Raw genomic sequence first — 113,246 nt, 5'->3', positions numbered from 1 at the left:
GGCGCACCGGCGTCTCGCAGCGGCTGGCCAGCACGGACTCGATGCAGCAACGCGTGTCCTCCAGGCCGCGGTACACCGGGACGATCACGTCGACCGTGCGCGCGATCGGCTCGGGGACCTTGGGTGGCTCCGCCACCGCGGGCGCCGCCGGGGCGCCGCGGCCCAGCCACCGGTCGACCGCCATCTTGGCGTGCACCAGCGGACGCGTGGCGCGGAACACGGTCGACTGTTCGATCCAGCGCAGGTGCTGCGCCAATTGGTCGAAGCGTTGCTGCAAATCCTGCAGCTCGCGCTGGGTGCCGAACTTCTGCTGCGTCAGGCGCCGTGCCTCGAGCCGGGTGTCGTTCAGGGCCGCCTGCAGGGTCTGTTCGCGCGCCGTGCGCTGGCGCAGCTCTTCCTCCTGCGCGAGCCGTGCGTGTTCGGCTTCCTGCACCTGGGCCAGCAGGGCCTGGCCCAGCCGCTCGGCGTCCTGCAACCTCGCGCGGGCATCGCCCAGATCCCCGTGCGCGGCGCGCAATTCGTCCTGGGCCGCGCGCAATTCGGCTTGCGTGGCCGCCACTTGCTCGCCACCAGAGCGCACTTGTGCTTCGAGATCGTGCTGGCGGGCCTCGAAGGCGGCCCGGGCGGCGTCCAGGGTGGAAAACGCCTGTGCCACTTCGCCCTGCCGCCGGGCCACTTCGTCGGCGAGCGGCCGCACGCTGTCGGCCAGCGCCAGGTAGTCGGCCGACATCGGCCAGCCGAGCTCCACCTCGAGAACGCCGTCGTTGCCGGCGGCCCGGGCCACCACGTCCTGCGGGATCGGCAGCTCGATCCAGGGGTCGTCGCCATGCAGCAGGATGAGGGCCCCACCCAGCGCCAGGGGCGAACGCAGCAGCATCTGCTGGCGCGGCGCCGTCTCCAGCGCGGCCAGCCCCTGCTCCTGGCACGTCCACGCCCAGACGGTTTCGCCGCCCGAGCGCAGGCGCAGGGCGAACAGGTGCAGGAAGCCGGGGCGGTCCGCCGGGTCCAGGCGCAGGCGGCGGGCCGTGCCGGGCAAGGGGAAGCGCAGCACCTGGCGATCGCGACCGATCACGCCCGCGGTGGTGAGCTTGGTTTCCTCCGAGTAGCCGGCGTCGGCGGCCCAGTACAGCTGCGCGCTGAACATCGCTTCGGCGGGCGCGGACGGCGCCAGGTCCGCTTGTACTTGGGCGTCGCCCGGCCGCGCGACCAGGATCAACTGGTAGGCGGCCGCGTCCGGCAGGGCCAGCAGGTAGCGCGACACCGCCGGGGGGAGGTTGTCGAATTGCACCCGGAACTCGGAATCCTGCAGCGGCTTTTCGATGGTCTCGATGCCCTCGACGGCCCATCCGTTGTCGGCCAGGAAGTCGCGGGCGGAGCGCCGCGTGAAGAAGCGCAGGTGGGTGCGGTCCAGCAAACCTTCCTCGCCGTACTGGAAGCCGCCCTGCATCAGCTCGGCGACCATGCCGCAGTAGCTCGCGTTCGGGATCGACACCAGCAAAGCCCCACCGGGGGCCAGCAGTTCGCGCGCCAGCGCGAGGGTCTGCTCAGGCCGCGTGAGGTGCTCCAGCACGTCGGCGCAGACGATGAAGTCGTAGTGCTCGCCGGCGAACTTCGCGGCCCATCCGGACTGCTCCAGGTTGGCCACTTCCAGGTGGCGGTAGCCGGATTTCGCGAGCTCGGCTTCCTCCGCGCTCAGCGTGACGCCGTCGCAAGTGCAGCCTTTCCCGGCGCTCAGGAAGGCGCCGAGCGAGCCGCTGCCGGTGCCGAGGTCGAGCACGCGGCTGCCGGGCGTGACATGGCCGGCGAGCACGGAGAGGGACGTGCGCTCGTCCGGCGTGATCTGGCGGCGGTAGACGTGGCTGCCGTGAGGCTCTGTCATGGTGATCGCTGTGGGCTTGGCGCGCGCCGGGCTGCCGGCGCCGGCTCAGTGCGCGTCGGCGGCGGCCGGTTGCGCTCCGTAGTGCTTGTCCATCCATTGCCGGTAGCTGCCGCTGGTGACGGACTGGACCCAGGCGTCGTTGTCCAGGTACCACTGGATGGTCTGGGCGATGCCTGCATCGAATCCGACCTCCGGCTTCCACTGGAGTTCCCGGGCGATCTTGCTGTCGTCGATGGCGTAGCGGCGGTCATGGCCGGGCCGGTCCTTGACGTGCGTGATCAGCGCGGTGTGCGACTCGCCGCCGGCGCGGGGACGCAACTGGTCGAGCGCGCGGCAGATCGTGTGCACCACTTCCAGGTTGGTGCGCTCCGAACGGCCGCCGATGTTGTAGGTCTCGCCGGGGCGCCCGGCTTCGAGCACCTGGCGCAGGGCGCTGCAGTGGTCGTCCACGTGCAGCCAGTCGCGCACCTGCCGGCCGTCGCCGTACACCGGGAGCGCTTTGCCTTGCAGGGCGTTGTGGATCATCAGCGGAATCAGCTTCTCCGGGAACTGGCGCGGGCCGTAGTTGTTGGAGCAGTTGGTGGTGAGCGTGGGCAGGCCGAAGGTGTGCTGGTAGGCGCGCACGAAATGGTCGGACGCGGCCTTGGAGGCGGAATAGGGGCTGTTCGGCTCGTAGCGGTGCGTCTCGCTGAATGCGGGCGCGTCCGCGGCGAGCGTGCCGAACACCTCGTCGGTCGAGACGTGCAGGAAGCGGAAGGCCTGCTGCGACTGGGCATCGAGCTGGCGCCAGTGCTCCAGCACGGCCTGCAGCAGCTGCAGGGTGCCGACCACATTCGTCTGGGCGAAGGCGAGGGGGCCGGAGATGGACCGGTCGACGTGGCTCTCGGCGGCGAAGTTCAGCACGGCACGCGGCTGGTGCGTCGCCAGCAGCTGCGCCACGGTGGCGGTGTCGCCGATGTCGCCGCGGCAAAACACGTAGCGCGGGTGGCTTTCCACCTCGGCCAGGTTGCCGGGGTGGCCGGCATACGTGAGCAGGTCGAGGTTCACGACGGGCTCGTCCGTGCGGGCGAGCCACTGGAGGATGAAAGCGGATCCGATGAAGCCGCATCCGCCCGTCACTAGAATCATGATGAATCCGTTTTTCTTCCGTCTTCTTGACCGCCTCGATTGTAAGTGCTCCCTTTCCCACCCCATTGCCGGGGCAGGAACGCCCGATTTCCGTCTCGGTCGTGAGCCACGGCCATGGGGAACACGTGAAGCGGCTGCTGGCGCAACTGGGCGTGCAGGCGGCCGGGGTGGTCGGACACGTCGTGCTCACGCACAACCTCCCTGCCGCCCCGCTGCCGACGCCCGAAGGAGGCTGGCCCTTCCGCTTCACCGAGGTGTTCAACGAGCGGCCGGTGGGTTTCGGCGCCAACCACAACCGCGCCTTCGGTCATTGCCAGAGTGCGTTCTTCTGCGTCTTGAACCCGGACATCGAGATCACTGAAGCGGCGACGATGCGAGCGGTGCTGGAGTGCGCACGGCAACCGGGTACCGGCTGTGCCTACCCCGAGCTTTACAACCCGGACGGCAGCCGGCAACAGAACGAACGTGAAGTGATGACACCCTGGGCACTGCTGCGGCGCCACGTGCTGCGGCGCACGGCGAGGCGTGTCGACTGGGCGAGCGGCGCCTTCCTGCTGGTGCGTGCCGACGTGTGGCGCGCATTGGGCGGCTTCGACGAGGGCTACTTCATGTATTGCGAGGACACCGATTTCTGCCTGCGGCTCCAGCTCGCGGGTTGGCGCCTGGCACGTGCCGATGCGCGGACCATGCATGCCGCGGCCTGGGGCAGCCGCCGTCCCGGGCGCCACATGGCCTGGCACGTCCGAAGTCTGCTGCGTCTGTGGACGACCCCCGCCTTTCGCCGCTACTTGAAAGCGCGACAATAGCGCCCCATGCTGTTTCTGCTCATCCTCTGCGCGGGCAGCGCCTTCCTGGCCACGGCGTACCTGGTGCGCTACGCCCGGGACCACGCGCAGAGCTATTCGGCGGAGGTCCCGCAGCGCTTCCACGTCGGCCACGTTCCCCGGCTGGGCGGCGCCGCCATGCTGCTGGGCTGCACCGTCGGCTGGCTCTGGATGGTCGCGTCCGACTGGCTCAACGTGCCCAACCAGATCCGCATGGACGAATGGGTCGGCCTGTCGCTCTGGGTGGTCACGCTGCTGCCGGTGGCGGGCGGTGTGTTCGAAGACCTCACGCAGCGCCTGCCGGCGCGCTGGCGGCTCCTGCTGACCGTGGCTTCGGCCGCCATGGCGGTGTATGCCCTGCAGCTGACGGTGCCGCGGCTGGGATTGCCCTGGATCGACGGCTTCTGGCGCGAATACGCGTGGCTGGGCCTCGGCCTGGCGGTGCTGGGCATCACGGGCCTGCCGCATGCCTTCAACCTGATCGACGGCTACAACGGGCTGGCTGGCATCGTGGCCATCATCTGCTGCTTCGCGCTGGCCTATGTGGCGCTGCAGGTCGGTGACCGGCAGCTGGCCGCCATCGTGCTCACGCTCGCGGGCGCCACGGCAGGATTCCTGGTCTGGAACTATCCACGGGGGCTCATCTTCGCCGGGGACGGCGGCGCCTACCTCTGGGGGACGGTGATCTCCATTGCCAGCGTGCTGCTGGTGCTGCGTCATCCGCTGGTCTCGCCCTGGTTCCCGATGCTGCTGCTGATCTACCCGGTGCAGGAAACCATTTTCTCGATCTACCGCAAGGCGGCCCGCGGCCAGTCGCCGGGCGTCGCCGACGCCCTGCATTTCCACCAGCTGGTGTTCCGCCGCATCGTGCGCGGGGTGTTCCATGACGACGAGGCGCGCCGCATGCTCATGCGCAACAACCGCACCTCGCCCTACCTCTGGAGCTTCAGCGTGCTCACCGTGACCCCCGCCGTGCTGTTCTGGAGCAACACGCCGATGCTGATCGCGTTCATCGTGATCTTCATCGTCACGTACCTCTGGGCCTACTTCAGCATCGTCCGGTTCAAGCTGCAGCGCTGGTTCCGACGGTAGTTCGCCTGGAAATCGCTGCGGCGACCCTTTGCGGCACAATTTGAGGCACCGCCGCCGCCCACATTCCCATGACCGACGTTTCCCAGATCGCGCCGCGCGACAAGGCCGAGATCCTCGCCCAGGCCCTGCCGTACATCCGCCGCTTCCATGGCAAGACCATGGTCATCAAGTACGGCGGCAACGCCATGACCGACCCCGAGCTGCAGGCCGACTTCGCCGAGGACGTCGTGCTGCTCAAGCTGGTGGGCATCAATCCGGTGGTGGTGCATGGCGGCGGTCCGCAGATCGAGACGGCACTCAACCGGCTGGGCAAGAAGGGCGAATTCATCCAGGGCATGCGGGTCACCGACGCCGAGACCATGGAAGTCGTCGAGTGGGTGCTGGCCGGTGAGGTGCAGCAGGACATCGTCGGCCTGATCCACCAGGCGGGCGGCAAGGCCGTCGGCCTGACCGGGCGTGATGGCGGGCTGATCCGCGCCAAGAAGCTGAAGATGGTGGACTCCAAGGACCCGACCAAGGAGCACGACGTCGGCCAGGTGGGCGACATCGTCGCGATCGACCCTTCGGTGGTGAGCGCGCTGCAGGATGACCAGTTCATCCCGGTCATCAGCCCCATCGGCTTCGGCGAGCAGAACGAGAGCTACAACATCAACGCCGACGTGGTGGCCAGCAAGCTGGCGACCATCCTGAAGGCGGAAAAACTGATCCTGCTGACCAACACGCCCGGCGTGCTGGACAAGACCGGCAAGCTGCTGACGGACCTGACGGCGCGCGAGATCGACGAGCTGTTCGCCGATGGCACCATCTCGGGCGGCATGCTGCCGAAGATCGCCGGCGCCCTGGACGCCGCCAAGAGCGGCGTCAACGCGGTCCACATCATCGACGGGCGGGTGCCTCACGCGATGCTGCTGGAAATCCTGACCGATCAAGCCTACGGGACGATGATCCGATCCCACTGACCATGCGGCTCTTACTGGTCGAAGACGACGTGATGGTGGCCAGCGGCATCAAGCTGGGGCTGTCCAACGCCGGCTATGCGGTCGATTGGGTGGGGAGCGGCGAGCGGGCCGAGGAAGTCCTGCGCACCGAGGTGTTCGACGCCGCCATCATCGACATCGGCCTGCCGCAGATGGACGGCCTGGAGTTGACGCGCCGCCTGCGCCGCCCCGAGATGGCGAGCCAGAACCTGCCGGTGCTCATCCTCACCGCGCGCGATGCGCTGCATGACCGCGTGCAGGGCCTCGACCTGGGCGCGGACGACTACATGGTCAAGCCTTTCGAGCTGCCCGAACTGCTCGCCCGGCTGCGCGCCCTGCTGCGCCGCTCACAGGCCGCGACTTCGGCGGTCCTCAGCTTCGGGCCGATCGAGCTGGACACCGCGAACCGGCGCGCCAGCGCCACCAAGGGCGGTGTCAGCCAGCCGCTCGAGCTGGGCCCGCGCGAGTGGACGGTGATGGAGTACCTGCTGATCAACGCGCCCAAGCCCGCCAGCAAGGAAAAGCTGTTGCAGGCCCTGACCGGCTGGGACAAGGAGATCACGCCGAACGCGGTGGAGGTCTACATCTCGCGCCTGCGCGGCAAGCTGGAGCCCTACGGCGTCGCCCTGCGTTCGATCCGGGGCTTCGGCTACCGGCTGGAACTGCGCGGGGCCGCCCCAGAGCCCGAGCCGGGCGGGTGATGCGGCGCGGCTGGTTCGGCGCGCGGCGCCGGGCGGGCGAAGTCCTGGGCATGACCTCCGGGCTGCGGCGGCGGCTGCTGGTCATGCTGATCGCGCCGCTGATCCTGCTGGCGGTGCTGAACGCCTGGGTCGACTACCGCTCGGCGGACAACGTGGCGCTCCAGCAGGACCAGCGCCTGCTCGCCCTGGTTCCGCTGGGGGCGGATTCCGTGATCGGCCGCGGCGAGCCGCTCCTGCTGCTGCTGGCGCCCTTGCTGGAGGAGTTCCTCACCGACCGGCCGGGCTCGGCGGAATTCGCCATCCTCGACCCCGACGGCCGCCTGCTGCACGGCAAGGAATGGCTGGCGGCGTTGCCGCCGCCCGGCAACGAGCCCGAGTTCCACAGCGAGGAGCACAACGGCGTCACCTGGCGGATCGTGCGGCAACGCCAGCCGGCGGTCGGCGGCGAGCTGATCGTGGTGCTGGCCGACGGATCGGACCCCCGCCAGCGCTGGGCCGAGGCCATCCTGTTCAAGGTCCTGCTGCCGAACCTGGTGCTGATCGCGGCGGCGGCTTTCGCGGTCCGCTGGGGCGTGGAGCGCGCCCTCAAACCGCTGTTGCTCGTGCGCGACGCCGTGGAACGCCGGTCGCCGCGCGACTTGAGCGCGCTGGACGAAGGCGCCTCGCCGGAGGAGGTGCGGCCCCTCGTGCAATCCCTCAACAGGCTGTTCGGCCTTGTCAACGCGCAGGCCGAAAGCCAACGCCGCTTCGTTGCCGACGCGGCGCACCAGCTGCGCACGCCGCTGGCCGGCCTGCAGGCCCAGGTGGAAGCCTGGGGCCAGGCGGCGAGCGCCCAACCGGGCCAGGCCAGGATCGAACTGCCGACCGAGCAGGTGCACAAGCTGCGCAGCGCGACGCGGCGCACCTCGCAGCTCGCCAATCAGCTGCTGGCTTTGTCCCGCGCGGACGCCCGCGGCATGCACGCGCAGCCCATGCACCGGGTCGACCTGAAGGCGCTTTGCGAGGCCATCCTGGAATCCCACCTGGATGCCGCCACGGCCCGCCACATCGACCTGGGCCTGGAGGCTGAACCGGCGCAGGTGATGGGCCACGAATGGCTGCTGCGGGAGATGCTGTCCAACCTGGCCGACAACGCCGTGAAGTACGGGGCGGAGGGCGGCGTCGTCACCATTCGCTGCGGCCGGCGGGACGGCCACGCCTTCCTCGAGGTCGAGGACGACGGACCCGGCGTCCCCGCTGCCGAGTTGCCGCGGATCCTCGAGCGCTTCTATCGGGTGCAGGGCTCCCCGGGCGAAGGGAACGGCCTCGGGCTGGCCATTGCCGAGGAGATCGCGCGCGTGCATCATGGGCATCTGCAGCTACAGCCGGGCGCCGGCGGGCGCGGCCTGCGGGTCAGCCTCGCATTCACCAGCTAGGCGGGCGGATTCGGGGTAAGCGCGTACTTGGCCGCAGACGCAGTTGCGGTGCAGCACAACTGCGGAATACCAGGACGGCCGGGTGTGCGAGAATCAATTGCACACAGTTCTTGCAAACCATGTCCCACGCCGAGCTCGACTCTCCCGAACCCCCTTCCGGTGGTGAGCCGGCGGCCGCGCCGCGCAAGCGGCCCAAGCCCGGCGAGCGGCGGGTGCAGATCCTGCAGGCGCTCGCGACCATGCTCGAGCAGCCCGGCGCCGAACGCATCACCACGGCTGCCTTGGCGGCCCGGCTGGAGGTGAGCGAGGCCGCGCTGTACCGCCACTTCGCCAGCAAGGCCCAGATGTTCGAGGGCCTGATCGAATTCATCGAACAGAGCGTCTTCACGCTCATCAACCAGATCGCCGAACGCGACCCGGCGGGCCAGGCCCAGGCCGGGCGCATCGTCACCATGCTCATCCAGTTCGCCGAAAAGAACCCGGGCATGACGCGCGTGATGGTGGGCGACGCCCTGGTGTTCGAAAACGAGCGCCTGCAGCAGCGCATGAACCAGTTCTTCGACAAGGTCGAGGCTTCCCTCAAGCAGTGCCTGCGCGCCACGGCGGCCGGTGAGACGGCGACGCCGACGGTCGACGCGCAGGTGCAGGCTTCGGTGCTCACCGCGTTCATCGTCGGGCGCCTGCAACGCTTCGCCCGCTCCGGATTCAAGCGCGTCCCGTCCGAACACCTCGAAGCGAGCCTCGCGCGCATCCTCTGAAGGCATGCTGAGGATCCGCCTGGCCGGCCAGGATGCGCTGCTGCATCCCTCCGGCGCCCTGTTCCTGACCGCGGAATCCACCCTGCTGGTGGCCGACGCGCACTTCGGCAAGGCCGTGAGTTTCCGCAAGCTGGGCGTGCCGGTGCCGCATGGCACCACGCTGGCGAACCTCGACCGCCTGGAGCGTGCGCTCGCCGACACGGGCGCGCACCGCGTCGTCTTCCTGGGCGACTTCCTGCATTCGCGGCGGTCCCATGCCGCCGGCACCCAGGCGCAGCTGGCGGCCTGGCGCGAACGCCATGCCGTGCTGGAGCTGGTCCTGGTGCGCGGCAACCACGACGACCGGGCCGGCGACCCGCCGGCGGGCCTGCGGTTCACGGTGGTGGACGAGCCTTTCGCGCTCGGGCCCTTCGCCTTGTGCCACCACCCGCAGCCGGCCGCCGGCCGCTATGTGCTGGCAGGCCACTGGCATCCGTGCATCAGCGTGGCCGGGCGGGCCTTCGAACGGCTGCGCCTGCCGTGCTTCTGGCTCGGCGATGACAGCGGCCAGCTGCCGCTGCAGGCGGTCGGCATCCTGCCGGCGTTCGGCAGCTTCACCGGCATGCACCGGATCGAGCCGCGTGCCGGCGACCGCATCTTCCCCATCGCGGGCGAGGTGGTGCGCGCGCTGCCGGTGCTGCCTGTGCCGTAATGCCCGGGTAGGGCGGGTCCCTACAGTCGCCGTCAAGGGCCGCTGGCGCCCCGGCAGCCGCTTTCGCCGTGCAATGGGGCATGGCGCCTCCGGTGCCGCACCCCAGGAAGGAATCCACATGAAATCGATCCGAGCAGCTTGGGCACTCGCCGCGGTGGCGGCGCTGGCCGCCCCCGCGATGGCGCAGACGGCCTCCGTCACCACCACCACGAGCGTGCAATCGTCCACCGGCATCCCGGTCAGTTCGGCCAATGGCATCCTCGTGACGCCCGGCGTGCCGATCTCCCCGCAGCCGCTGGTCCCGGGCGCCGTCATGAGCCCGGGCAGCAGCACGCAGGTGCTGGGCGCCGGCCCGAACAGCACGACGACGGTCACGACCTACTGGGTCAACGTGCCGCCGAACGTCGAAGCCGACTCGAACTTCCAGCGCTGGCGTTCCCTGAAGTAGAGCGCTAGACGGCGCCTACGGTGGCGCCTACTTTCGCGGCCGAGGCTTCGATCTCGATCCAGGTCTGGTCATCGATGGCGATGCCGGCCTGTTCGCGCTCGCGCCGGGCCTGGCGTTCGGGCTCGCCCGCGAGGCGGACGCCCGGCGCTTCGCCGCCGGCCGGGCTCTGCTTCAGCCAATCGACGAAGGCCAGCGCCTCCTGCTCGAAGCTGGCCCGCGTGCCGAGGCGCGCCGGATCGACCAGGATCGTCAGCATGCCGTTGACGACCGCGCGCGCGGTGTCGGCCGGCCGGTGCCAGGTGCCGCTGCCAGTGAGCGCGCCGCCCAACAGTTCGCAGGCGACCGCCATGCCGAAGCCCTTGTGTTCGCCGAAGGGCATCAGCGCCCCGAAGAAGCCGTTGGCCTGCGGCACGACCACCACGCCGGGGTCCGTCGTCGGCTGGCCCCGCTCGTCGATCAGGTACCCCGCATCGACGCGGCGGCCTTCGTTGTGCGCGACGCGCATCTTGCCCTGCGCCACCCGGCTGGTGGCGAAGTCGAGCACGAAGGGTTCGCGCCCCGCCAGCGGGATGCCGGCGCAGAACGGGTTGGTGCCATAGCGGCCGTCGCCGCCGCCCCAGGGCGCCACGACCGGGCGCGACAGCACGTTGACGAAGTGGATGGACACCAGGCCCTGGGCCACGGCCATCTCGGCGAAGTGGCCGATGCGGCCCAGGTGGTGCGCGTTGGCCAAGGCCATCACGCAGCTGCCCAGTTCCTTCGCGCGCGCCATGGCGAGCACCATCGCCTGCTCGCCGACGATCTGTCCGTAGCCACGCTGGCCGTCCAGCGACAGCAGCGTGGCCGCATCGAGCACGACTCTGGCTGCTGCGTTCGGCGTGAGCCCTTTTTCCAGCACCGCGTCGACATAGCGTGGCACCATGCCCACGCCGTGCGAGTCGTGCCCGCTGAGGTTGGCCAGCACCAGGTTGTCGGCCACCGTGCGGCTTTCCTCCGCGCTGCTGCCGGCCGCCTGGATGATGCGCGAGACCGCCTGCCGCAGGTGCGCCGCCGAAAAGGTCTTGGTCATGGCTTCGCCTTCACCTCACATCACCGCGCCGACTTGCCAGGGCACGAACTCGTTCTGCCCATAGCCGTGCTGTTCGCTCTTGCTCAATTCGCCCGACGCCGTCGCCAGCACCAGCCGGAAGATCCTTTCGCCCATCTCCTGCACCGAGGCCTGGCCGTCGATGATCTCGCCGCAGTTGATGTCCATGTCCTCCTCCTGCTTCTTCCACAGCGCGGAGTTGGTGGCGAGCTTGAGCGAAGGCGAGGGCGCGCAGCCGTAGGCGGAGCCGCGGCCGGTGGTGAAGCAGATCATGTTGGCGCCGCCGGCGACCTGGCCCGTGGCACTCACGGGGTCGTAGCCCGGCGTGTCCATGTAGACGAAGCCGTGCGCCGTCACCGGTTCGGCGTATTCGTACACCGCCTCCAGGTTGGTGGTGCCGCCCTTGGCGACCGCACCCAGCGACTTCTCCAGGATGGTGGTGAGGCCGCCCGCTTTGTTGCCGGGGGACGGGTTGTTGTTCATCTCGCCTTCGTTGATCTCGGTGTAATGCTCCCACCACTTGATCCTCGAGACCAGCTTCTCGCCGACTTCACGCTTCACGGCGCGCCGCGTCAGCAGGTGCTCGGCGCCGTAGATTTCGGGCGTCTCCGACAGGATGGCCGTGCCGCCGTGGGCCACCAGCAGGTCGACCGCCGCGCCAAGGGCCGGGTTGGCGCTGATGCCCGAGTAGCCGTCGGAGCCGCCGCATTGCAGGCCGATGGTGATGTGCGCCGCGCTGCAAGGCTCGCGCTTCACCGCGTTCGCCTTGGGCAACATTTCCTTGATGAGTGCGATGCCCTTCTCGACCGTCTTGCGGGTGCCGCCCGTGTCCTGGATGTTGAACACCTTGAGCGTGTCGCCCTCGCGCAGGCTGCTGTGCGCCAGCCAGGCGTTGATCTGGTTGGCCTCGCAGCCCAGGCCCACGACCAGCACGCCCCAGAAGTTCGCATGGGTCGCATAGCCCGCCAGCGTGCGTTCGAGGATCTGCATGCCCATGCCTTCGGTGGCCATGCCGCAGCCGGTGCCGTGGGTCAGCGCGACCACCCCGTCGATCATCGGGAAATCCGCCAGCGCCGCCGGGTTGGTCTGGCGTGAGAAGTGGTCCGCGATCGCACGGGCCGCGGTCGCGGAGCAGTTCACGCTGGAGAGGATGCCGATGTAGTTGCGCGTGGCGACGCGGCCGTCCTCGCGCTTGATGCCGAGGAAGGTGGCTTCCTTCTTCGGCGGTTCGGGTTTCACGTCGGCACCGAACGCATAGTCCCGCGCGAAATCGCCCTTGTCCGGCCCCATGTCGAGATTGTGCGTGTGCACGTGCTCGCCGGGTGCGATGGGCTTGCTGGCGAAGCCGATGATCTGGTTGTAGCGGCGCACGGGCTCGCCCGCCGCGATGGCCCGCGTGGCGACCTTGTGGCCAGGCGGGATCAGGCCCTTGATGGTGACGTTCTCGGCCTGGGTGCCGCCCACGAGCTGGGAGCGCGCGATCAGGACGTCGTCGGCGGGGTGGAGTCGGATGAAAGGCGTCATCTTGATCAGTTGGGGACAGAGCTGAAGATCTGTCCCGCAAGTATTAGTAAAACATTTTCGGGAGCCAGAGCACCAGCTTCGGGAAGTAGGTGATGACCAGCAGCGACCCCAGCAACGGGAACAGCCAGGGCAGGATGGCCACCGTGGTCCGTTCGACCGACAGCTTGGCCACCCGCGCCAGCACGAACAGCACCATGCCCATGGGCGGATGCAGCAGGCCGATCATCAGGTTCAGCACCATCACGAGACCGAAGTGCACGAGGTCGATGCCCAGTTGCTGGCAGATCGGCACCAGGATCGGCACCAGGATGGTGATGGCGGCGGTCGGCTCCAGGAAGCATCCCACAAACAGCATCAGCAGGTTGGCGAGCAGCAGAAAGACCCAGGCTTCCTTGGTGAAACCGAGCACCCACGAAGCGATGGCGGACGTGACGCCCGTCGCGGTGAGCATCCAGCCGAAGATGCTGGCGGCGGCCACGATGAACAGCACGGTGGCCGTGGTTTCCACGGTGTCGAGGCAGACGCGGACGAACATTTTCCAGTTGAGCGTGCGATACCAGGCGAAGCCCAGCACCATCGCCCACAGGCACGCCGCGATCGCGCCTTCGGTGGGTGTGAAGATGCCGGTGGTCATGCCGCCGATCAGCAGCACCGGCGTCATGATGGGCAGCACCGCCTGGAACTTGAAGAATTTGTCAGCGGCGAACAGGGCGACCAGGCCCCCGAACACGGTGATCTGCGCGGGGAAGCCCAGCTTGGTGATCAACACCCAGAGCAGCACCGGCCAACCGGCGACGACCAGCGTCTCGGCGAGGGCCTTGATCACGCGCGGCCATTCGAACTTGATGTCGGCGCCCCAACCGTTCTTGTGCGCGAAGTACGCCACCGTGAGCATCATGAGGATCGCCATCAGGATGCCCGGCAGGATGCCCGCCAGGAACAGCGCCCCCACGCTCACGTTGGCCATCATCCCGTAGATCACGAACGGCAGGCTGGGCGGGATGATCGGCCCCAGCGTGGCGGAGGCCGCCGTCACGCCCACCGCGAATTCCTTGCTGTAGCCATGCTCCGTCATGGCCTTGATCTCGATCGTGCCGAGGCCGGCGGCATCGGCGATCGCCGTGCCGCTCATGCCGGCGAACACCACCGAGCCGACCACGTTCACGTGGCCCAGGCCGCCCTTCAACCAGCCCACCAACGCGAGTGCGTAGTTGTAGATGCGGTTGGTGATGCCCGCGTTGTTCATCAGGTTGCCGGCCAGGATGAAGAACGGCACGGCGAGCAGCGGGAAGCTGTCGATGCCGCTCACCATGCGGTGGATCACGACGAAAGGGGGCAGGTTGCCCGTCGCCCAGATGTAGATGAGTGCAGAGCCGGCCATGGCGATGGCCACGGGAATCCCGCCGGCCATCAGTACCAGGAAAATGATCTTCAGCATTCGTGCTTCTTGTCGTTCTGGTCTTCGTTGGAATCAGCGGTCGTCCATCGAGCTCTCGGGCCGCTCCAGAACGGAATAGCCGCGCTTGCGATGGAACAGCGCAATCTGCACCGACCGGAAGGCCATGGCGGCGAAGCCGAGGAGGCAGACGCCATACACCCAGTTCATCGGCAGGTCGACCATGGTCATGCGCGAGTTGCTGCCCAGCTTCAGCATCATCATCACGGTGAGCACCGTGGCGGCAATGAAGAAGCCGATGCGCAGCAGGTCCACCGCCGTGGACATCACGCGTCCCACCGCCTTGGGCATGAACTTGTAGAAGAAATCGACCTGGATGTGGTTGTTCTTGACCACGCCGATCGTCGCGCCCGTGAACACCACCGCGATCAGCAGGTAACGGGCGATCTCCTCCGTCCAGGCGGCGGAGTTGTTCAGCACGTAACGCGTGAAGAACTGGTAGAAGACCGTGAGCCCCAGGATCCAGAAAAAGCCCAGGGCGACCCAGGCCTCCGGCTTGGTGCCGGAGAGATCCACCGCTTCGTCCTGCGCGTGGAACTCCCCGTCATCGCCCATCACCTTGGGCATGTCGTCGATCGAGTGGCTCATGGTGGCCCGGTTACTTCAGATTCACGATGCGGTCCCAGTCCTTCTTGTCGAGCTTCATCGATTCGAAGGTGATGGCCTTCAGCACGCGCTGCTGGAAGTCGTTGCGGTCGACGGTCACCACGTTGATGCCCTTCTTCTTGAACTCGTCCACCAGCTCGCCTTCGCGCTTGCGGATTTCGTTGGTCGCGTTCACGGCGGCTTCCTGCGTGATGCTGGTCAGAAGCGTCTGTTCGGCCGGCGACAGCTTCGACATCGTGCTGGGCGACACCACCGTCAGCAGCGCGTCCGAGATGTGGCCCGTCAGGATGATGTTCTTCTGCACTTCGAAGAATTTCTTGGCTTCGATGGTTGGCAACGGGTTTTCCTGCGCGTCCACGGTGCCGTTCTGCAGCGCCAGGTAGACCTCGGCGAAGGCGATCGGCGTGGGGTTCGCGCCGCAGGCCCGCGGCAGCGCCGTGTAGGCCGGCGAATCGGGCACCCGCATCTTGATGCCCTTCATCTGGTCGCAGTTGGTGAACAGCTTGTTGCTGGTCGCGTGGCGCGCGCCGTAGTAGGTGAGCGCGGTCACGGTGTTGCCCGTGGCCTGCTTGTAGCCGGCGGTCAGTTCACGGAACACGTCGCTCTTGCCGTAGGCGATGACGTGGTCGGCATCGCGGAAGGTGAACGGGTAGTAGCTGACGGCCAGCCGCGGATAGGAATTGGAGGCGAAGGAGGCGCCGGTGAGGATGATGTCGACCGTGCCGAGTTGCAGACCCTGGTTGATGTCGCTTTCCTTGCCGAGGCTGGAAGCGGGGAAGACCTGGATCTCGAACTTGCCGTTGGTGCGCTTCTTGAATTCCTCGCCGGCCCACACCGACCACTTGTGGTACGGCTCGGACGTCTCGTAGACGTGGGCCCATTTCAGCTTGGTCTGGGCATGGGCGATGCCGAAGGGCACGGCGGCCGTGGCCGCCAGCACGCAGGCGGCGGCGAGTTTGAGAGTGAAACGCTTGGTCATGCTTGTCTCCTGGTAACGGGGGGGTCTTGCTGGGCGGGGGAAGCGGAACTGTTCGCGCGGCGCCAGCTCGCGCTGAATCGGGCATGGGCCTTGTCCAGGTGGTCCTGCATGGCGGCGCGCGCGGCGGCGCCGTCATGGGCCCGGATGGCCTCATAGACATGTTCGTGTTCGGTGATGGCCTTGCGCCACGACGGCACGCTTTCGAAGTGGTCGCCGAGCTTCTCGAACAGCGGGCCTCGCCGCGCGTCCCAGAAGGTCTGCACGGTTTCCAGCAGCACGACGTTGCCGCCCGCCTGCGCGACCGCCAGGTGAAAGGCCCGGTCGCCGGCACGCGGCTGGACGCCGTTGTCGGCGTCGCGGTGCATGGAAGCGATGGCGGCTCCGATGGCATCGACCTGCTTGCGCTTGGCGTCGGTGGCGGCCATCGAGGCGATCTCCCCCTCGATCACGCGGCGCGCGCGGATCAGCTCCAGGGGGCCCCACTCGGAGGGCGGCACCTGCACCGCGTGCCCGTTCAGCTGTGAGGGGCGCTCAAGGACATAGACGCCGGAGCCGGTGCGGACCTCGACCCAGCCTTCGACTTCGAGGGCGATGAGCGCCTCGCGCACCGACGGCCGGCTCACGCCCATCTGCTTGGCCAGGTCGCGCTCCGCCGGCAGGCGGCTGCCTGCGGGGAACTCGCCGCCGCAGATGAGCGAACGCACCTGTTCCGCGATCTGGCGGTAGAGGCGTTGCGGTTCGACGGCTTGCAGGGGCATGAGAACGAAAGAAGAGGCTAGGGTTGCCGCTAATTGGCCAAGTGGTCAGGCCAATTAATATCGGCTCCACGGTCCCCCCGCGCATCCGGCAAAACCCTGGAGCGGACGCCGAAGGAGAAAAATCACATGCGATTGAAAGGCAAGACCGCCCTGGTGACCGCGGCAGGTCAGGGCATGGGGCGGGCGTGCGCGCTCGCCATGGCGGCGGAGGGCGCCCAGGTGTGGGCGACCGATGTCAACGCCAAGCTGCTGGATGGCTTCGACGGCATCGACGGGATCCGCAGCGTGGCGCTCGACGTGATGGACCGCGACGCGATCCAGCGCGTGGTCGCGGCCATGCCGGCCATCGACGTGCTGTTCAACTGCGCGGGTTATGTGCACAGCGGCACCATCCTGCAGGCCACCGACGAGGAATGGAACTTCGCGCTGAACCTCAACGTGCGCTCGCAGTTCTGGGCCATCCAGGCCGCGCTGCCCCGCATGCTGGCGAACGCGGACGGCAAGGGTGCCGGCAGCATCATCAACATGGCCAGCGTCTGCGGCAGCATCAAGGGCCTGCCCAACCGTTTCATCTACGGCACCAGCAAGGCGGCGGTCATCGGCCTCACCAAGAGCGTGGCCGCCGACTACGTTGCCAACGGCATCCGTTGCAACGCGATCTGCCCCGGCACCGTGGACACGCCGTCGCTGCACGACCGCATCAACGCGAACGCCGATCCGGTCGCCGCGCGCAAGGCCTTCATCGCGCGCCAGCCGATGGGGCGCCTGGCGCAGCCGGAAGAGATGGCGCCCCTGGTCGTGTTCCTCGCCAGCGACGAATCGGTGTTCGTCACCGGCCAGGCCTATGCGAACGACGGCGGCATGACGATATGAACCAGCTCGATTTCCAGGGACGGCATGCCGTCATCACCGGCGGCGCCACCGGGCTGGGCTATGCCATCGCGCAACGGCTGATCGCCTCCGGCGGCAGCGTGACCTTGTGGGACCGGGACGAGGCTGCCGCGGCACGCGCGGCCAAAGAACTCGGCGCGAAAGCCGGTTTCGCCGCGGTCGATGTGAGCGACGTCGCGTCCGTGCGGCAGGGCGTGCAATCGACCCTGCAAGCATCCAGGCGCATCGACGCGCTGGTCAACAGCGCCGGCATCACCGGCCCCAACACCACCGTCTGGGACTATCCCGTGGACGCCTGGAAGCAGGTGATGGACGTCAACCTGAACGGCGTGTTCTATTGCTGCCGCGAAGTGGTGCCGGCCATGCGCGAAGCCAACTACGGCCGCATCGTCAACATCGCCTCCGTGGCCGGCAAGGACGGCAACCCGAACGCCAGCGCCTACAGCGCCAGCAAGGCCGCCGTGATGGCGCTCACCAAGTCGCTGGGCAAGGAACTGGCCGCTACCGGCGTGCGCGTCAACTGCGTCACCCCGGCCGCGGTGAAGACGGCGATCTTCGACCAGATGACCGAGCAGCACATCCAGTTCATGCTGTCGAAGATCCCGATGGGCCGCTTCGGCACGCCGGAGGAAGTCGCCTCGCTGGTCGGCTGGCTGTGCACGGAGGATTGCTCGTTTTCCACCGGCGCCGTGTTTGACTTGTCCGGTGGACGTTCCACCTACTAGAACCAAGAAAGGCAACAACGATGAAACTCGTCCGCTATGGCAACCCCGGCAAGGAAAAGCCGGGCCTGATCGACCTCGACGGCAAGCTGCGCGACCTGAGCAGCGTCGTCCCCGACATCGGCCCCGCGCAACTGGGCCAGCCCGGCCTCACGCGCATCCGCAAGGCCAACCCGGCCAAGCTGCCCCTGGTGCGTGGCACGCCGCGCTTCGGCTGCCCGGTCAACGGCGTCGGCAAGTTCATCGCCATCGGCCTGAACTACGCGGACCACGCGGCCGAATCCGGCGCGCCCATCCCCAAGGAGCCGATCGTCTTCATGAAGGCGACGAGCTGCCTGCAGGGGCCGAACGACGACGTGATGCTGCCCAAGGGCTCGGTCAAGACCGACTGGGAAGTCGAACTGGCGGTGATCATCGGCACGCGCGCGCGCTATGTCGGCGCCCGGGATGCGCTGGCGTACGTGGCCGGCTACGCCGTCTGCAACGACGTGAGCGAACGCGAATACCAGCTGGAGCGCGGCCCGCAATGGGACAAGGGCAAGGGCTGCGACACGTTCGGTCCGGTGGGCCCGTGGCTGGTGACCAGCGACGAGATCACCAACGTGCAGAAGCTCGACATGTGGCTCGACCTGAACGGCAAGCGCATGCAGACCGGCAACACGAAGACCATGATCTTCAACGTCGCCAAGCTGGTGAGCTACGTCAGCCATTTCATGACGCTACTGCCGGGCGACATCATCACCACCGGCACGCCACCGGGCGTGGGGCTTGGCATGAAGCCGCCGCTCTACCTGAAGAAGGGCGACGTGATGACGCTGGGCATCGAGGGGCTCGGTGAGCAGCGGCAGGAAGTGGTGAAGTTCAAGGCTTGACGATGAGCAGCGATTGACACCGCCTGCTTCTTGCCGCCCGCGGGTCACAGCGATAGGGGACGAGCCGTAAACCGCCGTCCTCCCCTATCCTTGGCACCATGAGCAAGGCGTTCACCCGCGAGACCGACAACGACAGCGACGACCAGGACGATGGCGCCGCATTGCCGCCGCTGCCTGCCGGCGGCAAGAATTACATCACCCCAGCCGGCTACGCCCGGCTGCGCGCCGAACTGCTGCAACTGATGGACGACGAGCGCCCGAAGGTGGTCGAGGCGGTGCACTGGGCCGCCAAGAACGGCGACCGTTCCGAGAACGGCGACTACATCTACGGCAAGAAGCGGTTGCGCGAGATCGACCGCCGCATCCGCTTTCTGACCAAGCGGCTGGAGATCGCCGAAGTGACCGACCCGGCGGTGCACCACGGCCGCGACCAGGTGTTCTTCGGCGCCACGGTCACCTATGCGGAGTCCTCGGGGCAGGAGCGCACCGTCACCATCCTCGGCATCGACGAGGCCGACAGCGCGCAGGGCCAGGTGAGCTGGATCTCGCCGATCGCGCGGGCGCTGCTGAAGGGGCGCGAAGGCGACGTGGTGCGGCTCGTCACGCCAGCCGGCGCGCAGGAGGTGGAGATCCTCGAAGTGACCTACCCGGCGCCTGGTTCCTGATTGCCGGCTGGAGGCGCTGCGCCTTCATCATCGAAGAATGCGTCTGCGCGCTCAACGGAGGACGGCGGCCAGGAGCGATTCGACGACGCCCTCCAGGGGCGCGGTCCCGTCGCACACCAGCGCGGGGTTTTCCGGCGGTTCGTAGGGACTGGTGAGCCCTGTCATGTTGGGTAGTTGTCCCGCGCGGGCCTTGCGGTACAGGCCCTTGGGGTCCCGTTGTTCGCACACCGCCAGAGGCGTATCCACGTGAACTTCGAGGAAGTCATCCGGGCCGATCAGTTCCCTGGCCATTTCACGCTCCTGCCGGAAGGGCGAAATGAACGCGGTGATGACGATCAGGCCGGCGTCGAGCATCAGCTTCGCCACCTCCGCGACCCGCCTGATGTTCTCCACCCGGTCCGCATCGGTGAAACCCAGGTCTTTGCTGAGGCCCTGGCGGATGTTGTCGCCGTCGAGGATGTAGGTCCGCTTTCCCTGCGCATGCAGCGCCACTTCGAGCGCGTTGGCCAGGGTGGACTTGCCCGAGCCCGAGAGCCCGGTCAGCCAGATGATCCTGCTTCGATGGCCACTGAGCGCCTCCCGGCCCGCGCGGCCGATCGACAGCACCTGGCGGTGGACGTTCTGGGCCCGGCGCAAACTGTGCCGGATCATTCCGGCGGCGACCGTGGCGTTGCTGTACCGGTCCACCAGGATGAACCCGCCAAGCACGCGTGAGGCCTCATACGCATCGAACGCGAGCGGCCGGTCCACGGCGATGTTGCAGACACCGACTTCGTTGAGCTGGAGCTGCCGCCCTGCTTCGTGCGCCAGGGTGTTGACGTCCACCCGGTGCTTGATCGCGGTGATCGACGCCATGCCCCACTGGGTCGCGAGCTTGATCCGGTAGCTGCGGCCGGCCAGTCCTGGTTCATCGCTCATCCAGACGATCGTCGCCTCGAACTGATCGCTGGCCTCGACCGGCGCCCCCGCGGCGGACAGCACGTCGCCGCGCGATGCGTCGATGTCCTCATCGAGCACCAGCGTCACGGCGTCGCCAGCCGCCGCCGCGTCGAGCTCCGCGTCCATCGTGACGATCCGGGCGACGGCAGCGGTCTGGCCCGAAGCTGTCACGCGAATCCGGTCGCCAACGCGCACGCCGCCATGCGCGACGGTGCCCGCGAGGCCCCGGAAGTCGGCATGCGGACGGTTCACCCACTGCACGGGAAACACGAACCTGTCTCTCTGGGCAGGTTCTGGCGTGACGGTTTCCAGATAGGCCAGCAAAGTAGGCCCCGTGTACCAGGCCGTTTGCGGAGAACGCGCGGCAATGTTGTCGCCGCGCAGCGCGCAAATCGGGATGGCGACCGCCTGTTCGCATTGCAGTGCTTGCGCATAGGCGGCGAAATCGTCGCGGAGCCGCTCGAAAACGGTCCGGTCGAATCCCACCAGGTCCATCTTGTTCACGGCCAACGCAACCTGCCGGACGCCCATCAGCGAAGCCAGGTAGGCATGGCGGCGGGTCTGCGTGGTCAGGCCCTGGCGCGCGTCCACCAGCAGAATGGCGGCGTCGGCCGTCGACGCGCCTGTCACCATGTTGCGCGTGTACTGCTCGTGCCCGGGCGTGTCGGCGACGATGAACCGCCGCCGGGCCGTCCCGAAGTACCGGTAGGCCACGTCGATCGTGATCCCCTGCTCGCGTTCCGCCGCCAGGCCGTCGACGAGCAAGGCGAGATCCACCGCATCGCCCTGCGTGCCGTGGCGGCGCGAGTCGGCCTGCAGCGCCACCAACTGGTCATCCAGCACGTGGCGGGTTTCCCACAGCAGGCGCCCGATCAGCGTGCTCTTGCCATCGTCGACGCTTCCGCAGGTGATGAATCGCAGCAGTCCGGCTGTTCCCATCAGAAGTAGCCCTCCTGCTTCTTCTTTTCCATACTGCCGGCACTGTCCGTGTCGATCCTGCGGCCCTGCCGTTCCGACTGCCGGGCTTGCTGCAGTTCCGCCAGGATGTCACCCACCGTCGCCGCCTCCGATTCGATGGCTCCGCTCAACGGATAGCAGCCCAGCGTCCGGAAGCGCACCTTCCGGATCTGGATCTCTTCGCCGGGGAGCAGGCGGCACCGGTCGTCGTCCACCATCAGGATCATGTCGTCGCGCATCACCACCGCGCGCGGCTTCGCCAGATACAAGGGCACCACCGGCAGCCCCTGGTGATGGATGTACTCCCAGATGTCGATTTCCGTCCAGTTCGACAAGGGAAACACACGCGTGCTTTCGCCCGGCCCCGTCCGCGCGTTGTAAAGATGCCAGAGCTCCGGACGCTGGCGCTTGGGGTCCCACCGGTGCGTCGCCGTGCGAAACGAGAAGATGCGTTCCTTGGCGCGCGACTTTTCTTCGTCCCGGCGCGCGCCGCCGAAGATGACGTCGTACCCCTGCTGGTCGAGCGCCTGCTTGAGGCCTTCGGTCTTGGTGATGTCCGTGTGCATCGCGGAGCCGTGATCGAAAGGGTTGATGTCTCTTTCGATGGCGGCCGGATTGATGTGGACCCGCAAGTCCACGCCGGGCTGTGAGGCGACATGCTGCCGGAACAGATACATCTCCTGGAACTTCCAGCGCGTGTCGACGTGGAGCAGGGGAAACGGCAGTGGCGAGGGATGAAACGCCTTGCGCGCCAGGTGCAGCATGACGCCGCTGTCCTTGCCGATCGAATACAGCATGACCGGATTGCTGGCTTCGGCCACGGCTTCGCGCAGGATGTGGATGCTTTCGGATTCCAGCCGCCGCAAATGCGCCGGAAGCGCGCAGTCCGCGCGCGCAGGCACCTGGAGGTCCAGCACAGGCGGATACACCTGCGGCACCAGGCCGACCCCTTCGATGGTGTCCTGCGCCCGCAACCAGCGAGCCAGGGGGCCGGTGCCAAAGACCGTGATGTCCTTGCCGGCGTGCTGGCGGAAAGACACCAGGGCATCGCGGATGCTGGCGGCGTCCGGGTCTCTCGCCAAGGGCAGCCACATCCGGCCACCCCGCGCGTCATTCGCGTGCAGGCACGATGCACCGCCAGGCAACGTACCCAGCTGCGCAAACAGAACCAGCGTGCGCCTGGCCCTTGCGCGTTCCAGCGCCCAGCGCAGGACGAGCTGGTTCAGTGGCCGGCCAAGCTCGTCGGAAAGGTCTTCCGCTCGCAAGGGTGGAACGGCCAGGCCGAGCTCATGCAGGCGGCGTTCAGCGGTCCGCTTGGTGTTCGCTTGTCCCAGCCGTTGAAGATGCTCGAACACTGCCTGGACGTCCCAAACGCGCGAGTCCTCCAATCCATCTTTTGTCGCAGTTTGCAATTTAGTTGGAATTCGTGCGATAGGATGGGAAATCCTATCAGAAATTCATGAGAATTCATTCGAACCTGCAAATCAAGACTCAGCGATTGGCGTTGGCGAAGATTTCCACGTCGGCGCCATAGACCCTGGAGATCCGGCTTCGCAAGCCGCGGTCATAGAAATGCGAATAGTCCGGGAAATCCTGGAACGCGGCCTTGCCTTTGAACTGGAGCAGTTCACGAAATGGGGTGTCCCCATAGAACTTCGGGCGCCACCACCAGGTCCGGGGGTGGCGCTTCTCCTTGACGGGGACGGTCACCGAATTGAAGGTCGGCTTCGTCGCGACCCCGAACCGGCTGTTCATCTCGAGCAGGTAATCGTTCATGGATTCAAGGCGCACGACGTCGTTGACGCCCCTGTCCCAGCATGAAAGCGCCGACTGGCGGCGCCAGATGATGTGCGTGGCATCGAGGTCGATCCGCTCGAGATAGTCCACCCACTGCCGGAATGTGAATTCCTGTTTTTCGAGTCCCTGGGGCACGTCGGGCTTGACCACCTCCCACTGGGTGTCCTTGGGGTTGTTCACCACGTGCAGATAGCTGCTGACCGCGCGTTCAAACGGATCGCGCACGACCACGAACTTGTGCAGTTCCGCGTACCGGCTGTGCAAGTCGGCCCGTAGTTGCTCCAGCCTCGGCTCCAGCCACTCGTTGCGGTAGGCGGCAATCGAAAAGCCGCCGAACTTCACGCCCAGGTTCTCGAAGAACCAGCGAGTGAGCGTCGTGCTGCCGCAGCGTGGACGGAAGAACATGACAAAGCCCCGCTCCTGGTCGAGGAGCCAGTCGACGTCGCCCACGGACTGGGCCGCGCCCGGAGCCGCGGCGTTCAGGCCGGCGGCAATTGCTTCACTCATGGGTGCTCCTCCACATCGCATTGAATCCGTCCATTCGGCGGCAGGTCCATCCAGACCAGGAGATCGCCATCGTCGAGGGCGCGTGAGCGAACCCTGGCTCCCGCCGAAGTCACCGCACGCGCGCGGAGGATGACGGCGCAGCCTTCGATCGTGTTCGCACATCCACTGTGCAAGGTGAAGCCGCGGGGCTGCATTTCGATGCTCACCTGCTCGCAGTCGCTCCAATAGCTCGCCAATTCTCCCAATGTCGTCTGCAACAGTTCGCCCGAGGCTCGCCGTTCCGCCACGGACCGCAGCACGGAGTTGAAGCGGGCGGTCGCCACATACTTTCCATCGCCGTCCTGTTCGATGAAGCCGAACTGGTGCTGGTCATCCACCAGGAAGGGGTAGTAGTGCTGGTGCACCGAGATGCCCCGCTCCTGGATCAGTGCATCCAGCGCGGCGTCCGTGAAAGCCTCCAGATGCGCCTCGTGCGAGGCCCACACCAGGCCGGCAGGCAGAAACGGATGGCGCCACCAGAGCGGCGTCGGCAGGTGCTCGCCCTTGGTCGTGTGCAGGAGGTTGATGATCCGCTTGTCACGCGCCATGAAATCGGTGGACGACCACGTCCAGAAGTAGCGCACGCCCGCTTTGGCGAGAGTTTCCTGCACGGCAAAGTGCGACCAGGGCAACAGCCCCTGCCATCCGATGGACATCCGGACATCCTGGATGCCGTGATCGATCCACGTGCGGCTGCCGAAGCGGGAGTGGAACATCGCGAGCGCCTGGCCGTCGCGTTCCGGTGGAGCGGCGTCGTCCGGTGCGATGGCATGCAGGCAGATCTCATGGCCTTGCGCGTCCAATTGATCCAGCAAGGCCGCGAATTCGGGGCTGCGGCCATAGGCCAGCATCTCGCCGGCGGATGTCTGCGCATCGCTGCGTTTGACGCGGTTGAGGTACGCGCGAGGATTGTCGTGGAACACGCTCTTGGTCACGACATGGCCGAACTTCGCAAACCCCCCCACCGCACCTTCCACCTTCTCGATGTCCTCGTGCCCGAAATACGCGGCGCGATGCGATGCGAGGGTGGTCTTGTCCGCATGCTCCGTCCAGACATGGGCTGCGCGGAATCCATGAGGCACCAACGCAAGCCGCGGCGCAGGCCCAAGGCGCCCGCCCAGGTGCACGCGAAAATCATGCGTGACCTCGGCGCCTCGCTCGAATGCCGGCAGCGACATGTCCTCGAACGCCGAATGCGAATAGTCGGCCGTCAAGTTTTCCACGTGGCGGCGGAAGTGCTGGGCACTGCAATGCAGCAAGTTGAGCGCGAGCGTGGGACGGGTCTCGCATGGAGCGGTCTTCAAGATCGCTCCGCGGCCGCGCGTGAGCAACTCCACGGAGGCCAGCGAAGGGTTGCCAAGGATCATCCAGCCGTTCGACGAGTCACCAGCCCGCACGCCTTCCTTCCACAACCAGATGTCGTGCGCAGGCTGTTCCCGGCGGACATCGCGCAAAGTCCGGTTCTTGAGATAGACCTCTGCGATCGCCAGCGGACTGCGCACCAGCAGCGACAGGTTGAACAAGCGGCAAGGTTGCAGGAAGGTGGTCCTGGTCCGCACGTCCACGTGCGGGCTTGCCTGCTGCATGCGCACTTCGATGTCGATCCGGAAATGCGCCGTGCAAACGCGGTAGCCCGCGATGGCCCCCTGAGCCGTCGGTTGCAGCCAGGCGTCGCCGACGGATGTTGCCGGCAGCACGGCCGAACGCTGGAACACCACGCATCCACTGGAGTACCGCACCAGGTGCGGGGGGATGTCGCGGTCGATCGAGATCGACGTCAACCCGACGTCGACGACCCGGCAGGCCAACTGGAACGTCGGCGTGGAGGCGCCACCGTAAGGATGAAACGCCAGGACGATTTCGTCCTCGGGCGCGAGGCCGTCCACCCGGTCCAGGTGGACCTGCCGTCCGGCCCGCAGCGGCGAGCGGAGATTGAACAGCCTGCACGTGGAATAGGCGAGTTCAAGATCATCGATGACGGAGCTGCCTTGTGGCGAGACGAAACGAAATCCCGCCCCGCCTTGAAACCGAAAGTGTTCGGTCGCGAATGCTCTGGAGCTTTGAGAGCTTGCTGCTGGGCGCAATGTCATGAGTCGGATGATTCTGCCCCAACGGGCAAAGCGGTCCGACCGGGGAAGCGACCACCAGGACGGCGGCGGTGTGTCCGCCCTTGCGCCCGCGTCAACCTACTGCGCGATGCCGGGCTTGATCCGCTGCGCGTTCATCACGGAAGACGTGCGCTTCAGGTTCCGCAGCACGGATTCGAGGTGCGGGCGGTCGCGCACCGCGATCACGAACCGCAGGTCGGTGGCGTCCTGCGCGCGTTCGTCGTCCATGTCCACGTGCGTGATGTCCGCTTCGGCACTGGCCAGCGCCGCGGCCACGCGGGCCAGCGCGCCCTTGCCGTTGGTGACCGTGACCAGCACGCCGGTCTCGAATGGCCGCACCGGTTCGTCGGACCACTCGACGCCGATGAAACGTTCCGCGTCCTTGTGCTGCAGGCGGCGGCCCACCGGGCAATCTTCCGTGTGCACCACCAGGCCTTCGCCGCGGCCCAGGTAGCCGGTGATGACATCGCCGGGGACGGGGCGGCAGCACGTGGCGAACTGCACCGAGGCGTTCTCGCTGCCGTCCAGCGTGATGCCGCCTTGCGACACGTTCTCGTGCGCGGTGAAGCGCTCCCGGCTGATCAGCAAGGCATTCGGCCTCTCGCCGCGCTCGGCCAGCAGCGTCATCAGCCGCTTGGCCACGATGCTGGCGATGCGCTTGCCCAAACCCAGGTCGGTGAGCAGTTCGGTGCGGCTGCGGTTGCCGGTGAAGCGCAGCAGGCGGTCCCACACGCCATGGTATTCGTCGTTGTCCGGTGGCAGCTTCTCCAGGCCTTCGGCCCGCAGGGCCTGGGCCAGCAGCTTCTCGCCGAGCTGTTGCGACTCGGCCTGCGCCAGCGTCTTCAGGTGATGCCGGATCTTCGAGCGGGCCCGGCCCGTGCGCACGAACCCCAGCCAGGCGGGGTTCGGCGTGGACACCGGTGCGGTGACGACTTCGACCACGTCGCCGTTTTTCAGCTCGGTGCGCAGCGGCACCTGGGCGCCATTGATGCGTGCTGCCACCGTGTGGTCGCCGACGTCGCTGTGGATCGCATAGGCGAAGTCCACCACCGTGGCGCCGCGCGGCAGCGCGAGGATCTGGCTCTTGGGCGTGAAGACGTAGACCGCGTCGGGAAACAGGTCGATCTTGACGTGATCCCAGAACTCGGCGGCGTCGCGCGTCTCGTTCTGGATGTCCAGCAGCGACTGCAGCCACTTGGTGCCCAGGCGCTCGGTCGATTCGTCCTGCGGCACGCTGGCCTTGTACAACCAGTGCGCGGCCACGCCGGATTCCGCGACCAGGTGCATGGCCTCGGTGCGCAGCTGGAATTCGACGTTCACCCCCGACGGCCCCACCAGCGTGGTGTGCAGCGACTGGTAGCCGTTGATCTTCGGGATGGCGATGTGGTCCTTGAACTTGCCCGGCACCGGCTTGTACATCTGGTGCAGCAGGCCCAGCGCGGTGTAGCAGTCGGTCACGGTCGGCACGATCACGCGCAGGCCGTAGATGTCGGTCACCTGGGCGAAGCTCAGGTGCTTCTCGTCCATCTTCTTGTAGATGGAGAACAGCGTCTTCTCGCGCCCGAAGATGCGCACTGCCATGCCCGCCGTCTCGAAAGCCGCGTCGACGTCCTTCTGCACCTTCTGGATCAGGTCCCGGCGCCGGCTGCGCGCCCGCGCCACGCCCTTGCTCAGGACCGAGTAGCGCCAGGGACGCATGTAGCGGAACGACAGCTCCTGCAGTTCGCGGTAGGTCTGGTTCAGGCCCAGGCGGTGGGCGATCGGCGCGTAGATTTCCAGCGTCTCGGCCGAGATGCGGGCCCATTTCTCGCGGGGCACGTCTTCCAGCGTCCGCATGTTGTGCGTGCGGTCAGCCAGCTTGATCAGGATCACGCGCACGTCGCGCGCCATCGCCAGCAGCATCTTGCGGAACGACTCGGCCTGGTTCTCTTCGCGCGTGTTGAAGTGCAGCTTGTCGAGCTTGGTCAGCCCGTCCACGAGCTCGGCCACCGGGGCGCCGAAGCGCTCGATCAGCTCGGGCTTGGTGACGCCGCAGTCTTCGATGGCGTCGTGCAGCAGCGCGGCCATCAGCGCCTGGGCGTCGAGCTTCCACTCCGCGCATTGCGCGGCCACGGCGATGGGGTGGGTGATGTAGGGCTCGCCGCTGGCGCGGATCTGGCCCAGGTGCGCTTCGTCCGCGAAGCGGTACGCCTTGCGGACGAGGTCGATTTCAGCTGCGTCGAGGTAGTCCAACCGGGCCGTGAGCGCGGCAAAGCTCGCCGCCGCCGCGTTGGCGGCCGCCGGGCTGGGGAGGATGGGGCTGCTGGGCCGCTGGCCCTTGCCCGGGTGGAGCACCGCGCTCATTTCCCCTAATGTAGCGCGCGCCTCCGGAATGCAAGGCACGGAAACAAAAAAGCACCGCGCGGGCGGTGCTTTTCAGGGGGGGGGGCGAGGCCTCAGCCGGGCACTTTCTTCAGCATCTCCAGGCCGATCTTGCCTTCGGCGATTTCGCGCAGGGCGGTCACGCCCGGCTTGTTCTTGCTCTCGATCTTGGGCGCGTGGCCCTGGCTCAGCATGCGGGCGCGGTAGGTCGCGGCGAGCACTAGCTGGAAACGGTTGGGGATCTGCTGCAGGCAGTCTTCGACGGTGATGCGGGCCATGAAGGGGTGAACTCCGAAAAACGTGGGGCTACAGGATGGCGAGGGCCTGGAAAGTGTCGGCGCGGGCGCGGCGCTGCGACGAGAACTTCAGCCGCTGGGCATGAACGATGGTTTTCAGGTCGAAAAGCGCTCGTTCAAATAACTCGTTGATTATAACGAAATCGAACTCCCTGGCTTGGGACATCTCGGTGGCGGCGTTCTCCATCCGCAGTTCGATGACTTCGGGCGTGTCCTCGCCGCGCCGCTCGAGCCGCGAGCGCAATTCTTCCCAGCTGGGCGGCAGGATGAAGATCAGCACGGCGTTCGTGAAGATGCGCTTGATCTGCAGGGCGCCCTGGAAATCGATTTCCAGGATCACGTCCTGGCCATGCGCGATGCGTTCTTCGATTGCCTTCTTGGAGGTGCCGTAGCGGTGGCCATGCACGTGCGCCCACTCGACGAAGCTGCCGGCCAGCACCATCGCATCGAATTCCTGGGCCGAGACGAAGAAGTATTCGCGCCCGTGCTTTTCCTGGCCGCGCGGCGGCCGGGTGGTGTGCGAGACCGAAGGCTGCACCCGCGCATCGAGCTCCATCAGCGCCTTGACCAGGCTCGACTTGCCCGCCCCGCTGGGGGCGGCGACCACGAACAGGTTGCCGGGGTAGTCCATGCGGGATGCTAAGGGATGTGATTCGCCGGGTGGCGGGGGCCGGCATCTTATCAGCCGGCCTTCGGGCTCTTCCCTGAATGCTGCGATAATACGAAGTTCGTAAGACGTATGAATGTGTTACCGCGTGGCTTCTGACAACCGTCCATCTTCAACTGGTACTTCCGCGGAGCCGCAGCCCCCCGTGCCGGCGAAGGCAGAGTTGGCCACGAGCCCCGTGGATCGCGTCAGCGCCGACGTGCACGCGAGCCTGCAGGAGGCGCTCGCCACCCAGCGCTCGATCCAGAAATGGCGGGCGAGCGAGTCAGCCGGCGCCCAGCCGGCCATGATGGCTGAGCGGCCGACGACGATGCCTGCGCTGGCGCCCGCCCTGGGCGCGGAAACCGCGCTGGCCGGCGCCTCGACCGCGTTGCTTGTCGGCCTGGTGGTGTGGCGCTTGTGGGGCCGTGGGCGCACCCGCGTCAGTGGACCTGAGTGGAGCGACGCCTTCGATCCGGGGCCGGAGCCCGTCTTGGGGGACCTGGACGAGCCCGCCGGTCCGCAGGACGCGCAGCAACCGGGCATCGTCGAGCCTGGCTTCGACCCGGAGGTCGCCGCCAATGAAGTCGTGCGGGTGCGAAGGTCATTGGCCGAAAAGCGGGAAGCGCGGCTGCCATTGCGCGAAATCGAGGAAGCCATCACCTGGTGCCCGGCCGCCCCGCCGGAGCTCGAACTGGCCGTGGCGGGCGGTCCCATCGACTTCGACTTGACCACGGAACCGCCGCCGCCAGCACCGGCCGCGCCCTTGCTGCTGGAGAAGCTGCAGGCGGCACCGGAGCCCGAGCCCCGGTACGAGCCGGAGACCCTGGGGATCCAGTTCGAACTTCCGGTCGCGCCGCCGGCGCCGGCGCCGGTGGAGGAGGCCGCGCGCTGCGAAGGCATCGACTACGCCGTGACCCTGGCGCTGGCCGAAGAGACGGCCAATCTCGAGTTGTGGGCCGAAGCCCGGGAACTGGTCCACGAAGTGCTGCAAGCCGGCGAAGCCGGGCTGAGACCGCAGGCGCTGTCGTTGCTGAACCGCGTCGATGCACGAAGCTTCGGCTGAGACGCGGCCAGGCTCACTCGATGTTCTGCACCTGCTCGCGCATCTGCTCGATGAGGACCTTCATGTCCACCGAGATGCGCGTGAGTTCCAGGGCTGCGGACTTGGAACCCAGGGTATTGGCTTCACGGTGCAGTTCCTGGATCAGGAAGTCCAGCCGCTTGCCGATCTCACCGCCCTTCTTGATCAGCCGTTCGATCTCGTCGAGGTGGGCGGCCAGCCGCGTCAATTCCTCGGCGACGTCGATGCGGATCGCATAGGCGGTCGCTTCGGTGAGCGCTCGGTCCTGCGCGGCCTCGGGGGTCGCGGAGCCTTCGGCCAGGCCCATGGCCTCCTTCCAGCGCTCCAGGAAGCGCTGGCGCTGCTGCTCCACGAGCTGCGGCACCAGCGGCCTGGCCTGCTGCGCCAGTTCGCGCAACTGGCCGAGGTGGCCCAGGAGCATGGTGGCCAGGCGGGCGCCTTCGCGTTCGCGCGCCGCCAGCAAGTCCGCCAGCGCCTGCTTCGCCACGGTCTGCACGGCTTCGCCCCAATCGACGTCGACCGCGCCGTCCATCGATGCCAGGCGCAGGATTTCCGCCACGCTGAGGGCCGGGGCATCGGGCAGCCAGCCACGCACGTTGTCCTGCACGGCACCCAGCCGCTGCAGCATGCGGGGCGTTGGCTCCCGCAAATCGGCGCCAGCGGGGGCTTCGATGGCCGCGCGCACTTCGACCTTGCCGCGTTTGAGGCGGCCGGCGATCAATTCGCGCAGCGCGGGCTCGGACGCGCGCAGCTCGTCGCCGAGACGAAACGCCAGATCCAGGAAGCGGCTGTTGACCGACCGGATTTCCAGCCCGAGGCGACCCGACGGTGTTGCTTTGGCGCCTTCGTGACCCGCCGCGCCGGCCGGCGGACTGCTTTGCGCCGACGCGTAGCCGGTCATGCTGTAGACTGCCATCCAGAGGACTCTTTGCGGTTCGTTGCGGGATTTCGAGAATAACCGGGCGGCCGGCAGGCCCCTTACATTCTTCAAATTATGTCAAAGGTCAAACCGGCGCCTTTGCCGCCTGACACCGTGATCGGTGGCTATCGGGTGGTTCGCAAACTGTCTTCGGGCGGTTTCGGCGTCGTCTATCTGGCCGTCGACAACGAAGGCCAGCAGGTCGCCATCAAGGAATACCTCCCTTCCTCGCTGGCCAGCCGCGCCCCCGGCGAATTGCTGCCGCAGGTGCAGGCCGAGAAACTCTCGCTCTACCGCCTCGGCCTGAAAAGCTTCTTCGAAGAAGGCCGCTCCCTCGCGCAGATCTCGCACAGCTCCGTGGTGAGCGTGCTCAACTTCTTCCGCGAGAACGAGACCGTCTACATGGTGATGAACTACCTGGAGGGCGCCACGCTCCAGGACTTCATCATCACCGCACGCGAACTGAAAAAGCAGAAGGTCTTCCGCGAGTCGACGATCCGCTCGCTGTTCGACGAGATCCTGCGCGGCCTTCGCATCGTGCACCAGCACAAGATGCTGCACCTGGACATCAAGCCGGCCAACATCTTCATCACCGATGACAACCGTGCCGTGATGATCGATTTCGGCGCGGCGCGCGAAGTGCTGTCCAAGGAAGGCAACTTCATCCGCCCGATGTACACGCCCGGCTTCGCCGCGCCCGAGATGTACCGGCGCGATTCGTCGATGGGCCCCTGGACCGACATCTACGCCATCGGCGCCTGCATCTACGCCTGCATGCAGGGCTACCCGCCCAACGACGCGCCCCAGCGGCTCGAGAAAGACCGCCTCGCGCTGGCGCTGTCGCGGCTGCGCGGGGTGTACTCGGACAACCTGATCGAAGTGGTCGAGTGGTGCATGTCGCTCGACCCGCTGTCGCGGCCGCAATCGGTGTTCGCGCTGCAGAAGGAGCTGAGCCGCGAAGGCGAGCGCCGCTACACCAAGCTGTCGGTGGGCGAGAAGATGCGCCTGCAGTTCGACAACATGGTGACGGACACCAAGAAGAGCGTGAAGCGCGCCACCAACTTCGGTCAGGTCAAAGCGAAATGAAATTCTCGGTCTTCCAGGTCAGCCGCAAGGGCGGCCGCGAAAAGAACGAAGACCGCATGGGCTACTGCTACACGCGGGAGTCCGGCATCTTCCTGCTGGCCGACGGCATGGGCGGCCACCCCGAGGGCGAGGTCGCCGCGCAACTGGCGCTGCAGACGATCAGTGCGCTGTACCAGAAGGAAGCGCGGCCGATCGTGCGGGACGTGACCGAGTTCCTCTCGATCACGCTGATGGCGGCGCACCACCAGATCATCCGCTACGCCAGCGAAAAAGGCATGCTCGACACGCCCCGCACCACGCTGGTGGCGTGCATCGTGCAGGGCAACCACGCGACCTGGGTGCATTGCGGCGACTCGCGGCTGTACGTGGTGCGCAATGGTGAGCTGCTCACCCGCACACGCGACCACTCGTACCTGGAGCAGCAGAGCGCCGGTGTGATCCGCATGGACCGCATCAACCGCAACATCCTGTTCACCTGCCTCGGTTCGCCGACCAAGCCCGTGTTCGACGTGACGGGGCCGGTGCAACTGCAGCAGGGCGACCGCATCCTGCTGTGCTCGGACGGCCTCTGGGGCAGCCTGTCGGACGGCGACATCGTGCGCCACCTCAGCACCAAGCCTGTGGGCCAGGCGGTGCCCGACCTGGTGGAGGACGCGCTGCGCAACGGCGGTGAACACTCCGACAACGTCACGGTGATCGCGATGGAGTGGGAAACGCCCGACGTCGAGGAGTCGCACAGCGGCATCTCGACCGACAGCATCTCGGACGGCGTCTTCGCTTCCACCATCCAGGCCGGTGTGCTCGACACCCTGGTCGACGATCTCGACGATGCCGCCATCGAGCGGTCGATCGCCGAGATCAACGAAGCGATCAAGCGCTCGGCAGCGACGAAGAAGAGTTAAACGGACGATAACGTCACCGCTGTCGCGGTGCCGTCCTTCGATCTGGGACAATTCCGGTATGACCTTCCAACGCAGCGGCAACCGCGCCGCCGACCAGTTGCGCCCCGTGAAGATCACGCGCGGCTTCACCGCCCACGCCGAGGGCTCAGTGCTGATCGAGTTCGGTGGCACCCGCGTGCTCTGCACCGCCTCCGTGGAGGACAAGGTGCCGCCGCACAAACGCGGCAGCGGCGAGGGCTGGGTGACGGCCGAATACGGCATGCTGCCGCGCGCCACGCACACCCGCGGCGACCGCGAAGCGGCCAAGGGCAAGCAGAGCGGCCGCACGCAGGAGATCCAGCGGCTGATCGGCCGCTCCATGCGCGCGGTGTTCGACCTGAAGAAGCTGGGCGAACGCACCATCGTGCTGGACTGCGACGTGCTGCAGGCCGATGGCGGCACCCGCACCGCGGCGATCACCGGCGCCTATGTGGCCGCCCGTGACGCCGTGAACAAGCTGCTCGCTACGGGCAAGCTGGCGGCCACGCCGATCACGGGGCCGGTGGCGGCCATTTCGGTGGGCATCGTCAATGGCACGCCGCTGCTGGACCTGGAATACATCGAGGACGTCGCCTGCGACACGGACATGAACGTCGTGATGACCGGGGCTGGCCACTTCGTGGAAGTGCAGGGCACCGCCGAAGGCGCGGCCTTCACCCGCGCCGAGATGGACGAACTGTTGCGGCTGGCGGAGAAGGGCATCGCTGAACTGGTCGCCATGCAGGAGCAGGCGCTCAGCGCATGATCGACCGCCTGGTCCTGGCCTCCAACAACCGCGGCAAGCTCGCCGAACTGCAGGCGATGTTCGCGCCGCTCGGCATCGCGCTGGTGCCGCAGGGCGAACTGGGCGTGCCGGAAGCCGAGGAGCCGTACCGCACCTTCGTCGAGAACGCATTGGCCAAGGCCCGCAATGCCGCGCAGCACAGCGGCCTGCCGGCCATCGCCGACGACGCCGGCCTGTGCGTGGACGCCTTCGGCGGCTTGCCCGGTGTGGACACCGCGTTCTATGCCATGCAGTACGGCTACCCGAAGGGGGACGACCATAACGTGACGGCGCTGCTCGAACAAATGCGAAACGTGGCGAACCGGCGCGCCGCGCTGGTGAGCACGCTGGTGGCGCTGCGCGCGCCGGAGGATCCCGAGCCACTCATCGCGGTGGGACGGGTCGCCGGCGAGATCACGCGCGAACCGGTCGGGAACAACGGGTTCGGGTTCGACCCCGTGATGTTCCTGCCGGCTTTCGGCCAGACCTTCGCGCAGTTGCCGCCCGAAGTGAAGAACGCCAACAGCCACCGGGGCCAGGCCGCGCGCCAGATGCTGGAGCTGATCCGCGAGCGCTGGTGACATGACGGTTGCGAAGACGGTCACCGACCACCTGCGGCCCGGCACGCTGCAGCTCACGGCGCTGCCGCCCTTGTCGCTGTACGTCCACCTGCCGTGGTGCCTGCGCAAGTGCCCCTACTGCGACTTCAACTCGCATGAGATGAAATCGAGCGAGCTGCCGGAGCAGCGCTACCTCGACGCGCTCGTCGCCGACCTCGAAACCGCCGTGCCGCTGGTCTGGGGCCGCCAGGTCCACAGCATCTTCATCGGCGGCGGCACGCCCAGCTTGTTCTCGCCACAGGCGATCGAGCGCCTGCTGTCGGACATCCGCGCGCGGCTGAAGCTGGACGCGGATTGCGAAATCACGCTCGAAGCCAATCCCGGCACCTTCGAGAAGGAGCGCTTCCGCGCGTTCCGATCGGCCGGGGTCACGCGGCTGTCGGTCGGCGTCCAGAGCTTCAATGACGCCCACCTGAAGGCGCTGGGCCGCGTGCACGACAGCCGCCAGGCCATCGCCGCGCTGGAAGAGGCGGCGCTGGCCTTCGGCACCTTCAACCTCGACCTGATGTACGCCCTGCCGGGGCAGACGCTGGAGATGCTGGAGGCCGACGTGACCCAGGCGCTCGCGCTGGCCCCGCCGCACCTGTCGATCTATCACCTGACCATCGAACCCAACACGTACTTCGCCAAGTTTCCGCCGGTCACACCACCGGACGACCTGGCGTACGCGATGCTCGACCGCATCACCGAGATGACGGCGGTGCATGGCCTCGCGCGCTATGAAGTGTCCGCCTATGCCAAGACCGGGCATCGCTGCTGGCACAACCTCAACTACTGGCAGTTCGGCGACTACCTGGGCATCGGCGCCGGTGCGCACGGCAAGCTGAGTTTTCCGCACCGGGTGGTCCGGCAAGTGCGCTACCGCGATCCGAAGCTGTACATGGAGAAGGCGCTGGCCGGGGAGCCGCTGGCGCAGGAAGATGAAGTCCGGCGCGCGGACCTCCCCTTCGAGTTCATGTTGAATGCGCTGCGGCTGCGCGAGGGGTTCGCGCTGGACGATTTCCTGCACCGCACTGGGCTGCCTCTGAACGCGATCGAGCAGCCGCTGCGCGAGGCCGAGGCCAAGGGCCTCCTCACGCGCGACCTGGCGCGCGTGAGGCCCACCGAGAGGGGTTTCGACTTCCTCTCGGATCTGCAGGCGCTGTTTCTGCCGGCCTGACCGGTCAGCGGTCCCAGCGGCGGATCACCCGCCCGTCGGAACGCGAAACGAGGTAGTAGTCCGACCCGATCCGCACCCACTGGCGGTTCGCGCCGGGGTTGTTCAGCCCGCGTGCACGCCAGTCCTGCGCGTACCGGTTCGAGCGGTATTCACGCGGCACCACCGACCCCAGGCCCAGCCACTCGCCGTAGTTGCGGTAGCGCTGCTCGGCACCCGGGTTGGCACGCTGCTCGATCTGGCCGTTGAACTGGGCGCCGGACTCGGGCGGGTGCGCGCCGTACCCCGGGTACATCTGGATGCCCGTGTGGTTTTCGGCGGAGCCGCCGTTGGCGGAGCCCGGATCGGTCTGGCCCGACGCCGGGACGGCGGCGAGCGACGCTGCGGCAGCGGCGATGGCGAAGGCAATGGCTTGAGTTCTCATGGCGAGCTCCTTTGAGGCTATATGCCATTGGATGCTGCGCCCGCAAGGTGCAGTGAGGGACAAGACCCGCAAAGCTTGTGCAAACTCTTCCCGACCGCTGTAACAGGAAAGTTAGCTCGACCGCAGGCCGAGCCCGGCCCCGGGATCAGCCCGGCGATGCCGCCTGCACGCGCAGGACGCGGATCATGCGGCGGGCCGCGATCCGGCCTTCGTAGTAGCCCGGCACGACCAGCGTCTCGCTGAAGCCCAGCGATTCGTAGAAGGCCTTGGCCCCCACGTTGTCCGCGCGCAGTTCCAGGTGGATGGAGGCGATGCCGGCGACCTGGGCCGACTCCACGAGCCATTCGACCAGCGCCCGCCCGATGCCGCCGCGCTGCAGTGGAGCGCTGACGCCCAGCAGAACGAGGTGCGCACGCTCGTCACCGAACTGCATGATGGCGAAGCCCTGCACCCCATCGGCGCCGACCGCCGCCAGCGCCGTGTGCTCGCGCGAGGCGATCAGGCGGGCCATGCGGTGCTCGGTATAGCGCGGAGGCAGGCCCGCCTCGATGAGGGACCGGGTCATGGCCGCCATGGCCGGCGCATCGGAAGCGCGAGCCAGGCGGAAGGTCACGGCATCGGTAGCCATCGTGCATTGTGCCGCGCACACGTAGAATTCGCCACACCTTCCGGAAGCGTGGGAGAGTGGTTTAATCCAGCGGTCTTGAAAACCGCCGAGGCTTCGCGGCCTCCGTGAGTTCGAATCTCACCGCTTCCGCCAGGGGACGCAGACTTTGCCGTTCAGGCGTCGAGCATCCCCTTGCGCTCGATGAACGCCACCACTTCGTCCAGCCCCTGCTTCGTCTTCAGGTTGGTCATCACGAAAGGCTTGTCCTTGCGCATGCGCTTCGTGTCCGCTTCCATCACGCCTAGGTCCGCGCCGACGTAAGGCGCCAGATCGGTCTTGTTGATGACGAACAGGTCGCTCTTGGTGATGCCTGGCCCGCCCTTGCGCGGGATCTTCTCGCCCGCCGCCACGTCGATCACGTAGATGGTGAGGTCGCTCAGCTCGGGGCTGAAGGTGGCCGCGAGGTTGTCGCCGCCGGATTCGACGAACACCACATCGGCGTCCGGGAATTCACCCAGCATGCGGTCGATGGCTTCGAGGTTGATCGACGCGTCCTCGCGGATGGCGGTGTGCGGGCAGCCGCCGGTCTCCACACCCAGGATCCGCTCGGCCGGCAGGGCGCCGCTCACCGTCAGGATGCGCTGGTCCTCCTTGGTGTAGATGTCGTTGGTGATGGCGACCAGGTCGTAGCGACCGCGCATCGCCTTGCACAGCATCTCCAGCAGCGTGGTCTTGCCGGAGCCGACCGGGCCGCCGATGCCCACGCGCAGCGGCGGCAGTCTCTTGGTGCGGTTGGCGATGTGGTGCAGTGTGGAGCTCATGAGCGGAACAATCGGGAGTATTGGGTCTCGTGCTGTGCCGACAGGATGGCCAGCATCGGGGTGAAGGCCTGGCGCTCTTCCATGCCCAGCGCCAGCGCGTGGTCGACCGCCAGCGGCACTTCGGCGGCCAGGCGGCCCAGGATGCGTTGCCCGGCGCTCTGCCCCAGCGGCACCGCCTTGATGGCGGATTGCATCATGTTCTCGCCCCACCCGAAGGCAAAGGCCAGCAAGACGTGCCGCACCGGCGCGCCGGAGGCGGCCGCAGTCATGGCGAAAGCCACGGGATAGGTGAAGGTGTCCGCGCGGGCCATGCCGGCCAGGAGTTCAGGCCGCACAGCCCGCGCCCACTCGACGAGCGAGCGGCCCATCTGCTCCGTCTGCTGGCGCAGCTCGCTGGTCTCGCGGGTGGTGCGCACCCAGTCGTCCAACGCCGCCAGCGTCGGCATGTCCACGGCGCGCCAAGCCTCCACCGCCTGCGCGAGCACGGGCAGGTCGGCACGGGCCAGCGCCAGGTGCAGCTGGTCGGCGATCCAGTTCGCGGCGGAGTTTTCGTCGTGCACCAGGCCGGCTTCGACGGCCGCCTCGATGCCCTCGGAATAGGAGAAGCCACCCACCGGCAAGGCGGGCGACGCCAGCCAGATCAGCTGCAGCAGCGCCGCGTCAGTGGTCGTGGTGGGCGTGTCCATGGGCGCCATGGCCATGCGCGTGCCCGTGCGAGTCGTGCGACGCGTACGCGCCGCCCTCCGGCTCGAACGCCGCCTGCGCTTCGTTCACGATCAGGTGCATCGCACGCAGCATCTCCGCCAGCACGTGGTCGGGCTCGATCTTCAGGTGATCAGGCTTCAGCTCGATCGCGACATGGCGGTTGCCCAGGTGGTAGGCGGCGCGCAGCAGGTCGAACGGCGTGCCGTGCTCGCCGCAATGCGTGATCACCAGCACCGGCTGCGGCGCGGCGATCACCCGGATCACGGAGCCGTCCTCCGCCACCAGCACATCGCCGCCACGGACCACCGTGCCGCGCGGCAGGAACACGCCGAGCGCGCGGCCTTGGGAATCGGTGGCGTCGAAGCGGCTCTTCTGCCGCACGTCCCAATCGAGTTCGACCGTCGCCGCGCGCTTCAGCAGCACCGGCGCCAGTCCTTGCCCGGCAGGCAGGCGCTTGGAAACCTGCAGCATGAGGATGGCCTAGAAGAGGAAGTAGCGCTGCGCCATCGGCAGCACCTTGGCCGGCTCGCAGGTGAGCAAGACACCGTCCGCGCGCACCGCATAGGTCTGCGCGTCGATCTCCATCTTCGGCAGGTAGCTGTTGTGGATCAGGTGCTGCTTGCGGACTTGCCGGATGTTCTTGACGGCGCTCACCGTCTTGGCCAGGCCGTAGCGCTCCTTCAAGCCACCGGTCAGCCCGGCCTGCGACACGAAGGTGATCGAGCCGCGCGCCAGCGCGCCGCCGTAGCTGCCGAACATGGGGCGGTAGTGCACCGGTTGCGGCGTGGGGATCGAGGCATTCGGGTCCCCCATCGCCGCCATGGCGATGAAGCCGCCCTTCAGGATCAGCGCCGGCTTGACGCCGAAGAACGCCGGCTTCCAGATCACCAGGTCGGCCCACTTGCCGGCTTCGATGCTGCCGACTTCGTGCGAGATGCCGTGCGCGATGGCGGGGTTGATCGTGTACTTGGCGATGTAGCGCTTGGCGCGGAAGTTGTCGTTCTGCGCGCCGTCCTCAGGGAGCGCGCCGCGCTGCACCTTCATCTTGTGCGCGGTCTGCCAAGTGCGCAGGATCACTTCGCCCACGCGGCCCATGGCCTGCGAGTCGCTGGACATCATGCTGATCGCGCCCAGGTCGTGCAGGATGTCTTCGGCCGCGATGGTTTCCTTGCGGATGCGGCTTTCGGCGAAGGCCAGGTCTTCCGGGATGGCCGGGTCGAGGTGGTGGCACACCATCAGCATGTCCACGTGCTCGTCCAGCGTGTTCACCGTGTACGGCATCGTTGGGTTGGTGGACGAAGGCAGGAAGTTCGCCTCCCCCACCACGCGCAGGATGTCCGGGGCGTGGCCGCCGCCCGCGCCCTCGGTGTGAAACGCGCAGAGCCCACGGCCCTTGGTCGCGGCGATGGTGTTCTCGACGAAGCCGGATTCGTTCAGCGTGTCGGAGTGGATCGCGACCTGCGTGTCGGTCGCATCGGCCACATCCAGGCAGTTGCTGATGGCGGCGGGCGTCGTTCCCCAGTCTTCGTGCAGCTTCAGGCCGATCACACCCGCGTCGATCTGTTCGTGCAGCGCGGCCGGCAGGCTGGCGTTGCCTTTGCCGAGGAAACCCAGGTTCATCGGGAACGCGTCGGCTGCCTGCAGCATGCGTTCGATGTTCCAGGGCCCCGGCGTGCAGGTGGTGGCGAAGGTGCCGGTGGCGGGGCCGGTACCGCCGCCGAGCATGGTGGTGATGCCTGCGGCGAGCGCCTCCTCGATCTGCTGCGGGCAGATGAAGTGGATGTGGCTGTCGATGCCGCCGGCGGTGACGATGGCGCCTTCGCAGCTGATGATCTCGGTGCCCGGGCCGATGACGATGTCCACGCCGGGTTGCGTGTCGGGGTTGCCGGCCTTGCCGATGGCGGCGATGCGGCCGTCCTTCAGGCCGATGTCGGCCTTGACGATGCCCCAGTGGTCCACGATCAGCGCATTGGTCAGCACCGTGTCCACAGTGCCCTCGGCGCGCGTGCGCTGCGACTGCGCCATGCCGTCGCGGATCGTCTTGCCGCCGCCGAACTTCACTTCCTCGCCGTACCCGCCCGCGCGCAGCGTGTAGTCGTCCTCGACCTCGATCACCAGTTCGGTGTCGGCCAGCCGCACGCGGTCGCCCTTGGTGGGACCGAACATTTCCGCATAGGCGCGGCGGGGGATCGTGGCCATGTTCTAGATGTTCCCTTGCACCAGGCCGCGGAAGCCGTAGATCTTGCGGTCGCCGGCGTAGTCCACCAGTTCCACCGTGCGCTGCTGGCCCGGTTCGAACCGCACGGCGGTGCCCGACGCGATGTTCAGCCGCATGCCGTGCGCCGCCGTGCGATCGAACTGCAATGCGCCGTTGGTCTCGGCGAAGTGATAGTGCGAGCCGACCTGAATCGGCCGGTCCGCGGTGTTCTGCACCACCACCGTCGCCGTGCGGCGGCCGGGGTTCAGCGTGTGGTCACCGGCCGCGGGAAGCAATTCTCCGGGGATCACGGCTCAGTCCCCGCGCGAGAACCAGATCGCCACTGCCGCGAGCGCCGCGACCATCACGAAGCCCCAGGTGTCGGTGGCGTGCCAGTGCCACTCCGTGCTGGCGCCGTGGCCGCCGTGGGCATGCGCCGACGCGGTGGCCGCGCTGAAGAGGGCGAGGGTCAGGTTGCGGAGTGACATGAAGTCTTTCTCGGGAGGTTCAGACGATCGGCTGGTGCACGGTGACCAGCTTGGTCCCGTCCGGGAAGGTGGCCTCGACCTGGATCTCGGGGATCATCTCGGCGACCCCGTCCATCACGTCGGCGCGAGTCAGCACGGACCGCCCTTCGCTCATCAGCTGCGCCACGGTCTTGCCGTCCCGCGCGCCTTCCATGACGGCGGCGGAGATCAACGCCAGCGCCTCCGGGTAGTTGAGCCTGAGCCCGCGGCCCTTGCGGCGTTCCGCCAGCAGGGCGGCGGTGAACAGCAGCAGCTTGTCTTTCTCGCGGGGCGTGAGTTCCATGGCGTGGCGGATTTGTAACGGGCCATCTTAGTGCATGGCCTTCATCGCCCGATACGCCAGAAGGCGGATGGACAAACCGGCCGTGGCACGGAACCTGCGATTTCCCGGGGTGAGCCAAATCATCCCGATCGTGCCCATTCCCACCGAAGGCGCGCCCCAGCGCGTGGTGAAGGTGCGCCGGGATTACAACAACTGGGTCGCCAGCGAGACGATGGAGGACTACGCGCTGCGTTTCGCGCCGCAGCGCTTCCGCAAATGGTCGCCGTTCCGCGTCGCCAACACCGCCTTCGGCGCCGCCTCGTTCCTGATCCTGGAGGCCGTCGGCGCCACCCTGCTGGTGCAGTACGGCTTCATGAACGCCTTCTGGGCGATCCTCGTCACGGGGCTGATCATCTTCGTGGCCGGCCTGCCGATCAGCATCTACGCCGCCCGCTACGGGGTCGACATGGACCTGCTGACGCGCGGCGCCGGCTTCGGCTACATCGGCTCCACGTTGACGTCGCTGATCTACGCGTCGTTCACCTTCATCTTCTTCGCGCTGGAAGCGGCCGTCATGGCCTACGCGCTGGAACTGGCGCTGGGCATCCCCCCGAGCTGGGGCTACCTGATCTGCGCCCTGGCGGTGATCCCGCTCGTGACGCACGGCGTGTCGGCCATCAGCCGCTTGCAGGCCTGGACCCAGCCGATCTGGCTGGTGATGCTCGTGGTGCCTTTTGCCTATGTGCTGGCGCGCGATCCTGGTGCATTCAGTGGAATCACGCACTATGCCGGTGATAAGTCGGTGGGCGGCGGCTTTGAATTGCACCTGTTCGGTGCAGCCTTGACCGTGGGCATCGCGCTGATCACGCAGATGGGCGAACAGGCCGACTACCTGCGCTTCATGCCGGCGCAGACCCGGCACAACCGCCGCGCCTGGTGGATGGGCGTCCTGGTCGGCGGCCCCGGCTGGGTCGTCCTGGGCGTGATCAAGATGCTGGGCGGCGCCTGCCTGGCCTACCTGGCCATCAAGCACATGGTGCCGACCGACCGCGCGGTCGACCCGAACCAGATGTACCTGGCGGCCTACGAGTACGTGTTCCCCAACTACGGGTGGGCGGTGGCGGCCACCGCGTTGTTCGTCGTGATCTCGCAGCTGAAGATCAACGTCACCAACGCCTATGCGGGTTCGCTCGCCTGGTCCAACTTCTTCTCGCGCGTCACGCACAGCCATCCGGGCCGGGTGGTCTGGGTCGTGTTCAACACGCTCATCGCCTTCATGCTGATGGAGATGAATGTGTTCCAGGCCCTCGGGGAGGTGCTGGGCCTGTACTCCAACATCGCCATCGCCTGGATCATGGCCGTCGTGGCCGACCTCGTGGTGAACAAGCCGCTGGGCCTGTCGCCCAAGGGCATCGAATTCAAGCGCGCCTACCTGTACGACATCAATCCGGTCGGCGTCGGCGCGATGGCGCTGGCGTCGCTGCTCTCGATCGTGGCCTACCTGGGGGTGTTCGGTCCGCTGGCGCAAGCGTTCTCGGCCCTCATCGCCATGGGCGTCGCCTTCGTCGCCGCGCCGGCCATCGCGTGGGCCACCAAAGGCCGCTACTACATCGCGCGTCAGCCGGACGAGGCGGTGCACCCCACCGCGCTGAAGCGCTGCGTCATCTGCGAACGCGAATACGAGGGCCCGGACATGGCCCATTGCCCGGCCTACCAGGGCGCCATCTGTTCCCTCTGTTGCACGCTCGATGCGCGCTGCGGCGACCTCTGCAAACCGGAGGCGAGCCTGTCCGCGCAATGGTCCGCCACGCTGCGCTGGTTGTTGCCGAAGCGCATCTGGCCCTACCTGGACACCGGCCTCGGCCACTTCCTGCTGCTGATGCTGGTGGTGGCACCGCTGCTCGGCGCCTTGATCGGCTTGCTGTATCACCAGGAGACCCAGGGCGCGGCGCAGCTGCCCGAGTTCGCGGCGATGACCCAGAGTGCCTTGCGGGCGACGTTCCTGAAGGCCTATATGGCCTTGCTGGTGGTGGCGGGCATCGTGGCCTGGTGGCTGGTGCTGGCGCACAAGAGCCGGCAGGTGGCGCAGGAGGAATCGAACCGCCAGGCCCACCTGCTGATGCGCGAGATCGATTCGCACCGCCAGACCGACGAAGCGCTGCAGAAGGCGCGCATCCTGGCCGAGGCCGCCAAGCAGGCCGCGGAGCAGGCCAACCACGCCAAGAGCCGCTACATCAGCGCCATCAGCCACGAGCTGCGCACGCCGCTCAACAGCATCCTGGGCTATGCGCAGCTGATGGGCGAAGACGCCTCGATGCCGGGCCACCGCAAGCACGCCATCAACGTCATCAAGCGCGGCGGCGAACACCTGCTGTCGCTGATCGAAGGCACGCTGGACATCGCCCGCATCGAATCCGGCAAGCTCACGTTGAACGTGAAGCCGATGCGCTTTGCCGATTGCGTGGAGGAGATGGCGAGCCTGTTCGAGCTGCAGGCGTCCGCCAAGGGCCTGTCCTTTCGCTTCGAGGCCAGCGGCGCGGTGCCGGACGTGGTGCGTGCGGACGAAAAGCGCGTGCGGCAGATCCTGATCAACCTGCTCGGCAACGCGATCAAGTTCACGTCCGCGGGCCAGGTGATCTTCCGCGTCCGGTATGCGCGCGAAATGGCGCTGATCGACATCGAGGACACCGGCCCCGGCATGACCACGGAAGAACTGGACCAGATCTTCGAACCCTTCGCGCGCGGCAACACGGCCAGCCACTCGGCGCCCGGCGCCGGCCTGGGCCTCACCATCGCCAAGATGCTCACGGACCTGATGGGCGGCCAGCTGAGCGCGACCAGCACGCCGGGCCGCGGCTCGGTGTTCCGGGTCCACCTGTTCCTGCCCGAAGTCCACGCCGCTTCGGTGCCCAAAGCGCGCGCGCAACCTGTGCGCCGCGCCTATGCCGGTGCGCGCCGCAAGGTGCTGGTGGTCGACAACGAGGAAGCCGACCGCGAGCTGCTGGTGCACCTGTTGGAGCCCCTCGGCTTCGAGCTGCGCACCGCGGCCAGCGGCCACGATGCACTGGACCTCCTGGCGGCTGGCCTGCAACCGGACGCGATCCTGATGGACCTCGCGATGCCCGGCATCGATGGCTGGGAGACCATCCGCCGGGTGCGCCGGCTGGACGGCGTGGAGGCTCGCATCGCCGTGGTTTCAGCCAACGCCTTCGACAAGGGTCTGGAGAACGACGCCGGCATCCGCACCGAAGACTTCATCCTCAAGCCGGTGCGCCATAGCGAACTGCTGGATTGGCTGGAACGGCAGCTCGGCCTGCAATGGCTGGAGGAGGCACCCTTGCCGGCGCCATCCGAACCGGCGGCCTGGGTGTGGCCGCGTCCCGACCTGCTGGCGCCTTTGCAGCAAGCCGTGCAACTGGGCTACTACCGCGGCATCCTGCACCAGCTCGACGCCATCGACAATGCGCAAGCCGAGTGCGGCGCATTCACCGCCGCCATGCGCGAGCTGGCGCGGCAATTCCAGTTCGAGGCGATCGGCCGCGAGCTGGCCCGCGCATCAATGCCCACGCTGGAAGGAACCGACCGATGAACGCGACGCGGGACCCCACGGGAACCGGCACCCCGGCCTGGGGCGCGGCGCTCGACCGCGCCAACAGCGATGTGGTGCTGATCGTCGATGACGTGCCCGACAACCTCTCGGTGCTGCACGACGCGCTCGATGAATCCGGCTACACCGTGCTGGTGGCCACCAGCGGCGAAGCCGCCCTGCTGCGCGCCGCGCAGGCCCTGCCCGACATCGTGCTGCTGGACGCCATGATGCCCGGCATGGACGGCTTCGAAGTGGCCAAGCGCCTGAAGGCCGGCCGCGAGACCGCGCAGATTCCCATCATCTTCATGACAGGCCTGACCGACACCGAACACCTGGTGGCCGCGCTGGAGGCGGGCGGCGTCGACTACGTCACCAAGCCGATCAAACCCAAGGAAGTGATGGCGCGCATGGGGGTGCACTTGCAGAGCGCGCGCCTCGCGCGGCAGACGCGCAATGCGCTCGACGCTTTCGGCTACGCCAGCATCGCCGTGCGCGTGAGCGACGGCAAGCTGATGTGGCAGACGCCGCTGGCGCGCGACCTGCTGAAGGCCTACTACGGCACCTCGGCGCCCGAAACACCCGCGGCCATCCTCACCTGGCTGCGGCGTCACCTGAACGACGCGGAACGCAACATCGAGCCGCCGAAGCTGTCGGCCGAACTCGGGGCGCGCCGGCTCAGCATCCGTCTGCACCGGCAGACCGGCGACGACGACTGGCTGATCGTGATGCGCGAAGTGTCGGATGTCGCAATCATCGAGTCCATGAGCCTGGCCTTCAAGCTCACGGCGCGCGAGGCGGAGGTGCTTTACTGGGTGGTCAAGGGCAAGATCAACCGCGACATCGGCGACATCCTCGGCTCCAGCCCGGCCACGGTGAAGAAGCACCTGGAGCGCATCTTCGTGAAGCTGGGTGTGGAGACGCGCACTGCCGCCGCGGGGATGGCGATGAACCGGATCCGGCAGCTGCATCCGCATTTCGAAGGGTAGGCTTTTGGCTAGCGGATGCCGGGCGTGCGCCGCAACCATGACTCGCCCGGCCCCCGGTGCCGCGCCAACAGGCTGGCGCCGCTGATCAGCGCCGTGCCGGCCGCTACCGCCGTCCCCAGGCTCAGGGAGCGCGCCATGCTGCTGGCCAGTTCGGGCGTACGCGGCGCGGTCAGCTCCAGCCGGCGCCTCGTCATCCGGGCGCCCAGCTCCGGCAGCTGCTGAGGCAAAAGCCGCTCCGCGGCAGGCAGCAACAGCGTCTCTTCATCGGCGACGTGGTGCATGACGTGCCGCATCAGGGTGAAGAATGCGTCATCGAATTCCAGGTCCGTGACCAGCGTGTTGCGCAGCCGGGCGATCAGCCCGCGCATCTCGTCGTGCTCAGGCGTGCTCTTGCGCAGCACCTCGGTGTCGGCGACGAGCCGCAGGGCCGGATAGAAGATCTCCTCTTCCAGCTGCGCGTGGATCTCGATGGCCAGGCAGACATTGTCCGCGAGGCCCTTCTTCACCCGGGGCGAAGCGTCCATCTCGTACTGGTGGAACGCCATGAGCACATGGCTGTGGTCCAGCCGGATCATGTTGGTGATGCCAGGGGAGAGCTGGTGCAGCAGGGAAGTCATGGTGGGCTCCTGGGGTTCGCGGGTCCCTCCATTGGGGCCGGAACCGGCGGCAGGCCCTGTCGGACGGCATCGCCGGACATCCGGACAAGAAGCGGCGACTTGCGGCCCTGTTCCCCCGCCCCTCGCGCTCCGACAATTCCTTCGACTGAAAGGCACAAGAGCATGGAAAACTTCGAAACGGACTACCTGGTGATCGGCGCGGGCGCGATGGGCATGGCCTTCGCCGACTCGCTCTTCGACGAGCGCCCGGACGCGCACATCACGCTGGTGGACCGCCGCCATCGCCCGGGTGGCCACTGGAACGATGCCTACTCCTTCGTGCGGCTGCACCAGCCCTCGGCGTTCTACGGCGTGAACTCGCGCGAGCTTGCCACCGGCGCGGTGGACGAGGTGGGCACCAACCGCGGCCTGCACGAGATGGCTTCCGGCCAGGCCGTGCTGGACCATTTCGACCAGCTGCTGCGGCAGAAGCTGCTGGCTTCGGGCCGGGTGCGCTTCCTTTCGATGACGGAGCATGCGGGCATCGACGGGCAAGGGCGGCAGCTCCTCCGCTCGCTTCTCGACGGCGCGGAAATCGCCGTTTCCGTCCGCCGCAAGGTCGTGCATGCGACGCACACCGGCACCGAAGTGCCGGCCACGCATGCGCCACGCTACCAGGTGGCCGCGGGCATCCATTGCGTCCCGATCAATGCCCTGCCGCGCCTGGCCAGCCCTCACGCGCGCTACACCGTGGTGGGGTCGGGCAAGACGGGCATCGACGCCTGCCTGTGGCTGCTGCAGAACGGCACCGACCCGTCGCGCATCCGCTGGGTCATGCCGAACGACGCCTGGTTCCTGGACCGTGCCAACGTGCAGCCCGGCGCGGAGCATCTGCCCCGGTTCTTCGGGTCGCTGGCGGCGCAGTTCGAATGCGTGGCCGAAGCGGAGTCGCTGGATGACCTGTTCATGCGGCTGGAAAGCGCGGGCCAGCTGCTGCGTCTCGACCCTTCCGTCCGCCCCACCAAGTACCGCTGCGCAACCGTCACCACGCAGGAACTGGCGGAGCTCCGCCGGATCGGCAACATCCTGCGGATGGGGCGCGTGCGCTCCATCACCCCGGGCCAGCTGTCGTTGGACCAGGGAAAGGCCGATGTGCTGCCCGGCGAGCTGTTCATCGACTGCACGGCCTGCGGCATCCCGCTGCAGGCGCCGATCCCGGTGTTCGAGGATGACGCGGCGATCCACCTGCAGTACGTGCGCCAGTGCGGCCCGTCCTTCAGCGCTGCGTTCATCGCCGCCGTCGAAGCCCGGGTGGCGGGCGGTGCCGCGGAGAAGAACGCGATGTGCCGCCCGGTGCCGCATCCGCGCGACGAGGCGGGGTGGGTCACGATGCAGGCGATCACGCTGGCCAACCGGCAGGCCTGGGCGCGCCACCCGGGCCTGATGGATTGGCTGGAGAACAGCCGCCTGGACTACGCGACGCGCGCGCGGCACCAGCTGGCGCCGGAGGTGATGGAGCGGTACGTCCGCGCCGTGAAGGCGGCCGCTCCGCGCCTGCCGGCCCTCCTGGCCGCCTGCCGACCCGAATCCAGGGAGCGGGTGCCCGAGCCCGCCTGCTGAAACGCGGGTCCGCGCACGGCGGACCCGCCCGGCCGTACGCCATGCGACGTATTTCCGGAAGCTGAGCCGAATCCCAGAATCAAACCGTCCACATCGAGCCTCGAGGCGAGGTGAGGCGAGTTTCAGGTTTCTTTCCGGGGTTTTCCTTCAGCTTTCAGGAGCAAATGCAGATGCAACGTCGTTTCACCCTCAAGGCGCTCACCGCCGCGGTCGCACTGGCCGGCGCGGGCGTTTCCTTCGCCCAGTCGGGCGACACCATCAAGGTCGGCGTGCTGCACAGCCTGTCCGGCACCATGGCCATTTCCGAGACCGTCCTCAAGGACACGGTGCTCATGGCGATCGAAGAGATCAACGCCAAGGGCGGCGTGCTGGGCAAGAAGCTCGAGCCCGTGGTGGTCGATCCGGCCTCCAACTGGCCGCTGTTCGCCGAGAAGACCAAGCAGCTGCTCACGCAGGACAAGGTCGCCGTCATGTTCGGCTGCTGGACCAGTGTGTCGCGCAAGTCGGTGCTGCCGGTCGTCGAGGAACTGAACGGCCTGCTGTTCTACCCCGTGCAATACGAAGGTGAAGAGCTGTCCAAGAACGTGTTCTACACGGGTGCCGCGCCCAACCAGCAGGCCATCCCCGCCGTCGAATACCTGATGTCCAAGGAAGGCGGCGGCGCCAAGCGCTTCGTGCTGCTGGGCACCGACTACGTGTATCCCCGCACCACCAACAAGATCCTGCGCGCCTTCCTCAAGTCCAAGGGCGTGAAGGACAGCGACATCGACGAGAAGTACACCCCGTTCGGCCACAGCGACTACCAGACCATCGTCGCGGACGTGAAGAAGTTCTCCGCCGGTGGCAAGACCGCGGTGATCTCCACCATCAACGGCGACTCCAACGTGCCCTTCTACAAGGAACTGGGCAACGCCGGCCTGAAGGCCAAGGACGTCCCCGTCGTCGCCTTCTCGGTGGGCGAGGAAGAACTGCGCGGCGTGGACACCAAGCCGCTGGTGGGCCACCTGGCCGCCTGGAACTACTTCCAGTCCGTCAAGAACCCGACCAACGACGAGTTCGTGAAGAAGTGGGCCGCCTACGCCAAGGCCAAGGGCATCGCCGGCCACAAGGACAAGCCGCTCACCAACGATCCGATGGAAGCCACCTACATCGGCGTCTACATGTGGAAGCAGGCCGTCGAGAAGGCCAAGTCCACCGACGTCGACAAGGTCATCGCCGCCATGGCCGGCCAGACCTTCAAGGCACCGTCCGGCTTCACCGCCAAGATGGACGAGAAGAACCACCACCTGCACAAGCCCGTGTTCATCGGCGAAGTGAAGGCGGACGGCCAGTTCAACGTGGTCTGGAAGACGCCGGGCCCGGTGAAGGCCAAGCCCTGGTCGCCGTACATCGAAGGCAACGACAAGAAGAAAGACGAGCCGGACGGGAAGTCGAAGTCGTAAAGCCTTCCAGGCTGTCATTGCGGGCTTGACCCGCAATCCATGGTGGCATGCCCCCAATGGATGCCGGATCAAGTCCGGCATGACAGTTCGGAGGTGCTTGCGTGATGGGCGGCGTGCCGCCCATTGCACAGGTTCCTACATGCTGAAAACGATCCTCCTGCTGCTGGCGATGTGGGGCGCCACGGCCTCCCATGCACTCACCGCCGACGAAGCCAAGGCCATCGCCATCGGCGAAGCCGACGCACGCATCGAGGCGCTCACCAAGGCCGTCATCGCCGGCGACGACAAGACGGCCGCCTTCATCAAGGCGCTGTCGGAGGACGCCGTCAAGTCTTCCGGTGACAAGGTCTTCGTCATCCAGGATGGCAAGGGCTTCGACCCCGTCACCGGCGCCGAAGTGGCGCTGCCTGCCGATGCCGAAGATGTCATCAGCAACAACCGCATGCGTGGCGAACTCGACACCGCGCTCGCGGGCCTCAAGCTGTTCTCGAAGGACGACAAGCTGCGCGCCGAAGCCGTCGCCATCCTGCAGAAGGATGCCGACGAGTCCAAGCTTCCGCTGATCGAAAAGGCGCTCGCCACCGAGCAGAACCCGGCGATCAAGGCGCAACTCGAACTGGTGCGTGCCGCCGCCCTGCTGGCCAGCTCCGACAAGGCGAAGCGGCTCGATGCCGCCCGCGTGCTCACTTCCAGCCGTAGCCCCGCCACCAAGACCCTGCTGCTGGAGCGCATCGCCGCGGAGACCGAACCCGACGTGAAAGCCGCGCTGGCCGCCTCGTTGCGCGAAGTGGACGCCGGGCTGGCCTGGGGTGACCGCTTCGGCGCCATCTTCTCGGGCATCAGCCTGGGCTCCATCCTGCTGCTGGTGGCGCTGGGCCTAGCGATCACCTATGGCCTGATGGGCGTCATCAACATGGCGCACGGCGAGTTGATGATGATCGGCGCCTATGCCACCTATGTCGTGCAGGGCCTGTTCCGCCAGTACGCGCCCGGCGCCTTCGACTGGTACCTGGTCGCCGCCGTGCCCGTATCCTTCGCGGCCGCGGCCGCCATGGGCGCCATCCTCGAGCGCGGCGTCATCCGTTTCCTCTACGGCCGTCCGCTGGAAACGCTGCTGGCCACCTGGGGCATCAGCCTGATGCTGATGCAGCTGGTGCGCAGCGTCTTCGGCGCGCAGAACGTCGGCGTCGAGAACCCCAGCTGGATGAGTGGCGGCGTCGTGGTCATGGGCAACCTGCAACTGCCCTGGAACCGCATCATCATCATCGGCTTCGCCTTTGCCGTGCTGCTGGGCATGGGTTTCCTGATCTCGCGCACGCGGCTCGGGCTGTTCGTGCGCGGCGTCACCCAGAACCGGCCGATCGCGTCGTGCATGGGCGTGAACACCGCACGCGTCGACACCTACGCGTTCGCGCTCGGTTCCGGCATCGCCGGCCTGGCGGGTTGCGCGCTCAGCCAGATCGGCAACGTCGGGCCCGACCTGGGGCAGGCCTACATCGTCGACTCGTTCATGGTCGTCGTGCTGGGCGGCGTCGGGCAGCTGGCGGGCACCGTGTACGCCGCGCTCGGCCTGGGCATCCTCAACAAGTTCATCGAAGGCTGGGCCGGCGCGGTGCTGGCGAAGATCGCCGTGCTGGTGCTGATCGTGGTGTTCATCCAGAAACGCCCGCAAGGCCTGTTCGCGGTCAAGGGCCGCAGTGCGGAAGCATGACCATGGACCGCGCACCTGAATCGATCGTGCAGTCGCTGCAGTCCGGAGCCGGCATGAAACCCATGCCCGTGGTTCTGCCCCCGCGCGCCCGGGTGATGAGCCCGCGCGGCTGGACGGCGTTCCTGGTGGCCCTGGTCCTGGTGTGCGGCGTCGCGCCGCTGCTGAACCTGGTGGTCCCCCAAGGCAGCGTCTTCCACATGAGCGACTACGCGGTGGCGCTGGTCGGCAAGATCATGTGCTACGCCATCTGCGCGCTGGCCATGGACCTGATCTGGGGGTACACCGGCATCCTGTCGCTCGGCCACGGCCTCTTCTTCGCGCTCGGCGGCTATGCCATGGGCATGTACCTCATGCGCCAGATCGGCCGCGACGGCAACTACAAGAGCGACCTGCCGGATTTCATGGTCTTCCTGGACTGGAAAACGCTGCCCTGGCACTGGACCTTTTCCGACAGCTTCATCGCGACCTGCATCCTGATCGTCGCTGTGCCGGGCATCGTGGCCTTCATCTTCGGCTACTTCGCCTTCCGCTCCCGCATCAAGGGCGTCTATTTCTCCATCATCACGCAGGCGCTGACTTTCGCGGCGATGCTCCTGTTCTTCCGGAACGAGACGGGCTTCGGCGGCAACAACGGCTTCACGGACTTCAAGCGCATCCTCGGCATCGCCATCGCCACCCCGACCATGCGCATGACGCTGTTCGTGATGACCGGCCTCACGCTGCTCGGCTTCTTCCTGTTCGCCCGCTGGCTGGTCGCCAGCAAGTTCGGCCGGGTGCTGCAGGCGATCCGCGATGCAGAGTCGCGCGTCATGTTCTCGGGCTACAACCCCATCGGATTCAAGCTGACCATCTGGACCATTTCCGCCATCATGTGCGGCGTGGCCGGCGCGCTCTACGTGCCCCAGGTCGGCATCATCAACCCAGGCGAGATGAGCCCGGCGAACTCGATCGAGATCGCGATCTGGGCCGCGGTCGGCGGACGTGCCACGCTGATCGGCCCCATCATCGGCGCCTTCATCGTCAACGGCGCCAAGAGCTGGCTGACCGTCGCGGCGCCGGAGTACTGGCTGTACTTCCTGGGAATGCTGTTCATCGCCGTGACCTTGTTCCTGCCGAATGGCGTGGTCGGCCTGGCGAAGAAGCTGATGGGGAAGGCGTCATGACGCCCGACCTGATGGAAGAGGGCGCGCGCCGCGCGCAGGCGCTGCTGGCCGCGAAGCCGCAGGGCAAGACGGAATCGGGCGGCCGTGCCGCCGGCTTCTCCCGTCCGGTGGTGCACGGTGAGGTCGATGTCGCGCACGGCCGCATCCTGTACCTGGAGGACGTGAGCGTCAGCTTCGACGGCTTCAAGGCGATCAACAACCTGTCGCTGGACATCGCGCCCGGCGAACTGCGCTGCATCATCGGGCCCAACGGCGCCGGCAAGACGACGATGATGGACATCATCACGGGCAAGACGCGGCCGGATGCCGGCACCGTCTTCTTCGGCAGCACCATCGACCTGCTGCGCTACAAGGAAGCCGAGATCGCCGGCATGGGCATCGGGCGCAAGTTCCAGAAGCCCACCGTGTTCGAGCAGCTCACGGTGTTCGAGAACCTCGAACTGGCGCTCAAGACGGACAAGGGCGTGAAAGCCTCGATGTTCTTCCGGCTCGATTCGGGCGAAAGCGACCGGCTGGCGGAGATCCTGCAGACCATCCATCTGGCCGATGCGGTCGACCGGCTGGCCGGCACGCTCAGCCACGGCCAGAAGCAGTGGCTGGAGATCGGCATGCTGCTGATGCAGGACCCGAAGCTGCTGCTGCTGGACGAACCCGTGGCCGGCATGACGGACGAAGAAACAGCACGCACCGCCGAGCTTTTTCTCACGCTGAAGGGCCAGCATTCGCTGATGGTGGTGGAGCACGACATGAGCTTCATCAAGACCATCTCGGAAAAGGTCACGGTGCTGCACGAAGGCTCAGTGCTGGCGGAGGGCACCCTGGAGCAGGTTCAGAACGACGAGCGCGTCATCGAGGTCTACCTGGGCAGATGACATGCTGAGCATCAAGAACGTCAACCAGTACTACGGCGGCTCGCACATCCTGCGCGACGTCAGCGCCGAGGCGCATCTCGGCAAGGTCACGGTGGTCCTGGGCCGCAATGGCGTGGGCAAGACCACGCTGCTGAAGTCGCTGATGGGGCTGGTGCCCATCAAGACCGGCAGCATCGAATTCGACGGCAAGCCCATCCAGGGCGCCACGCCGTACCAGCGAGCCCGGGCCGGCATCGGTTTCGTGCCGCAGGGCCGGGAGATCTTCGCGCGGCTCACGGTGGAGGAAAACCTCCGCATGGGCCTCGCCTACAAATCGGGCAATACGCCCATTCCCGCCGAGCTCTTCGAGCTCTTTCCGGTGTTGAAGCAGATGATCAACCGGCGGGGCGGCGACCTGTCGGGCGGGCAGCAGCAGCAACTGGCGATCGCGCGTGCGCTTGCCGCCAAGCCGAAGCTGCTGGTGCTGGATGAGCCCACCGAGGGCATCCAGCCCAGCATCATCAAGGACATCGGCCGCGTCATCCGCATGCTGGCGGATCGCGGCGACATGGCGATCCTGCTGGTCGAGCAGTACTACGACTTCGCGCAGGAGCTGGCGGACGACTACCTGGTGATGGAGCGCGGTGTGGTCGTCGCGCGTGGCGCGGGCAAGGACATGGAAGCGCAGGGCGTGCGGCAGCTCGTCGCGATCTGACGACCGTCCACCCATGAAGAAGCCGGCCCGCAGGCCGGCTTTCCGTTGGTGCCGAGGCCTTTACTTCTGGGCCGGAGGCGTGACCGTTTCCAGCTCACGGATCAGGCCGCCGCCGGCGACGCTGCCTTCGATGTTGCCCGCGCCCATCACGCGCGCTTCGCAGGCCGCCTTGTCTTCGCCGCTGGTGAACACATTGCAGCGGGTCATGGCGTTGGCTTCCAGGCTGCCGGCCGTGTCCAGCACGCCGCGGCGCTTGTCGGCCTGGGCGTTGCGGGCCTCCTTCAGGCAGGTCTCGCGGTCCTGCTGGGTCGCGCCGCTGTTGCAAGCCTGCACTTCCTGCTGGTAGCTGCCGGAAGCGTCGATGCCGGTGGTGCCGGTGGCAACCTGGGCGGTGGCGGCCCCGACCGCCAGCAGGGCGATGGCGCCGAAGGAAATCAGGCTCTTGCGGGAATGTGCGGCCTTGTTCATGGGGTGGCTCCTTGCATTTCGGTGAATGCCTGAAGTCTGGGCGAGGGTCCGCGCGCTTGCTGCCGGAGGAGGGGTCGGCTTGGGCTCCGCTGGCCGCCCATGGCCGGGTAGGACGGCACCTTCCCGGCCTGCGCGGCCCAGGGGAATCCGTGAAAAATTGCTGCGAAAAGGCTAGAGAGCCCAGCCTCGGGGATCGTTCCCGCCCAGGTCCCAGGCGACGTCGCGCCAAGCCCGGCGGACGGATTTCAGCAGGCCGATCGCGGGCTCCACCAGGTCGGCCAGCACCCGCAAGGCCACCACCCGTGGCCCCGGGGCGGTGGCGCCCGCCGTCGGCGCGAGCGCGTGCGCGGCAATCACGTCACGAGCGGCCTCCAGCAGGCGGTCGCGGCGGGGCCGCGCGATGGGGGCGCCCGCCGTGAAGAACAGCGTGGCCAGGCAGCGGTGGCCCGCCAGGCCCAGCGGGCCGTCGAGCAATCGAGAGTCGGCGGCGGCGATCCGGCCGCGCTCCAGCCAGGCACCTTGCAGTTCCAGATGCTGCAACACCTCGCCCTGCACGAATGGTTGATTCGCCTGGGGCAAGCCGAGCGCGGCGATGTCCCAGCCCAGCAGCTCGGCGCCTGGCTCCAGGGCCAGCACCAGCCGGTTCTGCGCCAGGCAGCCGCTGTAGTAGAGGGCTTCCAGCGGCAACCATTCCACCCGCGAATCAGCCTGGCCGCGGATGTGCGCGCTTTGCACGGCCGGGCCGGCATCGCTGCGATAGAAGCGCGAGGCGCCCGGCGTGGTCACCAGCCCGTGGCTGCCCGGGCCGGCCGAGACGTCGATCTGCAAGGTGTCGCCGCCCACCAGCCCGCCCGGCGGGTGCACCAGGACGTTGTGGCAAACGGCATCGCCTTCCGGATACAGGCTTTGCAGGATGCGCAGCGGCCCGTCGTGCGCGAAGCGGGCGACGCTGCGGCCGTGCTCGGCCGTGTAGTCCAGCCGAAGTTGCGCGTGCCAGGTCAATGGTCCTGCGAGCCGCGGTGCGCCCAGGCGGTCGTGTGCTTTTCGATGTAGCTGAACAGCTCGTACATCGCCATGGCCATCACGCTGATCGCCACCAGCCCGGCGAAGGCCAGCGGCATCCGCTGCTGGCTGCCGGCCGTCTGGATCAGGTTGCCGATGCCTGAATCGCCGGCCGTCATCTCGGCCAGCACCGTACCGACGAAGGCCAGCGTGATGGCGATCTTGAGCGAGCCGTAGAAGTAGGGCATGGAGCGGGGCAGTCCCACCTTGACCAGCACGTCCCAGCGCTTCGCGCCGAGCACCCGCAGCACGTCCTCGAGTTCCGGCTCCAGGGTGGCCAGCCCGGTGGCGATGTTCACCATGATGGGGAAGAAGGAGATGAGGAAGGCGGTCAGGATGCCGGGTCCGACGCCGATGCCGAACCACACCACAAGGATCGGAACGATCGCGGCCTTGGGCACCGCGTTGAAACCCACCATCAGCGGATACACCGCCGCGTACGCCATCCGCGAGGAACCGATCAGGAAGCCCAGCATGACGCCGGCCACGATCGAGAGGCCGAAGCCCACCATCGTGACCCAGAAGGTCCCCCAGGCCGCCGCCAGCAAGGGGCCTTTGAACTCGGCGAACTGCTGCGCGATCTGCCAGGGGCTGGGGAAGATGAATTCCGGGATGCGCAGCGCCATGACGAAGATCTGCCAAAGCACCAGCAGGGCCGCGGCCAGCAGCAGCGGGGCCCAGCGTTCGAAATTGCGGTTGACCTTCATGGCGTCGCTCCGGCGGCGGCCAGCGTCGTCTTGCGCAACGCGCCGATGTGGCTGCGCAGGTCATGGACGATGTCGGTGAATTCCTTGGTGTACGTGATCTCGAGCTCGCGCGGGCGCGGCAGTTCGATGTCGCGCTTCACCACGAAGCGCCCCGGGCTCTTGCTCATGACGTAGACCTTGTCGGCCAGGAACACCGATTCGCGCAGGTCGTGGGTGACCAGGATCACGTTGAAGCGCTGCTCCGTCCAGAGATCACGCAGGATGCACCACAGCTCCTCGCGCGTGAAAGCGTCGAGCGCGCCGAACGGTTCGTCGAGGAGCAGCATCTTGGGTTCGTGGATCAGGGCGCGGCAGATGCTGGCGCGCTGCTGCATGCCACCCGACAGCTGCCAGGGAAACTTGTCCTCGTAGCCGCCCAGCCCGACCTTCTGCAGCAGCTTGCGCGCGCGCTCCACGTATTCCGGGCGCTTCGCCTTGAAGTTGCTGCGGTACGGCTCGACGATCTCGAGCGGCAGCAGCACGTTGTCCACCGTCGTGCGCCAGGGCAGCAGCGACGGCGCCTGGAAGGCCATGCCGGAGATCTTGAGCGGGCCGGTCACCGGCTGGCCATCGATCAGGATGCGGCCGCGCGACGGCATGCGCAGCCCGGTCGCCAGCTTCATGAACGTCGACTTGCCGCAGCCGGAGGGGCCGACGATGGCGATGAATTCGCCCTTGCCGACCTTCAGGTCGATGGCCTCGACGGCGAATTGGCCGGCGGCGTGCAACTCCTCGTTGTACGCCAGCCAGACATCCGAGAAGTCGATGAAAACGTCGCCGCTGGTCGCGGCGCCGGCCCCTTGCGTCTCCGTCACTTCTTGGCGGCGGGCAGGACGTTCAGCTCCGCCTTCGTCGGCAGGAAGCTGGCATTCCAGACCCCGTCCGGGTTCACTCGCGTCTTGGTGCCGAAGGCATCGGAAACCTGCGAAGCCATCAGCGCCAAACGGCCAGGCACGACCTGGCCGAAGCCTTCGGCACGCGCGTCGGGGCTGGCGATGACGGCATCGATCGACATGCGGAAGCGGCGCTTCTCGAGGTCGGTGTTGATGATGCCGTCGCGCTGCTTGACGAACTCGATCGCCGCGTCCGGATTCGCCATGGCTTCCTTGGCGCCCTTGGCGAAGGCGGTCAGGAAGGCCTTCACGGCCTGCGGGTTCTCGCGGATCATCTTGGGCGAGGCGATGATCACGTTGCCATAGAGCTTGACGCCGTGGTCGGGGTACGAGAGCGTCACGACTTCGTCCAGCTTCACGCCGCGCGCTTCCAGGTTCAGCAGCGAAGTGAACGAGAAGCCCGTGATCGCGTCGACGTCGCCGCGGGCCAGCATGGTTTCGCGCAGCGGCGGATCCATCGAGACCCAGGTCACGTTGCCGATGCCGTTGGCTTTCTGGAAGATCGGGAAGCCGCGCCGGCCGGCGTCGAACACCGGGGCGCCCAGCTTCTTGCCGGCCAGGTCGGCGGGCGTCTTGATGCCCGACTTCTTGAGGGCCATCACGGCGGCCGGGGTGTTGTTGTAGACCATCATCACGCCCACCGGCTTGTTCGGCGCGTCCGGGTTGTTGGCGTGGAATTCCATCAGGGCGGCCATGTCGGCGAAGCCCATGTCGTAGGTGCCCGTGGCCACGCGCTGCACGGCGGCGCCGGAGCCGCTGCCGGCGTCGACCGACACGTCGAGTTTGGCGTCCTTGAAGTAGCCCTTGGCCACCGGCAGCAGGAACAGGGCCGCCGGCCCTTCGAACCGCCAATCGAGCTGGAACTTGATCGGCGTGGTCTGCGCCTGCGCGCCAAAGCTGGCGGCCAGGGCGAAAGCGGTGGCGGTGGTCAGGAAGGCCCGTTTTTTCATGGAATGGCTCCGGAAGGCGGAAATTGAGACAAAGGGGTTCAAAGCAAATTCGATGCCGTCGAGCAGGCGCGCTGCCGAGCAGCAGCTATTGTCGTCGCCCGCCGCCGCCGGTCTGGAGTGGGGAAACCCCGTGAAAAATTCCGGTGGCGGTAGGGGTTGTCCGACGCGGCCACGCGCTGCAACCGGACCCGGAGGCTTTACAGGCGACTACGGTTCGCTTTTCGCCTTCCAACCATAGTGAGCAGCACCGGCCCCCCAATTACGGCTGGGACCATCAACAACACGCCGTTCGCGGCATTAGGAGTGCAATATGGGTTTTCTTATCTGGTTGATCATTGGCGGTGTCGTCGGCTGGCTGGCCAGCCTCGTGATGCGCACGGACGGCCAGCAGGGCATCCTGCTGAACGTGATCGTGGGTATCGTGGGTGCGTTCCTGGGCGGCCTGATCATCTCCCCGCTGGTTGGCGTGGGCACGATCAATGACGGCATCAGCATCGGCTCGGTGCTGGTTTCCCTGGTCGGCGCCATCATCCTGCTGGCGATCGTGAACCTGTTCCGCCGCGGCCGCGTTCGCTAAGTCGCAGTCCAGCTGACAGCAAAAAGGCCGGCGCATGCCGGCTTTTTTGCGTGGCGGCTAGCCTCGGGCCGCCGCGGCTGCCGCCAGTGCGGTCATGTTGACGACGCGCCGCACCGTGGCCGACGGCGTCAGCACATGCACCGGCGCCCGCGCGCCCAGCAGCATCGGGCCGACCGTGATGCCGTGGCCGCCGGTCATCTTCAAGACGTTGAAGAGGATGTTGGCGGAATCGAGGTTGGGGCAGATCAGCAGGTTGGCTTCGCCCGTGAGCGTGGTGTCCATCAGGCTCTCGCGCCGCACCTTCTCCGAGAGCGCTGAGTCGCCCTGCAGTTCGCCGTCGCACTCGATCTCCGGGGCCATCCGCGCGAACAGCTCGCGGGCCTTGCGCATCTTGCCGGCCGAACCGCGGCTGGACGAGCCGTAGTTGCTGTGCGAAAGAAATGCCGCCTTGGCGGGCAAGCCGAAGCGCTGGACCTGCCGCGCAGCCATGAGGGCGATGCTGGCCAGCAGTTCCGCGGACGGGTCCTCATTGACATACGTGTCGGCGATGAACAACGTGCGGTCGGGCAGCATCAGGCCGTTGAGCGTTGCGAAGCCGGGCGCATCCGGCGCCGTGCCGATGACATTGCTGACGTGCTCCAGGTGCTGGTCGAAGCGGCCCACCAGGCCGCACAGCATCGCGTCGGCGTCGCCCAGGTGGACCGAGAGCGAGCCGATCAGGGTGTTCGAGCGCCGGACCGCCGCCTTCGCGGCCTCGGGGGTGATCCCGTTGCGGCCCATCATGCGGTGATAGGTCTCCCAGTACTGGCGAAAGCGCGTGTCGCTCTCCGGGTTGACGCACTCGACGTCCTGGCCCAGCTTCATGCGCAGGCCGGCTTTGGCGATGCGCGCTTCGATGACGGCGGGCCGGCCGATCAGGATCGGCCGGGCCAGCTTCTCGTCGAGCGCGAGTTGGGCGGCGCGCAGCACGCGGTCGTCCTCGCCCTCGGCGAAGGCGACGCGCTGGCCCCCGGCGGCGCGGGCGGCCGTGAACACCGGCCGCATGATCATCCCGGTCTGATAGACGAAGCGTGTCAGGCTCTGCGAATAGGCTTCGAAGTCGGTGATGGGCCGCGTCGCCACGCCGGACTCCGCGGCCGCCTTGGCGACCGCTGGCGCGATGCGCAGGATCAGCCGCGAATCGAAGGGCGTGGGAATGATGTAGTCGGGGCCGAAGGTCAGCTCCTTGCCCGCATAGGCATTGGCGACCTCCTCGCTGATGTCGGCCTTGGCCAGTTCGGCGATCTGGCGCACGCAGGCCAGCTTCATCGCTTCGGTGATCTTGGTCGCCCCGCAGTCCAGGGCGCCCCGGAAGATGTACGGGAAGCACAGGACGTTGTTGACCTGGTTGGGGTAGTCGGATCGGCCGGTGGCGATGATGCAGTCGGGTCGCGCCGCCTTGGCAAGCTCGGGCCGGATCTCCGGCTCGGGGTTGGCCAGCGCCAGGATGATGGGCTTGGGCGCCATGGTCTTCACCATCTCCGGCGTCAGCACGCCGGCGGTGGAGCAGCCCAGGAACACGTCGCAATCCTTCACCACGTCGGCCAGGGTCCGCTTCGAGGTGTCCTGCGCGTAACGCGCCTTCGATTCGTCGTAGCCGCCCGGCCGGCCCTGGTAGATGACGCCTTTCGAGTCGACCGCGTAGATGTTGCGCTCGGACACGCCGAGCCCCACCATCAGGTCCAGGCAGGCGATGGCGGCCGCGCCCGCACCGGACGCCACGAGCTTCACCTCGCCGATCTTCTTGCCCACCAGCTCCAGCCCATTCAGCAAGGCGGCCCCCGAGATGATGGCCGTGCCGTGCTGGTCGTCGTGGAACACCGGGATGTTCAGCTTCTCGCGCAGCTTGCGCTCCACGTAGAAGCATTCGGGCGCCTTGATGTCCTCCAGGTTGATGCCGCCCACCGTGGGTTCCAGTGCCGTGATGATCTGCACCAGCTTGTCGGGATCGTTTTCCGCCAGCTCGATGTCGAACACGTCGATGCCGGCGAATTTCTTGAACAGGCAGCCCTTGCCTTCCATCACCGGCTTGCCCGCCAGCGGGCCGATGTTGCCCAGGCCGAGCACGGCGGTGCCATTGGTGATCACGGCCACCAGGTTGCCGCGCGACGTGTAGTCGGCGGCCAGCGAGGGGTCCGCCTGGATGTCGAGGCAGGGATAGGCGACGCCGGGCGAATAGGCGAGCGACAGGTCGCGCTGGTTCGACAGCGGCTTGGTCGGCGTGATGGAGATCTTGCCGCGCGTGGGCGTGCGGTGGTATTCTCGGGCCGCGTCGCGCAGGGCCCGTTCGGCTTCGCTGCTGGGTTCCTTCATGGGGTCTCCTTCGGATTCTTCTGAAGGGACCACGCTACGCCGTTCCGGGGCGGAACGGGTGCGTAGAAGTACGAGGTTGCGCAGCTTTACCGGGGCTGCACGCACCAACGCAGAGCTTGGCCGGGCTCAGTCGATCTTGATGCCCGCGGCCGCCACCACTTGCGCCCAGCGAGCCCGCTCGGCTTCGAAGAATTTGTCCTGCTCCGCCGGCGTCATGGTGACGACTTCGGCGCCCTGGCCGGCCAGGCGCGCGCGCACGTCGGCACTGCGGATGGCGGTGATCAGCGCGGCGTTGAGCTTTTGCACGACGTCGTTCGGCGTGGCCTTCGGCACCAGCACGCCCTGCCAGGTGCCGGACTCGAAGCCGGGGACGCCCTGTTCAGCGATGGTCGGGGTGTCGCCGATCAGCGGCATCCGCGTCTTCTTGGACACGCCGAGCAGCTTCAGCTTGCCGCTCTGCACGTGCGGCAGCGTGGCCAGCATGCCGTTCATGAGCACCTGGGTCTGGCCGCCCACGGTGTCCTGGATCGCCTGGATGCCGCCCTTGTAGGGCACGTATTGCCAGCGGGCGTTGACGGCACGCTCCAGCGCGACACCCGCGAGGTGCGGTGCGCTGCCGGTGGCGGTGACGGCAAAGTTCAGGTCCTTGGTCTTCGAGAGCGCGACCAGTTCCTTCAGGTTGTTGGCGGGCACGGACGGATGCACGACCAGCAGGTGCGGCGAGTAGGCCAGCATCGTCACGCCGCGCAGGTCCTGCGAGGGGTTGAATGGCAGCTTGGTGTAGACGGAGGGCGTGATCGCCAGCGCGCCCACGTCGCACAACACGAAGGTGTGGCCGTCCGCCGCCGACTTCGCGACGAAATCGGTGCCGAGGTTGCCGTTGGCGCCGGCCTTGTTTTCCACGATCACGGTCTGCTTCAGTGTGTCCTGCAGCAGGGTGCTGATGGAGCGGGCGATGATGTCGGAGGAGCCGCCGGGCGGGTAGGGCACGACGATGCGCACGGACTTGGAAGGCCAGGCGGAGGCTTGGGCGAAGGCCGCGGGCGCGGTGACTGCGGCGGCAGTGGCGCCCAGGATCTGGCGGCGGGTGAGTTTCATGGGGGTACTCCTTGGGTGGTCAGGTCGCGCCGTGGCTTTCCACGTAAAGCGCGTACAGCGAATGGCAGCTCGCCATGTAGAGCCGGTTGTTCTTGGGGCCGCCGAAGGTCAGGTTGGCGCAGCGCTCCGGCAGCTTGATGAAGCCGATGGCCTTGCCCTGCGGGTTGAACACCATCACGCCATCGAGGTCCTCGGACTTCCCGCGCAGCTGCAGCACCTTGCGGCCGTTCATGTCGACGGGCTCGGGCGCCAGGGCGCCGTTGCTGCCCCAGCCGCACCACAGGTTGCCGTCGCGGTCCACGCGGAACCCGTCCAGCGCGCCCTGGTCGGCGGCGTCGATCAGCTTGGTCTTGTTGGAGACGCTCATGCCGTCCGCGCCGACGTCGTAGCTCCAGATGCTGCGGTTCGGGGTGCCGCGCCACTCGACCACGTAGAGCTTCTTCTCGTCCGGCGAGAAGGCCAGGCCGTTCGGATTGACCAGGTCGGTGATCACCGCGGTCAGCTTGCCGTCGGGCGCGATCCGGAACACGTTGGTGTTGGCCTGCTCGCGCGGCGCGCGGGAGCCTTCCCACTCGCCGTTGATGCCGAACACCGGATCGGTGAACCAGATGCTGTCGTCGGACTTGACCACCACGTCGTTCGGGGCGTTGAGCTTCTTGCCTTCGAAACTGTCGGCCAGCACGGTGACACGGCCCATGCTCTCGTGGCGCACCACGCGGCGGGTGACCGAATGCTCGCAGGTGACGAGCCGGCCCTGGCGGTCCCGCGTGTTGCCGTTGGCATAGTTGGCGTTGGACTTGAAGACGGTGAAGGCGCCGGTCTTCTCGTCGAACTTCATGATGCGGTTGTTCGGGATGTCGCTGACCAGCACGTAGCCGCCGTCGGGAAAATAGACGGGGCCCTCGGCCCAGCGCATGCCCGAGCCGACCTGTTCCACCGTGCTGCTGTAGATGCGGTAGCGGGTGAAGCTGGGGTCCATCACCTGCACCGACGGATCGGGGTAGCGCTGGTTGGGCGTGAACGGGAACGATTGCGCCACCGCGGGCGCGCCGATCGCTGCCAGGCCGGCGCCGGCACCTGCGATCAGGAAGCGGCGGCGGTCCGCGCGTTGCTTGTATTCCATGCTTGTCTCCTTCGTTGTTGCTATTGCGATCCGAGCCGGGCGATCAGCACCGCCAGTTCTTCCACTTCCTGCGGCTTCAGGTCCGAGATCGGCGGGCGCACCGGCCCGGCCGTCTTGCCCACCACGGTGGCGCCGGCCTTCACGATGCTCACCGCGTAGCCCTCGCCCTTGTTGCGGATCGCCAGGTAAGGCAGGAAGAACTCGTCCAGCAGCCGCCCCGTGGTCACCGTGTCGCCCGCCGCATAGGCGTTGTAGAACTCGATGGCCGTGCGCGGGATGAAGTTGAAGACCGCCGACGAATAGGTCGGCACGCCCAGCGCCTTGTACGCATGGGCATAGACCTCGTGGGTGGGCATGCCGCCGATGTAGACGAAACGGTCGCCCAGCTTCTGGCGGATCGCCACGATGCGCTCGATGTCGCCCAGGCCGTCCTTGAAGCCGATCAGGTTGGGGCAGCGCTCGGCGAGTTTCACCAAAGACTCTGCCGACAGCTTGCAGGCGCCGCGGTTGTAGACGATGACCCCGATCTTCACGCTCTTGCACACCGCCTCGACATGGGCGACCAGGCCGTCCTGCGACGCTTCTGTCAGGTAATGCGGCAGCAGCAGAACGCCTTGCGCGCCGTTGCGCTCGGCTTCCTGGGCGTACTGGATCGCCAAGGTGGTGCCGCCACCTGCGCCACCGACGATGGGCACGCGGCCGCGGCAGGTGTCGGCGGCGGTCTTGATCACCTGCGCGTATTCCTGCGGCGCCAGCGAGAAGAATTCGCCGGTGCCACCGGCGGCGAACAGCACGGTGGCGCCGTAGGGCATCAGCCATTCGAGGCGCGACGCATAGCCGCGCGGTGCGAACTTCAGGTCGGCGTCGAAGTCGGTGAGCGGAAACGACAGCAGGCCCGAGGCGAGCGACTGTTTGAGTTCATTCGGCGACATGGGGCGCAGCACCTGATTGTGATACGACATCGTACAACACCGGTTTCGCCAAAGTCAACGGGGAAAGAAACTAGGGCCTGTTCACACAAATATCTGCGCTCTCGTTCGGACCCTGCGGGGATGCTCGGTGGGTGGGCAAAGGGGGTCAAGACTGGGCGTCTTGACCCCCTTTGCACGCCCGGCGAGGGCCCCGCAGGGCGCCGAACCCTTCGGGCTGCCCCGCGCCTTGCCTGCGGCCCGATGCGGGGCAGCGAGAGCACAGATATTTGTGTGAACAGGCCCTAGCGGAGTTCGGCGAGCCGGCGCCGGCGTTCGCGGCTGTTGGCGAGGTGCGTGCGCATGGCCGCGCGAGCGGCCTCCACGTCCTGCCGGCTGATGGCGTCGAAGATGCTTTCGTGCTCGCTGTTCACGCGCCGCAGGTAGGCCTGCTGCTCGGGGCTCACGCTCTGCGTCGACTCGAGGCGGGCCCGCGGGATCATCATCCCGCCCAGCGTCGTCATCAGGTCCGCGAAGTGGTGGTTCTGGGTCGCCCGGGCGATCTCCAGGTGGAACTGGAAGTCCGGGCCGACCGCGGTGCGTCCCTCATCCACCGCACTCGCGAACGCATCCAGCGCGGACCGCAGCGAAACCAGGTTCTCGGGAGTGCGGCGCGCCGCCGCCAGGGCCGCGCCTTCGGTTTCGACCCCGATGCGCAATTCCAGCACCGCAATCACGTCCTGCAGCGTGCCCAGCTGGTCGGGGGCGATGCGGAAAGTCGAACCGTCGCCCAGGCCCACCACGAAGGTGCCGACGCCGTGCTTGGTCTCGACCACGCCGGCCGCCTGCAGCCGGGAAATGGCCTCCCGGACGACCGTGCGGCTGACCCCGAACTCCTCCATGATCGCGGCCTCGGTCGGCAGCTTGGCCGCGGCGGCCAGGCGGCCGTCGCGAACGCGGTCGCTGAGCGCCTGCACCAGTTCAGCGGTGAGCGAGCGTCCCTTGCGGAGCATGGGCGGGGCAGGGAGGGCGGACATTGAGGCGCAGTTGTACTATCTCTGGCGTCAATGTACCAGAGGGTTGCCCCCGCCCGCTACTGCAGAAGGTCGAACAGGGTGCGTGCGATGACCTTGGTCGCTCGCCGCAAGTCCTCCAGCTCCAGGCGCTCGTCGGCCCGTTTCGCATGCGACTCGAGCACGGTGCGCGGCCCGGCGCCGTAGATCGCGCCGGGGATGCCTGCTTCGCCGTACAGGCGGACGTCGGTGTAAAGCGGGGTCCCCATCGCCGGGATCTCTTGCCCGAAGACCGCCTTGCCGTGCTGCTGGATCGCGGCCACCAGCGGCTGGCTGCCCGGCAGCGGCTGCAATGCGTTGGCCAGCAGCAGGCGCTTGATGTCGACGCGCACTTCGGGCGACAGGGCGGCGGCTTCCGCGATCACCGCGCGGATGTCCGCTTCGACTTCCGCCGGGTTCTCCTCGGGAATCATGCGGCGGTCGAGCCGGAACATCACCTTGCCCGGAACGACGTTGGTGTTGGTCCCGCCCTCGATGCGGCCGACGTTCAGGTAAGGATGCTTGATGCCGGCCACGTTCGAAGTGACCTGCTGGTAGCGCACGTTCTGCGCGTAGAGCCCGGCCAGGATTTTCACGGCCGCCTGCAGTGCATCGACGCCGGTGTGCGGAATGGCCGCGTGCGCCATCTTGCCGTGCACCGTCACCTCCATCTGCAGGCAGCCGTTGTGGGCCGTGACGACTTCGTAGCTGAAGCCGGCGGCGATCAGCAGGTCGGGCCGCGTCAGGCCCTTCTTCAACAGCCAGCCGGGACCCAGTTCGCCGCCGAACTCCTCGTCGTAGGTGAAGTGCAGTTCCACCCCGCCCTTCAGCGCCGCCCCCAGCGATTCGAGCGCACGCACGGCGAACGTGAAGCTCGCGAAATCGCTCTTGCTCACCGCGGCCGCGCGGCCAAAGATCTTGCCGTCCGCGACCTCGCCGCCGTATGGGTCGCGTGTCCAGCCTTCGCCAGGCGGCACCACGTCGCCGTGCGCATTCAGCGCGATGGTGGGGCCCTCGCCGTAGCGCCGCCGCACGATCAGGTTGGTGATGGACTGCAGGCCTTGCGCGTGCACCTCGGCTTCGGGCACGGCATGCTTTTCGGCCTCGAAGCCGAATCCATGCAGCAGTTCGGCCGTGCGCTCCGCATGCGGCGCGTTGTTGCCGGGTGGCGTGTCGGTGGGCACGCGCACGAGTTCCTGCAGGAAGCGCACTTCCTCGTCGAAGTGCGCGTCGATCCAGGCGTCGAGCCGGTCGTGGGAGGTCATGCGTTCTCTCTGGCCAGTTGTTCGAGCAGGTGGCTGAAGGCTTCCACCGCCAGCTGGATGTCGTCGCTGGTGGTCGATTCCAGCGGGTTGTGGCTGATGCCCGCGTTCTCGCCGCGGACGAACAGCATGGCCTGCGGCATCACTTCGTGCAGCTTCATCGCATCGTGGCCGGCGCCGCTGGGCATGCGGAACAGGTCCACGCCGAGCGCCGACACCGCGTTCTCCCAGCGCCGCTGCCACTCGGGCGCACTCGGAGCAGCGGCGGCCCGCATGGTCTGCTCGGTGCTGAAATGCAAGCCACGGCGCTCGCAGATGGCGGCGAGTTGCGCCAGCACGTCCGCCACCATGCGGTCTCGTTGCGGATCGTTGGGGGCCCGGAGGTCGAGCGTGAAGACGCAACGGCCGGGCACGACGTTGGTCGAGCCATTGGGCACCTGCAGGATGCCGATCGTCCCGACCGAATCGCCATCCTGCGAGGCCCGCTGCTCCACGTAGAGCGCCAGTTCCGCCACCGCCACGGCGGCGTCGCGCCGCCGATTCATCGGCGTGGTGCCGGCGTGGCTGGCCATGCCAATCACCTCGCACAGGTAGCGGACGCCGCCGTTGATGGAGGTGACGATGCCGAGCGGCAGGTCGATCTCGTTCAACACCGGGCCCTGCTCGATGTGCACTTCGACGAAGCCGAGGTAGCGGCCGGGGTCGCGCTTCAACTGCGCGATGGCCTCGGTGCTGGCGGGCAGCCCGGCGTGCTGCATGGCCTCGCGCATGGTCACGCCGTCGGCGTCCTTCTGCTCCAGCCAGGCCGAATTGAAGTGACCGATCAAGGCGCCGGAACCCAGGAAGGTGGCCTTGTAGCGTTGGCCCTCCTCCTCGGCGAAGGCCACGACTTCGATGCCGAACGGCAAGCGGCGGTTCGCCCGCGCCAGTTCACGCACGCAGGCCATGGGCGTGAAGATGCCGAGCCGGCCGTCGTACTTGCCGCCGTTGCGCACGGTGTCGAAATGCGAGCCGGTGAGCAATGCGCGTGCGCCAGGCGTCGTTGCCTCGTAGCGCCCGACCACGTTCCCCACCGCATCGATCGTCAAGTCATCAAACCCACACTCCCGCATCGTCTCCACGATCTGCGCCGCCGCTTGCCGGTGCGCTTCGGTGAGATAGGTGACGGTGAGCTGCCTGTTCTCCGCATAGCCTGGGTCGCTGAACTGCGCCAGCCGCTCGTGCCAGTCCCAGACCAGGTTCCCCAACGCCGGCTCGACGCCGAACTTGTCGTTCAAGCGCAGTTCGACGATGCGATGGATGTTGCGCAAGGCCTCGGCGAGTTCGAAGTCCGGGTGGTTGCCCAGGCGTCGCGCGAACGTCTCGATGATCTGCTGCCGGTTCAGCCCGGTCCCGCGCGGCCCGCGCACGGCCAGGATGAAAGGAAAGCCGAACTTGGCGTTGTAATCCGCGTTGAGCTGCTGGATCCGCGCGAACTCCTCGGGCGTGCAATCGGTGAGCCCGGCGCGGCCCTGCTCGTTCGTCGACTCGTCGGTGAGCGTCTTCGCCACCATGGCCTTGCCGGCGAGTTCAGGGTGTGCCCGGATGAGCGCCAGCTGCTGGTCGCGGCCGGCCTCGCGCACCACCGACGCCATGGCGCTCTTCAGGTGCGTGAGCGAGCGGAACGGCCGCTGCGCCAGGGCGGCCTGCGCGATCCAGGGCGAGTGTTCGTACAGGCCGTCCAGCAGTTGCGCGGCTCCGCCGAGCGTGGCGGTATTCAGTTGTTCGAGTGTCACGGGCATCTCAGCCCTCCTTGTAGGGGTGCGTAGCCCGCCAGTGGCGGGCAATGTCGATGCGGCGGCAGACCCAGACGCGGTCGTGCCTTTCGATGTGGTCCAGGAAGCGCTGCAGCGCCACGATGCGCCCGGGGCGGCCGAGCAGCCGGCAGTGCATGCCGATGCTCATCATCTTCGGCGCTTCGTCGCCTTCCGCATAGAGCACATCGAAGCTGTCGCGCAGGTACTCGAAGAATGGATCCGCATGCGAGAAGCCTTGCGGCAGCGAGAAGCGCATGTCGTTGCAGTCCAGGGTGTAGGGCACGACCAGGTGCGGGACCACCGCGCCGTCGGTCCTGCGCACCTTCATCCAGAACGGCAGGTCGTCGCCGTAGTAGTCGCTGTCGTAGGCGAAGCCGCCGTCGTCCGCCACCAGTCGCCGCGTGTTCGGGCTGTCGCGGCCGGTGTACCACCCTTCGGAGCGTTGCCCGGTCAGCTTCTCGATGATCTCCATGCCGATGCGCATGTGCTCGCGCTCGGTCGCTTCATCGACGTTCTGGTAGTGGATCCAGCGCCAGCCGTGGCAGGCGATCTCGTGGCCCAGCTCCACGAACGCCTTCGTGAGCTCGGGGTGCCGCTCCAGCGCCATGCTGACCCCGAACACGGTGAGCGGCAACCCGCGCTTCTCGAATTCACGCAGCAATCGCCAGACGCCCGTGCGCGAACCGTACTCGTAGATGCCCTCCATGCTCAGGTGCCGGTCGGGATAGGCAGCCGGGTTGAACATCTCGGAGAGGAACTGCTCGGAGCCGGCATCGCCGTGCAACACGCTGTTCTCGCCGCCCTCCTCGTAGTTGAGGACGAATTGCACGGCGATGCGGGCTGCGCCCGGCCATTGCGCGTGCGGCGGATGGCGGCCGTAGCCCACCAGGTCGCGCGGGTAGGGTGCGGTGCTGTCGTAGTTCATGTGCATCAGGCCAGCGCCTGGGCGATGTCGTTGGTGGGCACGGGGCGGTCGAAGGCCAGGCTTTCTTCCACGTGCAGCAGGTGTTCCTCCATCAGGCGCACGGCACGTTCCTCGTCGCGCGCGGCGATGGCTTTCACCAGTTCCACGTGTTCTTCCTGCGAATGCGCGGCGGCGCCGTCGCGTTGGTACATCAGCGTGATGAGCGAGCTGCGGGAAACCAGGTCACGCAGGATCTGCGCCAGCACCTCGTTGCCGGAGAGTTCGGCCATGCGCACGTGAAAGTCCCCCAGCAGCTCGACGCGCGCGGAGGCGTCGTTGCGGTCGACCGCCGCCTTTTCCCGGGCCATGTGCTCCTTCAGCGCCCTGAGCTTGGCCGACGTCGCATTGCGGACGAATTCGCGCGTCATCTCGGCTTCCAGCATGCGCCGCACGCGGAACACCTGCCGCGCCTCCTCGACGGAAGGCACCGCGACGAAGGCGCCGCGGGCCGGCTCCATCTGCACCAGCCGGTTCTGCGCCATCTGGAACAGGGCCTGCCTCACCAGGGTGCGTGACACGCCGAAGTGGTCGGCCAGCTTCTGCTCCGCGAGCTTGGTCCCGGGCTGCAACCTGTGTTCGACGATCGCGCGGGTCAGCGAATCGACGATGACACTGGTGGCGGATGGCTCCATCCGCTCATCATAGCCGTCGCCCGCAAAAGTGTATACACTTCGGTGGACAATCCGCAGGAGAAGCCCCATGGGCCTGAGCACCCACGTCCTCGACACGATGCACGGCACGCCGGCGGCCGGCATGGCGGTCGAACTGCACACGGTGCGCGGCGGCGCCGCGACGCTGGTGAAGAAGCTGGTGCTGAACGCGGATGGCCGCAACCCGGACGGGCCGCTCTACGACACGGCCAGCCTGCGGGCCGGCACGTACCGGCTGGTGTTCGAGGTCGCGGCGTACTTCCGCGGCAAAGGCGTGGAGTTGCCGGATCCACCCTTCCTGGACCGCGTCACACTGGACTTCGGTATTGCGCACACCGGGCAGCACTATCACGTGCCGCTGCTGGTGAGCCCCTGGAGCTATTCGACCTATCGGGGCTCGTAAGCCCGTGCCGTCATCCCCACGAAGGCGGGGATCCAGAGCTTCCGTCTTCGGTCAGGGTGCCCCGGATTCCCGCCTTCGCGGGAATGACGGTTGTCAATCCTGCCCTTCGGTCAAGGTATCCAGCTGGAACCGCCCGCTCTCATGCCACAACCACGTGTCCGTGTAGACCACCTTGCCCATGCGCACGGGCGCGGGGAAAGGCGCCGCATTGCGCACCGTGCGCTCGATCTCCGCGATGACTTCCGGCGCATGCTTGGGCGCGCGCATCCAGCTCAGGTTGCGCACGTTGCCGCGGCCGTCGACTTCGACTTGCAAGACCCCGATCGCATACAGCAGGGGCGGCAGGCGGCCTTTCCAGATGCGTTCCTGGTTCAGCCCGTAGAGATGGGTGGCGGCGTCGGAGCGGTAGGCGCGCGGGTTGCTGGCGCCGGACGTCCGCACGGTCTGGACGGCGGCAGGCGGCGGGGAAGATTCGGGCATGGGTTGGATCCTCGCGGGGGCCACGGTGGCGGCGCTCGTGTCCGGCGGCAGCGGCGTGGAGGTGCAGGACGCCAGCAGGGCGGCGGCGATGACGGGTGCTGCTTGGCGCAAGGTGGTGGAATGCTTCATCATGGGTCCTGGCGAGGGCTACGGATCGGGGGCTGGGGCGTAGCTCTACAACGCCCCGAGGCTCGCCATGTTGACCTTGGTAACCCTCACGATGATGTCCTTGCGATCGGATGCACTGTAAAGCATGCGGGCCCATGAAGAAGTCACACCGGGGTTGGCGGCGCAAGACGCGGTGCTGGTGACCGTGCATGCCTCGCAGGGCTCGGTGCCGCGCGAAACCGGCGCCTGGATGGCGGTGCATTCGGACCGCATCGACGGCACCATCGGCGGCGGGCACCTCGAATTCGAGGCGATCGCCGAGGCGCGGCGCCGGCTGGCCGGCGGCTCGGGCGACCCTGTCATGCGGTTCGCCCTCGGTCCCAGCCTGGGCCAGTGCTGCGGCGGCGTCGTCCAGCTCAAATTCGAACGTGCCGGTGCGGCCAAGCTGGCCGCCCGCCGGCGGGCACTCGCGGCCAGCCATGCGCCCCTGGCGCTGTTCGGCGGCGGCCACGTCGGCCGGGCGCTGGTCCGGGTGCTGGCGCCATTGCCTTTCGCCATCACCTGGATCGACAGCCGCGACGAGATCTTCCCCGCGGACACGCCGGCCGAAGTGCAGTGTGAGCACTCCGACCCGGTCCATGCGGCGGTCGACGGCCTCGCGCCCCATTCGCGCGTGCTGATCATGAGTTTCAGCCATGCGGAGGATCTCGACGTGGTGGCCGCCTGCCTGAGGCGCCTGCGCGAGCGCGGCGATCTGCTCTACGTGGGCCTGATCGGCAGCAAGACCAAGTGGGCGACTTTCCGGCACCGGCTGGAGGAGCGCGGCTTCCACAAGCAGGAACTCGCGCAGGTCACGTGCCCCATCGGGGTGCCAGGCATCCCGGGCAAGGAGCCGGAGGTGATCGCCGTCGCCGTGGCCGCACAGTTGCTGCAGATGCCGCTTTCTTGAACACGCCAAGCTGGCTACACTGGGCGGCACAGGTCGCAGCGGCTGCTCACCGGGTTCGGTCCCGGTGATTTGCGCGGCCCCATGCTGCTCAGAGCGCCCGCGGTGGTGAGCAGGTTTCCCATCGCAGAGAAGCCATGGAAAGCTATGTTCTCGACTGGGCCAACCTGCTGTTGCGATGGCTGCACGTCATCACCGCGATCGCCTGGGTCGGCTCCTCCTTCTACTTCGTCTTCCTCGATTCCAGCCTGACGCCGCCGGCCGACGCCAAGCTGCGCGAAGAGGGCGCCACCGGCGAGCTGTGGGCTGTCCACGGCGGCGGCTTCTACCACCCGGTGAAGTACGCGGTCCAGCCGCCGCAGCTGCCGCCGCACCTGCACTGGTTCTACTGGGAGAGTTATTCGACCTGGATGTCGGGCTTCGCGCTCTTCACGGTCTCGTACCTCTGGAACGCCAGCACCTACCTGATCGACAAGTCGCTGATGAACTGGTCGCCGGGCGCGGCCATCGGCGTCGCCTGCTCGTTCCTGGTCGTCTTCTGGATCCTCTACGACGTCATCTGCCAGGTCTTCAGCCACCGCAAGAACGGCGACGCGATCGTCGGCGCGCTGGTGCTGGTGCTGGTCTGCGCGGCCTCCTGGCTGGCCTGCCACTGGTTCGCCGGGCGTGCGGCTTTCCTGCTGGTGGGCGCCATGATCGCCACCGCGATGAGCGCCAACGTCTTCTTCTGGATCATCCCCGGCCAGAAGAAGGTGATCGCGTCCATCCAGGCCGGGCAGCCGGTCGACCCCGTGCATGGCCAGCGCGGCAAGCAGCGCAGCGTGCACAACACCTACTTCACGCTGCCGGTGCTGTTCGCGATGCTGTCGAACCACTACAGCTTCCTCTACACGCACAAGCTGAATTGGCTGGTGCTGATCGCGATGATGTTCGCCGGCGCCGCCATCCGCCAGTTCTTCGTCATGCGGCACGGCTGGAAGCTGGGGCGCAACCGGCACCCGGCCGGGTATGCGTTGGCGGGACTCGCGGTGATCGCCGCCGTGATCGCCTGGCTGGCGCCGGACTCCAGCGCCGTAGCCAAGGCACCGGCGGCTGCCGGCTACGCCGAGGTGAGCAAGGTGCTGGAGCAGCGCTGCCTCATGTGCCATGGCGCCCAGGTGCAGATGAAGAACGTGCGGCTGGATGCGCCCGCATCGCTGAAGCAGCATGCCCAGGCGGTCTACCAGCAGGCCGTCGTGGCGAAGACCATGCCGATGAACAACAGCACCGGCATCACCGAGGCGGAACGCGCGGTCATCGGCCAATGGTTCCAGGCCGGGGCCAAGGTCGACTAGGCCTAGTTGCCGGGGCGGCACAATCGGCCGTGGAGATGACCATGACCGCGCCCGACCCCCGCACCCAGCCGCACCGCTTCCTCGAACACCTGTACCAGGCCGCGGTGCGCCGCGCGCTGCCGCTGCACAACACCGCGGCCTTCCTGCCGCCGCCGCCCAAAGGCCGCACCCTGGTGCTCGGCGCGGGCAAGGCGGGCGGCGCCATGGCCCAGGCGGTCGAGGCGCTCTGGCCAGCGCATGCGCCTTTGTCGGGGCTGGTGGTGACCCGCTACCACCATGTGCCCCCGCGCCCCGCCGGCCTGCCGCAGCGCATCGAAGTGGTCGAAGCTTCGCACCCCGTGCCCGACGCCGCGGGGTTGCAAGCCGCGCAGCGCATCCTGGCCTTGACCCAAGGCCTGACGGCAGACGACCTCGTGCTCTGCCTCATCTCCGGGGGCGGCTCGGCCCTGCTCACGTTGCCGGCCGAAGGCCTGAGCCTGGAGGACAAGCAGCGCATCAACCGCGAATTGCTGCTGTCCGGCGCCCACATCGGCGAGATGAACTGCGTGCGCAAGCACCTGTCGCGCATCAAGGGGGGGCGGCTGGCGGCGGCCTGCGCGCCGGCGCGCGTCGTCACGCTCACCATCAGCGACGTGCCGGGCGACGACCCTTCCGTCATCGCCAGCGGGCCCACGGTGCCGGACGCGACGACTTGCGCCGACGCCATCGCCATCCTGCAGCGCTATGGCATCGCGGTGCCGGGCGCCATCATGAGCCTGCTGGAGCAAGGCGCGCTGGAGACGCCGAAGCCGGCGGATCCGCGCTTCGCCGGCCACGCGGTGCACCTGATCGCGACGCCGCAGCAGTCGCTGGAAGCGGCGGCGGCGGCGGCGCTGGCGGCCGGCGTGACGCCCCACATCCTGAGCGACGAGATGGAAGGCGAGTCGCGTGAGGTCGGCAAGGTGCACGCGGCGCTGGCGCGCGCCGTCGCGCGGCGCGGCCAGCCGTTCGCGAAGCCCTGCGTGATCCTCTCCGGCGGAGAAACGACCGTTACGGTGAAGAAGCAGCCGGAAGGCACGCCACGCGGCCGGGGCGGCCGTGCAGGTGAGTTTTGCCTGGGCCTTGCGCAGGCGTTGCAGGGCGAGCCCGGCGTCTGGGCGCTGGCCGCCGACACCGACGGCATCGACGGCGTGGAGGACAACGCCGGCGCCTGCGTCGGGCCGGAAACGCTGGCGCGCGCGCGGGCGCTCGGCATGAAGGTCGAGGAGCACCTGGACCGCAACGACGCCTACGGCTACTTCCGCCTGCTCGACGATCTCGTCATCACCGGCCCGACCCACACCAATGTGAATGATTTCCGGGCGATCCTGGTGATCTGACACCTTCCCGCGGCGCCAACGGACGAGGTAAAGTCGGGCGCTTCGCCAGGGAGCCTGCATGTCCACCGGGAAATCGTCGCCGCGATCGGGCCAAGGTCAAGACCAGGGCACGCTCGAAGCCGGCATCGAAAAGATCAACCGCATCTCGAAAGAGATGCGGGCGCTGGACGTGGCCAGCATCCAGGACCGCTGGGACACGCGGCTGGAGGTGATGCAGAAGAAGGTGAACGCCGCGCTGGCCGACATCTTCGGCATCAGCAGCCCCGAATACAAGAAGCACCAGATGGGTGCGCTGGATGCGGCGCTGGAGTCGGCCTTCGGCGACCGCTATTCCATGGACGAGTTCCAGCAGGCCGTGCGCCAGGGCGTGGACAAGGCCGTGGCGAACCTGAACGCGGTCAAGCAGTTGTTGGCGGACCGCATCGCCAACCCGGATGCAGTGGCGCCCACCGAGGCGCCCGCCCCCGCGTCCACGCCTGCGCCGACGCCTGCCCCGACCGCCGCACCGACGCCGGCCCCCACCCCGAAACCGACGCCTGCGCCGACCCCGAAGCCGACGCCCGCGCCGAAGCCGACCCTGGCCCCCACGCCGGCCCCAACACCGAAGCCGACCCCGGCCGCCACACCGGCGCCGACACCGAAGCCGACGCCGGCCCCGACGCCAAAGCCCACACCCGCTCCCACACCGGCGCCGACCCCGAGGCCGACCTCCGCCCCCACTCCCGCGCCGAAGCCGCCCGCGCCGCGGCCGGCTTCAGCCGTCCCGCCACCTCCAACGTCCTCCAAGCCCATGTCACAAGCCCCACGCATCGCCATCATCGGCCCCCTCGACGACACCGCCAGCGAGGTCTCCGGCTTCGCCGAGCAGATGGGGCTGGAGCCCGTGATCATCGGCAACCCGCCGGGCGGCGGCGCGGCCGTCTCGCTCGACAAGCTGGAGGAGTTGCGCGACCTGGACTTCGCAATCCTGCTGCCCGCCGAGAAGGCGGATGCCGCCGCCTCCCTGCTCGCGACCGGCTTCCTGCTCGCGGTGCTCGGCCGCAACCGGATCTGCTTCGTGACTGGCGACTCGGTGGGCAGCTTGCCCGAACTCGAAGGCGCGCTGAGCATCGTCATCGACGGCGAAGGGGGCATGTGGCGCCTGCTGCTTGCCCGCGAGATGCGCCGCGCCGGGCTCGAAGTCGACCTGAACCGCGCTCTCTGATCATCCGGGCGCTGCGGTGCGGCCCCGATGGACGGGCCGGCCAATTCGTGCGACAACCTGTGGCATGCCAACACAGGAGACAGCCGATGAAGAAGTTTTCGATCGCGGCGGCGCTGGCGCTGCTCGCGCCGCTCGCCGCCCTGGCCCAGGCCTGCCCCGACAAGAACGTCCTGTACTGGCAGGCCTTCCCGCCCGGCGGTGAATCGGATCTGTCGGCGCGGCACCAGCAGGTGGTGTTGAAGAAGCGCTGCCCGGCGGTCGAGACGGTCATCCAGTACAAGGCCGGCGCGGGCGGTGCGCTGATGTGGTCGCAGATGAACGCGCTGCCCGGCGACGGCCTCAACATCGTCGGGGTCAACCTGCCGCACATCGTGTTCCAGCCGCTCGAAGGCACGGTCCAGTACAAGACGCAGGACGTGACCCCGGTCTTCTGGTTCCACTACACGCCTGACCTGCTGGTGGTGCCGGCGCAGAGCGCCATCAAGAACTTCGACGACTTCGTCAAGACGGCCAAGGCCAATCCGGGCAAGCTGAGCCTGGGCGGATCGGGCCTCAACTCCGCCAACCACGCGGCGCACGAACGCCTGAACGCCGCCTTCGGGGTCAAGACGATCTACGTGCCCTTCAAGGGCACCGGCGACATGGCGACTTCGGTGCTGGGCGCGCAGGTCGACGGCGCGATGACGTACACCGTCTTCGCCATCAACAACAAGGAGCGCGTGCGCGCCCTGGCGGTGGCGATGGAGACGCGGCACCCGCTGCTGCCGGACGTGCCGACCTTCAAGGAGCTCGGGGTCGACTGGGTCGATGGCGCCTACCGCGGGATCGGCGTGCCGAAGTCGACGCCACCCGCGGAGCGCAAGCGCATGTCGGACCTTTGGCGCGCCCTCAACAACGACGCGGAAATGAAGGACCTGGCCGCGAAGAACGGCTTCGAGCTCGTCAACGTCGGCGTGGAGGAGATGGACACCTTCATGCAGAGCAAGACCAGGCTCTACACCGAAGGGGCGGCGCGGCTCGGCCTGGGCAAGAAGTAGTGGACGGCCGGGCGCCGCAGGCAAGCGACTGCGGTGTGCCCGCGAGGCTCAGGGCTTCTTGCTGATCTCGTTCAGCGCGGGCCAGGTGGCCATGCTGTCGAAGTCGACGCGCAGCTTCTGGGTGGCCAGCGGCTGGAACTTCGGATCCTTCGGTGCCGGCGGCGCGTGCCCCGTCATCTCGGCCAGGTAGTTGGTCGCCATCGCCTGCACCAGCCCCGCCACCAGGGCGGGGTTGGGCTCATGGCCCGACGACAACTTGATGGCGATTTCGCGCGCGGCGGCCAGGTGGTTCAGCGTGATCTCGACGGAGCGGTCGAACTGGAACTGGTGACTGTCAGGGGGTAGACCGGATTTCGGCAGCATGGCAAGGCCCTTGTTTCGGATGCGCGCATCCTGACCCAGCCCCGCCGCCGCGTCAACCCCGTCGACCTATTCGCACAGTGCGCGGATCGCTGGGGGAATGGGCAGCGCACGGATGCCCGGCGCGCCGTCCTCCCGGTGGCCCGCGAAGATCCGCACCTCGTCGCATTCCATGATGGCGTCCGCGCCTCGCGACACCCGGTAACGCTGAACGAAACTCTTGCCGCGCCATTCGGCCACGCTGGTGTGGATGGCCAGCGTGTCGCCGTAACTGGCCGTCTTGACGAACTTCGCGTGGGTGTCGACCAGCGGGGTGCCGATCACGCCCAGCGTCTTTTCGGTTTCGTGCCAGGGTGGCACGCCGCATTCGATGAAGAAGTGGCGCGAGGCGGCGTCGATCCAGCGGAAGAAGTTGGGAAACCAGACGATGCGCGCGGGGTCGCAGTCGCCGAACTCCACCCGCACCGTGTAGGTGACCTCGCGCGCCATCAGTCCCCCTTGATGTTGCGGGCCTTGATCAGGGCGCCGAAGCGCACGCTGTCGATCTGGGCGCGGGCCGCGAAGTCCTGCGGGCTCATGGGCACCGGGGCGGCGCCGATGGCGTTCATGCGCTCCACGAAGGCGGGGCTTCGCAGGATCTTGTTGATCTCGGTGTTGAGGCGCGAGATCACGGCGGGAGGCGTGGCTGCCGGCGCGTAGAAGCCGAACCAGGTGTCGGCGTCGAATCCTTTCAGGCCGGCTTCGTCCATGGTCGGCACGTCGGGGAACTGCGGCGAACGCTTGGGGCTGCCCACGGCCAGCAGCTTCAGCTTGCCGGCCTTGACGTGCTGCAGGCCGATGCCGGGGTCGAACATGAAATCGATCTGGCCACCCAGCAGGTCCTGCATGGCGGGGGCCGCGCCGCGGTACGGGATGTGGGTGGCGAACGTGTTGGTCTGCGACTTCATCATCTCCGCCGCCAGGTGCGGCGAGCTGCCGTTGCCGGGCGAACCGAAAGTCACCTTGCCGGGATTGGCCTTCAGGTAGGCGATGAATTCGCGCGCGTTGTTGACGGGCAGCTTCGGGTTGACCTCCAGGAACACCAGCACGCGCGCGGCGGCCGCGACCGGCACCAGGTCCTTCGAGGGGTCGAAGGTCATGCGCGGGTACAAGTGGGGATTGATGGAGACCGTGCCCCCGGAACTCATCAGCAGGGTGTAGCCGTCGCCCGGCTGCTTGGCCACGAAGTCGCCCGCGATGTTGCCGTTGGCGCCCGCGCGGTTCTCCACCACGACCGGCTGGCCCAGGGCTTCCTGCAGTGGCTGCCCCACCGCGCGGGCGATCTGGTCGGCGGCACCGCCCGGCGGGAAGCTCACGATCACGCGAACCGGCTTGTTCGGGTAGGCCTGCGCGAAAGCCGCCGGGGCCGCCAGGGCGAGCGGGGCAAAGGCACAGGCGAGCAGGGCGCGGCGCAACAGCTTGTTGTTCATGGGGTGGTCTCCTTGGTCGTCGAAAGAGGAATCATGCCTGCGCCGGCCGGCTGCAGGCCCTTGGGTTGCCGCGTCCAGCGGATGGGTTGGGCCTTGAGCGGGCGCGGCGGGGCTCCGTGTTGAACCAGGGCGGCGTCCAGCGCCTTGCCGGCGTCGTCGGCCAGCGCCGCGTTGCGGGCGGCCGCCACGGCCTGCGCCGCGGCTTCCACAGGCCCGTGGGCCAGGTGATCCAGCACATGCAGCAGGTTCTCCTTGCCGCGCTCGTTGGTGGAGCCGTAGCCCTTGATGAGCCGGCCGCACAGGGCGATCTCGTGGCCGAGCTGCCAATGCCGCTGCGTGCCCTGCACCACGCCAGCCAGCCACTTCTCGATCATCTGTTGCTCCACCGCGTAACGGCTGCCGCGCACGCGCAGCCATTTCAGGCCGGCGAGCGTGCGCAGCGCCAGCATGCCGATCACGCTGTGCGTGCCCACCTTGAGCGGCAGGGCCCAGGGCTGCTGTCCGCGCAGGATGCGCTTGCGGTCCCAGGCCAGCAGCCGCGGCGCCAGCGACGGCGGCAGCAGGGCCGCGAACTCCGGCACGCCGGGCTTGAAGTGGTCGTAGACCTTGAGCAGGTCGTCGTCGCCGGCCTTCACCTCGCGTTGCACGCGCTGCCAGCGCGAACTGCGGCTCTTCAAGTCGGCCACGCGCACGATGTCGTCGAAGGCCATCCACAGGGCCAGCCAGCGCGCCATTTCCTTGGTGGTGGCATGACCGTGCGTGGCGTCCGGGTCGGCCGCGCGCTCGGCTTCAAGCACTTGGCGCAGGCGCCGCACGTACAACTCGGCATAGGCCGTGCCCTGGTATTCGAGCATGCGCGCATAGCCCAGGTGGAACACTTCTTCCACCGGCTGCGGAAAGACGCCCACGTGGCGATGTTGCGGCGGCGAGGCCTGCGGCGCCAGCGTGCCGGGCGTCAGGGCCGGGTCGGCCAGCACCTGGGCCACGAACTCGGCTTGCTGCTTTCCCTGGCCGACGATCTCGAAAGCGCGGGCGAAGCCGCGCAGGCTGGCCTCCGCCCCCTTGCCACCGGCCTTCACGACGGCTTCATAGTCCTTGCGCTGGAACGGGAAGAGTCCACTGCCGGCGACCGCACCCAGCATCACGGCGCTCACCACGGTGCCGCTTTCGCGGGCCACGGCGGCCATGTCGAACACCTGGTGCGCCCGGCTGAAACCCTGCACCAGCTTGAGCATGTCCCCGGCGTCGGCGCGGCCGTCGCCCAGTTGCATGCGTTCCTGCGTGGTCAAGGTGCGGGCCGACGAGGTGATCACCAGCGTGCGGTCCGGCGAGCTCATGCCGTTGCCGACCTGGCGCGCCGTCTCCAGCAACTCCGACGAGACGATCGCATCGAGAGCACCCGGCACCGGGTTCAGGCTGAACACCGGGCGCTTGCCGCCCAGTTCCGCCAGCGGCACCGGGAACACCTCGATGTAATAGGTGGTGGCGCCGGTGCGCTGCGCGACGCCCGGGATGGAACTGCTCTGCGCCGCGTAGCCCGCGTGCCGCGCGACGTCGACCAGCCATTCGGTCAGCACGCCGCCGCCTTCGCCGCCCAGGGCGCAGATGAGGAGGGTGATCGGTTTCATGCGGGTTGCAGGGCGCGCACGACCGCGCCACGGATCGAGTTGAACAGACGCTCATGCCATTGGGGGTTCTGCACGACCTCGGCGCGGTAGAAGCTCGGGCACAGCGTGGCCGCATGCGCGTTCTCGCCGCACAGGCCGCAGCCCACACAGCCGTCGATGACGGTGGCGACCGGGTCCACCTTCAGCGGGTCGGGGTTGTCCTTCAACGTGAGCGTGGGGCAGCCCGAAAGGCGGATGCAGGCGTGGTCGCCGTTGCACACGTCTTCGTCCACGCCGTATTTCACCCGCACCACGCGCTTGCCTTTCTTCAGCAGGCCCGCGATCCAGGGCTTGATGCGGCGCTGGCGCTCCAGCTGGCATTCGCCCTCGGCCACGACCACCTTCAGGCCGTTGAAGTCCGACGTGAACGCCTCGGTCAGCGTCGCGCGCATCTTCGCCACTTCATAGGTGTGCACCGTGCGCAGCCACTGCACGCCCAGGCCCTGCAAGGTGGACTCGATGGTGGTGTTGGTGTGCGTCTGGCTCTTCATGCCGGCGCTGCCCATCTCCTTGAATGCACTGTCGGGCGTCGAGATGAGGTTCTGCGTGCCGGTGGCGGACGAGTAGCCGTTCTTGAAGATCAGCAGCACCGCATCGTCGTTGTTGAAGAGAGCGCTCTGTACCCCCGTCAGCAGCCCGTTGTGCCAGAAGCCGCCGTCGCCCATGATGGCCAGCGTGCGCCGCTGCATCACCGGCGACACGCCGGCGCGGCTGGCCAGGCTCATGCCGTAGCCCAGGATCGAGTGGCCCATGGAGAACGGCTCGAAGGTGCCGAAAGCATGGCAGCCGATGTCGGCCGCGATGTGCATGGGGCCGATCTGCTGCTGCACCATCTTCAGCGCGGAGAACACCGGCCGCTCCGGGCAGCCGATGCAGAAGCCGGGCGGCCGGATCGGCAACGGGGCGCTCAGCGTGCCCGCCGCATCCTGCCGCCGCTGCAGGTTGCCGGCGAGCCAGCGCTTGGCGTCTTCGGCGCCCGCCCCCGGCAGGTAGCTGGAAGCGAACTGCGTCAGGCCCGTGGCCAGCACTTCCACGCTGTACTCGCCGCCGGAAGGCAGCAGGTCCTTGCCGTGCAGCTTCGTCTGGATGTCGCGGCGGCGCAGCAGCGTCGCGATCTCCTGCTCGATGTATTCGGGCTGGCCTTCCTCCACCACCAGCACGGCCCGCTTGCCGACGCAGAATTCGCCGACCTGCTCAGGCACCAGCGGGTAGGTGACGTTCAGCACCAGCAGCGGAATGTCCGTGTTGCCGAAGGCATCGGCCAGGCCCAGCTGCTGCAAACCGCGGATCAGCGCGTTGTAGAGCCCGCCCTGCACGATGATGCCCAGGTCGGCGTGCTTGCCATCGAACAATTCGTTGAGCTTCTGCTCCACGATGTACTTGCGCGCGGCGGGAATGCGCTGGTCGCCCTTGAGCTTCTCGTGGCGGAACGTCACCGGGGGGTGCGCCAGCTTCATGTAGTCGAAGCCGGCCGGGTTCTCCATCAGCGCGCGCGTCGACACCAGGGGCGGCTGGTTGTCCCTGGTCTCGAAGCTGCCGCGCACGTGGCAGGCGCGGATGCGCAGCTCCAGGATGGCCGGCATGTTGGAGGTTTCCGAGAGGCGGAAGCCATGTTCCACCATCTTCACCATCACGCCGAGGTCCGGCCGCGGGTCCAGCAGGCACATGCTGGACTTGAGCGCATAGGCGTGGGTGCGTTCCTGGATCACTGAGGCGCCTTCGCCGTAATCCTCGCCCACGACGATGAGCGCCCCACCAATGACGCCGGGCGACGACAGGTTCGACAGCGCGTCCGCCGCGACGTTGGTGCCGACGATGGATTTCCAGGTGACCGCGCCGCGCAGCGGGTAGTGGATGGAGGCGCCCAGCATCGCGGCCGCGGACGCTTCGTTCGAGCAAGCCTCCACGTGCACACCCAGCTCGTCCATGTACGGCTTGGCCTGCACCATCACGTCGAGCAGGTGCGAAACCGGCGCGCCCTGGTAGCCGCCCACGTAGGCGACGCCCGACTGCAGGAGCGCCTTGGTGATGGCGAGGATGCCTTCCCCATGGAAGGTGTCGCCCGCGCCCAGGCGCAGCAACTCGATCTCTTTCGCGAATGAAACTTCCAAGGGGCGTCTCCAGATGAATCTGGGAGTTTCGCCGCTGCTCAGTCATTCATCAATAAAATGACATGACTAAGTGTTATGAACGCCATGCATAGTGAAGAGCTTCGCTGCCGGCCGTCACATGCCGACACCACCGATACCAATGACCGCCCCGCAGGTGGGGGGAATCGCGCGAAAGTGGGGGCATGCGCGCTGCGTCTACGCGCGTCCAAGGAGTTATCCGATGAAAGCCCTCACATTGCTTGCCCCCATCGCCGTGGTGCTTGCCGGCTGCACCACGTACCGCGTGTCCTATGTCGATCCGGTCTATGCGCCACGCCCGGTGGCGGTGGTCCCCGCGCCGGCCGTGATCGCGGCCACGCCGCTGGCGGACATCGATGGCGACGGCGTGCCGGACGTGTCCGACCGCATGCCCTACGACTCGCGTTTCCGCTGAACCCGCGCCGCGCCGCCGCCGGGGGCAACGCCCTGGGACCGCCCCGGCGGTAGCGCGATGCACATCAAGGACATCGACCTCAACCTGCTGCGGCTGTTCGACGCCGTCCATCGTACGAACAACGTCAGCCGGGCCGCCGAGCTGCTCGACCTCACGCAGCCCGCCGCCAGCCAGGGCCTGACCCGCCTGCGCGCGCTGCTGCACGATCCGCTCTTCATGCGCGCCGCCGGCGGCGTGCAACCCACGCCCAAGGCGCAGAGGCTGGCGGAACCGGTGCGGCAAGCACTGGCGATGATCGAACAGGCGCTGGGCGACGCCGGCGGCTTCGAGCCGCGCACGTCGCGGCGCAGCTTCCAGCTGCACATGAGCGATATCGGCGAAGGCCGCTTCCTGCCGGAGCTGATGACCGCCTTGCGCGAGCGCGCGCCCGGCGTGCGGGTGGAGACCCGGCCGCTGCCGCGCAGCCAGATCACCGAGGCGCTGGACACCGGCCGCATCGACTTCGCGTTCGGCTTCCTGCCGGGCGTCAAGGAGACTCAGCGCAGCCGCCTGCTGAAGGACCGCTACGTGGTGCTGCTGCGTGAAGGGCACCCCTTCACGCGGAAACGGCGCACCGGCGCGGCCCTGCTCGGGAGTTTGCGCGAACTCGAGTTCGTCACGGTCCGCTCGCACGCCGACACGCTGCGGATCGTGCAGCAGCTGCAGCTGGAAGACCGCCTGCGCCTGGTCACCGAGCACTTCATGGTGCTGCCCGCCATCGTGAAGGCCACGGATCTGGCGGCCGTGATGCCGCGCAACATCGCGCGCGGTTTCGAAGGCGGCTATGCGATCGTCGAGCCGGCTTTCCCCGAACGCGATTTCGAGGTGGCCCTGCACTGGAGCCGACGTTTCGATGCGGACCCCGGCAACCGGTGGCTGCGCGCCGTGATCGAGGAGCTGTTCAAGGAATAGGAGCCGGGTTCCCGGGCTGACGCTCAGGCGAGCGCACGCCGCTGCGCACGCCGCCGCTCGTTGCGCCAGTGCCGGTACGCGCACATCGCGTCCAGCCCGAGCTTGGTCTCCACGGCCGCGCCCAGGCCGAATTGCGCATCGAGGTTGGGCGGCACGGAGCCGTCCCAGCGCAGCATGGCCAGCGCCAGCTCGAGGCCGGCGACGTGGTGCTCGTCGGTGTCATGGCGCGGGCTGCGCCGCGCGGCCTCGCGCTGGATCTCCAGCAGCAGGCGCTTGAGGAAATCCAGTTCGGTCTTCGACAGGGTGAGGGCGTCCATGGACCCAGGTTCACCCTGGCGCCCTTCCCGCCTTGTCAGCGTGCGGCGTGAGCGCGCCTAGGAAGACGGCGTACGACCACGCGGGCCAGCCGCCCACCTCGGCTGCCGACCTATTTGGCCAGCGCTTCCAGCCGGGCAGCGGCCTCGCGCTTGCCAATGCCACGCAGCGCCGCGATCGCTGCAAGCTGGGCCGCTCGCGGGCGCGCCTTGCCGAGCTCCCACTTGTAGACCGATTGGCCGGAAACGCCGAGCAGGGCCGCGAAATCGGCCGCCGAAAGGCCGAGCTTGCGGCGCTGGGCGCCGAAGCGCTTGGCGCTGAAGCGCAGGTTCTGGCCGCCCTCGTCGTCGGCTTCAGGCGCGGCGGCGGCGCGCGCAGGCGCCTTGCCCACGCGGCGCAACTGCCGCTCCAGGGTGTCGACACGGCGGCGCAACGCCGCGATCTGGCTGCGATACTGGCTGGAAGCTTTCTTGAAGTCCTGGGTCTGGGCCTTGACTTCCTTGCGTGCGATCCTGGAAATCTCGCCCTTGAAGACGGCTGCGATATTTGGCATGAGTTGATTGGATTCGTGTGGCGCCGCTCAGCGGTCGCTTGAAACTCCCGTGGCCTATCTTAGCCGCTGTACGAAAGTAATCATCCGCCAAGCTCATCCGTTGCCGCCAACGCGCCGGAAGCACGGGTCCGGTCAGGCCCCACAATGCGCAGATAAGAACAGGAACGTCCGATGCAACCATGGAAACCGCGGTGAGCGCTGCACTGGAACTTGCCGTCATCGATGTGCGGCCCGGGGCCGCGATGGAGAGCCAGTCGGGCCTGCAGTTGCTGCGGCCGCGCATCTACGGCGCCTGGATGCAGCCCGTCGGACCGCGGCGTGTTGCCGCCATCGTCATGCATCCGGCCAGCAATTTCATGGGGCACTACCTGATCGCGCCGCTGGCTGCGCGCGGCGTCGCTTGCATGGGGCTCAATTCGCGCTACGCCGGCAACGACACCTTGCTGCTGATGGAACGCGCCATCCAGGACCTCGGGGCCGGCGTGCAGTTCCTGCGCGCGCGGGGCTACGACAAAGTCGTGCTCATCGGCAATTCCGGCGGCGCCGCCCTGGCGGCGCTGTACCAGGCGCAGGCGGAAAACCTCACGATCGAACGCATGGTCGATGGCGACGCGGCCGGGCTGTCGCCCGCGGACTTGCCGCCGGTGCAGGGCCTGGCGCTCTGCGCGGCGCATGAAGGCCGCTCCCACCTGATGCGCCACTGGATCGATCCGTCGCTCACGCACGAGCATGACGGGCTTTCGGCCGATCCGGCGCTCGACATGTATGACGCCGCCAACGCGCCCCCTTTCGATGAGGCGTTCCTCGCGCGCTTTCGTGCCGCGCAACAGGCGCGCTACCGGCGCATCGACGAGCAGGTGCGGGCGCGCCTGCACCTGCTGCGCGCGCAAACCGCGCCGGGCAGCCCGCGCGATGAAACCTTCGTCGTGTACCGCACCCATGCCGATCCGCGCTTCCTCGACCTGCGGCTGGATGCGAACGACCGCGCGGTCGGCAGCGTTTGGGGCAACGGCGCCGCCGGCGCGCGCGCCGTCAACTATGCGGCCAGCCAGATGGGCCGCATCACCTCGCTGACGGCCTGGCTGTCCCAATGGTCACCGGCCAGCCGGGGTGATGGCCCCGCCAACCTGGCGCGCACCAGCGTGCCCGTGCAGCTGTTCACCTACACCGCGGACCAGTCCACGTTCCCCAGCACGCGCGACGCCTGGCTGGCCGCGGGCGGCCCCCGCATCCACAACATCGACGTGCCCGGTGGCAACCACTACCTCGCCGGCCAGCCCGCGCTGGCGGAACAGGTCGCGGACGCGATGGCGGCGTGGATGCTGGCGTTGTGACCGGTCTCCGCATGCGGTCCCTTTTCATCGCATTCGGCCTCGCCGGCGCCGCCTGGTGCGCGGCGGCGCAGAACATCCCCTTCGTCGACGCGCACGCCCACCTCAACGATGCCGCGATGCAGCTCGAACTGATGGACCGGCATGGCGCGAGCCACGCCGTGGTCTTCTGGGGTGGACGCAGCGACAACGCGTCCGTGCTGGGTGCGGCGCGCGAGCACGCGCCGCGCCTGATCCCCTTCGCGTCCATCTCGCCGGAGCGCACCGCGTATGGGCCCCTCTGGCGGGCCGACGACACCAGACTGCTGGACGAGCTCGACGCCTTGCTCGCCACCGGCCAGTACAGGGGCATCGGTGAACTGTCGGTGGCGCACTTTCCCGCGGCTGGTTTCCCGGAGACCGACTACCCGCTGGGCGGGGCGATGATGGGCGGCATCCTCGCGCTGGCCCGCAAGCACAAGCTGCCGGTGATGCTGCACGTGGAGATCACGCGGCTGGCGGAGCTGGACGCGCTGCTGGAACGCCACCGCGAAGTGACTGTCATCTGGGCGCACGGGGGCTACACCCCGCTGTTCCTGGCGCGGCGCATGCTGGAGCGGCACCCCAACCTCGTCTACGAGCTGAGCGCGCGCACCTGGGCGCACCATCCCCGCTCGCCGGAGTACACCTTGCTGCGCGACGGCGCCGCCGTCTGGCCCGAGTGGCTGGCACTGGTGGAGGCCCAGCCCCAGCGTTTCATCGTCGGTACCGACGCCAGCGGACGCTCACGCGCCAACGATGCGATGAAGTTCGAGAGCGTGCAGAACTTCCTGCGGCAACTGAGCCCGCGCGCCCGTGAACTGGTTGGCAGGCGCAACCTGCTGCAGCTGGTCGGCTTGTGACTTCCTGTCGGCGCCGTCCTACACCGGAGTCAGACGCCGAATCCTAGGATCAGCCTCCTTGGAGGGGCCCATGCGCCGTGAATCCACCGCCAGTGTTCGTGCCAGGCTTGCCCGGTCGCCGGTCTGGACGGCGTTCCGCCACGCAGGCAGGGGATGGAGGGCCGGCGACACGCGGCCCGCGTCCACGCAGCCGGTCTCGACCCAGCCCATGTCCCCTGGCGTTGCCCCGCTGGACGGTGTCCGCGCCGTGTTCTGGCAGGCCTACCGGCACTTGTTCCCGCCGCACTCGCTGGCCGGGCAGACGCCCAACGGCAGCATCGTGATCTCGTGGTCGGTGGTGGACGATCCGCACGCCAGCCACCCGTATGCGGCACCCGTGCTGCTGCGGCTCGACGAGGGTCTGGTCGACCTGATGGCCAGCAGCGATGCGGGCCAGCGCCGGCGCATCGCGCAGACCCACGAGCCGACCTTGCGGGAAGGCTTGCGCGGCTACGACCCCTTTGCCCGCATTCCCAATGCGCGGGTCGTGAGTCTGGGCTAGGAATCCGCCATTCCTGTGACATAGGTTGCTACCTCCGTCCTAATGGATGGAATAACATGCGGCCCAAATCACTACGGGGGAGGGCGCATGGCGCGGGAACTGGAGATCAAGTACGACCAGAAGGCGGTCACGCCTTTCTGGCGCAAGCTGCCCTTCTTCTTCCTCTTTCCGTTCCGCTTCGGCCCGCTGATCTTCCTCGCGTGCATCATCACGGCCAGCGCCCTGGCCGGCCTCGCCCTCGGCAGTTTCAGCCTCATCCTCAAGGGCTTCCTGGTCTACCTCGGCCTGCGCTATGCCTTCAACGTGCTGGAGCTGTTCTCCAAGGGCCGCTTCGAAGGCGAATCGGTCGACCACCGGCTCTGGGGCCCGGAGAAGCGGCCGGCCAAGCTGGGCCTGGTCATCGCCCTCTTCATCGTCCTCGGGGCCAACATCGGCAACCTGGCGCTCGACGGCCGCGTGGCGGCTGACCCGCGGACGCAGGAGCGCTTGGTCGAGCGCTACAAGCAGGATCACGCGGAAGAAGTGGCCCAGCTCGAACGCGAGCGCGCGGCCTACCAGCAGGCGCTCGCCCGCGCGCAGGCCGAAGCGGCCGCCGCCGCGGCGCGGCCTTCATCCACCGACGAGGACGGCAACACCTTCACGGCGGCCGCCGAACCGGCGGACCTGCCGTCCGAGCCGCCGGGCGGCACGACCCGCGCCGAAATGATCGAGCGCGCGATGCCCGCCTTCGGCGACCTGCTGTGGTTCCAGCTGCAGCCGATGTGGTTCTGGCTGTTCATGGCCGTCCTGAGCCTGATGCTGCCGGCGGCGGCCATCGTGATCGCGCTGGAGGACAGCCTGCCGCGCGCCTTCAACCCGTTCAACGTCATCACGCTGGTGCAGGCCATGGGCAGCGCGTACTTCGTGCTCTGGGGCTTCTTCCTGGCGATCGCCGGCTCACGCCAGCTCGCCCTGGTCGTGGGCCAGGGCTGGCCTCCGGCCGTGCGCTTCCCGCTGGAAATGGCGGTCGCCAACTACCTCGGCCTGGTGCTCTTTGCGCTGATGGGCTATGCGCTGTACCAGTTCCACCAGGAGCTGCACCTGGACGTCGACGTCGACTTCGACGAGCACCGCGAAGCGGGCGGCGCCGAAGCGATTGCAGCGGCCGGCTCCGCACGCGCAGCCGCCGTGAAGCAGGGCGCGGTGCCGGCGGACCCCTGGGAACGCAAGGTGCACGACCTGGTGACGCAAGGCAACTTCAAGGACGCCATCGGCGAAGTGCGCGACCGCATGCGCTACGACCGCATGGATGTTCCACTGAACCAGCGGCTGCATGCGCTCTTGCTCAGGCAAGCCGACGATGCGGCCACGCTGGCGCATGGCCAGCAGTTCGTGACCGCGCTGGCGCGCGCCGGCCTGGGGCGCGAACTGGCCGAGGCGCTGCGCAAGCTGCAGGCGCTGGACGCCACCTTCCTGCCAGCGGATGGTGACGCCGTGCTGCCGGCCGCCACCGCCGCCGTGCAGCAGCGAGACTTCGCGCTGGCGACGCAGCTGCTGCGCGGCTTCGACAAGCGCTTCCCGGGTCACAAGGACACGCCGGGTGTGTACTTCCTCGGCGCCCGCCTGCTCAGCGAACAGAACCGCCAGCACGACAAGGCCGCACGCATCCTGCGGTCCGTGCTCCAGCATTTTCCCGAGCACCCGGTCGCGCCGGAGGCCAGGAACTACCTGCAGGTGCTGGAGCGGATGATGGCGAAGGCAGCCGGCACCGGCGCCACCGCCTGAGCATCGCTGCTCGCGGCGGCCGCCCGCCGCGGGCCCAGCCCATTGACGAGCTGACGGCGGCTGTTCCATACTGCCCGCGCCTTGCCGGCGAAGGTCCCCAGTCAAAAGCGGGACCGCCGGTGCGGGCAGGGGAGGACCACCTTTGGGGACGAATGAGGCATTGCCGGCAGCAGGGCCGGTCGAGCTTTTCTACAGCTATGCGCACGAGGACGAGGTGCTGCGCGAAGAGCTGCAGGGCCACCTGAAGATCCTCGAGCGTCGCGGCCTCGTCAAGGCCTGGCACGATCGCAAGATCGTGGCCGGCCAGGACTGGTCCGGCGCGATCGACGCCCACCTGCATTCCGCGGAACTCGTGCTGCTGCTCGTGAGCAGCGACTTCATCGGGTCCGACTACATCATGAGCACCGAACTCGAGGTCGCGATGCGCCGGCATGCGCAGCAGCAGGCCACGGTGGTGCCGATCATCGTCCGGCCGGTGGACCTGTCCTCCGAAGATGCGGAGGACTTCCCGTTCCTCAAGCTGCAAGGGCTGCCCACGGACCTGAAGGCCGTGACCTCGTGGAGCAACCGCGACGAGGCTTGGACCAACGTGGCGAAGGGCCTGCGCGCCGCGGTGATGGCGATCCGCGCGCGGCGTCCGCCTGCGCCGGCCGCGATGGTCCGCAACACGCGTGGCGGCGGAACATCGAACTTCGCGCACGCGCCGGCGAAGCCGGCCGCCGATGACGCCGTCCTGCAGCAACTTGTCGGCGGAGTGGTGGGCCAGGTCGTCCAGGCGCAGGAGGCGCGTGGCCAGCCACCGATGGATGCCAGCGCTGTCGACGCATTGCGGCACCAGGCCCGGGTGCTGGTCGATGTTCCCGACCAGCGGCGGATCCTCTGGGTGGACGACCAGCCGCAAGGCAACCGCCATGAAGCGGCGGCGCTCGCGAAGCTCCAGATCGAGGTGGTGCAGGTGCTCAGCACCGACGATGCGATGGACCGGTTGCAGGAAGACGCCGAGGCTTTCGACCTGGTGATCTCCGATTGGGAGCGCGCCGGTGAACCCCCCGAAGCCGGACTCCGGCTTTTCACCCGCATGCGTGATGCGGGGCTGGCGGTGCCCGTCGTCTACTACCACGGGGCGCAAGGCGGGCTGCGGCGCCAGCGGGCGGACCAGGTGCTTGCGCTCGGGGCTGCCGGTGAAGCCGTGCTGCCAGGCGAACTGCTGGCACTGGTGGCCAAGGCGCTGGGAGGCGGCTAGCCGCGCGCGTGTCCGGCCGCGACGACAAGAGCAATCAGGAGGGGCGATGGCGACGAAGAATTCCCAAGTGTTCACGTTTGTCGTGCATGGCGAAGTGCCAGCCCGGGCGCCGCAGCGTCCCAAGCGGCTCCCGCCGAAGGCGCGGCAGAAGGAATCCATCCTCGTCGGCACGCCGCGGCGGGGCGATGCAAAGCCGCATCGCGTCACGGCCCGCGAAGGTGAAGACGTCGTCGTGCTCACGCTCGCCAACGGGCCCCGCCTGGTCCTCCATCCGGCCAACGCGGCGGAGCTCTTTCGGGCGCAAGCCGATTCCGTCCAGCGCTCGCCCTCGCGGGGCAAGAGTGACGGCACCGACATCCCCGTGCCGGCGCAGCTCGCCTGGCCGGGACGTTCGGGCGCGACCGCACGCGGCACCGCCCGCAACATCCTGTCCGCGGGCGCCACGCTGCTGCAACTCGACATCGTGGAGCTGTTCAAGGACCCCGCGGTGGACCTTGCCGCCGCCGCCGTGACGCTGGCGCTGGACGGCAAGGTCGCCGAGGGGGTCTACGCCCTTTCGCCCACGAAGCGTCCAGAAGCGCTCAAGCGCAAGGCCAAGCCCATCCAGGTGCCGCCGGCCGAGGACGGCGGACCGATGCTGGTCATGCTGCATGGCACATTCGTCGACACCGACAGCACCTTCGGCAAACTGTGGACCCTGCACCCCGAGCGGGTCCGCGCGCTCTTTACCTCCTACAAGGACCGCGTCTATGCGCTCGACCATCCCACGATGGGACGCAGCCCGATCGGCAACGCGCTGACGCTGGCCAAGGCGCTGCCCGCCGGAGCGCGGCTGCACCTCGTCACCCATTCGCGCGGCGGCCTGGTGGGCGAGGCGCTGGCGCGCGCATGCGGCGGCGGCGCGCTCCGCCCGGAGGAGTTGGCCCTTTTCGCGCGGCCGGGCTACGAGACGCATGCGAAGGAGCTGAAGGAGCTCGTCAAGGTGGCCCAGGCAAAGGGCCTCCAGGTGGAGCGCATGGTGCGGGTCGCTTGCCCGTCGCGCGGCACGCTGCTGGCGTCCAGGCGCCTGGACGCCTACCTGTCCGTTCTGGAGTGGAGCCTCGAACTCGCGGGCGTCCCGCTGCTGCCTGAAATCGTGGACTTCCTCCACGAGGTCGCGCGGCGGCGCGCCCGCCCGGAGGAGTTGCCGGGACTGGAAGCGCTCATGCCGGAGAGCCCCGTCGTTGCCTGGCTCAACTCGCGACCGGATCCCATTCCTGGTGAGCTGCGGGTCGTGGCAGGCGACGTGGAAGGCGAGTCCCTGCTTTCCTGGCTGAAAACACTGGTCGCGGACGCCTACTACTGGACCGACAACGACCTGGTGGTCCAGACCCGGTCGATGTACGGCGGCATGCCGCGCAAGGCCAATTCACGCGGTGCGGCGGCCCGGTTCGTGCTTGACCGCGGGGCCAACGCCACGCACTTTGGCTACTTCTCCAACAGCAGCACGGCAACGGCGATCACCGACGCGCTGTTGCGCGATGACCCCCCGGGATTCCAGGACATCGGCATCCTGTCATGGGCCGGCGAGGAAGCCAGCGGAACACGTGCCGCGGCTGCGACGAAGCGATCGCGCGGCACCGCGCAGGAGCGCGCGGCCCGGCCCGCAGTGCTGGTCCTGCCCGGCATCGTCGGTTCCAACATCGCCCTCAAAGGCGACAGGGTGTGGCTGGGTGCGGGCTTCGTCAATGGCTTGAAGAAGATGGCGTGGGACCCGAAGACCGACCAGGACTTCTCGGCCACGACGCCGATCGGGTTCATCTACGACGATCTCATCGACCGGCTGGCCGACACACATGAAGTGCTGCCATTCGCGTACGACTGGCGTCGGCCCATGGAGGACGAGGCACGCCGCTTGGCCGCGGCCGTGGAAGGCGCGCTGGCCATCCGCGGAGCGAGCGGGCAGCCGGTGCGCATCATCGCCCATTCGATGGGGGGACTGGTCGCGCGCACGATGCAGCTGGAGGCGCCCGACACCTGGAAGCGGATGATGGCCAGGGACGGGGCCCGCCTGGTCATGCTGGGCACGCCCAACGGTGGATCGTGGGCGCCGATGCAGATCCTGTCCGGCGATGACGACTTCGGCAACACCCTGGCGGCGCTGGGTTCTCTCTTCGACAATCGCGGCGCGCGCCAGGTCATGGCAGGCATGCCCGGTTTCCTGCAGTTGCAGGCGGGGTTGCTCGACCCGGCCCTTGGCCTGGGACAGGAATCGACTTGGCGCGAGCTGGCGCGCAAGGACATCGAGTCCCTGCTGGAACGCAACCACTGGCACGAGCCCAACGCGCAAAAGGCGGTCTACCAATGGGGCGCGCCGCCGCAGAAGGTCCTGGACCGCGCTGTCGCATTGCGCACGCGGCTCGATGCGCAACTCGGATCCCTGGCAGCCGACGCCTCCAAGATCTGCCTGGTCGTCGGCACGGCGGAATTCACGCCGGCGGGCTACGTCCTGGACAACGAAGGACTCGAGTACCTCGCGGCGGTCCGCGGCGGGGATGGCCGCGTCCCCCTGGAGAGCGCCTTGCTGCCCGGCGTGAAAACGTGGCAGGTGGACGCCGCGCACGGCAAGCTGCCAGACGTCCGCTCCGCATTTCAGGGCTACGTGGACCTCCTCGTCCAAGGCAAGACCACGAACCTGGCAGCGACCGAAGCAGGGTTGCGTGACGCGGGATCCCGGGCCGCGCCCGCCTCTTCGCCCAAGGTCCGGACCCGGCCCGCGCGCGCATTCCAGGCCTGGCAGGAGCCGGCGAGCCCGTACGATGAGGTGGGCGAGGGCACGGCCGGGAGCGGACAGCATCGGCCAGGTGCCGCGCTCCAGGTGCGCGTGCTGAACGGCGATCTGCAATTCATCCGTGAGCCGCTGCTCGTGGGCCACTATCGTGCGTCGCGCCTGAGCGGAGCGGAGCGTGTCGTCGACCGGATGGTCGGCAAGGCCATGCGGCGCGCGCTGGACACCGGGCTTTACCCGGATGCCCCGGGTTCGCACCAGATCTTCGGGAATCGCCGGCCCAACCCCGAGAACCCGCTGGAGCTTGCGCGCCCGGCATCGGTGGTCGTGGTCGGCATCGGCGAGGAGGGCAAGCTGGACGCGGGGCGACTCGCGCAGGCGGTTCGCCAGGGCGTTCTCGCGTACGCCCAGCGTCTCTCCGAAGTCGAGGAGACCGCTCCGCATTTCGACCTGGCGGCAACGCTGATAGGCAGCGGCGGAACGGGGGTCACCGTCGGGTCGGCCGCCCAGGCCATCGTCAACGGAGCGCTCGATGCCATGGCCCGGATCGCGGAACAGAATGCCGAGGGGGAAGCGGGCGGCTGGCCCCAACTGGGCCAGCTGACCCTGGTGGAGTTGTACCTCGACCGGGCCACCGAAGCATGGCGCGCGCTCGGCCAACTGGAGGAGGCGGAGCCGGGCCGGTTGCGCGTGGCGCCCGAAGTGGCGATCGAACGCGGGGCGCTGCGCCGGATGCTCGACGCCGGTTACCGCGGCGCGGACTACGACTTCATCAGTGTGCTGGGAGCCAAGGGGCCAGGCGAGACGCAGTGCTTGAACTACCGCCTCGACACGACCCGTGCGCGTGCCGAAGTCACGGGCCAGCACGCGCAGGCGGCCTTGCTGAGGCAGCTGGTGAACGTGGCTTCGAACGACGCCAACACCGATCCGCAGATCGGGCGCACGCTGTTCCAGTTGCTGGTGCCCGTCGAGATCGAGGCCTACCTGGCCGGCAGCGGCGAAATGGTGATCGAGCTGGACGATCAGACGGCCGCCATCCCCTGGGAAATGCTCGACACCACGGACGCACGCCGGCCCGACCAGAAGTCTCCTTGGGCCATCCGCTCCAAACTGATCCGGAAGCTGCGCACGGACGTCTTCCGGGGCGCCGTGAACGACGCGGGGGCGGACGACAGCGTGCTGATCATCGGTGAGCCCGAGTGCGATCCTGAACGCTACCCGCCGCTGGACGGGGCCCGCCGGGAAGCCGCGGCCGTGCGTGACCGCATGGCCACCGTGCTGCCCCCTTCGTCGATTCGTGATCTCGTCGACCGCAACGATGCGAAATCCATCATCTCGGCCCTGTTCGAAAGGCCCTATCGGATCATCCACGTCGCCGGTCACGGGGAGCCCGGTCCGCAAGGGGGGGTGGTGCTGTCGGGCGCGCATACCTTCCTCGGGGCGAACGAGATCCGCGCCCTGCGCGTGGTTCCGGAGCTGGTGTTCCTCAATTGCTGCCACCTGGCGGCGCGCGATTTCCGTGGAACGCCGCGGCGGTTCGACCGGTCCGCGTTCGCGGCCAACATTTCCGACGAATTGATCCGCGCTGGCGTGCGCTGCGTCGTCGCCGCCGGCTGGGCAGTGGAAGACGATGCCGCGGAACAGTTCGCTGGCGCCTTCTATTCGGCACTGCTGGCTGGTGCGCGCTTCATGGACGCGGTAGCGCGTGCACGCGAGGCTGCCTATGCGTGCAATCCGGCAGGCAACACCTGGGCGGCGTACCAGTGCTACGGGGATCCCGAATGGACATGGCGCGCCGGGACGGGCGACGCCCAGCGGCCCACGCCGCCCCTCGCCGACGTGCTGGCAGCGGTCGCCACCCCGCCAGCACTGTGCCTGGCACTCGAGAACCTGGCGAGCGATGTCGAGTTCGGCCGCACGTCGGTGCAGACTGCAAGCGACCGCCTGCAGTACCTGGAGAAGCAGTTCGGGACGCGATGGGGTGGCATGGGCATGGTGTCCGACGCGTTCGGCGTGGCGTATGGGCGGGCCGGGGACGCGGAGTCGGCTGTCCGCTGGTACACCACCGCGGTCCAGGCGGCCGATGGGACGGCCAGCTTCCGCGCCGCCGAACAGCTCGCCAACCACATCGTGCGGGCCGCCGAGAAGCGGGGCGACGTCGCCGCCGCGCTCGACGGCATCGCGCGCCTTGAGGCGCTGGTGGCCATCCACCGGACGCGCGAGCGGGAAAGCCTGCTGGGTTCGGCCTACAAGCGGTTGACGATGATCCAAACCAAGGCCAGGCGGCGGCGCGATGCGTTGCGCGCCCTGGGACGCGCGGCGACTCACTACCACGCCGCTGAAAAACTGGCCGTTGCCCAGGGGGCGGCCGACCTGTTTTACCCGGCGAAGAACGCCTTGAGTTGCGAATTGCGCGCGGCGCTCTTTGCCGGCAAGCCGTTGACCCTGGACGCCGCGCGCGTGCAGCTGGTGCGTGGCGCGATGGAGCGCTCCGCATCCGAGGCGCCCGAGTTCTGGACGGTGGTCGGACTCACCGAACTCCTGATCCTGGAGGCGCTGGTGGAAGGCCGTCTCGCGCCGCAGCTGCAAGGTTTCCTGGCCAGCCTGCGGGACCTGAAGGATCGCGTGCCGGCACCCAACTTGTGGGACTCGGTGCTGAACGAAGGCGAGTTCACCCTGGTCCCCTACATAGGCAAGACCCGGAACGCCGCGGAGAAGCGGGCGGCCACGGATCTCTTGGGCGCGCTGCGGGAGCTGGCGGAGGCTAGGAGCGAGCCCGAAGCGCCCGCAGCAAGTTCTCGGCGGTCGCCGGCGCGTCCAGCCGGACAGCGGAACCCTCGTGGTGCGCGACCGCGTCCCGCAGCGCCTCCCAAACGCTGATCGCCAGCATGAAAGGCGGCTCGCCCACCGCCTTGCTGCCCCCCACGTTGTCTTCGCGGTTGGCTTCCGGCCAGAGCGCCACCTTGAAGTGCTCCGGCACATCGCCGGCCGCGGGGATCTTGTAGGTGCTGGGGGCGTGGGTGGTCAGCAGCCCCTGGTCGTTCCACACCAGTTGCTCCGTGGTTAGCCAGCCCATGCCCTGGATGAAGCCGCCTTCGATCTGGCCGATGTCGATGGCCGGGTTGATCGGGGTGCCCGCGTCATGGAGGATGTCGACCTTGAGCACGCGGCTTTCGCCGGTCAGCGTGTCGATGGCGACCTCGGTGCAGGCGGCGCCGTAGGCGAAGTAGAAGAACGGCCGCCCGGTCAGCGTGTGCTTGTCGTAATGGATCTTGGGCGTCTTGTAGAAGCCGTCGCTCCACAGCTGCACGCGTGAGTGGTAGGCATCGTCGACCAGCTGGTCCCAGGCGATGACGGCACCCGGCGCACTCACCTGGCCGCGCGCGAAGAGCACCTGTTCGGGCCGGCAGTTCTGCTTGTCCGCGACGTACGCGGCCAGGCGATCGCGCACCTGCCGCGCCGCGAACTGCGCGGCGCGCCCGTTCAGGTCGGTGCCGCTGGACGCCGCGGTGGCGCTTGCGTTGGGCACCTTGCTGGTGTCGGCGGCCGTCACGCGCACGCGCTCGAAAGGAACACCCAATTCGTCAGCCACGACCTGCGCCACCTTGGTGTTCAGGCCCTGGCCCATCTCGGTGCCGCCGTGGTTCACCTGCACGCTGCCGTCGGTGTACACATGCACCAGCGCCCCGGCCTGGTTGAAGAAGGTGGCGGTGAAGGAGATGCCGAACTTGACGGGCGTGATCGCCATCCCGCGCTTGATGACGGGGCTGTCGGCATTCCACTTGGCGATTTGCTGGCGCCGCGCGCGATAAGCTGAAGTCGTTTCCAGGCGCGACAGCAACGGCGCGAGGATGTTGTCCTCCACCGTCATCTGGTAGTGCGTGGTGTTGCGCTCTTCGATCCCGTACAGGTTGCGCACGCGCACATCGAGCGCGTCCAGCCCGAGGTGCCGCGCGATGTCGCCCAGGATCGCCTCGATCGCGATCATGCCCTGCGGCCCGCCGAAGCCGCGGAAGGCCGTGTGGCTCTGCGTGTTGGTCTTGCAGCGGTAAGAAACGATCTCGACGTCGCTCAGGAAGTACGCGTTGTCCGCGTGGAAGACTGCGCGGTCAGCGACCGGCCCGCTCAAGTCGGCGCTGAAGCCGCAGTTGGCCGCGAGCATGAGCTTCAGGCCGGTGATGAGGCCGTTGGCGTCGAAGCCCACCTGCCAGTCGTAGGCGAACGGGTGCCGCTTGCCCGTCACCAGAAAATCGTCGTCGCGATCCAGCCGAAGCTTCACCGGCCGCTTGAACTTGTGCGCAGCCAGCGCGGCCCAGACAGCGATGTGGCCCGCCTGCGTTTCCTTGCCGCCGAAGCCGCCCCCCATGCGCCGGCATTCGACCTTCACGGCGCTGTTCTCCAGGCCGAGGGCATGCGCGACCCAGTGCTGCACTTCTCCGGGGTGCTGGGTGCTGGAATGGATCCACCACTGGTCCTGCTCCAGCGGCAGCGCGTAGCCGACCTGGCCTTCGAGGTAGAAGTGTTCCTGGCCGCCGACTTCCAGCGAGCCCGTGAGCTGGTGGGCGGCCTGCGCGATGCCGCGCTCGGGCTCACCGCGGCGCACGGTGACGGGTGGCAGCACGAAGCTTTGCGCGGCCAATGCATCGCGCACGTCGAGAACGGCGGGCAAGGCTTCGATGTCCAGCTTTACCTGGCGCGCCGCGCGCCGCGCCTCCATGACGGTCCGCGCCACCACCAGGCCGACCACCTGGCCGATGTGCTGCACGGTGTCGATGGCGAAGATGGGTTCATCGTGCACGAAGGTCGCGAGCAAGGGGTCGCCCGGGATGTCCGCGGCCAGCACCACGCCGCGCACGCCCGGCATGGCCAGTGCTGTGCGGGCGTCCACGGCGCGCAGCTTGCCGTGCGCCACGCTGGAGAGGATGGGGGCCGCGTGGAGCGTGCCTTTGACTTCGGGAATGTCGTCGATGTAGGTGGCGGCGCCCGCCACCTGCGCCCGCGCGCTTTCATGCGGATGCGACTGGCCCGTGGCCGGCTGCGAAGCCGACCGGGCGACAAAGTTGTCGGGGGCGTTCATGCGGTGGCCTCGTCCGTCTCGTCGAGCCGGAAGCTCTCCAGGTTGATGCGCTGCTCGCCCTGGCTCTCCAGCCAGAAGCGCTGCATCAGGTTGCCCAGGACCTCGGCGCGGTAGGCCGCGGAGGCGCGCATGTCGCTGATCGGCTGGAACTGCGTTCGCAGCGCCTGCGCCGCGGCCTGCGCGGCTTGCGCCGTCCAGGGCTGGGCGCGCAGGGCGGCTTCCGCCTGCGTCGCGCGCACGGGTGTCGCGGCGACGCCGCCCGCCCCGACGCCGGCTTGCACCACCGCATCGCCGTCCAGCCGCAGGTTCACGACGAGGCACACCGCCGAGATGTCGTCGTCGAAGCGCTTGGAGATCTTGTACGCACGCAGGAACTCGCCGGGCACCGGCCGCGGCACCTGGATCCACGCCACCACTTCATCGTCGGCCAGCACGTTCTTGCGGTAGCCGGTGTAGAAGTCTTCCAGCGGCATCTGCCGGTGCCCGCGCGTGCTCATGAGCACCACATGGGCACCCAGCGCGATCAGCAGCGGCATCGAATCGCCGATGGGCGAGCCGTTGGCGACGTTCCCGCCCAGCGTCCCGGAGTTGCGCACTGGAAGCCCGGCGAAGCGGTCGGCGAAGGTCTTGAGCTGCGGCCGGTCGGCCACCAGCGCGCCGTACGCTTCGGCCAGCGTCGCCGCCGCGCCGATCGCCACGTGGTTCTCGTAGACCTCGACGCGACGCAGTTCCTCGACCTGCGTCACGTCCAGCACCTGGGGGAAGCGCTTGTGCATCTTGGTCACCCAGAGGCCGACGTCGGTGCAGCCCGCGACGATCTGCGCCTGCGGATGGGCGCTGCGTTGCGCCAGCAGCTGCGGCAAGTTGCGCGGCATCAGGTAGGCCGGGCCCCGCGCGTCGTCCGCGTAGCCATCGGCCAGCGCGGTCAATTGCAGCAGCACCTCGGTCTCATTGATGCGGGCCGGGGGCAGGTTGGCCATGCTTTGGGCGGCATCGAAGATGGGCCGGTAGCCGGTGCAACGGCACAGGTTGCCAGAGAGGTCGGCCTGCGCAGCTTCGCGCGAGATCGCTTCGCCCCGGCAGACGCGGTTCTGGTACATGCCGAACAGGCTCATCACGAAGCCGGGCGTGCAGAAGCCGCATTGCGAGCCATGGCACTGCACCATCGCTTCCTGCGCGGGATGCAGGGTGCCGTCGGGCGCGGCCAGGTCCTCGACCGTCCACAGCGCCATGCCGTCGACCGAATGCGCGAGGCGGATGCAGCTGTTGATCGCGCGGTATTGCAGCTCGCCGTGGCGGGCCTCGCCGAGGACGACGGTGCAGGCGCCGCAGTCCCCTTCGCCGCAGCCTTCCTTGGTGCCGGTACAGGCCAGGTCCTCCCGCAGCACCTCCAGCAGCGTGCGGTCGGGTGGTACATTGGCCAGACTGACCAGTTCGCCACCCCGGATGAATCGGATCGTCTTGGCTTCCATGGGTGAATTTTCCAGCGGTTTGCTCGTGAGGTTAGGGGGAGACCCTGAGGCGAGCATATGCGCGGCCGTATGACGGGGATGCAGCCAAAGGTATGAGAGACCAGGCGCTTTTCGACAAGATAGACCTCCACTTGATCAGGGTCTTGCATACCGTGCTGACTGAACGCAGCGTCTCCCGAGCGGGCGTCCGGCTGGGCATGCACCAGCCGGCCGTGTCCTCCGCGCTCAAGCGCCTGCGCGAACTCGCCGGGGACCCCCTGCTGGTGCGCTCGGGCGCCGGCATGGTGCCCACCGACGCCGGGCTGCGCATGATCGAACCCAGCGCAAGCATCCTCCGTGCCGCCGAAATGCTGTTCTCCGAGGCCCGCGGCTTCGAGCCGCAGACGTCGAACATCACCTTTCGCGTCGCGGCCGCCGACTACCTCGACCCGCTCTTCCTGCCGAGGCTCGTCTCCCAGATCAAGCAGCTGGCGCCCCAGTCGCAGGTGGAGATCCATCCGCTCTCGGCCGATTCCGACTACCAGGCCCGCCTGGCCCAGGGCGACGTCGACGTGGTGGTGGGCAACTGGCTGAAACCGCCGGGCGAACTGCACATGGGCCAGCTGCTGGCCGACCAGATCGTCTGCCTGGTGGCCAACGACCACCCGGCCGCCAAGCGCGGGTGGACGCAGGAAAGTTGGCTCGAGTGCGAGCACGTCGCGCCCACGCCCACGCATCCGGGCGGCCGCGGCGTGATCGACGAACACCTGGAAGAGCTGGGCTTGCGCCGCAACATCACGGCCCGCTGCCCGCATTTCGGCGTGATCCCGCAGATGGTGGCATCGAGCTTGCTGGTACTCACCACGGGCCGGCAATTCTGCGACCGGTTCACCGACCGGTTGCCGGTCAAGATCCTCGAATGCCCCGTCGACTTCCCGCAATTGCTCTACTACCAGCTCTGGCATGAACGTACGCATACCTCGGTCTCGGCGCGCTGGCTGCGCGAGCGCGTGAAAGCCGTGGCCGCCGGATTGGCCCAGGAACGATGAGCGCCCCCCGCCTGCAGCTGGCGCACATCACCAAGCGCTATCCCGCCGTCGTGGCCAACGGCGACGTCTCATTGACGGTGCAGCCCGGGGAGACGCACGCCGTGCTGGGCGAGAACGGCGCCGGCAAGTCCACGCTGATGAAGATCATCTACGGCACCGTCAAGCCCGACGAGGGCAGCGTGCTGTTCAACGGCCAGCCGGTGCACATCCGCAATCCGCAGGAGGCGCGCGCGCTGGGCATCAGCATGGTGTTCCAGCACTTCAGCCTGTTCGACACGCTCACCGTGGCCGAGAACGTCTGGCTGGGGCTGGACAAGAGCCTCACGCTGGCGCAGGTGACGCAGAGCATCACCGCGAAAGCGCGGGAGTACGGCCTCGACGTCGACCCGTCGCGCCCCGTGCACACGCTGTCGGTGGGCGAGATGCAGCGCGTCGAGATCATCCGCGCGCTGCTCACCAACCCCAAGCTGCTGATCCTCGACGAACCAACCTCGGTGCTGACGCCGCAGGCGGTCGAAAAACTCTTCGTGGTGCTGAAGATGCTGGCGGCCGAGGGCTGCAGCATCCTCTACATCAGCCACAAGCTGCACGAGATCCGTGAGCTGTGCACGGCCTGCACCGTGCTGCGTGGCGGCAAGGTCACCGGGGTCTGCGATCCACGCCAGGAAAGCAATGCGTCGCTGTCGCGCCTGATGATCGGTGCCGAACCGCCGGCGCTGGAACACCGCGAGCGCACCCCGGGCGAGGTGGTGCTGCGCGTGCAGGCCCTCACCTTGCCGCGCGAAGACCAGTTCGGGGTCGACCTCGACGCCGTCTCGCTGGATGTGCGCGCGGGCGAGGTGGTGGGCATCGCCGGCGTCTCCGGCAACGGCCAGCGCGAGTTGCTCTACGCGCTCTCGGGCGAAGACACGCGCGCGGCCGCGGACATGATCCAGGTCGATGCGCAGCCCGTGGGCAAGCTCGGTCCCACCGCACGCCGCGCGCGCGGCCTGCACTTCGTGCCGGAGGAGCGGCTGGGGCGCGGCGCGGTGCCCACCCTGGGCCTCGCGCACAACCTGCTGCTGACGCGCGGCGATGCGGTCGGCCGCGGCGGCTGGATCCGCGTGAAGGATTTGCGGGCGCAGGCCGAGAGCATCATCGCCCGCTTCAACGTCAAGGCCGGCGGCCCGAACGCGGCCGCCAAGTCGCTCTCTGGCGGCAACCTGCAGAAGTTCATCGTGGGCCGCGAGATCGATGCCAACCCCAAGCTGCTGATCATTTCGCAGCCGACCTGGGGGGTGGACGTGGGCGCCGCCGCGCAGATCCGCGGCGCGATCCTCGCCTTACGGGACGCCGGCTGCGCGGTGCTGGTGGTCAGCGAGGAGCTGGAGGAACTGTTCGAGGTCTGCGATCGGCTGCATGTGGTCGCCAAGGGGCGGCTGTCGCCGTCGGTGGACAGGGCGAAAGCGACCGTGCCGCAGATCGGGGAATGGATGAGCGGGCTGTGGGGCACAGATCACGACAAGCCGCCAGCCCTCACCCCAGCCCTTTCCCAGAGGGAGAGGGAGCAAGACCAGCATGCTTAAGCTCGAGCCACGCCCGCAAGCCTCGCAGTTCTGGAGCATCGCCTCGCCGCTGCTCGCCCTGGTCATCACGGTCGTCCTCGGCACCATCCTCTTCGCCGCCTTGGGCAAGGACCCGGTCAAGGGCCTGCAGATCTTCTTCTGGGAGCCGATCAGCTCGCCCTACCGCCTGGGCGAGCTGATGGTGAAAGCCACGCCGCTGCTGCTGATCGCGCTGGGGCTGGCCGTGTGCTTCCGTTCCAACGTCTGGAACATCGGCGCCGAGGGCCAGTTCGTGATCGGCGCGCTGGCCGCCGGTGGGGTGGCGCTGCTGGCGGGCAAGGACACCAGCCGGTTCATCGTGGTGGCGATCCTGTTCGCCGGGATCCTGGGCGGCATGGCCTGGGCCGGGCTCACCGCGCTGCTGCGTGACAAGTTCAACGCCAACGAGATCCTGGTCAGCCTGATGCTGGTGTACGTGGCCACGCTGATCCTCAACTACATGGTGTTCGGGCCCTGGAAGGACCCGGGCGGCTACAACTTCCCGCAGACCAAGACCTTCGAAGCGGTGACGCAGGTGCCCAAGCTGATGAAGGGCTCGCGGGTGACCATCGGGCTGGTGCTCGCCTTGCTCGCCGCGGGCGCGCTCTGGATCTACCTGTTCCGCACCCGTGCCGGATTCGCGCAGCAGGTGGGCGGGCTGGCGCCGGCGGCGGCGCGCTATGCGGGCTTCTCGTCGCGCCGGGCCTTGTGGACGGCGCTGCTGATCTCCGGCGGGGCGGCCGGTCTGGCGGGCGGGCTGGAGGTTGCCGGTCCGATCGGCCAGTTGACGCCCTACGTACCGGCGGGCTACGGCTTCGCCGCCATCATCGTGGCCTTCGTCGGCCGGCTGCACCCGGTCGGCATGATCTTCTCGGCGATCCTCATGAGCATGTTCTACATCGGCGGTGAACTCGCCCAGTCGCGCCTGGGTCTGCCGAAATCGCTGACGGGTGTGTTCCAGGGGCTGCTGCTCTTCACCTTGCTGGCCTGCGACACGCTCATGGCGTACCGCATCCGGTTCATGCTGCGCGGAGCCAGGAGCGCCTGATGGAATCCTACGCACTCCTCTTCGCCTCCACGCTCAACGCGGGCACCGTCCTCGCGCTCGCCGCTTTGGGCTTGCTGATCAACGAAAAGGCCGGCATCGTCAACCTGGGCGCGGAGGGCATCATGCTGTGCTCCGCCATCGCCGGTTTTGCGGCCGTCATCCACTCCGGCAGTGACTGGGTCGGGTTCGCGGCTGGCATGGGCGCCGGCGCGCTGCTGGCGGCGATCTTCGGCCTGCTGGTGATCTGGCTGAACACCAACCAGTACGCCACGGGCCTGGCGCTCAGCCTGTTCGGCGCCGGCTTCTCCGCATTCGCCGGCATCAAGTACGTGCAGGAGAAGCTGCCGGAGCGGGCGAGCTATGCCTTCCCGGTGCTGGGCGACATCCCCCTCGTGGGCCCGGCGCTGTTCCGACAGCACCCCATCGTCTATCTGACGATCGCGGCGGTGGCCGGGCTGATCTGGTTCCTGTACCGGACGCGCGCGGGGCTGGTCCTGCGCTCGGTGGGTGAATCCCCGGAATCCGCCCATGCGCTCGGCTACCCGGTGCGGCGCATCCGGCTGCTGGCCGTCGTTGCCGGCGGCGCCCTGTGCGGCCTGTCGGGCGCCTACCTGGCCATCGTCTACACGCCGCTCTGGGTCGAGGGCATGGTGGCCGGCAAGGGCTGGATCGCCCTGGCGCTCACCACCTTCGCCACCTGGCGGCCGGCGCGCGTGCTGCTGGGGGCTTACCTGTTCGGCGGCGTCACCATGCTGCAGTTCCACCTGCAGGGCACCGGCGTCGATGTGCCCAGCGAATTCCTCAACATGCTGCCTTACGTCGCCACCATCGTGGTGCTGGCGCTGATCTCCCGCAATCCCGCCTGGATCCGGGTCAACATGCCGGCCTCGCTTGGAAAGCCTTTCTATCCGGGGACATAATTCCCTTTTTTCCGCCACCTCCACTTCCCGACAGAAGGAATCCTCCATGACCGACCTGAAGAAACGCTCGCTGATCCGCGTCGCAGCCCTGACCGCCGCGGTCGCCGGCCTGGCGGCCTGCGGCAAGCAGGAACCGCCGCCGGCCCCCGCGGCTGCCCCGGCTCCCACGCCCGTGGCCGCCCCAGCGCCCGCGCCCAAGCCGGCGCCGCTGAAGATCGCTTTCGCCTATGTCGGCCCGGTGGGTGACGGCGGCTGGACCTTCGCCCACGACAACGGCCGCAAGGCGATCGAGAAGGAATTCGGCGACAAGATCGTCACCAGCTTCGTCGAGAAGGTGCCCGAGTCGGCCGACGCCGAGCGCGTGATCCGCGACATGGTGGGCCAGGGCAACAAGCTGATCTTCGGCACGACCTTCGGCTACATGGAGCCGATGCTGAAAGTGGCCGGCGACAGCAAGGACGTGAAGTTCGAGCACGCCACCGGCTACAAGACCTCCGAGAACCTGCGCACCTACGACAGCCGCACCTACGAAGGCGCGTACATGGCCGGCGTGATCGCCGGCAAGATGACCAAGACCAACACGCTCGGCGTGGTGGGCTCGATCCCGATTCCCGAAGTCGTGCGCAACATCAACAGCTTCACGCTGGGCGCGCAGTCGGTGAACCCGAAGATCAAGACCAAGGTCGTGTGGGTCGGCGACTGGTTCAATCCGCCAAAGGAAACCGAAGCGGCCACGGCCCTCATCAACGGCGGCGCCGACGTGCTGATGCAGAACACCGACTCGTCGGCCGTGCTGCAGACGGCGGAGAAGATGGGCAAGCGCGCCTTCGGCTGGGACAGCGACATGACGGCCTACGGCCCGAAGGCGCACCTGGGTTCCGCCATCATCAACTGGGCGCCGTACTACATCAAGGCCACGCGCGAAGCGCTGGAAGGCAAGTGGACGACCGGCCAGAGCTGGTGGGGCGTGAAGGAAGGCGCGATCGACATGGTCTCGGTGGCCGCCGACGTGCCGGACGACACCAAGAAGCGCATCGACGAGATCAAGGCCGGCCTGAAGGATGGCACCTTCAACATCTGGAAGGGCCCGATCGCCAACAACACCGGCAAGGAAGTCCTGGCCAAGGACGCCGTCGCCGACGACAAGTTCCTGGGCGGCATCAACTTCTACGTCAAGGGCGTGGAGGGGAAGGTGCCGGGCGGGGACAAGAAGTAAGCGCTTCGCGCGCATGACGAAGGGCCGCTTGCGCGGCCCTTTTTTTGTCTGTCGTCATCCCCGCGAAGGCGGAGGCGAGGGAAAGAATGGCTGTCATCCCAGCGAAGGCTGGGATCCAGAGGTTCCCAGACTTCCTTTTGCGCGCCACCTTAGTTGGCACCTTCGCCCCATCCCCCACCCACCCGCAGCTCATACTGTGGCGGCCTGTGCTACGCCTGCGGCTCGCTCCGGCTTCGCTGCGATGTGCGGCCTGAGGCCGGTACCGCAGGAACTGAAATCGCCGCGGGCGCGTGGGGGATGGGGCGAAGGGGGCGAGGTTGTATCACTCGGAAGGGGGTCGCGACGGGCGCCGGGGTGCTGCAAAATGGCTGGATGTCGACATTCGCGAATGGATAGATATGGAATCCACATCTATCCACAAGACTCTACCTACGGAACGTTGTGGCCACTCGTGGTCGGTTCTTTCGCGGTCTAGATGACGTTAAACCTCACGGCGGAGAGGCCATGTCTGCAAACACCAATCTTCCTCTGACGTTGGCCCAGTTGGTCGAGCGCGCGCTTGATCAGGGCGTGACCCAGGTCGAAGCCGCCGGCAGTCCGCTACACCCTCTCTTATTGGACGATACCGGCAAGTTGATGATCCTGTTCAACGAGCGTGGTGAGGATCCCATGGAGCTGGCATGCCAGGTAATCAAAGCCCAGGCCCCGGAAGCCATCCGCTGTGCACTCGCCATCGATAGTCGTATCACTCTTGCGGATGGAAAGAAGTGGGATGCAATTGTCGTGATGGCCTGTCAACGTGGGAGCGAGCAGGGCGAGGTCTGGGCACAGCGATATGTCCCCAAGGGGCTATTTCGCAAGTTCCGTGTCGAGGGCGTTCCGGAGAGAGTCGGGGCGGCCAAAGACTTCATCTCGGCAGCTCTAAGTGAGACTTAACATGGCAGTCGACACGGACGCCCAAGGGCGTCCCGCCGCTGCGCGGCTCTGGCCTATCCATGGTCGCCGGTCACTTCTACGTTAGCCGCTGAAATCAAATGCTAGGCCTATCCAAGTCCAAGGACACCCTGGGTGCCGGCTGCATGTGCGAGCCAGCAAAGAAACTGCCCGAAGTCACTCCGTTCGAGGAAGTGCAGCGCCTCACGGGGCCATACGAGCACGAAAATGTCGCTTTCGCGCGTTGCAAGGTGTGTGCGAAGGCAGCCCTCTACTACTCGGCCGACATCTACGACGACTTCTGGCAGTACTGGTGTCTCATCGACGAGGCCGAGAAAGCGGTACTCGCCGCGCCGGATGACGATGAAGAACCGCAGCGCCCAGCTCGCGCTCGTGAAATTCTCGGCCGGAAGTCGACTCTCATCAAAGGCCCGGTCCTTGGCTTCGAGTGGTGCGTCGACGGAGCGCAAGTGCTTGAGGGCCCTCCATGGTGAGCCACGGCGCGGCTAACAAGCTAGTCAACACGAACGCGGAGCTTGCTTCACTTTGATTGACGCTCTGACCTGGCTCAGAGTTGATCAATGCTGGCCTCGAAAACTGCTGCCGCCCAGCCGAAAATGGCGGTCAAGACAGCAGCGGACTATGCTCAGTTTGATGCCCCGCCCATCGGGCCGCATGCGAACATCGCAGCGAAGCCGCCACCCAAGGTGGCGTGCAAAAGGAAGATGGAAGCTCTGGATCCCCGCCTCCGCGGGGATGACACACGCTCGCTTACGCTCGCGCGGCTACTTCAACGTCGAATAGTTCAACGGCAGGAACGTATACCCCCCACTCCCATTGCTGCGCAACCTCCCCACCCCAGGGAACGACAGATGCGCCGCCCCCACCATCCACCCATTCTTCGCAGCCTCTTCATAAGCCGCCACGCGCTGCCGCATCGCCGCGGCGTTGTCGGAATCGAACTGGATGACGACGCTCGGGTCCTCGAACTGCACCGCGGCCACGTGCATCAGGTCGCCCCACAGCACCAGCTTCTCGCCCTTGCTCTCCACGGTGTAGATCGTGTGGCCGGGCGTGTGCCCGTAGGTGGACACGGCCCGCACGCCGGGGACGAGCTCGGTCGCGCCTTCGAACGGTCGCATCTTGCCGGCCTGGAGGTACGGCTTCGTGGTCAGCATGGCGCCCTGGAAGAACTGCTTGGCCGCCTCCGGCGCGGCGGCCATGTTGGCCTCGCTCAGCCAGAAGTCCGACTCTCGCTTGTCCATGCGCAGCGTTGCGTTCGGGAAGACACGCGCGTTGGTGGCCACGACACCGCCGACGTGATCGCCATGCAGGTGCGTGATGTAGATCTCGTCGACCTGCTCCGGTGTGTACCCGGCGGCGCGCAGGTTGGTGACGAGCTGGCCCACCGTTGGCCCGAACAGTTGGCCGGCGCCGGTGTCCACCAGCACCAGCTTGGAGCCGGTGTTGATCAGGAAGGCGTTCACCGACGTCTCGACCTGCTCGCCCAGGAAGCCGCGCTTGAGCGCATCGGCGATCTTCGCGCGGTCGCCGCGCAGCAGCTGCAGCACCGGCAGGCGGATCGTGCCATCGGAGATGACGGTCACTTCGATGTCGCCGACCATCATGCGGTGGAAGCCGGGCGCTTGGGTTTTCTGCATCGGCACCTGGGCGGTGGCGGGCAGGGTGGTGGCAAGCAGCGCCAGCGCGGAGGCGAAGGCGCAGGACCAATGGGCCAGTTTCTTCATCGTCTTGTTCCTCGAGACCCGGAAGTGGGCGATGCGTACTCTACTGCGCCCTGGCGCCGGCTGCAGCGGCCTCCTGTTGCCGCAGTGCGCTGATCAACTGCGAGCGCGACTTGGCGCCGAAGTGCAGCAGGATGGTCGAGACGTGGTTCTTGACCGTGCCTTCGGTCAGCTCGCTCGCATCGGCGATCTCGCGGTTCGACTTGCCCTGGAGCACCAGGCCGAGCACCTGCACCTGCCGCTGCGTGAGCCCCGCCATCGGCGTGGCCTCGTTGCGCGGCGCAGCGGGCACCGCGGCTTGGGTCGGGAACACGCCGCGTGATTCCAGGTAGGCGATCACGTCGTCCAGGTCGGCCGACTTGCGCAGGAAAGCATCGGCACCGAGCGAGATCGCCTGGTCCACGGTCGCCGGGTCCGACATGCCGGAGAGCACCGCGACGCGCGCCTTGGGGAATTTGCGCATGAACTGCGCGAGTCCCGGCAGGCCGTCGGAATCGGGCAGGTTCAGGTCCAGGAACACCAGCGCGATGCTGTCGCGGTTGAGGCCGTAGACCTCCATCGCCGACGTCAGGGAACGCACCTCGAAGACGTGCAGCTGGGTGTGCGTGGGCGCAAAGCGCGCATGCAGCAGCGCGCGCAGGCCGAGCCGCACCAGCTCGTGGTCATCGACGATCAGCACGCCGCTCTTCCTGCGCAGGCTCTGGGCGAGCAGGTAGGTGTCGGCGTCGATCTGGGTGCTGGCCATGTTGGCTCCGGATTGTGCCGGTGCGTGGCGGCCTCCACAAGGCGCCTGATCACCGGCCGGAGCCACTTTGGCAGGGCGGCGCGACGCGCGCAGGTGCCGAAAGGCAGTGACTTTCGGCATGCCCGGCATGCCTTCACCCCGTGCCGGGCGCGAGATCGCACATGACCTTGTGCAATTCCGGCGACGCCTCGCGGTCCCTAAGGTCGGGGCACCCATCGACGGAGGCTCCATGAACGAAACGCAGATCCAGGCCATCAACCGATCTTTCGCCGCCGTGCTGCCGATCAGCGACGCCGCGGCCGCCATCTTCTACCAGCGGCTGTTCGAGCTGCGGCCTGCCGTGCGGCCGCTGTTCCAGAACGACCTGCACGCGCAGGGCCGGAAACTGATGCACACCATCGGCACGGCAGTCGGCGCGGCGCGCAACCTCGACGCCCTGCGCGGGCCTTTGCAGGAATTGGCAAAGCGGCACGCGGGCTACGGCGTGCGTCCGGAACACTTCGACGACGTTGGCACGGCCTTGATCCATACGCTGGAGCAGGGCCTGGGCTCGGACTTCACCGCGGAAACGCGGCAAGCCTGGATCGCCCTGTACGGCGAAGTGGCCGGGATCATGCGACCCGCGCTCGAGCAGGCGCTGAGGCAAGCGTCCGGCCACCACGAGGCGCCGCGCCGGCCGCGGTCGCTGTTCCTCGCGTTGGCCGCATGGTTCGGCCGCCGGGCCGGGTGATGGCTTTTCGCGTCGGCCTGATGTTGACGGCCTCGGCGGTCGTCGCGCTGGGCCTGCGGACCAGCCAGGCGGCGGCGCCGGTCCTGGAAGACCCGGCTGCGCTCCGCGCGTACGCGCGCTGCCAGCGCGCCATGGCCGAAAGCACCTGCGTGGCCACGGGTGCTTCCGCGCAGACGCAGGCGAGCAGCGCGCCGGAGGCCGCCGTGGTGTTCGTCGCAGGCGCCGGCGCGGTGCCCGGTGACGTGTACCGGCAACTGGTGCGAGCCGACGGGCGCATGTGCGACCTGGTGCGGGCCGCTTGCGCACTCCAACCCCAAGGCAGCGTTTGCACCACGGCGGCCAAGCTGTGGTGACCGCGCAAGGATGAAACGAAGTGAAGACTCGACCTGATCTCTCCGGCCCGCGCCTGTTCGCCTGGCCGATCCAGCTTCTTGCGCTCGCAGTGCTGACCGCTTGCGGCGGCGGCGGCGGCGATACCGCCACGCCCTCGGTTTCCGCCGTGGCACCCCCGCCCGCACCCTTGCCGGCGCCCGCGCCGATCTCGGCGCCGGCAGCACCTCCACCCGCTCCCGCTCCGCCCGCCGTGGCTGGGCCGGCGCCAGCGCCAGCGCCTGTTTCGGCGCCCGGAGCCGCGCCGATGCCAGCGCCTGCACCTTCTCCAGTGCCTGCACCCGCTCCCGCTCCGGGGTCTGCTCCGCCACCAGCTCCTGCACCTGCGCCGGGACCTGCACCCGCACCCGCACCAGCACCCGCACCAGCACCCGCACCAGCACCCGCACCCGCACCAGCACCCGCACCCGCACCGTGCGCCGGCCAGACCCTCCACTGGACCGTCGGCGCCAACGCCTGCAGTGGTTCGGCGACGTTCGCCGCCAGCGGCGGCCTGGCTCAGCTTTTCGACAACGTCGGCCCGGCGACCGGCGCCGCGCAGTTCTCCTGCGGCAACGGCATGTGGACCGTGACCGGGACCCCATCCTGTGTCGGTGCGGCCGCGCCACCGGCACCCGCTTGCGACGACTGGTCCAATCCCGCGACCTGGGGCGGCGCACTGCCCGGCGCGGGCGCCGCGGTGGACATCCCCGTCGGCCGCTGCGTGCGCCTGGACACCAATCCGCCGGCCTTGGGCGGCCTCACGATCCGCGGCACGCTGACGTTTGCCGACACGGCACCCCGCGCGCTGACCAGCGCGTGGATCCACGTGAGCGGCGGCGCCCTCGAGATCGGCTCGGCGGCGCAGCCGTTCCAGAACAACGCGGTGATCACGCTGACCGACACGAACACCGCCACCAACGTCATCCCCGGCATGGGCACGCGCGCCCTGCTGGTGAGCAACGGTCGCCTCGCGCTGTACGGCCGGCGCCCCGCCGCCCCATGGACGAAGCTGGCCGATCATGCGGCGGGCGGCGCCACCGCGCTGCAACTCGCGCAGCCCATGGCGGATTGGGCCAGCGGCGACATGGTCGTCGTCGCGCCGACCGACTTCTACGGCATCGCGCAGACCGATCGCCGGCTGCTCGGCTCCACGTCGGCAGGCGGCTCGACGCTGCACCTGACCGGGGGCACCAGCGCGCCACGCTGGGGCCGCCTGCAGTACCCGGCGCCCGGCACACCGGCCGGCCTGTCGCTGGCTCCCGCCGGCTACGTGCCACCGGCTTCACCCGCACCGGCTGCGATCGACCAGCGTGCCGAGGTCGGCAACCTCACGCGCGGCATCGTGATCCAGGGTGCGGACGACCTTCCCTGGCAACAGCAGGGCTTCGGCGCCCACACCATGGTCATGGGTTCGGCCTCCCGCGTCGTCGTCGATGGCGTGCACTTCCGCCGCGTCGGCCAGGCCGGCCTGTCCGGCCGCTACGGCTTCCACTGGCACATGCTCAGCTACGCCAGCGGGATCGCCACCGGCGACGCCACGGGCAACGTGCTGCGCCATTCGGTGATCAGCGAGTCGCGCAACCGCTGCATCACCATCCACGGCACCAACGGCGTCGAAGTCCGCAACAACATCTGCCACGACATCCGCGGTCATGCGATCTTCCTGGAGGACGCGAACGAGCGCCGCAACGTGATCGAGGACAACCTGGTGCTGCAGGTGCGCGGCCCGCTGCCGGGCCGCGCCTTCCTGAACCACGACATTCCCAACGCCACCGGCCGCGGCGGCCCGAGCGGCATGTGGCTCACCCACCCGGACAACACCGTTCGCCGCAACGCCGTGGCGGACATCGACGGCAACGGCTACTGGCTGGCTTTCCCGCGCAACCCGATCGGCCACCCGGACAGCTTGAACGCGCAGATGCGTCCGCGGCACACGCCGTTCGGCGTGTTCGACGACAACGTCGCGCATTCGGTCAATCTCGCCGGGGTGCACTTCGACGAGCCGCCGGTGACCACGCCGCCGCACGGCGCCATCGAAGGCCTGCTGTACCAGCCGACGGCCAACACGCTGCCCGCGAGCGACACCAACCCGGTCGTCCCCTTCGCCTTGCGCCGCATCACCACCTACAAGAACCGCGAGGGCATCTGGAACCGTGTCAACGGCGCCAGCTACGAGGAATGGGTCTCGGCCGACAACACCAGCAAGTTCTTCATCGGCTCCACGGCGCTCAGCCACATCCGCCGCTCGCTCGTGGTCGGCACCAGCCTGAACAACGCCAACACCTGGCAGACGCTGGCCACTTCGGCGAATGCACCGCACGCGGCGTTCCGCGGGGTGCGCACGGTGGAGCCGCCGGCCGCGTTCGCCAGTTACCACGGCGGGGTCGCCATGCGGCAGAACACCATCATCAACTTCCCGTTCGTGGACTACCCGTTGAACACCGCCTCCGGCTCCGTGCCCACCGGCGCCTTCGCCAACGACGACTACTACCTGCGGCCGGTGGAGCGCAGCCTGGCGCAGAACCAGGCCAACGTCCTGATCAACGCCGCGCCCGGCCGGCGCTCGGTGCCGGCCTTCAACAACTTCGTCTTCGCCGGTGCCGTTGTCGACTACGAGGGCCTGTTCGGCCCGGCGGGCAACAACTGGGTGTACGACCTGCCGTTCTTCACGGCGGGCGGCGGCTGCGTGGCGGTCCCGCCGGCGGGGCAGAACGGCCAGAGCTGCAGCGGCCAGTACTTCGGCGCCGAATTCTTCGTGCTGGACCGCAACAACGACGATGCCTATCCACTCATGGCACTGGCGGTATCGCGGCGCGACCCTGCGAACCCCGACGCCGTGCTCGGCACCTGGTCGGTGGCGGGTGTCGCCCCCGCCGCCGCCGCCGGCACGCTGCTGCCTAACATGCGCCACTTCGCGATGCGCGAGAACGGCATCTTCGTGCTGACCTTCCCGGGCTACCGCAACGCCGTGAGCACCATCGCCAATGCACAGGGCCCGCTGACCGACGTGCGCATGACCATCGGCAACATGCACACGGCCGCGCAAGAGGTCGTGTTGGCGGTCGAGTTCCATGGCGCGGCGGCCAACGTGTTCGCGACGACCTTCCCCGGCTACGCCAGCGCGCCGATCACGGGGCCAATCAGCAACGGGCAGATCGCCGCCGTGCCCGCCGGCTCCACCCGGCGCTTCACGGCCCGCAACACGCGCGCGGACCTGCTGGCCCAGCCGGGCGACGCCTACTTCTACGATGCGGCAGCGCGCCTGGTGTGGATCAAGCTGCGCGGCGGGCTGGTGGATGCCTTCGTGGCCGA

103 protein-coding genes, 1 tRNA gene and 1 pseudogene (2 of these 105 cut by a window edge) are annotated in these 113,246 nt (G+C 67.8%); 53 read left to right on the top strand and 52 right to left on the bottom strand.

Going from position 1 to position 113,246, the window contains the following annotated elements:
* Positions 1–1,879, bottom strand: the start of a protein-coding gene (locus tag FN976_RS07315; protein WP_145892322.1) for a methyltransferase domain-containing protein. Its footprint begins 2,093 nt before the window's first position; 1,879 of the gene's 3,972 nt are visible here — the first part of the coding sequence; the start codon lies at positions 1,877–1,879; the stop codon falls past the left edge of the window.
* Positions 1,880–1,924: 45 nt separating this feature from the next.
* The gene (gene rfbB / locus FN976_RS07310) at positions 1,925–3,007 is read right to left on the bottom strand and encodes a dTDP-glucose 4,6-dehydratase (RefSeq protein ID WP_145892321.1); all 1,083 of its coding nucleotides are present in this window, start codon (positions 3,005–3,007) and stop codon (positions 1,925–1,927) included.
* 65 nt (positions 3,008–3,072) lie between these two features.
* On the opposite strand from rfbB, the gene FN976_RS07305 reads away from it, so the two are divergent.
* The 8 genes from FN976_RS07305 to FN976_RS07270 all read left to right on the top strand — a co-directional run bounded on the left by FN976_RS07305 (position 3,073) and on the right by FN976_RS07270 (position 9,913).
* Entirely contained in the window at positions 3,073–3,813 is a 741-nt protein-coding gene (locus FN976_RS07305) for a glycosyltransferase family 2 protein (RefSeq protein WP_255440200.1), read from the top strand.
* Between the two features lie 6 nt (positions 3,814–3,819).
* Positions 3,820–4,923: a glycosyltransferase family 4 protein gene (locus tag FN976_RS07300; RefSeq protein ID WP_145892319.1), complete on the top strand. Its 1,104-nt coding sequence runs from the start codon at positions 3,820–3,822 to the stop codon at positions 4,921–4,923.
* 68 nt (positions 4,924–4,991) lie between these two features.
* Complete coding sequence (argB, locus tag FN976_RS07295) at positions 4,992–5,882, top strand: acetylglutamate kinase (RefSeq protein ID WP_145892318.1); 891 nt, start codon at positions 4,992–4,994, stop codon at positions 5,880–5,882.
* A 2-nt stretch (positions 5,883–5,884) separates the two neighbouring features.
* On the top strand, positions 5,885–6,601 hold the full coding sequence (locus FN976_RS07290) for a response regulator (RefSeq protein WP_145892317.1): 717 nt from the start codon (positions 5,885–5,887) through the stop codon (positions 6,599–6,601).
* 50 nt (positions 6,602–6,651) lie between these two features.
* Positions 6,652–8,016: a sensor histidine kinase gene (locus FN976_RS07285; RefSeq protein WP_145892316.1), complete on the top strand. Its 1,365-nt coding sequence runs from the start codon at positions 6,652–6,654 to the stop codon at positions 8,014–8,016.
* A gap of 119 nt (positions 8,017–8,135) precedes the next feature.
* A complete protein-coding gene (gene slmA, locus FN976_RS07280) occupies positions 8,136–8,774 on the top strand; it encodes a nucleoid occlusion factor SlmA (protein WP_145892315.1) in 639 nt (212 codons plus the stop codon).
* A gap of 4 nt (positions 8,775–8,778) precedes the next feature.
* Positions 8,779–9,465 carry a ligase-associated DNA damage response endonuclease PdeM gene (gene pdeM, locus FN976_RS07275; RefSeq protein ID WP_145892314.1) on the top strand — a complete coding sequence of 229 codons (687 nt, stop codon included), beginning with the start codon at positions 8,779–8,781 and terminating at the stop codon, positions 9,463–9,465.
* Between the two features lie 118 nt (positions 9,466–9,583).
* Positions 9,584–9,913 (top strand): hypothetical protein, encoded by a 330-nt coding sequence (locus FN976_RS07270; RefSeq protein ID WP_145892313.1) that lies wholly within the window; start codon positions 9,584–9,586, stop codon positions 9,911–9,913.
* 4 nt (positions 9,914–9,917) lie between these two features.
* Here FN976_RS07270 and FN976_RS07265 read toward each other — a convergent pair whose 3' ends face one another.
* Genes FN976_RS07265 through FN976_RS07240 form a run of 6 tightly spaced genes read right to left on the bottom strand, consistent with a single transcriptional unit; the run spans position 9,918 to position 16,323 of the window.
* On the bottom strand, positions 9,918–10,982 hold the full coding sequence (locus FN976_RS07265; RefSeq protein WP_145892312.1) for a malate/lactate/ureidoglycolate dehydrogenase: 1,065 nt from the start codon (positions 10,980–10,982) through the stop codon (positions 9,918–9,920).
* Positions 10,983–10,997: 15 nt separating this feature from the next.
* Positions 10,998–12,524, bottom strand: a complete 1,527-nt coding sequence (locus FN976_RS07260) for a UxaA family hydrolase (RefSeq protein WP_145892311.1) — start codon at positions 12,522–12,524, stop codon at positions 10,998–11,000.
* Positions 12,525–12,567: 43 nt separating this feature from the next.
* A complete protein-coding gene (locus FN976_RS07255) occupies positions 12,568–13,962 on the bottom strand; it encodes a TRAP transporter large permease (protein ID WP_145892310.1) in 1,395 nt (464 codons plus the stop codon).
* 33 nt (positions 13,963–13,995) lie between these two features.
* The gene (locus FN976_RS07250; protein WP_145892309.1) at positions 13,996–14,568 is read right to left on the bottom strand and encodes a TRAP transporter small permease; all 573 of its coding nucleotides are present in this window, start codon (positions 14,566–14,568) and stop codon (positions 13,996–13,998) included.
* A 10-nt stretch (positions 14,569–14,578) separates the two neighbouring features.
* Entirely contained in the window at positions 14,579–15,565 is a 987-nt protein-coding gene (locus FN976_RS07245) for a sialic acid TRAP transporter substrate-binding protein SiaP (protein ID WP_145892308.1), read from the bottom strand.
* Entirely contained in the window at positions 15,562–16,323 is a 762-nt protein-coding gene (locus FN976_RS07240) for a FadR/GntR family transcriptional regulator (RefSeq protein WP_145892307.1), read from the bottom strand. The genes FN976_RS07245 and FN976_RS07240 overlap by 4 nt, the downstream gene beginning before the upstream one ends.
* Before the next feature lie 126 nt (positions 16,324–16,449).
* On the opposite strand from FN976_RS07240, the gene FN976_RS07235 reads away from it, so the two are divergent.
* The 4 genes from FN976_RS07235 to greB all read left to right on the top strand — a co-directional run bounded on the left by FN976_RS07235 (position 16,450) and on the right by greB (position 19,473).
* A complete protein-coding gene (locus FN976_RS07235; protein ID WP_145892306.1) occupies positions 16,450–17,196 on the top strand; it encodes an SDR family oxidoreductase in 747 nt (248 codons plus the stop codon).
* Positions 17,193–17,939 carry an SDR family NAD(P)-dependent oxidoreductase gene (locus FN976_RS07230; protein ID WP_145892305.1) on the top strand — a complete coding sequence of 249 codons (747 nt, stop codon included), beginning with the start codon at positions 17,193–17,195 and terminating at the stop codon, positions 17,937–17,939. Before FN976_RS07235 ends, FN976_RS07230 begins: the two co-directional genes overlap by 4 nt.
* A gap of 20 nt (positions 17,940–17,959) precedes the next feature.
* Positions 17,960–18,808: a fumarylacetoacetate hydrolase family protein gene (locus FN976_RS07225; protein WP_145892304.1), complete on the top strand. Its 849-nt coding sequence runs from the start codon at positions 17,960–17,962 to the stop codon at positions 18,806–18,808.
* Positions 18,809–18,906: 98 nt separating this feature from the next.
* Positions 18,907–19,473 (top strand): transcription elongation factor GreB, encoded by a 567-nt coding sequence (greB, locus tag FN976_RS07220; RefSeq protein ID WP_145892303.1) that lies wholly within the window; start codon positions 18,907–18,909, stop codon positions 19,471–19,473.
* A gap of 51 nt (positions 19,474–19,524) precedes the next feature.
* Here the strand turns inward: greB and cysN are convergent, their stop codons facing one another.
* The 7 genes from cysN to gmk all read right to left on the bottom strand — a co-directional run bounded on the left by cysN (position 19,525) and on the right by gmk (position 29,108).
* Positions 19,525–21,351, bottom strand: coding sequence for a sulfate adenylyltransferase subunit CysN (cysN, locus tag FN976_RS07215; RefSeq protein WP_145892302.1), 1,827 nt, complete (start codon positions 21,349–21,351; stop codon positions 19,525–19,527).
* Positions 21,351–22,271: a sulfate adenylyltransferase subunit CysD gene (gene cysD / locus FN976_RS07210; protein WP_432417854.1), complete on the bottom strand. Its 921-nt coding sequence runs from the start codon at positions 22,269–22,271 to the stop codon at positions 21,351–21,353. The genes cysN and cysD overlap by 1 nt, the downstream gene beginning before the upstream one ends.
* Before the next feature lie 589 nt (positions 22,272–22,860).
* On the bottom strand, positions 22,861–23,673 hold the full coding sequence (locus FN976_RS07205; protein WP_186510776.1) for a sulfotransferase family 2 domain-containing protein: 813 nt from the start codon (positions 23,671–23,673) through the stop codon (positions 22,861–22,863).
* Complete coding sequence (locus FN976_RS28795) at positions 23,670–25,598, bottom strand: hypothetical protein (RefSeq protein ID WP_186510775.1); 1,929 nt, start codon at positions 25,596–25,598, stop codon at positions 23,670–23,672. Before FN976_RS28795 ends, FN976_RS07205 begins: the two co-directional genes overlap by 4 nt.
* 300 nt (positions 25,599–25,898) lie before the next feature.
* Entirely contained in the window at positions 25,899–28,163 is a 2,265-nt protein-coding gene (locus FN976_RS07200; RefSeq protein WP_145892299.1) for a RelA/SpoT family protein, read from the bottom strand.
* A 92-nt stretch (positions 28,164–28,255) separates the two neighbouring features.
* Positions 28,256–28,459 (bottom strand): DNA-directed RNA polymerase subunit omega, encoded by a 204-nt coding sequence (rpoZ, locus tag FN976_RS07195; RefSeq protein WP_093162973.1) that lies wholly within the window; start codon positions 28,457–28,459, stop codon positions 28,256–28,258.
* Positions 28,460–28,487: 28 nt separating this feature from the next.
* Complete coding sequence (gene gmk, locus FN976_RS07190; RefSeq protein ID WP_145892298.1) at positions 28,488–29,108, bottom strand: guanylate kinase; 621 nt, start codon at positions 29,106–29,108, stop codon at positions 28,488–28,490.
* Positions 29,109–29,307: 199 nt separating this feature from the next.
* Between gmk and FN976_RS07185 the strand changes: the two genes are divergently transcribed.
* Positions 29,308–30,189: a hypothetical protein gene (locus FN976_RS07185; protein WP_145892297.1), complete on the top strand. Its 882-nt coding sequence runs from the start codon at positions 29,308–29,310 to the stop codon at positions 30,187–30,189.
* Between the two features lie 13 nt (positions 30,190–30,202).
* Here the strand turns inward: FN976_RS07185 and FN976_RS07180 are convergent, their stop codons facing one another.
* Positions 30,203–31,123 carry a YicC/YloC family endoribonuclease gene (locus tag FN976_RS07180; protein WP_145892296.1) on the bottom strand — a complete coding sequence of 307 codons (921 nt, stop codon included), beginning with the start codon at positions 31,121–31,123 and terminating at the stop codon, positions 30,203–30,205.
* 78 nt (positions 31,124–31,201) lie between these two features.
* Between FN976_RS07180 and FN976_RS07175 the strand changes: the two genes are divergently transcribed.
* Genes FN976_RS07175 through hemW form a run of 5 tightly spaced genes read left to right on the top strand, consistent with a single transcriptional unit; the run spans position 31,202 to position 35,695 of the window.
* Positions 31,202–32,212: a serine/threonine protein kinase gene (locus tag FN976_RS07175; RefSeq protein WP_145892295.1), complete on the top strand. Its 1,011-nt coding sequence runs from the start codon at positions 31,202–31,204 to the stop codon at positions 32,210–32,212.
* A complete protein-coding gene (locus FN976_RS07170; protein WP_145892294.1) occupies positions 32,209–33,114 on the top strand; it encodes a PP2C family protein-serine/threonine phosphatase in 906 nt (301 codons plus the stop codon). The genes FN976_RS07175 and FN976_RS07170 overlap by 4 nt, the downstream gene beginning before the upstream one ends.
* A 58-nt stretch (positions 33,115–33,172) precedes the next feature.
* Positions 33,173–33,898 carry a ribonuclease PH gene (rph, locus tag FN976_RS07165; RefSeq protein WP_145892293.1) on the top strand — a complete coding sequence of 242 codons (726 nt, stop codon included), beginning with the start codon at positions 33,173–33,175 and terminating at the stop codon, positions 33,896–33,898.
* A complete protein-coding gene (gene rdgB / locus FN976_RS07160; RefSeq protein ID WP_145892292.1) occupies positions 33,895–34,497 on the top strand; it encodes an RdgB/HAM1 family non-canonical purine NTP pyrophosphatase in 603 nt (200 codons plus the stop codon). Before rph ends, rdgB begins: the two co-directional genes overlap by 4 nt.
* Before the next feature lies 1 nt (position 34,498).
* The gene (hemW, locus tag FN976_RS07155) at positions 34,499–35,695 is read left to right on the top strand and encodes a radical SAM family heme chaperone HemW (protein WP_145892291.1); all 1,197 of its coding nucleotides are present in this window, start codon (positions 34,499–34,501) and stop codon (positions 35,693–35,695) included.
* 4 nt (positions 35,696–35,699) lie between these two features.
* Here the strand turns inward: hemW and FN976_RS07150 are convergent, their stop codons facing one another.
* Positions 35,700–36,116 (bottom strand): RcnB family protein, encoded by a 417-nt coding sequence (locus tag FN976_RS07150; protein WP_145892290.1) that lies wholly within the window; start codon positions 36,114–36,116, stop codon positions 35,700–35,702.
* 145 nt (positions 36,117–36,261) lie between these two features.
* A complete protein-coding gene (locus FN976_RS07145; RefSeq protein ID WP_145892289.1) occupies positions 36,262–36,744 on the bottom strand; it encodes a GNAT family N-acetyltransferase in 483 nt (160 codons plus the stop codon).
* A 42-nt stretch (positions 36,745–36,786) separates the two neighbouring features.
* On the opposite strand from FN976_RS07145, the gene FN976_RS07140 reads away from it, so the two are divergent.
* Positions 36,787–36,876: transfer RNA gene (locus FN976_RS07140), tRNA-Ser, on the top strand.
* A gap of 20 nt (positions 36,877–36,896) precedes the next feature.
* Here the strand turns inward: FN976_RS07140 and ureG are convergent.
* The 7 genes and pseudogenes from ureG to FN976_RS07110 all read right to left on the bottom strand — a co-directional run bounded on the left by ureG (position 36,897) and on the right by FN976_RS07110 (position 41,256).
* Positions 36,897–37,544: an urease accessory protein UreG gene (gene ureG / locus FN976_RS07135; protein WP_145892288.1), complete on the bottom strand. Its 648-nt coding sequence runs from the start codon at positions 37,542–37,544 to the stop codon at positions 36,897–36,899.
* Positions 37,541–38,245 carry an urease accessory protein UreF gene (locus tag FN976_RS07130; protein WP_255440195.1) on the bottom strand — a complete coding sequence of 235 codons (705 nt, stop codon included), beginning with the start codon at positions 38,243–38,245 and terminating at the stop codon, positions 37,541–37,543. Before FN976_RS07130 ends, ureG begins: the two co-directional genes overlap by 4 nt.
* Positions 38,208–38,720 (bottom strand): annotated as a pseudogene (gene ureE, locus FN976_RS07125) (urease accessory protein UreE); the annotation flags it as partial. The pseudogene ureE and the gene FN976_RS07130, both read right to left, overlap by 38 nt.
* Positions 38,721–38,729: 9 nt before the next feature.
* Positions 38,730–40,448, bottom strand: coding sequence for an urease subunit alpha (ureC, locus tag FN976_RS07120; protein ID WP_145892285.1), 1,719 nt, complete (start codon positions 40,446–40,448; stop codon positions 38,730–38,732).
* A 3-nt stretch (positions 40,449–40,451) separates the two neighbouring features.
* Positions 40,452–40,757, bottom strand: a complete 306-nt coding sequence (locus FN976_RS07115; protein ID WP_145892284.1) for an urease subunit beta — start codon at positions 40,755–40,757, stop codon at positions 40,452–40,454.
* Positions 40,758–40,760: 3 nt separating this feature from the next.
* The gene (locus tag FN976_RS28790) at positions 40,761–40,934 is read right to left on the bottom strand and encodes a hypothetical protein (protein WP_186510774.1); all 174 of its coding nucleotides are present in this window, start codon (positions 40,932–40,934) and stop codon (positions 40,761–40,763) included.
* Positions 40,935–40,953: 19 nt separating this feature from the next.
* Positions 40,954–41,256 (bottom strand): urease subunit gamma, encoded by a 303-nt coding sequence (locus FN976_RS07110; RefSeq protein ID WP_145892283.1) that lies wholly within the window; start codon positions 41,254–41,256, stop codon positions 40,954–40,956.
* A gap of 67 nt (positions 41,257–41,323) precedes the next feature.
* Here FN976_RS07110 and FN976_RS07105 point away from each other — a divergent pair, with 67 nt between their 5' ends.
* Both FN976_RS07105 and FN976_RS07100 read left to right on the top strand, forming a co-directional pair.
* Entirely contained in the window at positions 41,324–44,824 is a 3,501-nt protein-coding gene (locus tag FN976_RS07105; protein ID WP_145892282.1) for a hybrid sensor histidine kinase/response regulator, read from the top strand.
* The gene (locus FN976_RS07100) at positions 44,821–45,810 is read left to right on the top strand and encodes a response regulator transcription factor (protein WP_145892281.1); all 990 of its coding nucleotides are present in this window, start codon (positions 44,821–44,823) and stop codon (positions 45,808–45,810) included. The genes FN976_RS07105 and FN976_RS07100 overlap by 4 nt, the downstream gene beginning before the upstream one ends.
* A gap of 8 nt (positions 45,811–45,818) precedes the next feature.
* Here FN976_RS07100 and FN976_RS07095 read toward each other — a convergent pair whose 3' ends face one another.
* A complete protein-coding gene (locus FN976_RS07095) occupies positions 45,819–46,427 on the bottom strand; it encodes a hemerythrin domain-containing protein (protein ID WP_145892280.1) in 609 nt (202 codons plus the stop codon).
* 162 nt (positions 46,428–46,589) lie between these two features.
* On the opposite strand from FN976_RS07095, the gene FN976_RS07090 reads away from it, so the two are divergent.
* The 6 genes from FN976_RS07090 to urtE all read left to right on the top strand — a co-directional run bounded on the left by FN976_RS07090 (position 46,590) and on the right by urtE (position 53,908).
* Positions 46,590–48,026 (top strand): NAD(P)-binding protein, encoded by a 1,437-nt coding sequence (locus FN976_RS07090; protein WP_186510773.1) that lies wholly within the window; start codon positions 46,590–46,592, stop codon positions 48,024–48,026.
* Between the two features lie 170 nt (positions 48,027–48,196).
* The gene (urtA, locus tag FN976_RS07085) at positions 48,197–49,468 is read left to right on the top strand and encodes an urea ABC transporter substrate-binding protein (protein WP_145892278.1); all 1,272 of its coding nucleotides are present in this window, start codon (positions 48,197–48,199) and stop codon (positions 49,466–49,468) included.
* Positions 49,469–49,607: 139 nt separating this feature from the next.
* Positions 49,608–51,179, top strand: a complete 1,572-nt coding sequence (gene urtB, locus FN976_RS07080) for an urea ABC transporter permease subunit UrtB (protein WP_255440193.1) — start codon at positions 49,608–49,610, stop codon at positions 51,177–51,179.
* A gap of 53 nt (positions 51,180–51,232) precedes the next feature.
* The gene (urtC, locus tag FN976_RS07075) at positions 51,233–52,342 is read left to right on the top strand and encodes an urea ABC transporter permease subunit UrtC (RefSeq protein ID WP_145892362.1); all 1,110 of its coding nucleotides are present in this window, start codon (positions 51,233–51,235) and stop codon (positions 52,340–52,342) included.
* Entirely contained in the window at positions 52,339–53,214 is an 876-nt protein-coding gene (gene urtD, locus FN976_RS07070; protein ID WP_145892277.1) for an urea ABC transporter ATP-binding protein UrtD, read from the top strand. Before urtC ends, urtD begins: the two co-directional genes overlap by 4 nt.
* 1 nt (position 53,215) lies before the next feature.
* A complete protein-coding gene (urtE, locus tag FN976_RS07065) occupies positions 53,216–53,908 on the top strand; it encodes an urea ABC transporter ATP-binding subunit UrtE (protein WP_145892276.1) in 693 nt (230 codons plus the stop codon).
* Positions 53,909–53,968: 60 nt separating this feature from the next.
* Here urtE and FN976_RS07060 read toward each other — a convergent pair whose 3' ends face one another.
* From FN976_RS07060 to FN976_RS07040, 5 genes are all read right to left on the bottom strand, one after another.
* On the bottom strand, positions 53,969–54,376 hold the full coding sequence (locus tag FN976_RS07060) for a hypothetical protein (RefSeq protein ID WP_145892275.1): 408 nt from the start codon (positions 54,374–54,376) through the stop codon (positions 53,969–53,971).
* A 171-nt stretch (positions 54,377–54,547) separates the two neighbouring features.
* A complete protein-coding gene (locus FN976_RS07055) occupies positions 54,548–55,378 on the bottom strand; it encodes an urease accessory protein UreD (protein WP_145892274.1) in 831 nt (276 codons plus the stop codon).
* On the bottom strand, positions 55,375–56,145 hold the full coding sequence (locus tag FN976_RS07050; RefSeq protein WP_145892273.1) for an ABC transporter permease: 771 nt from the start codon (positions 56,143–56,145) through the stop codon (positions 55,375–55,377). Before FN976_RS07050 ends, FN976_RS07055 begins: the two co-directional genes overlap by 4 nt.
* Complete coding sequence (locus FN976_RS07045) at positions 56,142–56,999, bottom strand: ABC transporter ATP-binding protein (RefSeq protein WP_145892272.1); 858 nt, start codon at positions 56,997–56,999, stop codon at positions 56,142–56,144. Before FN976_RS07045 ends, FN976_RS07050 begins: the two co-directional genes overlap by 4 nt.
* Positions 56,996–58,027: an ABC transporter substrate-binding protein gene (locus tag FN976_RS07040; protein WP_145892271.1), complete on the bottom strand. Its 1,032-nt coding sequence runs from the start codon at positions 58,025–58,027 to the stop codon at positions 56,996–56,998. The genes FN976_RS07045 and FN976_RS07040 overlap by 4 nt, the downstream gene beginning before the upstream one ends.
* Before the next feature lie 310 nt (positions 58,028–58,337).
* On the opposite strand from FN976_RS07040, the gene FN976_RS07035 reads away from it, so the two are divergent.
* Positions 58,338–58,604 carry a GlsB/YeaQ/YmgE family stress response membrane protein gene (locus FN976_RS07035; RefSeq protein ID WP_145892270.1) on the top strand — a complete coding sequence of 89 codons (267 nt, stop codon included), beginning with the start codon at positions 58,338–58,340 and terminating at the stop codon, positions 58,602–58,604.
* 57 nt (positions 58,605–58,661) lie between these two features.
* On the opposite strand, the gene FN976_RS07030 is transcribed toward FN976_RS07035, so the two are convergent.
* The 9 genes from FN976_RS07030 to FN976_RS06990 form a co-directional block, all read right to left on the bottom strand.
* Positions 58,662–60,956 (bottom strand): NADP-dependent malic enzyme, encoded by a 2,295-nt coding sequence (locus tag FN976_RS07030; RefSeq protein WP_145892269.1) that lies wholly within the window; start codon positions 60,954–60,956, stop codon positions 58,662–58,664.
* Positions 60,957–61,082: 126 nt separating this feature from the next.
* The gene (locus FN976_RS07025) at positions 61,083–62,054 is read right to left on the bottom strand and encodes a Bug family tripartite tricarboxylate transporter substrate binding protein (RefSeq protein WP_145892268.1); all 972 of its coding nucleotides are present in this window, start codon (positions 62,052–62,054) and stop codon (positions 61,083–61,085) included.
* A gap of 19 nt (positions 62,055–62,073) precedes the next feature.
* Entirely contained in the window at positions 62,074–63,177 is a 1,104-nt protein-coding gene (locus tag FN976_RS07020; protein ID WP_145892267.1) for an SMP-30/gluconolactonase/LRE family protein, read from the bottom strand.
* Positions 63,178–63,197: 20 nt separating this feature from the next.
* Entirely contained in the window at positions 63,198–64,109 is a 912-nt protein-coding gene (gene kdgD, locus FN976_RS07015; RefSeq protein ID WP_145892266.1) for a 5-dehydro-4-deoxyglucarate dehydratase, read from the bottom strand.
* A 281-nt stretch (positions 64,110–64,390) separates the two neighbouring features.
* Positions 64,391–65,098: a FadR/GntR family transcriptional regulator gene (locus tag FN976_RS07010; RefSeq protein ID WP_255440191.1), complete on the bottom strand. Its 708-nt coding sequence runs from the start codon at positions 65,096–65,098 to the stop codon at positions 64,391–64,393.
* An 80-nt stretch (positions 65,099–65,178) separates the two neighbouring features.
* Positions 65,179–66,402 carry a M20 family metallopeptidase gene (locus FN976_RS07005; protein WP_145892264.1) on the bottom strand — a complete coding sequence of 408 codons (1,224 nt, stop codon included), beginning with the start codon at positions 66,400–66,402 and terminating at the stop codon, positions 65,179–65,181.
* Positions 66,399–68,180, bottom strand: a complete 1,782-nt coding sequence (gene uraD / locus FN976_RS07000; protein WP_145892263.1) for a 2-oxo-4-hydroxy-4-carboxy-5-ureidoimidazoline decarboxylase — start codon at positions 68,178–68,180, stop codon at positions 66,399–66,401. The genes FN976_RS07005 and uraD overlap by 4 nt, the downstream gene beginning before the upstream one ends.
* Before the next feature lies 1 nt (position 68,181).
* The gene (gene puuE, locus FN976_RS06995; RefSeq protein ID WP_145892361.1) at positions 68,182–69,120 is read right to left on the bottom strand and encodes an allantoinase PuuE; all 939 of its coding nucleotides are present in this window, start codon (positions 69,118–69,120) and stop codon (positions 68,182–68,184) included.
* 5 nt (positions 69,121–69,125) lie between these two features.
* A complete protein-coding gene (locus FN976_RS06990) occupies positions 69,126–69,791 on the bottom strand; it encodes a GntR family transcriptional regulator (RefSeq protein ID WP_145892262.1) in 666 nt (221 codons plus the stop codon).
* A 67-nt stretch (positions 69,792–69,858) separates the two neighbouring features.
* Here FN976_RS06990 and uraH point away from each other — a divergent pair, with 67 nt between their 5' ends.
* Complete coding sequence (gene uraH / locus FN976_RS06985; protein WP_145892261.1) at positions 69,859–70,212, top strand: hydroxyisourate hydrolase; 354 nt, start codon at positions 69,859–69,861, stop codon at positions 70,210–70,212.
* Between the two features lie 93 nt (positions 70,213–70,305).
* Here uraH and FN976_RS06980 read toward each other — a convergent pair whose 3' ends face one another.
* Positions 70,306–70,743, bottom strand: coding sequence for a hypothetical protein (locus FN976_RS06980; protein ID WP_255440210.1), 438 nt, complete (start codon positions 70,741–70,743; stop codon positions 70,306–70,308).
* On the opposite strand from FN976_RS06980, the gene FN976_RS29375 reads away from it, so the two are divergent.
* From FN976_RS29375 to FN976_RS06955, 6 genes are all read left to right on the top strand, one after another.
* Positions 70,691–70,864 carry a hypothetical protein gene (locus FN976_RS29375; RefSeq protein WP_255440212.1) on the top strand — a complete coding sequence of 58 codons (174 nt, stop codon included), beginning with the start codon at positions 70,691–70,693 and terminating at the stop codon, positions 70,862–70,864. The genes FN976_RS06980 and FN976_RS29375 overlap by 53 nt on opposite strands.
* 81 nt (positions 70,865–70,945) lie before the next feature.
* A complete protein-coding gene (xdhC, locus tag FN976_RS06975; protein ID WP_145892260.1) occupies positions 70,946–71,749 on the top strand; it encodes a xanthine dehydrogenase accessory protein XdhC in 804 nt (267 codons plus the stop codon).
* 134 nt (positions 71,750–71,883) lie between these two features.
* Entirely contained in the window at positions 71,884–73,080 is a 1,197-nt protein-coding gene (locus tag FN976_RS06970) for a urate hydroxylase PuuD (protein WP_145892259.1), read from the top strand.
* Between the two features lie 35 nt (positions 73,081–73,115).
* Positions 73,116–74,438, top strand: coding sequence for a glycerate kinase type-2 family protein (locus tag FN976_RS06965; RefSeq protein WP_145892258.1), 1,323 nt, complete (start codon positions 73,116–73,118; stop codon positions 74,436–74,438).
* Between the two features lie 58 nt (positions 74,439–74,496).
* Positions 74,497–75,642: a hypothetical protein gene (locus FN976_RS06960; protein WP_145892257.1), complete on the top strand. Its 1,146-nt coding sequence runs from the start codon at positions 74,497–74,499 to the stop codon at positions 75,640–75,642.
* Positions 75,643–75,728: 86 nt separating this feature from the next.
* Positions 75,729–76,679: a tripartite tricarboxylate transporter substrate binding protein gene (locus FN976_RS06955; RefSeq protein ID WP_145892256.1), complete on the top strand. Its 951-nt coding sequence runs from the start codon at positions 75,729–75,731 to the stop codon at positions 76,677–76,679.
* 48 nt (positions 76,680–76,727) lie between these two features.
* Here FN976_RS06955 and FN976_RS06950 read toward each other — a convergent pair whose 3' ends face one another.
* The 5 genes from FN976_RS06950 to FN976_RS06930 form a co-directional block, all read right to left on the bottom strand.
* Positions 76,728–77,042, bottom strand: coding sequence for a hypothetical protein (locus FN976_RS06950; RefSeq protein ID WP_145892255.1), 315 nt, complete (start codon positions 77,040–77,042; stop codon positions 76,728–76,730).
* Positions 77,043–77,108: 66 nt separating this feature from the next.
* A complete protein-coding gene (locus FN976_RS06945; RefSeq protein WP_145892254.1) occupies positions 77,109–77,528 on the bottom strand; it encodes an acyl-CoA thioesterase in 420 nt (139 codons plus the stop codon).
* Positions 77,528–78,508: a Bug family tripartite tricarboxylate transporter substrate binding protein gene (locus tag FN976_RS06940; RefSeq protein WP_145892253.1), complete on the bottom strand. Its 981-nt coding sequence runs from the start codon at positions 78,506–78,508 to the stop codon at positions 77,528–77,530. Before FN976_RS06940 ends, FN976_RS06945 begins: the two co-directional genes overlap by 1 nt.
* Positions 78,505–80,136, bottom strand: coding sequence for an indolepyruvate oxidoreductase subunit beta family protein (locus FN976_RS06935; protein ID WP_145892252.1), 1,632 nt, complete (start codon positions 80,134–80,136; stop codon positions 78,505–78,507). The genes FN976_RS06940 and FN976_RS06935 overlap by 4 nt, the downstream gene beginning before the upstream one ends.
* Positions 80,133–82,286, bottom strand: a complete 2,154-nt coding sequence (locus FN976_RS06930; RefSeq protein WP_145892251.1) for a thiamine pyrophosphate-dependent enzyme — start codon at positions 82,284–82,286, stop codon at positions 80,133–80,135. Before FN976_RS06930 ends, FN976_RS06935 begins: the two co-directional genes overlap by 4 nt.
* Positions 82,287–82,506: 220 nt before the next feature.
* Here FN976_RS06930 and FN976_RS06925 point away from each other — a divergent pair, with 220 nt between their 5' ends.
* Both FN976_RS06925 and FN976_RS06920 read left to right on the top strand, forming a co-directional pair.
* Positions 82,507–82,719, top strand: a complete 213-nt coding sequence (locus FN976_RS06925; RefSeq protein ID WP_145892250.1) for a hypothetical protein — start codon at positions 82,507–82,509, stop codon at positions 82,717–82,719.
* Positions 82,720–82,776: 57 nt separating this feature from the next.
* Positions 82,777–83,670 carry a LysR family transcriptional regulator gene (locus FN976_RS06920; protein ID WP_145892249.1) on the top strand — a complete coding sequence of 298 codons (894 nt, stop codon included), beginning with the start codon at positions 82,777–82,779 and terminating at the stop codon, positions 83,668–83,670.
* 23 nt (positions 83,671–83,693) lie between these two features.
* Here FN976_RS06920 and FN976_RS06915 read toward each other — a convergent pair whose 3' ends face one another.
* Together FN976_RS06915 and FN976_RS06910 are read right to left on the bottom strand one after the other, a co-directional pair.
* Entirely contained in the window at positions 83,694–83,987 is a 294-nt protein-coding gene (locus tag FN976_RS06915) for a hypothetical protein (protein ID WP_145892248.1), read from the bottom strand.
* A 110-nt stretch (positions 83,988–84,097) separates the two neighbouring features.
* The gene (locus tag FN976_RS06910; RefSeq protein ID WP_145892247.1) at positions 84,098–84,538 is read right to left on the bottom strand and encodes a helix-turn-helix domain-containing protein; all 441 of its coding nucleotides are present in this window, start codon (positions 84,536–84,538) and stop codon (positions 84,098–84,100) included.
* 242 nt (positions 84,539–84,780) lie between these two features.
* Here FN976_RS06910 and FN976_RS06905 point away from each other — a divergent pair, with 242 nt between their 5' ends.
* From FN976_RS06905 to FN976_RS06880, 6 genes are all read left to right on the top strand, one after another.
* Positions 84,781–85,872 (top strand): alpha/beta fold hydrolase, encoded by a 1,092-nt coding sequence (locus FN976_RS06905; protein WP_432417853.1) that lies wholly within the window; start codon positions 84,781–84,783, stop codon positions 85,870–85,872.
* 11 nt (positions 85,873–85,883) lie between these two features.
* Positions 85,884–86,750, top strand: a complete 867-nt coding sequence (locus FN976_RS06900) for an amidohydrolase family protein (protein WP_145892245.1) — start codon at positions 85,884–85,886, stop codon at positions 86,748–86,750.
* A gap of 208 nt (positions 86,751–86,958) precedes the next feature.
* Entirely contained in the window at positions 86,959–87,291 is a 333-nt protein-coding gene (locus tag FN976_RS06895; protein ID WP_145892244.1) for a hypothetical protein, read from the top strand.
* Positions 87,292–87,378: 87 nt separating this feature from the next.
* Entirely contained in the window at positions 87,379–89,055 is a 1,677-nt protein-coding gene (locus FN976_RS06890) for a tetratricopeptide repeat protein (RefSeq protein WP_145892243.1), read from the top strand.
* 142 nt (positions 89,056–89,197) lie between these two features.
* The gene (locus tag FN976_RS06885) at positions 89,198–90,298 is read left to right on the top strand and encodes a toll/interleukin-1 receptor domain-containing protein (protein ID WP_222432779.1); all 1,101 of its coding nucleotides are present in this window, start codon (positions 89,198–89,200) and stop codon (positions 90,296–90,298) included.
* A gap of 46 nt (positions 90,299–90,344) precedes the next feature.
* On the top strand, positions 90,345–95,945 hold the full coding sequence (locus FN976_RS06880; protein WP_145892241.1) for a CHAT domain-containing protein: 5,601 nt from the start codon (positions 90,345–90,347) through the stop codon (positions 95,943–95,945).
* Here FN976_RS06880 and xdhB read toward each other — a convergent pair.
* Together xdhB and xdhA are read right to left on the bottom strand one after the other, a co-directional pair.
* Positions 95,830–98,142, bottom strand: coding sequence for a xanthine dehydrogenase molybdopterin binding subunit (xdhB, locus tag FN976_RS06875; RefSeq protein WP_145892240.1), 2,313 nt, complete (start codon positions 98,140–98,142; stop codon positions 95,830–95,832). The genes FN976_RS06880 and xdhB overlap by 116 nt on opposite strands.
* Complete coding sequence (gene xdhA, locus FN976_RS06870; protein ID WP_145892239.1) at positions 98,139–99,614, bottom strand: xanthine dehydrogenase small subunit; 1,476 nt, start codon at positions 99,612–99,614, stop codon at positions 98,139–98,141. The genes xdhB and xdhA overlap by 4 nt, the downstream gene beginning before the upstream one ends.
* 92 nt (positions 99,615–99,706) lie before the next feature.
* On the opposite strand from xdhA, the gene FN976_RS06865 reads away from it, so the two are divergent.
* The 7 genes from FN976_RS06865 to FN976_RS06835 all read left to right on the top strand — a co-directional run bounded on the left by FN976_RS06865 (position 99,707) and on the right by FN976_RS06835 (position 106,836).
* The gene (locus FN976_RS06865; protein ID WP_145892238.1) at positions 99,707–100,642 is read left to right on the top strand and encodes a LysR family transcriptional regulator; all 936 of its coding nucleotides are present in this window, start codon (positions 99,707–99,709) and stop codon (positions 100,640–100,642) included.
* Positions 100,639–102,207, top strand: coding sequence for an ABC transporter ATP-binding protein (locus FN976_RS06860; protein ID WP_145892237.1), 1,569 nt, complete (start codon positions 100,639–100,641; stop codon positions 102,205–102,207). Before FN976_RS06865 ends, FN976_RS06860 begins: the two co-directional genes overlap by 4 nt.
* Positions 102,200–103,273 (top strand): ABC transporter permease, encoded by a 1,074-nt coding sequence (locus FN976_RS06855; protein WP_145892236.1) that lies wholly within the window; start codon positions 102,200–102,202, stop codon positions 103,271–103,273. Before FN976_RS06860 ends, FN976_RS06855 begins: the two co-directional genes overlap by 8 nt.
* Entirely contained in the window at positions 103,273–104,193 is a 921-nt protein-coding gene (locus FN976_RS06850) for an ABC transporter permease (protein ID WP_145892235.1), read from the top strand. The genes FN976_RS06855 and FN976_RS06850 overlap by 1 nt, the downstream gene beginning before the upstream one ends.
* A 46-nt stretch (positions 104,194–104,239) precedes the next feature.
* Positions 104,240–105,409: a BMP family ABC transporter substrate-binding protein gene (locus tag FN976_RS06845; RefSeq protein ID WP_145892234.1), complete on the top strand. Its 1,170-nt coding sequence runs from the start codon at positions 104,240–104,242 to the stop codon at positions 105,407–105,409.
* A 504-nt stretch (positions 105,410–105,913) separates the two neighbouring features.
* Entirely contained in the window at positions 105,914–106,345 is a 432-nt protein-coding gene (locus FN976_RS06840; RefSeq protein WP_145892233.1) for a hypothetical protein, read from the top strand.
* Positions 106,346–106,443: 98 nt separating this feature from the next.
* Complete coding sequence (locus FN976_RS06835) at positions 106,444–106,836, top strand: hypothetical protein (protein ID WP_186510772.1); 393 nt, start codon at positions 106,444–106,446, stop codon at positions 106,834–106,836.
* A gap of 291 nt (positions 106,837–107,127) precedes the next feature.
* Here FN976_RS06835 and FN976_RS06830 read toward each other — a convergent pair whose 3' ends face one another.
* Both FN976_RS06830 and FN976_RS06825 read right to left on the bottom strand, forming a co-directional pair.
* Entirely contained in the window at positions 107,128–108,090 is a 963-nt protein-coding gene (locus FN976_RS06830) for an MBL fold metallo-hydrolase (protein WP_145892231.1), read from the bottom strand.
* 40 nt (positions 108,091–108,130) lie between these two features.
* A complete protein-coding gene (locus FN976_RS06825) occupies positions 108,131–108,832 on the bottom strand; it encodes a response regulator (RefSeq protein ID WP_255440185.1) in 702 nt (233 codons plus the stop codon).
* A 229-nt stretch (positions 108,833–109,061) separates the two neighbouring features.
* Between FN976_RS06825 and FN976_RS06820 the strand changes: the two genes are divergently transcribed.
* From FN976_RS06820 to FN976_RS06810, 3 genes are all read left to right on the top strand, one after another.
* The gene (locus FN976_RS06820; protein ID WP_145892230.1) at positions 109,062–109,562 is read left to right on the top strand and encodes a globin family protein; all 501 of its coding nucleotides are present in this window, start codon (positions 109,062–109,064) and stop codon (positions 109,560–109,562) included.
* On the top strand, positions 109,562–109,915 hold the full coding sequence (locus tag FN976_RS06815; RefSeq protein ID WP_145892229.1) for a hypothetical protein: 354 nt from the start codon (positions 109,562–109,564) through the stop codon (positions 109,913–109,915). Before FN976_RS06820 ends, FN976_RS06815 begins: the two co-directional genes overlap by 1 nt.
* A gap of 596 nt (positions 109,916–110,511) precedes the next feature.
* Positions 110,512–113,246, top strand: partial view of a G8 domain-containing protein gene (locus FN976_RS06810; protein ID WP_255440209.1) — the 5' portion only. 61 nt of this gene lie beyond the right edge of the window; only the first 2,735 of its 2,796 coding nucleotides appear in the window; it begins with the start codon at positions 110,512–110,514; its stop codon lies beyond the right edge, outside the window.

Origin of the sequence: Caenimonas sedimenti (assembly GCF_007833165.1) — a bacterium.
GTDB lineage: Bacteria > Pseudomonadota > Gammaproteobacteria > Burkholderiales > Burkholderiaceae_C > Ramlibacter > Ramlibacter sedimenti.
Note: the sequence above shows the minus strand (reverse complement) of the source record. Positions and strands in the feature narration are given on the sequence as shown.

Excerpts from the sequence above, each read along its gene's own strand:
- rfbB (WP_145892321.1), bottom strand. The coding sequence starts at position 3,007 with ATGATTCTAGTGACGGGCGGATGCGGCTTCATCGGATCCGCTTTCATC.
- FN976_RS07300 (WP_145892319.1), top strand. The coding sequence starts at position 3,820 with ATGCTGTTTCTGCTCATCCTCTGCGCGGGCAGCGCCTTCCTGGCCACG.
- argB (WP_145892318.1), top strand. The coding sequence starts at position 4,992 with ATGACCGACGTTTCCCAGATCGCGCCGCGCGACAAGGCCGAGATCCTC.
- FN976_RS07290 (WP_145892317.1), top strand. The coding sequence starts at position 5,885 with ATGCGGCTCTTACTGGTCGAAGACGACGTGATGGTGGCCAGCGGCATC.
- FN976_RS07285 (WP_145892316.1), top strand. The coding sequence starts at position 6,652 with ATGACCTCCGGGCTGCGGCGGCGGCTGCTGGTCATGCTGATCGCGCCG.
- slmA (WP_145892315.1), top strand. The coding sequence starts at position 8,136 with ATGTCCCACGCCGAGCTCGACTCTCCCGAACCCCCTTCCGGTGGTGAG.
- pdeM (WP_145892314.1), top strand. The coding sequence starts at position 8,779 with ATGCTGAGGATCCGCCTGGCCGGCCAGGATGCGCTGCTGCATCCCTCC.
- FN976_RS07270 (WP_145892313.1), top strand. The coding sequence starts at position 9,584 with ATGAAATCGATCCGAGCAGCTTGGGCACTCGCCGCGGTGGCGGCGCTG.
- FN976_RS07265 (WP_145892312.1), bottom strand. The coding sequence starts at position 10,982 with ATGACCAAGACCTTTTCGGCGGCGCACCTGCGGCAGGCGGTCTCGCGC.
- FN976_RS07260 (WP_145892311.1), bottom strand. The coding sequence starts at position 12,524 with ATGACGCCTTTCATCCGACTCCACCCCGCCGACGACGTCCTGATCGCG.
- FN976_RS07255 (WP_145892310.1), bottom strand. The coding sequence starts at position 13,962 with ATGCTGAAGATCATTTTCCTGGTACTGATGGCCGGCGGGATTCCCGTG.
- FN976_RS07250 (WP_145892309.1), bottom strand. The coding sequence starts at position 14,568 with ATGAGCCACTCGATCGACGACATGCCCAAGGTGATGGGCGATGACGGG.
- FN976_RS07245 (WP_145892308.1), bottom strand. The coding sequence starts at position 15,565 with ATGACCAAGCGTTTCACTCTCAAACTCGCCGCCGCCTGCGTGCTGGCG.
- FN976_RS07240 (WP_145892307.1), bottom strand. The coding sequence starts at position 16,323 with ATGCCCCTGCAAGCCGTCGAACCGCAACGCCTCTACCGCCAGATCGCG.
- FN976_RS07235 (WP_145892306.1), top strand. The coding sequence starts at position 16,450 with ATGCGATTGAAAGGCAAGACCGCCCTGGTGACCGCGGCAGGTCAGGGC.
- FN976_RS07230 (WP_145892305.1), top strand. The coding sequence starts at position 17,193 with ATGAACCAGCTCGATTTCCAGGGACGGCATGCCGTCATCACCGGCGGC.
- FN976_RS07225 (WP_145892304.1), top strand. The coding sequence starts at position 17,960 with ATGAAACTCGTCCGCTATGGCAACCCCGGCAAGGAAAAGCCGGGCCTG.
- greB (WP_145892303.1), top strand. The coding sequence starts at position 18,907 with ATGAGCAAGGCGTTCACCCGCGAGACCGACAACGACAGCGACGACCAG.
- cysN (WP_145892302.1), bottom strand. The coding sequence starts at position 21,351 with ATGGGAACAGCCGGACTGCTGCGATTCATCACCTGCGGAAGCGTCGAC.
- FN976_RS07205 (WP_186510776.1), bottom strand. The coding sequence starts at position 23,673 with ATGAGTGAAGCAATTGCCGCCGGCCTGAACGCCGCGGCTCCGGGCGCG.
- FN976_RS07200 (WP_145892299.1), bottom strand. The coding sequence starts at position 28,163 with ATGAGCGCGGTGCTCCACCCGGGCAAGGGCCAGCGGCCCAGCAGCCCC.
- rpoZ (WP_093162973.1), bottom strand. The coding sequence starts at position 28,459 with ATGGCCCGCATCACCGTCGAAGACTGCCTGCAGCAGATCCCCAACCGT.
- gmk (WP_145892298.1), bottom strand. The coding sequence starts at position 29,108 with ATGGACTACCCCGGCAACCTGTTCGTGGTCGCCGCCCCCAGCGGGGCG.
- FN976_RS07180 (WP_145892296.1), bottom strand. The coding sequence starts at position 31,123 with ATGGCAGTCTACAGCATGACCGGCTACGCGTCGGCGCAAAGCAGTCCG.
- FN976_RS07175 (WP_145892295.1), top strand. The coding sequence starts at position 31,202 with ATGTCAAAGGTCAAACCGGCGCCTTTGCCGCCTGACACCGTGATCGGT.
- FN976_RS07170 (WP_145892294.1), top strand. The coding sequence starts at position 32,209 with ATGAAATTCTCGGTCTTCCAGGTCAGCCGCAAGGGCGGCCGCGAAAAG.
- rph (WP_145892293.1), top strand. The coding sequence starts at position 33,173 with ATGACCTTCCAACGCAGCGGCAACCGCGCCGCCGACCAGTTGCGCCCC.
- rdgB (WP_145892292.1), top strand. The coding sequence starts at position 33,895 with ATGATCGACCGCCTGGTCCTGGCCTCCAACAACCGCGGCAAGCTCGCC.
- hemW (WP_145892291.1), top strand. The coding sequence starts at position 34,499 with ATGACGGTTGCGAAGACGGTCACCGACCACCTGCGGCCCGGCACGCTG.
- FN976_RS07150 (WP_145892290.1), bottom strand. The coding sequence starts at position 36,116 with ATGAGAACTCAAGCCATTGCCTTCGCCATCGCCGCTGCCGCAGCGTCG.
- FN976_RS07145 (WP_145892289.1), bottom strand. The coding sequence starts at position 36,744 with ATGGCTACCGATGCCGTGACCTTCCGCCTGGCTCGCGCTTCCGATGCG.
- ureG (WP_145892288.1), bottom strand. The coding sequence starts at position 37,544 with ATGAGCTCCACACTGCACCACATCGCCAACCGCACCAAGAGACTGCCG.
- FN976_RS07130 (WP_255440195.1), bottom strand. The coding sequence starts at position 38,245 with ATGGCCATGGCGCCCATGGACACGCCCACCACGACCACTGACGCGGCG.
- ureC (WP_145892285.1), bottom strand. The coding sequence starts at position 40,448 with ATGGCCACGATCCCCCGCCGCGCCTATGCGGAAATGTTCGGTCCCACC.
- FN976_RS28790 (WP_186510774.1), bottom strand. The coding sequence starts at position 40,934 with ATGTCACTCCGCAACCTGACCCTCGCCCTCTTCAGCGCGGCCACCGCG.
- FN976_RS07110 (WP_145892283.1), bottom strand. The coding sequence starts at position 41,256 with ATGGAACTCACGCCCCGCGAGAAAGACAAGCTGCTGCTGTTCACCGCC.
- FN976_RS07105 (WP_145892282.1), top strand. The coding sequence starts at position 41,324 with ATGGACAAACCGGCCGTGGCACGGAACCTGCGATTTCCCGGGGTGAGC.
- FN976_RS07100 (WP_145892281.1), top strand. The coding sequence starts at position 44,821 with ATGAACGCGACGCGGGACCCCACGGGAACCGGCACCCCGGCCTGGGGC.
- FN976_RS07095 (WP_145892280.1), bottom strand. The coding sequence starts at position 46,427 with ATGACTTCCCTGCTGCACCAGCTCTCCCCTGGCATCACCAACATGATC.
- FN976_RS07090 (WP_186510773.1), top strand. The coding sequence starts at position 46,590 with ATGGAAAACTTCGAAACGGACTACCTGGTGATCGGCGCGGGCGCGATG.
- urtA (WP_145892278.1), top strand. The coding sequence starts at position 48,197 with ATGCAACGTCGTTTCACCCTCAAGGCGCTCACCGCCGCGGTCGCACTG.
- urtB (WP_255440193.1), top strand. The coding sequence starts at position 49,608 with ATGCTGAAAACGATCCTCCTGCTGCTGGCGATGTGGGGCGCCACGGCC.
- urtC (WP_145892362.1), top strand. The coding sequence starts at position 51,233 with ATGAAACCCATGCCCGTGGTTCTGCCCCCGCGCGCCCGGGTGATGAGC.
- urtD (WP_145892277.1), top strand. The coding sequence starts at position 52,339 with ATGACGCCCGACCTGATGGAAGAGGGCGCGCGCCGCGCGCAGGCGCTG.
- urtE (WP_145892276.1), top strand. The coding sequence starts at position 53,216 with ATGCTGAGCATCAAGAACGTCAACCAGTACTACGGCGGCTCGCACATC.
- FN976_RS07060 (WP_145892275.1), bottom strand. The coding sequence starts at position 54,376 with ATGAACAAGGCCGCACATTCCCGCAAGAGCCTGATTTCCTTCGGCGCC.
- FN976_RS07050 (WP_145892273.1), bottom strand. The coding sequence starts at position 56,145 with ATGAAGGTCAACCGCAATTTCGAACGCTGGGCCCCGCTGCTGCTGGCC.
- FN976_RS07040 (WP_145892271.1), bottom strand. The coding sequence starts at position 58,027 with ATGAAAAAACGGGCCTTCCTGACCACCGCCACCGCTTTCGCCCTGGCC.
- FN976_RS07035 (WP_145892270.1), top strand. The coding sequence starts at position 58,338 with ATGGGTTTTCTTATCTGGTTGATCATTGGCGGTGTCGTCGGCTGGCTG.
- FN976_RS07030 (WP_145892269.1), bottom strand. The coding sequence starts at position 60,956 with ATGAAGGAACCCAGCAGCGAAGCCGAACGGGCCCTGCGCGACGCGGCC.
- FN976_RS07025 (WP_145892268.1), bottom strand. The coding sequence starts at position 62,054 with ATGAAACTCACCCGCCGCCAGATCCTGGGCGCCACTGCCGCCGCAGTC.
- FN976_RS07020 (WP_145892267.1), bottom strand. The coding sequence starts at position 63,177 with ATGGAATACAAGCAACGCGCGGACCGCCGCCGCTTCCTGATCGCAGGT.
- kdgD (WP_145892266.1), bottom strand. The coding sequence starts at position 64,109 with ATGTCGCCGAATGAACTCAAACAGTCGCTCGCCTCGGGCCTGCTGTCG.
- FN976_RS07010 (WP_255440191.1), bottom strand. The coding sequence starts at position 65,098 with ATGCTCCGCAAGGGACGCTCGCTCACCGCTGAACTGGTGCAGGCGCTC.
- FN976_RS07005 (WP_145892264.1), bottom strand. The coding sequence starts at position 66,402 with ATGACCTCCCACGACCGGCTCGACGCCTGGATCGACGCGCACTTCGAC.
- uraD (WP_145892263.1), bottom strand. The coding sequence starts at position 68,180 with ATGCCCGTGACACTCGAACAACTGAATACCGCCACGCTCGGCGGAGCC.
- puuE (WP_145892361.1), bottom strand. The coding sequence starts at position 69,120 with ATGAACTACGACAGCACCGCACCCTACCCGCGCGACCTGGTGGGCTAC.
- FN976_RS06990 (WP_145892262.1), bottom strand. The coding sequence starts at position 69,791 with ATGGAGCCATCCGCCACCAGTGTCATCGTCGATTCGCTGACCCGCGCG.
- uraH (WP_145892261.1), top strand. The coding sequence starts at position 69,859 with ATGGGCCTGAGCACCCACGTCCTCGACACGATGCACGGCACGCCGGCG.
- FN976_RS29375 (WP_255440212.1), top strand. The coding sequence starts at position 70,691 with ATGGGTTGGATCCTCGCGGGGGCCACGGTGGCGGCGCTCGTGTCCGGC.
- xdhC (WP_145892260.1), top strand. The coding sequence starts at position 70,946 with ATGCGGGCCCATGAAGAAGTCACACCGGGGTTGGCGGCGCAAGACGCG.
- FN976_RS06970 (WP_145892259.1), top strand. The coding sequence starts at position 71,884 with ATGGAAAGCTATGTTCTCGACTGGGCCAACCTGCTGTTGCGATGGCTG.
- FN976_RS06965 (WP_145892258.1), top strand. The coding sequence starts at position 73,116 with ATGACCATGACCGCGCCCGACCCCCGCACCCAGCCGCACCGCTTCCTC.
- FN976_RS06960 (WP_145892257.1), top strand. The coding sequence starts at position 74,497 with ATGTCCACCGGGAAATCGTCGCCGCGATCGGGCCAAGGTCAAGACCAG.
- FN976_RS06955 (WP_145892256.1), top strand. The coding sequence starts at position 75,729 with ATGAAGAAGTTTTCGATCGCGGCGGCGCTGGCGCTGCTCGCGCCGCTC.
- FN976_RS06950 (WP_145892255.1), bottom strand. The coding sequence starts at position 77,042 with ATGCTGCCGAAATCCGGTCTACCCCCTGACAGTCACCAGTTCCAGTTC.
- FN976_RS06945 (WP_145892254.1), bottom strand. The coding sequence starts at position 77,528 with ATGGCGCGCGAGGTCACCTACACGGTGCGGGTGGAGTTCGGCGACTGC.
- FN976_RS06940 (WP_145892253.1), bottom strand. The coding sequence starts at position 78,508 with ATGAACAACAAGCTGTTGCGCCGCGCCCTGCTCGCCTGTGCCTTTGCC.
- FN976_RS06935 (WP_145892252.1), bottom strand. The coding sequence starts at position 80,136 with ATGAAACCGATCACCCTCCTCATCTGCGCCCTGGGCGGCGAAGGCGGC.
- FN976_RS06925 (WP_145892250.1), top strand. The coding sequence starts at position 82,507 with ATGAAAGCCCTCACATTGCTTGCCCCCATCGCCGTGGTGCTTGCCGGC.
- FN976_RS06920 (WP_145892249.1), top strand. The coding sequence starts at position 82,777 with ATGCACATCAAGGACATCGACCTCAACCTGCTGCGGCTGTTCGACGCC.
- FN976_RS06915 (WP_145892248.1), bottom strand. The coding sequence starts at position 83,987 with ATGGACGCCCTCACCCTGTCGAAGACCGAACTGGATTTCCTCAAGCGC.
- FN976_RS06910 (WP_145892247.1), bottom strand. The coding sequence starts at position 84,538 with ATGCCAAATATCGCAGCCGTCTTCAAGGGCGAGATTTCCAGGATCGCA.
- FN976_RS06905 (WP_432417853.1), top strand. The coding sequence starts at position 84,781 with ATGGAGAGCCAGTCGGGCCTGCAGTTGCTGCGGCCGCGCATCTACGGC.
- FN976_RS06900 (WP_145892245.1), top strand. The coding sequence starts at position 85,884 with ATGCGGTCCCTTTTCATCGCATTCGGCCTCGCCGGCGCCGCCTGGTGC.
- FN976_RS06895 (WP_145892244.1), top strand. The coding sequence starts at position 86,959 with ATGTCCCCTGGCGTTGCCCCGCTGGACGGTGTCCGCGCCGTGTTCTGG.
- FN976_RS06890 (WP_145892243.1), top strand. The coding sequence starts at position 87,379 with ATGGCGCGGGAACTGGAGATCAAGTACGACCAGAAGGCGGTCACGCCT.
- FN976_RS06880 (WP_145892241.1), top strand. The coding sequence starts at position 90,345 with ATGGCGACGAAGAATTCCCAAGTGTTCACGTTTGTCGTGCATGGCGAA.
- xdhB (WP_145892240.1), bottom strand. The coding sequence starts at position 98,142 with ATGAACGCCCCCGACAACTTTGTCGCCCGGTCGGCTTCGCAGCCGGCC.
- xdhA (WP_145892239.1), bottom strand. The coding sequence starts at position 99,614 with ATGGAAGCCAAGACGATCCGATTCATCCGGGGTGGCGAACTGGTCAGT.
- FN976_RS06865 (WP_145892238.1), top strand. The coding sequence starts at position 99,707 with ATGAGAGACCAGGCGCTTTTCGACAAGATAGACCTCCACTTGATCAGG.
- FN976_RS06860 (WP_145892237.1), top strand. The coding sequence starts at position 100,639 with ATGAGCGCCCCCCGCCTGCAGCTGGCGCACATCACCAAGCGCTATCCC.
- FN976_RS06855 (WP_145892236.1), top strand. The coding sequence starts at position 102,200 with ATGCTTAAGCTCGAGCCACGCCCGCAAGCCTCGCAGTTCTGGAGCATC.
- FN976_RS06850 (WP_145892235.1), top strand. The coding sequence starts at position 103,273 with ATGGAATCCTACGCACTCCTCTTCGCCTCCACGCTCAACGCGGGCACC.
- FN976_RS06845 (WP_145892234.1), top strand. The coding sequence starts at position 104,240 with ATGACCGACCTGAAGAAACGCTCGCTGATCCGCGTCGCAGCCCTGACC.
- FN976_RS06840 (WP_145892233.1), top strand. The coding sequence starts at position 105,914 with ATGTCTGCAAACACCAATCTTCCTCTGACGTTGGCCCAGTTGGTCGAG.
- FN976_RS06835 (WP_186510772.1), top strand. The coding sequence starts at position 106,444 with ATGCTAGGCCTATCCAAGTCCAAGGACACCCTGGGTGCCGGCTGCATG.
- FN976_RS06830 (WP_145892231.1), bottom strand. The coding sequence starts at position 108,090 with ATGAAGAAACTGGCCCATTGGTCCTGCGCCTTCGCCTCCGCGCTGGCG.
- FN976_RS06825 (WP_255440185.1), bottom strand. The coding sequence starts at position 108,832 with ATGGCCAGCACCCAGATCGACGCCGACACCTACCTGCTCGCCCAGAGC.
- FN976_RS06820 (WP_145892230.1), top strand. The coding sequence starts at position 109,062 with ATGAACGAAACGCAGATCCAGGCCATCAACCGATCTTTCGCCGCCGTG.
- FN976_RS06815 (WP_145892229.1), top strand. The coding sequence starts at position 109,562 with ATGGCTTTTCGCGTCGGCCTGATGTTGACGGCCTCGGCGGTCGTCGCG.